102 protein-coding genes, 1 pseudogene and 1 riboswitch (2 of these 104 cut by a window edge) are annotated in these 112017 nt (G+C 74.2%); of the genes and pseudogenes, 61 read left to right on the top strand and 42 right to left on the bottom strand.

Features of this window, described 5'->3' with window-relative positions; all coding sequences use genetic code 11:
• On the bottom strand, nucleotides 1-44 hold the 5' end (the start) of the coding sequence (gene nagA, locus E4U91_RS15840; protein WP_241678855.1) for an N-acetylglucosamine-6-phosphate deacetylase. The gene continues 1087 nt to the left of window position 1, outside the view; only the first 44 of its 1131 coding nucleotides appear in the window; the start codon lies at nucleotides 42-44; its stop codon lies off the left edge, out of view.
• A gap of 68 nt (nucleotides 45-112) precedes the next feature.
• Entirely contained in the window at nucleotides 113-1054 is a 942-nt protein-coding gene (locus tag E4U91_RS15835) for an ROK family protein (protein ID WP_137307471.1), read from the bottom strand.
• A 127-nt stretch (nucleotides 1055-1181) separates the two neighbouring features.
• On the opposite strand from E4U91_RS15835, the gene E4U91_RS15830 reads away from it, so the two are divergent.
• The 3 genes from E4U91_RS15830 (at nucleotide 1182) to otsB (ending at nucleotide 3704) form a co-directional block, all read left to right on the top strand.
• On the top strand, nucleotides 1182-2459 hold the full coding sequence (locus tag E4U91_RS15830; protein WP_241678592.1) for an extracellular solute-binding protein: 1278 nt from the start codon (nucleotides 1182-1184) through the stop codon (nucleotides 2457-2459).
• A 15-nt stretch (nucleotides 2460-2474) separates the two neighbouring features.
• A complete protein-coding gene (locus tag E4U91_RS15825) occupies nucleotides 2475-2693 on the top strand; it encodes a DUF3263 domain-containing protein (RefSeq protein WP_067234418.1) in 219 nt (72 codons plus the stop codon).
• Nucleotides 2694-2846: 153 nt separating this feature from the next.
• Nucleotides 2847-3704 carry a trehalose-phosphatase gene (gene otsB / locus E4U91_RS15820; protein ID WP_137307470.1) on the top strand — a complete coding sequence of 286 codons (858 nt, stop codon included), beginning with the start codon at nucleotides 2847-2849 and terminating at the stop codon, nucleotides 3702-3704.
• Here otsB and E4U91_RS15815 read toward each other — a convergent pair.
• Complete coding sequence (locus E4U91_RS15815; protein ID WP_174867804.1) at nucleotides 3692-5098, bottom strand: alpha,alpha-trehalose-phosphate synthase (UDP-forming); 1407 nt, start codon at nucleotides 5096-5098, stop codon at nucleotides 3692-3694. The genes otsB and E4U91_RS15815 overlap by 13 nt on opposite strands.
• 88 nt (nucleotides 5099-5186) lie before the next feature.
• Entirely contained in the window at nucleotides 5187-6131 is a 945-nt protein-coding gene (locus E4U91_RS15810; RefSeq protein WP_137307469.1) for a glucosyl-3-phosphoglycerate synthase, read from the bottom strand.
• 130 nt (nucleotides 6132-6261) lie between these two features.
• Nucleotides 6262-6407: riboswitch (SAM riboswitch) on the top strand.
• Nucleotides 6408-6425: 18 nt separating this feature from the next.
• Between E4U91_RS15810 and thrC the strand changes: the two genes are divergently transcribed.
• The 5 genes from thrC (at nucleotide 6426) to E4U91_RS15785 (ending at nucleotide 12027) form a co-directional block, all read left to right on the top strand.
• Nucleotides 6426-7712 carry a threonine synthase gene (gene thrC / locus E4U91_RS15805; RefSeq protein ID WP_137307468.1) on the top strand — a complete coding sequence of 429 codons (1287 nt, stop codon included), beginning with the start codon at nucleotides 6426-6428 and terminating at the stop codon, nucleotides 7710-7712.
• Nucleotides 7709-7987 (top strand): MoaD/ThiS family protein, encoded by a 279-nt coding sequence (locus tag E4U91_RS15800; protein ID WP_137307467.1) that lies wholly within the window; start codon nucleotides 7709-7711, stop codon nucleotides 7985-7987. The genes thrC and E4U91_RS15800 overlap by 4 nt, the downstream gene beginning before the upstream one ends.
• Nucleotides 7988-8413: 426 nt before the next feature.
• Entirely contained in the window at nucleotides 8414-8617 is a 204-nt protein-coding gene (locus E4U91_RS15795) for a cold-shock protein (protein ID WP_004986573.1), read from the top strand.
• Nucleotides 8618-9015: 398 nt separating this feature from the next.
• A complete protein-coding gene (groL, locus tag E4U91_RS15790) occupies nucleotides 9016-10638 on the top strand; it encodes a chaperonin GroEL (RefSeq protein ID WP_137307466.1) in 1623 nt (540 codons plus the stop codon).
• 237 nt (nucleotides 10639-10875) lie between these two features.
• On the top strand, nucleotides 10876-12027 hold the full coding sequence (locus tag E4U91_RS15785) for an NADH:flavin oxidoreductase (protein ID WP_067234400.1): 1152 nt from the start codon (nucleotides 10876-10878) through the stop codon (nucleotides 12025-12027).
• Here the strand turns inward: E4U91_RS15785 and E4U91_RS15780 are convergent.
• Nucleotides 12020-12565 (bottom strand): annotated as a pseudogene (locus E4U91_RS15780) (MFS transporter); the annotation flags it as partial. The gene E4U91_RS15785 and the pseudogene E4U91_RS15780 sit on opposite strands and share 8 nt — an antisense overlap.
• Nucleotides 12566-12634: 69 nt before the next feature.
• Here E4U91_RS15780 and E4U91_RS15775 point away from each other — a divergent pair.
• On the top strand, nucleotides 12635-14197 hold the full coding sequence (locus E4U91_RS15775; RefSeq protein ID WP_137307465.1) for a carboxylesterase/lipase family protein: 1563 nt from the start codon (nucleotides 12635-12637) through the stop codon (nucleotides 14195-14197).
• Nucleotides 14198-14254: 57 nt separating this feature from the next.
• Here E4U91_RS15775 and E4U91_RS15770 read toward each other — a convergent pair whose 3' ends face one another.
• From E4U91_RS15770 to E4U91_RS15755, 4 genes are read right to left on the bottom strand one after another with little or no spacing between them, the layout of a single operon-like run.
• A complete protein-coding gene (locus E4U91_RS15770; protein WP_137307464.1) occupies nucleotides 14255-14842 on the bottom strand; it encodes a hypothetical protein in 588 nt (195 codons plus the stop codon).
• Between the two features lie 60 nt (nucleotides 14843-14902).
• A complete protein-coding gene (locus E4U91_RS15765) occupies nucleotides 14903-16345 on the bottom strand; it encodes a PTS transporter subunit EIIC (protein WP_137307463.1) in 1443 nt (480 codons plus the stop codon).
• Between the two features lie 16 nt (nucleotides 16346-16361).
• Nucleotides 16362-17318, bottom strand: a complete 957-nt coding sequence (gene murQ / locus E4U91_RS15760) for an N-acetylmuramic acid 6-phosphate etherase (RefSeq protein ID WP_137307462.1) — start codon at nucleotides 17316-17318, stop codon at nucleotides 16362-16364.
• Nucleotides 17319-17369: 51 nt separating this feature from the next.
• Complete coding sequence (locus E4U91_RS15755; protein WP_241678591.1) at nucleotides 17370-18260, bottom strand: MurR/RpiR family transcriptional regulator; 891 nt, start codon at nucleotides 18258-18260, stop codon at nucleotides 17370-17372.
• Nucleotides 18261-18315: 55 nt separating this feature from the next.
• On the opposite strand from E4U91_RS15755, the gene E4U91_RS15750 reads away from it, so the two are divergent.
• Both E4U91_RS15750 and E4U91_RS15745 read left to right on the top strand, forming a co-directional pair.
• On the top strand, nucleotides 18316-18699 hold the full coding sequence (locus E4U91_RS15750; RefSeq protein ID WP_137307461.1) for a hypothetical protein: 384 nt from the start codon (nucleotides 18316-18318) through the stop codon (nucleotides 18697-18699).
• Nucleotides 18696-18962 carry a DUF4031 domain-containing protein gene (locus tag E4U91_RS15745; RefSeq protein WP_137307460.1) on the top strand — a complete coding sequence of 89 codons (267 nt, stop codon included), beginning with the start codon at nucleotides 18696-18698 and terminating at the stop codon, nucleotides 18960-18962. Before E4U91_RS15750 ends, E4U91_RS15745 begins: the two co-directional genes overlap by 4 nt.
• A 27-nt stretch (nucleotides 18963-18989) precedes the next feature.
• Here E4U91_RS15745 and E4U91_RS15740 read toward each other — a convergent pair whose 3' ends face one another.
• Nucleotides 18990-20117 (bottom strand): GNAT family N-acetyltransferase, encoded by a 1128-nt coding sequence (locus E4U91_RS15740; protein WP_137307459.1) that lies wholly within the window; start codon nucleotides 20115-20117, stop codon nucleotides 18990-18992.
• A gap of 26 nt (nucleotides 20118-20143) precedes the next feature.
• Nucleotides 20144-20788 (bottom strand): HD domain-containing protein, encoded by a 645-nt coding sequence (locus E4U91_RS15735; protein WP_137307458.1) that lies wholly within the window; start codon nucleotides 20786-20788, stop codon nucleotides 20144-20146.
• A 246-nt stretch (nucleotides 20789-21034) separates the two neighbouring features.
• Between E4U91_RS15735 and E4U91_RS15730 the strand changes: the two genes are divergently transcribed.
• On the top strand, nucleotides 21035-21718 hold the full coding sequence (locus E4U91_RS15730) for a maleylpyruvate isomerase family mycothiol-dependent enzyme (RefSeq protein WP_137307457.1): 684 nt from the start codon (nucleotides 21035-21037) through the stop codon (nucleotides 21716-21718).
• Between the two features lie 93 nt (nucleotides 21719-21811).
• Nucleotides 21812-22558, top strand: coding sequence for a copper homeostasis protein CutC (locus E4U91_RS15725; protein WP_137307456.1), 747 nt, complete (start codon nucleotides 21812-21814; stop codon nucleotides 22556-22558).
• Here E4U91_RS15725 and E4U91_RS15720 read toward each other — a convergent pair.
• Nucleotides 22555-24531: a HelD family protein gene (locus tag E4U91_RS15720; protein WP_388124489.1), complete on the bottom strand. Its 1977-nt coding sequence runs from the start codon at nucleotides 24529-24531 to the stop codon at nucleotides 22555-22557. The genes E4U91_RS15725 and E4U91_RS15720 overlap by 4 nt on opposite strands.
• Nucleotides 24532-24993: 462 nt before the next feature.
• Between E4U91_RS15720 and E4U91_RS15715 the strand changes: the two genes are divergently transcribed.
• On the top strand, nucleotides 24994-25185 hold the full coding sequence (locus tag E4U91_RS15715) for a hypothetical protein (RefSeq protein ID WP_137307454.1): 192 nt from the start codon (nucleotides 24994-24996) through the stop codon (nucleotides 25183-25185).
• Here the strand turns inward: E4U91_RS15715 and E4U91_RS15710 are convergent.
• Nucleotides 25139-27124, bottom strand: coding sequence for a CASTOR/POLLUX-related putative ion channel (locus E4U91_RS15710; RefSeq protein ID WP_137307453.1), 1986 nt, complete (start codon nucleotides 27122-27124; stop codon nucleotides 25139-25141). The genes E4U91_RS15715 and E4U91_RS15710 overlap by 47 nt on opposite strands.
• Before the next feature lie 233 nt (nucleotides 27125-27357).
• Here E4U91_RS15710 and E4U91_RS15705 point away from each other — a divergent pair, with 233 nt between their 5' ends.
• Nucleotides 27358-29385, top strand: coding sequence for a flavin monoamine oxidase family protein (locus E4U91_RS15705; protein ID WP_137307452.1), 2028 nt, complete (start codon nucleotides 27358-27360; stop codon nucleotides 29383-29385).
• 69 nt (nucleotides 29386-29454) lie between these two features.
• On the opposite strand, the gene E4U91_RS15700 is transcribed toward E4U91_RS15705, so the two are convergent.
• Nucleotides 29455-31098 (bottom strand): DNA repair helicase XPB, encoded by a 1644-nt coding sequence (locus E4U91_RS15700; protein ID WP_137307451.1) that lies wholly within the window; start codon nucleotides 31096-31098, stop codon nucleotides 29455-29457.
• 172 nt (nucleotides 31099-31270) lie between these two features.
• Here E4U91_RS15700 and E4U91_RS15695 point away from each other — a divergent pair, with 172 nt between their 5' ends.
• Nucleotides 31271-31813 (top strand): hypothetical protein, encoded by a 543-nt coding sequence (locus tag E4U91_RS15695; protein WP_137307450.1) that lies wholly within the window; start codon nucleotides 31271-31273, stop codon nucleotides 31811-31813.
• A 17-nt stretch (nucleotides 31814-31830) separates the two neighbouring features.
• Here E4U91_RS15695 and E4U91_RS15690 read toward each other — a convergent pair whose 3' ends face one another.
• Complete coding sequence (locus tag E4U91_RS15690) at nucleotides 31831-34419, bottom strand: helicase-associated domain-containing protein (protein WP_137307449.1); 2589 nt, start codon at nucleotides 34417-34419, stop codon at nucleotides 31831-31833.
• 159 nt (nucleotides 34420-34578) lie between these two features.
• On the opposite strand from E4U91_RS15690, the gene E4U91_RS15685 reads away from it, so the two are divergent.
• Entirely contained in the window at nucleotides 34579-35646 is a 1068-nt protein-coding gene (locus tag E4U91_RS15685; protein WP_137307448.1) for a hypothetical protein, read from the top strand.
• Nucleotides 35647-36109: 463 nt separating this feature from the next.
• Nucleotides 36110-36805: an HAD family hydrolase gene (locus E4U91_RS15680; protein ID WP_422070900.1), complete on the top strand. Its 696-nt coding sequence runs from the start codon at nucleotides 36110-36112 to the stop codon at nucleotides 36803-36805.
• On the opposite strand, the gene E4U91_RS15675 is transcribed toward E4U91_RS15680, so the two are convergent.
• Nucleotides 36781-37032: a hypothetical protein gene (locus E4U91_RS15675; protein ID WP_137307446.1), complete on the bottom strand. Its 252-nt coding sequence runs from the start codon at nucleotides 37030-37032 to the stop codon at nucleotides 36781-36783. The genes E4U91_RS15680 and E4U91_RS15675 overlap by 25 nt on opposite strands.
• Before the next feature lie 166 nt (nucleotides 37033-37198).
• Between E4U91_RS15675 and E4U91_RS39585 the strand changes: the two genes are divergently transcribed.
• Nucleotides 37199-37582, top strand: coding sequence for a cold-shock protein (locus tag E4U91_RS39585; protein ID WP_137307445.1), 384 nt, complete (start codon nucleotides 37199-37201; stop codon nucleotides 37580-37582).
• 28 nt (nucleotides 37583-37610) lie between these two features.
• On the opposite strand, the gene E4U91_RS15665 is transcribed toward E4U91_RS39585, so the two are convergent.
• From E4U91_RS15665 to E4U91_RS15650, 4 genes are all read right to left on the bottom strand, one after another.
• Nucleotides 37611-38477 carry a 1,4-dihydroxy-6-naphtoate synthase gene (locus E4U91_RS15665; protein ID WP_137307444.1) on the bottom strand — a complete coding sequence of 289 codons (867 nt, stop codon included), beginning with the start codon at nucleotides 38475-38477 and terminating at the stop codon, nucleotides 37611-37613.
• The gene (locus E4U91_RS15660) at nucleotides 38461-39204 is read right to left on the bottom strand and encodes a futalosine hydrolase (protein ID WP_137307443.1); all 744 of its coding nucleotides are present in this window, start codon (nucleotides 39202-39204) and stop codon (nucleotides 38461-38463) included. Before E4U91_RS15660 ends, E4U91_RS15665 begins: the two co-directional genes overlap by 17 nt.
• Nucleotides 39174-39641 (bottom strand): DUF2771 domain-containing protein, encoded by a 468-nt coding sequence (locus E4U91_RS15655; protein ID WP_067234341.1) that lies wholly within the window; start codon nucleotides 39639-39641, stop codon nucleotides 39174-39176. The genes E4U91_RS15660 and E4U91_RS15655 overlap by 31 nt, the downstream gene beginning before the upstream one ends.
• A gap of 82 nt (nucleotides 39642-39723) precedes the next feature.
• Nucleotides 39724-41127 carry an MFS transporter gene (locus E4U91_RS15650; RefSeq protein ID WP_137307442.1) on the bottom strand — a complete coding sequence of 468 codons (1404 nt, stop codon included), beginning with the start codon at nucleotides 41125-41127 and terminating at the stop codon, nucleotides 39724-39726.
• 325 nt (nucleotides 41128-41452) lie between these two features.
• On the opposite strand from E4U91_RS15650, the gene E4U91_RS15645 reads away from it, so the two are divergent.
• The 4 genes from E4U91_RS15645 to E4U91_RS15620 all read left to right on the top strand — a co-directional run bounded on the left by E4U91_RS15645 (nucleotide 41453) and on the right by E4U91_RS15620 (nucleotide 48058).
• Nucleotides 41453-42379: a DUF3027 domain-containing protein gene (locus tag E4U91_RS15645; protein ID WP_137307441.1), complete on the top strand. Its 927-nt coding sequence runs from the start codon at nucleotides 41453-41455 to the stop codon at nucleotides 42377-42379.
• Between the two features lie 437 nt (nucleotides 42380-42816).
• On the top strand, nucleotides 42817-45957 hold the full coding sequence (locus E4U91_RS15630) for a sacsin N-terminal ATP-binding-like domain-containing protein (RefSeq protein ID WP_137307440.1): 3141 nt from the start codon (nucleotides 42817-42819) through the stop codon (nucleotides 45955-45957).
• Between the two features lie 157 nt (nucleotides 45958-46114).
• Nucleotides 46115-47041: a hypothetical protein gene (locus tag E4U91_RS15625; protein WP_137307439.1), complete on the top strand. Its 927-nt coding sequence runs from the start codon at nucleotides 46115-46117 to the stop codon at nucleotides 47039-47041.
• A 222-nt stretch (nucleotides 47042-47263) separates the two neighbouring features.
• A complete protein-coding gene (locus E4U91_RS15620) occupies nucleotides 47264-48058 on the top strand; it encodes a hypothetical protein (protein ID WP_137307438.1) in 795 nt (264 codons plus the stop codon).
• 14 nt (nucleotides 48059-48072) lie between these two features.
• On the opposite strand, the gene E4U91_RS15615 is transcribed toward E4U91_RS15620, so the two are convergent.
• On the bottom strand, nucleotides 48073-50445 hold the full coding sequence (locus E4U91_RS15615) for an HAD-IC family P-type ATPase (protein ID WP_137307437.1): 2373 nt from the start codon (nucleotides 50443-50445) through the stop codon (nucleotides 48073-48075).
• Between the two features lie 53 nt (nucleotides 50446-50498).
• On the bottom strand, nucleotides 50499-50786 hold the full coding sequence (locus E4U91_RS15610; RefSeq protein ID WP_137307436.1) for a DUF2530 domain-containing protein: 288 nt from the start codon (nucleotides 50784-50786) through the stop codon (nucleotides 50499-50501).
• Between the two features lie 146 nt (nucleotides 50787-50932).
• On the opposite strand from E4U91_RS15610, the gene E4U91_RS15605 reads away from it, so the two are divergent.
• A complete protein-coding gene (locus E4U91_RS15605; protein ID WP_137307435.1) occupies nucleotides 50933-52387 on the top strand; it encodes an NCS2 family permease in 1455 nt (484 codons plus the stop codon).
• A 19-nt stretch (nucleotides 52388-52406) separates the two neighbouring features.
• On the opposite strand, the gene E4U91_RS15600 is transcribed toward E4U91_RS15605, so the two are convergent.
• On the bottom strand, nucleotides 52407-52589 hold the full coding sequence (locus E4U91_RS15600) for a ribbon-helix-helix protein, CopG family (protein ID WP_137307434.1): 183 nt from the start codon (nucleotides 52587-52589) through the stop codon (nucleotides 52407-52409).
• 155 nt (nucleotides 52590-52744) lie between these two features.
• Here E4U91_RS15600 and E4U91_RS15595 point away from each other — a divergent pair, with 155 nt between their 5' ends.
• Both E4U91_RS15595 and E4U91_RS15590 read left to right on the top strand, forming a co-directional pair.
• The gene (locus E4U91_RS15595; RefSeq protein WP_137307433.1) at nucleotides 52745-53182 is read left to right on the top strand and encodes a MarR family winged helix-turn-helix transcriptional regulator; all 438 of its coding nucleotides are present in this window, start codon (nucleotides 52745-52747) and stop codon (nucleotides 53180-53182) included.
• Between the two features lie 31 nt (nucleotides 53183-53213).
• Nucleotides 53214-54578 (top strand): MFS transporter, encoded by a 1365-nt coding sequence (locus tag E4U91_RS15590; protein WP_137307432.1) that lies wholly within the window; start codon nucleotides 53214-53216, stop codon nucleotides 54576-54578.
• Nucleotides 54579-54655: 77 nt separating this feature from the next.
• On the opposite strand, the gene E4U91_RS15585 is transcribed toward E4U91_RS15590, so the two are convergent.
• Together E4U91_RS15585 and E4U91_RS38095 are read right to left on the bottom strand one after the other, a co-directional pair.
• Nucleotides 54656-55177 (bottom strand): hypothetical protein, encoded by a 522-nt coding sequence (locus E4U91_RS15585; protein ID WP_137307431.1) that lies wholly within the window; start codon nucleotides 55175-55177, stop codon nucleotides 54656-54658.
• Nucleotides 55178-55275: 98 nt separating this feature from the next.
• Nucleotides 55276-55437 (bottom strand): hypothetical protein, encoded by a 162-nt coding sequence (locus tag E4U91_RS38095; protein WP_168218117.1) that lies wholly within the window; start codon nucleotides 55435-55437, stop codon nucleotides 55276-55278.
• 218 nt (nucleotides 55438-55655) lie between these two features.
• Here E4U91_RS38095 and thpR point away from each other — a divergent pair, with 218 nt between their 5' ends.
• Nucleotides 55656-56228: an RNA 2',3'-cyclic phosphodiesterase gene (gene thpR / locus E4U91_RS15580; protein WP_137307430.1), complete on the top strand. Its 573-nt coding sequence runs from the start codon at nucleotides 55656-55658 to the stop codon at nucleotides 56226-56228.
• A gap of 133 nt (nucleotides 56229-56361) precedes the next feature.
• On the opposite strand, the gene E4U91_RS15575 is transcribed toward thpR, so the two are convergent.
• Entirely contained in the window at nucleotides 56362-57357 is a 996-nt protein-coding gene (locus E4U91_RS15575) for an aldo/keto reductase (protein WP_137307429.1), read from the bottom strand.
• Nucleotides 57358-57510: 153 nt separating this feature from the next.
• Between E4U91_RS15575 and E4U91_RS15570 the strand changes: the two genes are divergently transcribed.
• Nucleotides 57511-57777: a hypothetical protein gene (locus E4U91_RS15570; protein WP_137307428.1), complete on the top strand. Its 267-nt coding sequence runs from the start codon at nucleotides 57511-57513 to the stop codon at nucleotides 57775-57777.
• Nucleotides 57774-58181 (top strand): type II toxin-antitoxin system VapC family toxin, encoded by a 408-nt coding sequence (locus E4U91_RS15565; RefSeq protein ID WP_137307427.1) that lies wholly within the window; start codon nucleotides 57774-57776, stop codon nucleotides 58179-58181. The genes E4U91_RS15570 and E4U91_RS15565 overlap by 4 nt, the downstream gene beginning before the upstream one ends.
• 20 nt (nucleotides 58182-58201) lie before the next feature.
• On the opposite strand, the gene E4U91_RS15560 is transcribed toward E4U91_RS15565, so the two are convergent.
• The 3 genes from E4U91_RS15560 to E4U91_RS15550 form a co-directional block, all read right to left on the bottom strand.
• Nucleotides 58202-58849, bottom strand: a complete 648-nt coding sequence (locus E4U91_RS15560; protein ID WP_137307426.1) for a maltokinase N-terminal cap-like domain-containing protein — start codon at nucleotides 58847-58849, stop codon at nucleotides 58202-58204.
• A 29-nt stretch (nucleotides 58850-58878) separates the two neighbouring features.
• Nucleotides 58879-59466, bottom strand: a complete 588-nt coding sequence (locus E4U91_RS15555; RefSeq protein WP_137307425.1) for a Uma2 family endonuclease — start codon at nucleotides 59464-59466, stop codon at nucleotides 58879-58881.
• Between the two features lie 96 nt (nucleotides 59467-59562).
• On the bottom strand, nucleotides 59563-60237 hold the full coding sequence (locus tag E4U91_RS15550) for a GDSL-type esterase/lipase family protein (RefSeq protein ID WP_137307424.1): 675 nt from the start codon (nucleotides 60235-60237) through the stop codon (nucleotides 59563-59565).
• Between the two features lie 113 nt (nucleotides 60238-60350).
• On the opposite strand from E4U91_RS15550, the gene E4U91_RS15545 reads away from it, so the two are divergent.
• The 4 genes from E4U91_RS15545 (at nucleotide 60351) to E4U91_RS15530 (ending at nucleotide 64441) form a co-directional block, all read left to right on the top strand.
• Nucleotides 60351-61373, top strand: coding sequence for a phage major capsid protein (locus tag E4U91_RS15545; protein WP_137307423.1), 1023 nt, complete (start codon nucleotides 60351-60353; stop codon nucleotides 61371-61373).
• 216 nt (nucleotides 61374-61589) lie between these two features.
• A complete protein-coding gene (locus E4U91_RS15540) occupies nucleotides 61590-63110 on the top strand; it encodes a cellulase family glycosylhydrolase (protein WP_137307422.1) in 1521 nt (506 codons plus the stop codon).
• Between the two features lie 139 nt (nucleotides 63111-63249).
• Nucleotides 63250-64164, top strand: coding sequence for an RpnC/YadD family protein (locus E4U91_RS15535; protein WP_137307421.1), 915 nt, complete (start codon nucleotides 63250-63252; stop codon nucleotides 64162-64164).
• Nucleotides 64165-64192: 28 nt separating this feature from the next.
• Nucleotides 64193-64441: a hypothetical protein gene (locus E4U91_RS15530; protein WP_241678590.1), complete on the top strand. Its 249-nt coding sequence runs from the start codon at nucleotides 64193-64195 to the stop codon at nucleotides 64439-64441.
• A 51-nt stretch (nucleotides 64442-64492) separates the two neighbouring features.
• Here the strand turns inward: E4U91_RS15530 and serC are convergent, their stop codons facing one another.
• Complete coding sequence (serC, locus tag E4U91_RS15525; RefSeq protein WP_137307420.1) at nucleotides 64493-65611, bottom strand: phosphoserine transaminase; 1119 nt, start codon at nucleotides 65609-65611, stop codon at nucleotides 64493-64495.
• Between the two features lie 252 nt (nucleotides 65612-65863).
• On the opposite strand from serC, the gene E4U91_RS15520 reads away from it, so the two are divergent.
• Nucleotides 65864-66655 carry an alpha/beta fold hydrolase gene (locus tag E4U91_RS15520; RefSeq protein ID WP_137307419.1) on the top strand — a complete coding sequence of 264 codons (792 nt, stop codon included), beginning with the start codon at nucleotides 65864-65866 and terminating at the stop codon, nucleotides 66653-66655.
• Here E4U91_RS15520 and E4U91_RS15515 read toward each other — a convergent pair.
• Nucleotides 66594-67394 (bottom strand): DUF817 domain-containing protein, encoded by an 801-nt coding sequence (locus E4U91_RS15515; RefSeq protein WP_137307418.1) that lies wholly within the window; start codon nucleotides 67392-67394, stop codon nucleotides 66594-66596. The two genes, E4U91_RS15520 and E4U91_RS15515, sit on opposite strands and share 62 nt — an antisense overlap.
• 150 nt (nucleotides 67395-67544) lie before the next feature.
• On the opposite strand from E4U91_RS15515, the gene E4U91_RS15510 reads away from it, so the two are divergent.
• The 11 genes from E4U91_RS15510 (at nucleotide 67545) to E4U91_RS15460 (ending at nucleotide 83040) form a co-directional block, all read left to right on the top strand.
• Nucleotides 67545-70448, top strand: coding sequence for an FAD-binding and (Fe-S)-binding domain-containing protein (locus E4U91_RS15510; protein ID WP_137307417.1), 2904 nt, complete (start codon nucleotides 67545-67547; stop codon nucleotides 70446-70448).
• 158 nt (nucleotides 70449-70606) lie between these two features.
• Nucleotides 70607-71755, top strand: coding sequence for a lipid II:glycine glycyltransferase FemX (locus tag E4U91_RS15505; protein WP_137307416.1), 1149 nt, complete (start codon nucleotides 70607-70609; stop codon nucleotides 71753-71755).
• Nucleotides 71756-71899: 144 nt separating this feature from the next.
• On the top strand, nucleotides 71900-72826 hold the full coding sequence (locus tag E4U91_RS15500; protein WP_137307415.1) for an EamA family transporter: 927 nt from the start codon (nucleotides 71900-71902) through the stop codon (nucleotides 72824-72826).
• Nucleotides 72827-72929: 103 nt separating this feature from the next.
• The gene (locus E4U91_RS15495) at nucleotides 72930-73724 is read left to right on the top strand and encodes a TIGR03084 family metal-binding protein (RefSeq protein ID WP_137307414.1); all 795 of its coding nucleotides are present in this window, start codon (nucleotides 72930-72932) and stop codon (nucleotides 73722-73724) included.
• Nucleotides 73721-75394, top strand: a complete 1674-nt coding sequence (locus E4U91_RS15490) for an acyclic terpene utilization AtuA family protein (RefSeq protein WP_137307413.1) — start codon at nucleotides 73721-73723, stop codon at nucleotides 75392-75394. The genes E4U91_RS15495 and E4U91_RS15490 overlap by 4 nt, the downstream gene beginning before the upstream one ends.
• A complete protein-coding gene (locus E4U91_RS15485) occupies nucleotides 75391-76989 on the top strand; it encodes an acyl-CoA carboxylase subunit beta (RefSeq protein WP_137307412.1) in 1599 nt (532 codons plus the stop codon). The genes E4U91_RS15490 and E4U91_RS15485 overlap by 4 nt, the downstream gene beginning before the upstream one ends.
• 10 nt (nucleotides 76990-76999) lie before the next feature.
• Nucleotides 77000-78853, top strand: a complete 1854-nt coding sequence (locus tag E4U91_RS15480; protein WP_137307411.1) for an acetyl/propionyl/methylcrotonyl-CoA carboxylase subunit alpha — start codon at nucleotides 77000-77002, stop codon at nucleotides 78851-78853.
• Nucleotides 78854-78933: 80 nt separating this feature from the next.
• Entirely contained in the window at nucleotides 78934-80064 is a 1131-nt protein-coding gene (locus E4U91_RS15475; protein WP_137307410.1) for an acyl-CoA dehydrogenase family protein, read from the top strand.
• Nucleotides 80065-80096: 32 nt separating this feature from the next.
• Nucleotides 80097-81665 carry a 4-coumarate--CoA ligase family protein gene (locus E4U91_RS15470; protein ID WP_137307409.1) on the top strand — a complete coding sequence of 523 codons (1569 nt, stop codon included), beginning with the start codon at nucleotides 80097-80099 and terminating at the stop codon, nucleotides 81663-81665.
• Nucleotides 81662-82405: an enoyl-CoA hydratase family protein gene (locus E4U91_RS15465; protein ID WP_137307408.1), complete on the top strand. Its 744-nt coding sequence runs from the start codon at nucleotides 81662-81664 to the stop codon at nucleotides 82403-82405. Before E4U91_RS15470 ends, E4U91_RS15465 begins: the two co-directional genes overlap by 4 nt.
• Nucleotides 82393-83040: a TetR/AcrR family transcriptional regulator gene (locus tag E4U91_RS15460; protein ID WP_174867803.1), complete on the top strand. Its 648-nt coding sequence runs from the start codon at nucleotides 82393-82395 to the stop codon at nucleotides 83038-83040. Before E4U91_RS15465 ends, E4U91_RS15460 begins: the two co-directional genes overlap by 13 nt.
• Nucleotides 83041-83081: 41 nt before the next feature.
• Here the strand turns inward: E4U91_RS15460 and pdxH are convergent, their stop codons facing one another.
• A complete protein-coding gene (gene pdxH, locus E4U91_RS15455) occupies nucleotides 83082-83792 on the bottom strand; it encodes a pyridoxamine 5'-phosphate oxidase (protein ID WP_137307407.1) in 711 nt (236 codons plus the stop codon).
• Nucleotides 83793-84077: 285 nt separating this feature from the next.
• Between pdxH and E4U91_RS15450 the strand changes: the two genes are divergently transcribed.
• Complete coding sequence (locus E4U91_RS15450) at nucleotides 84078-85178, top strand: citrate synthase 2 (RefSeq protein ID WP_067234249.1); 1101 nt, start codon at nucleotides 84078-84080, stop codon at nucleotides 85176-85178.
• A 62-nt stretch (nucleotides 85179-85240) separates the two neighbouring features.
• On the opposite strand, the gene E4U91_RS15445 is transcribed toward E4U91_RS15450, so the two are convergent.
• Entirely contained in the window at nucleotides 85241-86323 is a 1083-nt protein-coding gene (locus E4U91_RS15445) for an alpha/beta hydrolase family protein (RefSeq protein WP_338326669.1), read from the bottom strand.
• A 104-nt stretch (nucleotides 86324-86427) separates the two neighbouring features.
• Here E4U91_RS15445 and E4U91_RS15440 point away from each other — a divergent pair, with 104 nt between their 5' ends.
• Nucleotides 86428-87066, top strand: a complete 639-nt coding sequence (locus tag E4U91_RS15440) for a GNAT family N-acetyltransferase (protein WP_137307406.1) — start codon at nucleotides 86428-86430, stop codon at nucleotides 87064-87066.
• Nucleotides 87063-87992, top strand: a complete 930-nt coding sequence (locus E4U91_RS15435; protein ID WP_137307405.1) for a PaaX family transcriptional regulator C-terminal domain-containing protein — start codon at nucleotides 87063-87065, stop codon at nucleotides 87990-87992. Before E4U91_RS15440 ends, E4U91_RS15435 begins: the two co-directional genes overlap by 4 nt.
• A gap of 39 nt (nucleotides 87993-88031) precedes the next feature.
• Here the strand turns inward: E4U91_RS15435 and E4U91_RS15430 are convergent, their stop codons facing one another.
• A complete protein-coding gene (locus E4U91_RS15430) occupies nucleotides 88032-89072 on the bottom strand; it encodes an isopenicillin N synthase family dioxygenase (protein WP_137307404.1) in 1041 nt (346 codons plus the stop codon).
• A gap of 648 nt (nucleotides 89073-89720) precedes the next feature.
• Here E4U91_RS15430 and E4U91_RS38990 point away from each other — a divergent pair.
• The gene (locus E4U91_RS38990; protein WP_241678589.1) at nucleotides 89721-90182 is read left to right on the top strand and encodes a GNAT family N-acetyltransferase; all 462 of its coding nucleotides are present in this window, start codon (nucleotides 89721-89723) and stop codon (nucleotides 90180-90182) included.
• Nucleotides 90183-90369: 187 nt separating this feature from the next.
• Nucleotides 90370-91872: a PAS domain-containing protein gene (locus E4U91_RS15420; RefSeq protein WP_137307402.1), complete on the top strand. Its 1503-nt coding sequence runs from the start codon at nucleotides 90370-90372 to the stop codon at nucleotides 91870-91872.
• An 84-nt stretch (nucleotides 91873-91956) separates the two neighbouring features.
• Here E4U91_RS15420 and E4U91_RS15415 read toward each other — a convergent pair whose 3' ends face one another.
• Nucleotides 91957-92712: an SIS domain-containing protein gene (locus tag E4U91_RS15415; protein ID WP_137307401.1), complete on the bottom strand. Its 756-nt coding sequence runs from the start codon at nucleotides 92710-92712 to the stop codon at nucleotides 91957-91959.
• Between the two features lie 225 nt (nucleotides 92713-92937).
• Between E4U91_RS15415 and E4U91_RS15410 the strand changes: the two genes are divergently transcribed.
• Both E4U91_RS15410 and E4U91_RS15405 read left to right on the top strand, forming a co-directional pair.
• Nucleotides 92938-93630 (top strand): iron-dependent transcriptional repressor DtxR, encoded by a 693-nt coding sequence (locus E4U91_RS15410; protein WP_067234232.1) that lies wholly within the window; start codon nucleotides 92938-92940, stop codon nucleotides 93628-93630.
• 433 nt (nucleotides 93631-94063) lie between these two features.
• Nucleotides 94064-94948: an alpha/beta fold hydrolase gene (locus tag E4U91_RS15405; protein WP_137307400.1), complete on the top strand. Its 885-nt coding sequence runs from the start codon at nucleotides 94064-94066 to the stop codon at nucleotides 94946-94948.
• Nucleotides 94949-94976: 28 nt separating this feature from the next.
• Here the strand turns inward: E4U91_RS15405 and E4U91_RS15400 are convergent, their stop codons facing one another.
• From E4U91_RS15400 to E4U91_RS15390, 3 genes are all read right to left on the bottom strand, one after another.
• Complete coding sequence (locus E4U91_RS15400; protein WP_137310833.1) at nucleotides 94977-96587, bottom strand: transporter; 1611 nt, start codon at nucleotides 96585-96587, stop codon at nucleotides 94977-94979.
• The gene (locus E4U91_RS15395; RefSeq protein ID WP_137307399.1) at nucleotides 96563-97333 is read right to left on the bottom strand and encodes an ABC transporter ATP-binding protein; all 771 of its coding nucleotides are present in this window, start codon (nucleotides 97331-97333) and stop codon (nucleotides 96563-96565) included. Before E4U91_RS15395 ends, E4U91_RS15400 begins: the two co-directional genes overlap by 25 nt.
• 80 nt (nucleotides 97334-97413) lie before the next feature.
• A complete protein-coding gene (locus E4U91_RS15390; RefSeq protein ID WP_137307398.1) occupies nucleotides 97414-98067 on the bottom strand; it encodes a bifunctional DNA primase/polymerase in 654 nt (217 codons plus the stop codon).
• A 263-nt stretch (nucleotides 98068-98330) separates the two neighbouring features.
• On the opposite strand from E4U91_RS15390, the gene E4U91_RS15385 reads away from it, so the two are divergent.
• Nucleotides 98331-99716: an NsdA family TPR-like regulatory protein gene (locus E4U91_RS15385; protein WP_137307397.1), complete on the top strand. Its 1386-nt coding sequence runs from the start codon at nucleotides 98331-98333 to the stop codon at nucleotides 99714-99716.
• A 175-nt stretch (nucleotides 99717-99891) separates the two neighbouring features.
• Entirely contained in the window at nucleotides 99892-101700 is a 1809-nt protein-coding gene (locus E4U91_RS15380) for a hypothetical protein (RefSeq protein WP_137307396.1), read from the top strand.
• 41 nt (nucleotides 101701-101741) lie between these two features.
• On the opposite strand, the gene E4U91_RS15375 is transcribed toward E4U91_RS15380, so the two are convergent.
• Complete coding sequence (locus tag E4U91_RS15375; RefSeq protein WP_137307395.1) at nucleotides 101742-103052, bottom strand: ABC transporter substrate-binding protein; 1311 nt, start codon at nucleotides 103050-103052, stop codon at nucleotides 101742-101744.
• Nucleotides 103053-103169: 117 nt separating this feature from the next.
• Between E4U91_RS15375 and E4U91_RS15370 the strand changes: the two genes are divergently transcribed.
• Together E4U91_RS15370 and purU are read left to right on the top strand one after the other, a co-directional pair.
• Nucleotides 103170-103670 carry an SCO4402 family protein gene (locus E4U91_RS15370; protein WP_067234216.1) on the top strand — a complete coding sequence of 167 codons (501 nt, stop codon included), beginning with the start codon at nucleotides 103170-103172 and terminating at the stop codon, nucleotides 103668-103670.
• 47 nt (nucleotides 103671-103717) lie between these two features.
• A complete protein-coding gene (gene purU, locus E4U91_RS15365) occupies nucleotides 103718-104602 on the top strand; it encodes a formyltetrahydrofolate deformylase (protein ID WP_067234213.1) in 885 nt (294 codons plus the stop codon).
• 167 nt (nucleotides 104603-104769) lie between these two features.
• Here purU and E4U91_RS15360 read toward each other — a convergent pair whose 3' ends face one another.
• Together E4U91_RS15360 and E4U91_RS15355 are read right to left on the bottom strand one after the other, a co-directional pair.
• Nucleotides 104770-106176, bottom strand: coding sequence for a zf-HC2 domain-containing protein (locus E4U91_RS15360; RefSeq protein ID WP_137307394.1), 1407 nt, complete (start codon nucleotides 106174-106176; stop codon nucleotides 104770-104772).
• Nucleotides 106173-106754: a sigma-70 family RNA polymerase sigma factor gene (locus E4U91_RS15355; RefSeq protein ID WP_137307393.1), complete on the bottom strand. Its 582-nt coding sequence runs from the start codon at nucleotides 106752-106754 to the stop codon at nucleotides 106173-106175. The genes E4U91_RS15360 and E4U91_RS15355 overlap by 4 nt, the downstream gene beginning before the upstream one ends.
• Nucleotides 106755-107105: 351 nt before the next feature.
• On the opposite strand from E4U91_RS15355, the gene E4U91_RS15350 reads away from it, so the two are divergent.
• The 4 genes from E4U91_RS15350 to E4U91_RS15330 all read left to right on the top strand — a co-directional run bounded on the left by E4U91_RS15350 (nucleotide 107106) and on the right by E4U91_RS15330 (nucleotide 110199).
• The gene (locus tag E4U91_RS15350) at nucleotides 107106-107486 is read left to right on the top strand and encodes an STAS domain-containing protein (protein ID WP_137307392.1); all 381 of its coding nucleotides are present in this window, start codon (nucleotides 107106-107108) and stop codon (nucleotides 107484-107486) included.
• 268 nt (nucleotides 107487-107754) lie between these two features.
• Entirely contained in the window at nucleotides 107755-108267 is a 513-nt protein-coding gene (locus tag E4U91_RS15345; RefSeq protein ID WP_137307391.1) for an EF-hand domain-containing protein, read from the top strand.
• A 529-nt stretch (nucleotides 108268-108796) separates the two neighbouring features.
• Entirely contained in the window at nucleotides 108797-109309 is a 513-nt protein-coding gene (locus E4U91_RS15335; RefSeq protein WP_137310832.1) for an ATP-binding protein, read from the top strand.
• A gap of 668 nt (nucleotides 109310-109977) precedes the next feature.
• Entirely contained in the window at nucleotides 109978-110199 is a 222-nt protein-coding gene (locus E4U91_RS15330) for a CarD family transcriptional regulator (RefSeq protein ID WP_137307389.1), read from the top strand.
• Between the two features lie 267 nt (nucleotides 110200-110466).
• Here the strand turns inward: E4U91_RS15330 and E4U91_RS15320 are convergent, their stop codons facing one another.
• Nucleotides 110467-111474 (bottom strand): GlxA family transcriptional regulator, encoded by a 1008-nt coding sequence (locus E4U91_RS15320; RefSeq protein ID WP_137307388.1) that lies wholly within the window; start codon nucleotides 111472-111474, stop codon nucleotides 110467-110469.
• Between the two features lie 71 nt (nucleotides 111475-111545).
• On the opposite strand from E4U91_RS15320, the gene E4U91_RS15315 reads away from it, so the two are divergent.
• Nucleotides 111546-112017, top strand: partial view of an MFS transporter gene (locus E4U91_RS15315; protein WP_137307387.1) — the 5' end (the start) only. 851 nt of this gene lie beyond the right edge of the window; 472 of the gene's 1323 nt are visible here — the first part of the coding sequence; it begins with the start codon at nucleotides 111546-111548; its stop codon lies off the right edge, out of view.

The following is a 112017-nucleotide window of genomic DNA, read 5'->3' as shown; positions in this document are numbered from 1 at the left end:
GGCACGGTGCCGGTGGGCAGGACGACCGTGGCGCCGGAGAGCACCAGTGGGGTGCCGCTCGTCACGGGGTGCGGGCTCGTCGGGGTGTGTCGCGCCCCTGGGTGGGTTGCCATTACGGCGTGTCCTCCTTGCCGTCGGTGGTGTCGAGGAGATCCCAGGCCAGGAGGCCCGCGCCCAGGCAGCCCGCCGTGTCGCCCAGGGCCGCGGGGACGATCTCCGGCAGTTTCTGGAAGGTGACCCGTCGGCGGACGGCGTCCCGCAGTGGTGTGAACAAGGTTTCCCCCGCCTCGGCGAGGCCGCCACCGATGACGAGGGTGCGCGGGTCCAGCAGGGTGAGGCCGGTGACCAGGCCGTCGGCCAGGGCGTCCACCGCCTCCTGCCAGATCCGGACGGCGTTCGGGTCGCCGGACGTGACGGCCTTCGCGCAGTCGGCCGCGTCCGCGTCCGGGGTGCCGCTCGCCCGCACCCACGCCTCGCTGACGGCCGCCGCCGACGCGAACCGCTCCAGACAGCCGTGCTGGCCGCACGGACACGGCGGACCGCCGGGCCGTACGACGATGTGGCCGATCTCGCCGGCGAAGCCGTGCGCGCCCGCCTCGACCCGGCCGTCGATGCCGATGGCGCCCGCGATGCCGGTGCCCAGCGCGACGAACAGGAAGCGGTCGGCGCCCCGGCCCGCGCCGAGCCGCCCCTCCGCCAGACCGCCGGTGCGCACGTCGTGCCCCAGGGCCACCAGGGCGCCCAGCCGCTCGGCGAGCAGCGCGCGCAGCGGGACGTCCCGCCAGCCGAGGTTGGCCGAGTAGGCGGCCACGCCGTGGGTCTCGTCGACGATGCCCGGGACGGCGACGCCGGCCGCGGCCGCGGCCTCGCCGAACCGCTCGGTCCCGTGGGCGCGCAGCTCGGCGGCGAAGTCGAGGATGCCTGCGACGACCGCGTCGGGGCCGCGCTCGCGGCCGGTGGCCCGGCGGGCCCGGTGCAGCAGCGTGCCGTCCGCTCCGACCAGGGCGGCCTTCATCACGGTGCCGCCCACGTCGAGGGCGATGACATGTCTCACGGGGGACAGTGTGGCCCCAGGACCCGCAAGAGGTCTAGTCCACTTGCGTGGTGTAGACCTTATTCCGATAAACGGACCAGGGGTAACGGCCATGGTTCACCCGCACTACCGGTCAAGGGGATGACACGTGCAGCGGCGCGCTTGGCGTACGGGGACGATCGCGGCGGTGGCCGCGCTGGGGATGACGGGGGTCCTCTCCGGCTGCGGGCTCGGCGGCGGCTCGGGCGAGGTGACGCTGAAGCTGGTCGCGGCCGACTACGGCGACAGCCCGGCCAACAGCTCCAAGAAGTACTGGGCCGACCTCGTCGACGCGTACGAGGCCCGGCACCCGGACGTCCACGTCGAGGTGAGCGTCTACTCCTGGACCGAGGTCGACCGCAGGGTCCGCCGCCTGGTCGACGCCGGCAAGGCGCCCGACATGGCCCAGATCGGCGCCTACGCCGACTACGCGGCCGAGGACCGGCTCTACCGGGCCGGCGACGTGCTCTCCATCCCCGTCCAGGCCGACTTCGTGCCCCAGCTCTCCCAGGCCGGCGAGGTCGACGGCGTGCAGTACGGCATGCCGTTCGCCGCCTCCACGCGGCTGCTGTTCTACAACAAGACCCTGTTCAAGAAGGCCGGCCTCAAGCCGCCCACCACGTGGGCCGAACTGGCCGCCGACGCCGCCGCGCTCAAGGACGAGGGGGTGACGTACCCGTACGCGCTGCCGCTCGGGCCGGAGGAGGCCCAGGCCGAGACCCTCCAGTGGCTGCTCAGCGGCGGGGGCGGCTACACCTCCACCGTCGGCGGGTACGGCCTGGACGCCGCCGAGAACATCGAGACGTTCACATGGCTGAAGGACGAACTGGTCGGCAAGGGGCTCACCGGGCCGGTCGCGCCCGGCAAGCTGAACCGGGCGGCCGCGTTCGCCGCCTTCGCCGACGGCCGGGTCGGCATGCTCAACGGGCACCCCTCCCTGATGAAGACGGCGGAGGAGAAGGGCGTGGAGTTCGGCATGGTGCCGATGCCAGGCAAGGACGGCGCCGCCCGCAACGCGCTGGGCGTGGCCGACTGGATGGCCGCGTTCAAGCAGAACGGCCACGGCGAGCAGATCGGTGACTTCCTCGACTTCGTCTACGGCGAGAAGAACGTGCTCGCCTTCTCCCGCGAGTACGACCTGCTGCCCGTGACCACGTCGGCGAGCGGGACGATGGCCACGGCGGCCGGCGACCAGGACCTCAAGCCGTTCCTGGACGAACTCCCGCTGGCCGAGCTGTACCCGGTCGGCCGCACGTCCTGGGCGACGGTCAGCGCGGCCCTGAAGAAGCAGATCGGCACGGCGGTGTTGCCCGACGCGAGCCCCGCGCTGGTCCTCGGCGAGCTCCAGACCAGGGCGATGACCGCGGACACCAGTACCTCGGGCTGAGCTACCGTGCGGGGTATGGAGCAGCGGGAGCGGGACATCCTCGCGATGGAGCGCCGCGGGTTCTCGTCACCGGGGGCCAAGGAGCGGGCGGTACGGGAGGAGTTGGGGCTGGCGCCGGTGCGCTACTACCAGCTCCTCAACGCCCTGCTGGACGATCCGCGGGCGCTGGAGCACGATCCGGTGACGGTGAACCGGCTGCGGCGTGTGCGGGACGCGCGGCGGGGTGAGCGGTAGTCGTGCGGGGCGTGTCTCTGCGGACGTGCGTCGTGGGGGGTTCGGTGCGGTGCCGGGTGCGAGTGGTGGGTGGCTGGTCGCGCAGTTCCCCGCGCCCCTGAGGGGGCGGGGCAGCCCCCGGTTTTTCAGGTGGCCCCCGTTAGGGTCGGTGTCATGGGAAGCCCTGAGACGTATTCCGCCGAGAGTCTGCCCACGCCCCGTACCGCGGCCGGGAGGGACGCGCTGGAGGCGCTGGTCGCCCGGCCCGGGCGGGCCGTCGTCGGCCTCGACTTCGACGGCACCCTCGCACCCATCGTCGAGGACCCCGAGAAGGCCCGCGCCCACCCCGACGCCCTGCCGGCCCTCGCCGCCCTCGCCCCGCGCCTGGCCGGGGTCGCCATCGTCACCGGCCGGCCCGCCGAGGTCGCCGTGCGCAACGGCGCCTTCGCCGGGGCACCCGGACTGGAGCACCTGACCGTGCTCGGGCACTACGGCGCCGAGCGCTGGGACGCCCGTACCGGCGAGGTCACCGCCCCCGCCCCGCACCCCGGTCTCGCCGGCGTCCGCGCCGAGCTGCCTGCCGTGCTGGAGCGGGCCGGGGACTGGGACGGCGTGTGGGTGGAGGAGAAGGGGCGGGCCGTGGCCGTGCACACCCGCCGGGCCACCGACCCCGACGGCGCCTTCCGCGCGCTGCTCGGCCCGCTGCGGGACCTCGCCGGGCGGCACGGACTGGTCCTCGAACCCGGGCGCCTGGTCCTGGAGGTGCGCCCGGCGGGCGTGGACAAGGGCGTCGCGCTGACCGAGTACGTCCGGGCGACCGGCGCCGGGACCGTGCTGTACGCCGGGGACGACCTGGGTGACCTGCCCGCGTTCGCCGCCGTGGAGCGGCTGCGCGCCGAGGGCGTCGCCGGACTGCTGGTGTGCAGCGGCAGCGCCGAGGTCACCGAACTCGCCGACCGGGCCGACCTGGTGGTGGACGGCCCGGAGGGCGTCGTACGGCTGCTGCGGGCGCTCGCGTCTCAGCTGGACTGAGCCGTCAGGGCGTTCAGCTGGTCCAGGAACCACTGTGCCGGCGGCAGCGCGGTCGCCGCTGCCGCCAGGCGCTTGGTCCGCTCGGCCCGCTCCTCCGCGGGCATGGTCAGCGCCTCGTGCAGGGCCCGGGCGGTGTCGACCACGTCGTACGGGTTGACCGCGAGGGCGTCCTCGCCGAGCTCCTCGAACGCTCCGGCCTCCTGGGACAGCACCAGCACGCAGCCCTCCTCGGACAGGACGGGCATCTCCTTGGCGACCAGGTTCATGCCGTCCCGGATGGGGTTCACCAGGGCCACGTCGGCGAGGCGGTAGGCGGCCAGGGAGCGGGCGAAGTCGTCCTTGACGTGCAGCACGACCGGGGTCCACCCGGGGGTGCCGAACCGCTCGTTGATCCGCTCCGCGGTGCGCTGCACCTCGGCCGTGTAGTCCCGGTACACCGCGAGGTCCTGCCGCGAGGGGTAGGCGAACGCCACGTGCACCACGCGCTCGCGCCACTCGGGGTGGTCCACCAGCAGCTGCTCGTAGGCCAGCAGGCCGCGCACGATGTTCTTCGACAGCTCCGTGCGGTCCACACGCACGATCGCCCGGCGGCCCGCGCCGATCTCCTCGCGCAGCCCCGCCATCCGCTCGTCCACGTCGGACCGGTGGGCCCGCTCGCGCAGGAACTCGCCGTCCGCGCCGAGCCCGTGCACGCCGATCCGGGTGTCGCCCGTGCCGCCCGCGAACTGCTCGCAGCAGGCGGTGAACGCGTCCGCCCAGCGCCGGGTCAGGAAGCCCAGCCGGTCGGCGCCGAGCATGCCGCGCAGCACCTGCCCGGCGATGTCCCGCGGCAGCATCCGGAAGTACTCCGGCGGTGCCCACGGGGTGTGCGAGAAGTGGCTGATCCGCAGGTCGGGCCGCAGCTCGCGGAGCATCCCGGGGACCAGGGTCAGGTGGTAGTCCTGCACCAGCACGGCCGCGCCCGGCGCCGCCTCCTCGGCGAGCGCCTCGGCGAACGCGCGGTTGTACGTCTCGTACGACGCCCACTGGCGCCGGAACTCCGCGTCGAAGACCGGCTCCAGCGGGGTCTGGTAGAGCATGTGGTGGACGAACCAGAGCACCGAGTTGGCGATGCCGTTGTACGCGTCCGCGTGCACGTCGGCCGGGACGTCCAGCATCCGGGTGCCGGGCTCGCCCTCGCCGCGCCGCACGGCCTCCCGGTCGCCGTCGGACAGCGCCGAGCACACCCACAGCGCGTCCGCGTCCGGGCCGATCGCCGACAGCCCCGACACGAGCCCGCCCCCGCCCCGTCTGGCGGTCAGCGAACCGTCCTCGCCCACCGTGTACGACACCGGTCCGCGATTGGACGCGACCAGCACCCGAGCCTTCTGATCAGCACCGCGCGTGAGAGCCATACGCCTCAACCTAGCCCGACCCGTAAACGCTCAAACGTACGGTTCCACTGGGCGAGCGACCGTATACGGGCCGTCGGGTCCGGGGCCCTCACGCCACCTTGCGGGTCGTGTACTCGGCTATGTCCGTCATCGGGGGGCGCTCCTCCGTGTCCACCGAGTACGTGCGGGGCTCGAAGCCGGAGTCGGTGCGTTCGAACTGGGTGAGGGCCGGGCGGATCAGGTGGCCGCGGGCCAGGCGGAGCTGGGCCGTGCGGTAGATCGCCGCGGCCATCCGGCCGAGGGCCTGGCCGTCCTGGTGGCGGTGCTTGCGCACCCCCAGGTCGACCTGGGCCAGGGCGTCCAGGCCCACCAGGTGCAGCGCGTCGACCAGCATGCCGAGCTCGACGCCGTAGCCGACCGGGAACGGCAGCTGTTCCAGCAGGGAGCGGCGGGCCGCGTACTCGCCGCCGAGCGGCTGCACGAAGCCGGCCAGCTGGGGCCAGTGCATGTTCAGCAGCGGGCGGGCCATCAGCTCCGTCACCCGGCCGCCCTGGCCGGCCGCACCGCCGAGGGGGCGGTCGTACATGCCCTTGACCAGGTCGACGCCCGGCTCGGTGAGCAGCGGGCCGACCAGCCCGGTGACGAAGTCGGAGGTGAACTCCCGGAGGTCGGCGTCGATGAAGCACACGATGTCCCCGCCGGTCACCAGCAGGGAGCGCCACAGCACCTCGCCCTTGCCGGGCACGGCGGGTATGCGCGGCAGGACGGCGTCGCGGTGGACGACCCGGGCACCCGCGGCGGCGGCCACCTCGGCGGTGCGGTCGGTGGACCCCGAGTCCACCACCACGATCTCGTCCACGAGCGGCGCCTGCTGCACGAGGTCGTGCCGGATGACGGCCACGATCTCGCCGACCGTCTCCTCCTCGTTCAGCGCGGGCAGGACGACGGACACGGTCAGGCCCGCGGCGCGCTTGGCGGCCAGCACCCGGTGGAGGGGGCGGTCGGCCACGGACCAGGACCGGGTGGCCAGCCAGCGCTCGACTTCTTCCAGCACGGTCAGTGGCTCCTCACGGTTGTCTCGCGGTTCGGACGACTATCTCAACTGTCCTGGTCGTCGGTTACAGTCTTGGACAACGCTGGTGACCATCGCATGTCGGGGTCGGCCCGCGTCCACAACCACATACAGCTCATCCAGAGGGGCAGAGGGACACGGCCCGATGAAGCCCCGGCAACCCTCCAGTCGGTTCTCCTGACCTGTGCAGCGAGGCTCCCGGCTAGGGAAGGTGCCAAATCCGTCTCACGGCGAGATGCGTCGTGAGGAAGATGAGGAGAAAGGGCCTCGCCTCACATGGCTGCGCAGACTGTTGAAAGCACCACCGACTCCACCGTCGACCTCGGCCCCGCGGCTGCCCTGAGCTGCCGCGAGTGCGGCCACCGCGTCCCGCTCGGACCGGTCTTCGCGTGCGAGGAGTGTTTCGGCCCGCTCGAGATCGCCTACGACTTCTCCGCCTACGACACCGAGGAACTGCGCAAGCGGATCGAGGCGGGCCCGGCGAACATCTGGCGCTACGCGCCGCTGCTGCCCGTCCCCGCGGACGTGGCCGACAAGCCGAACATCAACCCCGGCTGGACCAAGCTCGTCCAGGCCGACAACCTGGCCCGTGAGCTGGGCGTCGAGCCCGGCAAGCTGTTCGTCAAGGACGACTCCGGCAACCCGACGCACTCCTTCAAGGACCGCGTCGTCGCGCAGGCCCTGGAGGCCGCGCGCGCCTTCGGCTTCACCACGCTGTCCTGCTCCTCGACGGGCAACCTGGCCGGCGCGGTGGGCGCCGCCGCCGCCCGGGCCGGCTTCCGCAGCTGCGTGTTCATCCCGCACGACCTGGAGCAGGGCAAGGTCGTCATGGCCGCGGTCTACGGCGGCGAGCTCGTCGGCATCGAGGGCAACTACGACGACGTGAACCGCTTCTGCTCCGAGCTGATCGGCGACCCGGCGGGCGAGGGCTGGGGCTTCGTCAACGTCAACCTGCGGCCGTACTACGCCGAGGGCTCCAAGACGCTGGCGTACGAGATCTGCGAGCAGCTCGGCTGGCGGCTGCCGGACCAGATCGTCGTGCCGATCGCCTCCGGCTCCCAGCTCACCAAGATCGACAAGGGTCTGCAGGAACTGATCAAGCTGGGTCTCGTCGAGGACCGGCCGTACAAGATCTTCGGCGCCCAGGCCGAGGGCTGCTCCCCGGTGTCGACCGCCTACAAGGCCGGTCACGACGTGGTCCGCCCGCAGAAGCCGAACACCATCGCCAAGTCGCTGGCCATCGGCAACCCGGCGGACGGGCCCTACGTCCTGGACATCGCCCGGCGCACCGGCGGTGCCGTGGAGGACGTCACGGACGAGGAAGTCGTCGACGCCATCAAGCTGCTGGCCCGCACCGAGGGCATCTTCGCCGAGACGGCGGGCGGGGTGACCGTGGGCGTGGCGCGCAAGCTGATCGGCGCCGGCGTGCTCGACCCGTCGCTGACCACGGTCGTCCTCAACACCGGCGACGGCCTGAAGACCCTCGACGCGGTGGCCGGCACCGGCCTGACCGCCACCATCCGCCCGACCCTGGACTCCTTCCGAGAGGCTGGCCTCGCATGAGCGTGACCGTCCGCATCCCCACCATCCTGCGCACCTACACCGGCGGCCGGGCCGAGGTCGCCGCCGAGGGCGCGACCCTCGCCGAGGTGATCGAGGACCTGGAGAAGCACCACACCGGCATCGCCGCCCGCGTCCTCGACGACCAGGGCAAGCTGCGCCGGTTCGTGAACGTCTACGTCAACGACGACGACGTCCGCTTCGAGCAGGGCCTGCAGACGGCGACCCCGGACGGCGCGGGCGTCTCCATCATCCCGGCCGTCGCCGGAGGTCAGTAACCCTCGGTAATAGCGATGACCGCGCGTACATCGAATTGCCCCCACCGTAAGAGAAGCGGAGGGGGCAATTCCATGTGATTGAGCGCGGTACAGTTGGGGAACCCGCCCCGGATCCATGAATCGGCGGGCCTTGATTCCTGCCGCGTGCCCGATGAGAAGTAGCCAAACTGTGCACTGCTCCCGCGGCTTATGTGCCTTTTGTGGAGCCCGACTTGCCCTGAATTCGGGCGAATTCTGGCCACATTCCGGATCGTCTGCGTCCAGAATTCTCGTCCGATTGACCTGTTGCAGACGGCAGTTGGACAGATACATTCAGCCGCGGTCGACGCGTTCCGGCGCACGCCCCCAACCAGTCTGGGGGGTGAGGTCTGACCCGGATCCGCGAAGTGCGGATCTGTGCAAGGGCCAGTAATAGGGGAGTTAGGCATGGCTCAGGGCACCGTCAAGTGGTTCAACGCGGAGAAGGGGTACGGCTTCATCGCGGTCGACGGTGGTGCGGACGTCTTCGTCCATTACAGCGCCATTCAGATGGACGGCTACCGCACCCTTGAAGAAGGCCAGCGGGTCGAGTTCGAGATCTCGCAGGGCCAGAAGGGCCCGCAGGCCGACATGGTTCGCGTCACCGCCTGAACGTTCACCGCCTGAACGTTCTTCCGCAGTCACTCACCGAGGGGTCCGCGCCCGCCCAGGGCGCGGACCCCTCGCCCGTGTGCGCGGGGTCTCGCGGGGCCGGCCCTGTTCGCCTCGGGCTGAGACGTGGCCCGGTCCCCGAGAGCCGCTTGCGCCCGCCCGCCGCCCGACCGCCGCCCCCCAACGAGCACTCGCTCCGCGAGCGCGCCTTGCACTCTCGTAGTGCGAGTGCTAATCATTGGCGTTAGCACTCTGAAGGTGAGAGTGACAGCGAAGGACCGGGTCGGTGAGGCCCGCGGGCCGGGTGGGGCAAGGAACCACCGGGTCGGCGAGCCGTCCGTCGCGGGCGCGGGCGCGGTCCGAAGGAATCACCCCCAGTCCTGGAGGGACCACTTCACATGGCCAAGATCATCGCGTTCGACGAGGAGGCGCGGCGCGGCCTCGAGCGCGGCATGAACCAGCTCGCGGACGCCGTCAAGGTCACCCTCGGCCCCAAGGGCCGCAACGTCGTCCTCGAGAAGAAGTGGGGCGCCCCCACGATCACCAACGACGGTGTCTCCATCGCCAAGGAGATCGAGCTCGAGGACCCGTACGAGAAGATCGGTGCCGAGCTCGTCAAGGAAGTGGCGAAGAAGACGGACGACGTGGCCGGTGACGGCACGACGACCGCCACCGTCCTGGCCCAGGCACTGGTCAAGGAAGGCCTGCGCAACGTCGCCGCCGGCGCCAACCCGATGGCCCTCAAGCGCGGTATCGAGAAGGCCGTCGAGGCCGTCTCCGCCGCCCTGCTGGAGCAGGCGAAGGACGTCGAGACCAAGGAGCAGATCGCCTCCACGGCCTCCATCTCCGCCGCCGACACCCAGATCGGCGAGCTCATCGCCGAGGCCATGGACAAGGTCGGCAAGGAAGGCGTCATCACCGTCGAGGAGTCGCAGACCTTCGGTCTGGAGCTCGAGCTCACCGAGGGCATGCGCTTCGACAAGGGCTACATCTCCGCCTACTTCGCGACCGACATGGAGCGTATGGAGGCCGTCCTCGACGACCCGTACATCCTGATCGCGAACTCCAAGATCTCCAGCGTCAAGGACCTGCTCCCGCTCCTGGAGAAGGTCATGCAGTCGGGCAAGCCGCTGCTGATCATCGCCGAGGACGTCGAGGGCGAGGCCCTGTCGACCCTGGTCGTCAACAAGATCCGCGGCACCTTCAAGTCCGTCGCGGTCAAGGCCCCGGGCTTCGGCGACCGCCGCAAGGCGATGCTGAACGACATCGCCATCCTCACCGGCGGCGAGGTCATCTCCGAGGAGGTCGGTCTCAAGCTCGAGAACACGACCGTGGACCTGCTGGGCAAGGCCCGCAAGGTCGTCATCACCAAGGACGAGACCACGATCGTCGACGGCGCCGGCTCCTCGGAGCAGGTCGCGGGCCGCGTGAACCAGATCCGCGCCGAGATCGAGAACAGCGACTCCGACTACGACCGCGAGAAGCTGCAGGAGCGCCTGGCGAAGCTCGCCGGCGGTGTCGCGGTCATCAAGGCCGGTGCCGCCACCGAGGTGGAGCTCAAGGAGCGCAAGCACCGCATCGAGGACGCCGTGCGCAACGCCAAGGCGGCCGTCGAGGAGGGCATCGTCGCCGGTGGTGGCGTGGCCCTGCTCCAGGCCTCCCAGGTGTTCGAGAAGCTGGAGCTCGAGGGCGACGAGGCGACGGGCGCCCAGGCCGTCAAGCTCGCGCTCGAGGCCCCGCTGAAGCAGATCGCCGTGAACGCCGGCCTCGAGGGCGGCGTCGTGGTGGAGAAGGTCCGCAACCTCACCCCGGGTCACGGCCTGAACGCCGCGACCGGTGAGTACGTCGACCTGGTCGCCGAGGGCATCATCGACCCGGCCAAGGTGACCCGCTCCGCGCTGCAGAACGCGGCCTCCATCGCCGCGCTGTTCCTCACCACCGAGGCCGTCATCGCCGACAAGCCGGAGAAGGCCGCTGCCCCGGCCGGCGGCGGCATGCCGGGCGGTGACATGGACTTCTGATCGACCCCGGTCGATCAACCGTCCTGCGGACCGAGGGCGGCACTCCCCGTACGACGGGGGGTGCCGCCCTCGGGCGTTCCCCGGTGCCGGCCGGGGTGGCCGGGGCGGGCCGGGTGGGCTGAATCACACCGCTCGGGGAGCGGCGGCGGAATGAGCGGGCGCACGGGACCCGTTGACGTGGGCGTGGCATGCATGCGCGTGCACATACCAGCCGGTATACCCCCAAGGAGCCCCCACGTGACCGCGACCACCGCCGAGTCCACCGAGCCCACTCCCGGGTCGTCCGCCTCCCGCGCGGCGCAGATCCTCGCCCGGCCGGTCTCGATCAACGGCCTGACCGTGCCGAACCGCATCGTGATGGCGCCGATGACCCGCATGTTCTCGCCGGGCGGCGTCCCGGGCGAGGACGTGGTGTCGTATTACGCCCGCCGCGCCGCCGCCGGGGTCGGACTCATCGTCACCGAGGGCACCTACGTCGGCCACGAGTCGGCCGGCGAGAGCGACCGGGTGCCGCGGTTCCACGGCGAGGAGCAGCTCGCGGGCTGGGCGAAGGTCGCCGACGCGGTGCACGCGGCCGGCGGCACGATCGTCCCGCAGCTGTGGCACATCGGCATGGTCCGCAGGCCCGGGAAGCCGCCGTTCGAGCAGGCCCCGGCCGTCGGCCCGTCCGGCATCCGGCTGGACGGCACGCAGGACGGCAGGGCCATGACCCGCGGCGACCTGGACGACGTCATCGGCGCCTTCGCCGAGGCCGCCGCGGCCGCCGAGCGGATCGGGTTCGACGGGGTCGAGCTGCACGGCGCGCACGGCTACCTCATCGACCAGTTCCTGTGGGCCGGCACCAACCGCCGCACCGACGCCTACGGCGGTGACCTGGTCGCCCGGACGAAGTTCGCGGCCGAGATCGTCGCCGCGGTGCGCGCGTCCGTGTCGGCCGACTTCCCGGTGGTCTTCCGCTACTCGCAGTGGAAGTCGGACAACTACGACGCCCGGCTCGCCGAGACCCCCGAGGAGCTGGAGGCCGTCCTCGCCCCGCTCGCCGCGGCCGGTGTCGACGCCTTCCACGCCTCCACGCGCCGCTACTGGCTGCCGGAGTTCGACGGCTCGGACCTCAACCTGGCCGGCTGGACCAAGAAGCTGACCGGCCGGCCCACCATCACCGTCGGCTCGGTCGGCCTGGACGGCGACTTCATCCGCGGCTTCGCGGGCGAGGGCTCCCCGGTCAAGGGCCTGGACGACCTCCTGGACCGCCTGGAGCGCGAGGAGTTCGACCTGGTCGCCGTCGGCCGCGCGCTGCTCCAGGACCCCGAGTGGGCCGCGAAGGTCCTCGCAGGCCGCTTCGACGACCTGGCGCCGTACGACGCGGCGGCGCTGAAGACCCTCAGCTGACCCCGGCCCGGACGTCGGCGGAGCCGTCCGGCGGCGCCGCCACCGGGGAGGGGCCGTGCGCTTCCTTCCCGGTGGCGACCGCGCCCGCCGCGACGAGCGTCGCCCCGGCCAGACCGCCCCACAGGGCGGCCGGGCCGTGCGGCGTGAGCGTGGTGATGACCGCCGGGGAGACGGCCAGCCCGAACCCGGTGGAGAGCTGGAAGCGGGCCAGCGCTCGCCCCAGGAACCGGGCCGGGGCGAGGACCGTGACGAGCGCGGTGGCACTGCCCGCGTAGAGGATCTCGCCGAGCGTGCACACCACCGACACCGCGGCGACGGCCGGCGCGCCCCAGCCGTGCCCGAGGGACGCGGCCGCGAGGAACCCCAGGTAGGACGCGGCGAGCACCCCACCGGCCAGGACCAGCGCGGTGGTCCGGGTGAAGCGCGACACCAGCACCGTGACCGGCACCTGGAGCGCCACCACCAGGACCGTGTTGGCCACGAAGACCGCCGCCGACCACACCGGGGACGCGTGCAGCTGGGTGACCAGCACGAGCGGCGAACCCCACCGAGCTGTCCCCGTTCGACACCCGCCCCTGCCCGGACGACCCTGGGGGAGGAGGGACCGATGACGACAGCCGGGACCGACGAGCAGCGCGACCCGCACGGTGCGCCGGTGGTGCGCACCGCCGCCGGTGCGGTGCGGGGGCGCCGGGAGGGCGGACTCAGTGTCTTCCGCGGCATCCCGTACGCCGCGCCGCCCGTGGGGGAGGCCCGCTTCCGGGAGCCCCGCCCACCGCGGCCGTGGGACGGGGTGCGCGAGGCGTACGCCTTCGGTCCGCCGCCCCCGCAGGAGCCGGGCTTCCAGGGCAGCGCGGCCGGCGCGGACCCGCCGGCCGGCGACGACTGGCTGACCGTCAACGTCTGGACCCCGGAGACCGGCCCCCGCGTCCCGCGCCCGGTGATGGTGTGGATCCACGGCGGCGCCTACAAGCTCGGTCACGCGGGCAGCCCGGGCTTCGACGCGCAGCACATCGCCCGCGCCGGGCGCCTGGTCGTGGTGAGCCTCAACTACCGCCTGGGGGCGGAGGGGTTCGCGTGGATCGAGGGCGCGCCGGCGAACCGGGGCCTGCTCGACCAGGTGGCCGCGCTGCGGTGGGTGCGGGAGAACGTCGCCGGGTTCGGCGGGGACCCGGGCCGGGTCACGGTGTTCGGGCAGTCGGCGGGCGCGGGCTCGGTGGCGTCCCTGACCGCGATGCCGAGGGCCCGGGGCCTGTTCCGGCGGGCGATCGCCCAGAGCGTGCCGGGCACGTTCTTCTCCCCGGAACTGGCGGCGGACGTCGGGCGGGCCTTGGCCGCGCAGGCGGGTCTGCGGCCCACGGCGCACGACCTGTCGACGGCGGACCCGCACGCACTGGCCGGGGCGAGCGCCGCGCTGAGCGCCGGCATGGCGGCCGACGCCGACCGCTGGGGCCTGCTCGCCCCCACGTCCACCCCCTACTCGCCGGTCGTCGACGGCGAGGTGCTGCCGACCACGCCCTGGCAGGCCCTCGCGGACGGCGCGGGCCGGGACGTGGAGCTGGTCGTCGGGCACACCGCGCGGGAGTACCAGCTGTTCGTGGTCCTGGGCGGCCTCCAGGGGCGGGTCACCGAGGAACGGGCGGCCGGGGCGCTGCGCCTGTGCGCGCCGGGCGGGGCGGCGGGGGAGCGGGCCTACCGGGAGGCGTTCCCGGACGCGGGCCCCGCCGAGCTGTTCGAGCGGGTCCAGTCGGACTGGCTGTTCCGCATGCCCTCGCTGCGGCTGGCCGAGGCCCAGGTGGCGGGCGGCGGCCGGGCGCACGTGTACGAGCTGACCTGGCCGGCCCCGGGCGCCGGGGGAGCGCTGGGCGCCTGCCACAACCTGGACGTCCCGCTGCTGTTCGGCACGTACCACGCCGACCTGGGCCGCCTGCTGTTCGGGGACGGCGAGGTGCCCGAGGCGGCGAGGCACCTGTCGGAGTGCTTCCGCACGGCGTGGACGGCGTTCGCCCGCACCGGCGACCCGGGCTGGCCGGCCTACGACCCCGAGGAGCGCCGGGTGCGCGTCCTGGACGCGGAGCCGCGGGTCGGCCGGTACCCGGAGGAGGCGTCGAGGAGGCTGTGGCGGGACCACCGGTTCGGGGCGCTGTCGGGGCGGGTGCCGCCCGCGTGAGCCGCCGGACGGGCCCCCGGACGATTCGCGGGGCGACCGGCCGGGCCACGGCGGGTGCTACAGGTTGCCCATGGGCTCGATGTCGACCTTCACCGGGGTGCCCCAGATGCGCAGCACCTCGTAGTCGGTGAACTCGTGGACCAGGCGGTAGGCCATGGCCGGCCGGGACCCGCGGCGCAGCGCGGCCAGGTACAGCTCGGCCTCGCGGCGGTCGCGGCGCGGGGTGCCGCACAGCTGCCACTCCTGCCCGTTCCACAGCTCCGGCAGCCACCGCTGCTGGGGCTGGGGGCGGTCGCCCCGGACGCCGTACCGGGAGGGCGCGGACCCGGGCTGCTCACCGTGCGGCCGGGACGGACCGTAGGGGCCCTGGGCGCCGTACTCGGAGCGGCGGGCGGCGCGGCGCCGGGTCTCGCACAGCAGGCACAGGTCGGGGGCGCTCTCGTCGACGGGCCCGTTCGGGTGCTCGGCGCACCGGGTGGCGGGCGCTGCGGTGCCGACGCTCTCCTCCAGCAGGTCCAGGGCCCGCCGCAGGTCGGCCCTGACCTCGTGCAGCCGGGTGTCCGGGGTGTCGGTGGTCAGGGCGTCGCCGTGCTCGCCGAGCAGGCGGAGGGCACGGCCCAGTGCGGTGAGCTGCGCGTGGTTCATGGCGGGTCCGACGCCTCACGGTCTCGACGAGGTAGGGGCGGCCTCCAGGGTAGGCCGGTTTCAGCCGGACGAGCGGGCCGGTGCCGGGGCGCCCGCCTCCGGGGCGGTGCGGTGGGGGCCGTCGGGGAAGCCGGCGATCCAGGTCGCGGCGAAGCCGACCCCGTAGCCGGTGAGGAGGCCGCCCGCGTAGACCGCCGCGGCCGCGGCCAGGCCGTGGGAGCCGGTCAGGAGCGGGAACAGGGCCCAGCCGGAGGGGCCGATGGCCGTGGCGCCGACGCCGTCGCCGAGCGTCGCGAAGAACCCGACGAACGCCCCGCCGGCCGCGCCGCCGGCGCAGGCGGTGAGGAAGGGGCGGCCGAGGGGGAGGCAGACGCCGTAGACGAGGGGCTCGCCGACGCCGAGCAGGCCCGCCGGGAGGGCCGAGCGGATCGTGGCGCGCAGCGCGGTGTCGTGGCGCAGGCGGACGTAGACCGCGCAGGCCGCGCCGACCTGGCCGGCGCCCGCCATGGCGAGGACGGGCAGCAGCGGCGTGGAGCCCTGCTGCTCGATGAGGGTGGTGTGCAGCGGGATGAGGGCCTGGTGCAGGCCGAGCATGACCAGCGGCAGGAACAGGCCGCCGAGCAGCAGTCCGGCGACCGCGCCGGTGTGGGTGAGCAGCCAGGTCGCGGCGGTGCCGACGGCCGAGGCGACGGCGCCGGCCGCGTACATCAGGCCGTACAGGGTGGCGAGCCCGGCGACCAGCACGGTCACCGTCGGGGTCACCAGGACGTCCAGCGCGTCCGGCACCCGCCCGCGGCAGGCCTTCTCGACGCGGGTGGCGAGCAGCGCGGCCGCCAGCGCGCCGAGCACCCCGCCCCGGCCGGGCACCAGCGCCACCCCGAACGCCGTCACCTTCGCCACCCCCGGGTACACCACCACGGCGGCGACGGCGCCGCCCAGCACGGGCGTCCCGCCGAACTCACGGGCGGTGTTCACGCCGACGAACACCGCGATCAGGGCCATGAACGCGGACGCCACGACGCTCAGGGCGGGCGTGATCCCCGGCAGCCACCCGGCGTTGACCAGCAGGCCGTTGAACCCGGCGAGGACCCCGCAGCCGACGAGCGCGGGGACCAGCGGGACGAAGACGGCGGCGACGCGGCGCAGGGCCGACTTCAGGGGCGTGGCGTTGCGCCGCCCGCGCTCCTGCCGCAACGCGGCGCCACGGGCGGCCAGGTCCCCGGCGGCGGTGCCGGCCAGCAGCTCCTCGAAGGCGGCCGTCACGCGGGTCACGGCGCCGGGTCCGAGGACCACCTGGTACGTCCCGTCGTCGACGACCACCCCCAGCACCCCGGGCACGGCCCGCACCGCCTCCTCCCGCACCCGCGCCGGGTCCAGGAGCCCCACCCGCAGCCGGGTCATGCAGTGGGCGACGGAGGTGACGTTGGCGGGACCGCCCAGCAGGGGCAGGAGGGCGGCGGCCGTGGCCCGCGGGCCGGTGCGGTCGGTGCGGTCGGTGCTCATGGGCAGAGCGTGCGGCTCACCCCGGCGTGGCGGCGAGCGCGGCACGCAGATGGCCGCCGGACTCCTCCAGAAGGCGGGCGGCGGTGGGCCCGTCCACCCCGGCGAGCAGCACCAGGATCGCGTGCTTCACCTCGCCCCCGGTGGCGGTGAGGGCCGCCTCGATCTCCTCGTCCCCGGCGCCGGTGGCGAGGGCGACGATGCGCCGGGAGCGGGCGCGCAGCTTGTCGTTGGAGGCGCGCACGTCGACCATCAGGTTCCCGTAGGTCTTGCCCAGCCGGATCATGGTGATCGTCGACAGCATGTTGAGCACCAGCTTCTGCGCGGTGCCGGCCTTGAGCCGGGTGGAGCCGGTGACCAGCTCCGGTCCGACGACCACCTCGATGGCGTGCTCGGCGGCCGACGCGAGCGCGCTGCCCGGGTTGCAGGCCAGCCCGACGGTCAGCGCGCCCAGGGCGCGGGCGTGTACGACGGCGCCGAGGGCGTAGGGGGTGCGACCCGAGGCGGAGACGCCGACAACGGTGTCGTCGGGCGTGAGACGCAGGGCGTCCAGGTCGGCGACGGCCAGTTCGCGCGAGTCCTCGGCGCCCTCGACGGAGCTGACCAGGGCGTCGGGGCCGCCCGCGATGAGCCCGACCACCACGCCGGGCGCGGTGTTGAAGGTGGGCGGGCACTCGGAGGCGTCCAGCACTCCGAGCCGCCCGGCGGTCCCGGCACCGGCGTAGACGAGGCGCCCGCCCCGGCCCATCCGGGCGGCGACGGCGTCGATGACGGCGGCGATCCGCGGCAGCTGGGTCCGGACGGCGGCCGGCACCCCGGCGTCCTCGGCGTTCATCAGCCGCGCGATCTCCGGCGTGGGCAGGCGGTCGATCTCGGCGAGGTCGGCCCGGAAGGCCTCGGTGGGCAGGGCGGACAGCTGGGAGAGCAGGGGGTCGGTACGGGAGGTGCGGGGGGTGCGGGGGGTGGAGGAGGTCATGACGGACGGCTCTTTCCCGTTCGGCTGGTCATGGACAACGACCCCTACGGTCTACCGGTGCCGGTGCGCGAGTGCCTCGTACGACGCGGCCAGCGCCGGCGCGGCCGACTCGTAGGTGCGCTGCGCGACCCCCACGAACAGGCAGTCCACCACCAGCAGCTGACCGGTCCGCGACGACATCGCGGCCGGCCGCAGCTCGCTCTCCCGGGCCGTCGAGGTGGTCAGCACGTGGTCGGCGTAGGCGGTCACCGCGCTGTCCGGGCGCCCGGTGATCGCCACCGTGGTGGCGCCCCGCTCGAAGGCGACCCGCAGCGGCTCGATGACGTCGCCCGTCGACCCGGAGTGCGTGATGGCGACGGCGACGTCCCCGCCGCGCAGCTGCACGGCGTTGGTGACCGCGAGGTGGGGGTCGCCGGGGGCGTGCGCCATCAGGCCTATCCGCAGCAGCTTCTGCGTGAGGTCCTGGGCGACCAGCCCGGACGCCCCGATCCCGTACACGTCGGTGCGCCGGGCCGCGGCCACCGCGGCGACGGCGGCGCCCAGTTGGGCGGTGTCCAGCCCGGCCGCGGTGTCCGCGAGGGTCTGCTGCTCGTCGTAGGCGAGCTTGGCGACGACGTCGGCGATCGGGTCGTCGACGGCGATGTCCGTGGTGATCGCGGGCGAGCGCCCGGACTGCTGCTGGGCGGCCAGCCCGGCGAGGGCGAGGCGCAGGTCGCGGTAGCCGGGGTAGCCGAGGAGGCGGGCGGTGCGTACGACGGTCGCCTCGCTGGTGCCGGTGAGCTCGGCGAGACCGGTGACGGTCAGGGCGGCGCACCCGGCGGGATCGCTCGCGACGGCCTCGGCGACGCGCTGCATGGAGCGGGTCATCGAGGGCGCGAGCGTGCGCACCTTGGCGGCGAGCGCGGCCGGCGGAGGGAAAGTTTCCTTCACGTGCTCGGACACACCTGAAAGTTATTTCCGGTCCGGTGGTCCGGTCAAGAGTGCGCACAATGGGACCATGGATCCCGTGAGCCCCCTGGAACAGGCGCTGCACGCCGCCCGCGCCCGCGTGCTGGCCGACCTCGCCGCGGACGAGGTGGCTCGTGCGGACGTGGTGTCGATGGTCGAGAACTCCGTCGTGGAGCGCCGCTGGTGGGTCGAGCAGTGGCCGGACGGCGCGGCCTACCTGCCGGGCCTGGTCGCCCAGGACGTGCAGGACGCGCTGCTGGAGCGGTACGGCCGCTGGCCGCTGTGCCCGGTCTGCGGCTCGGGCGACCCGCACGCCCTCGACGTCGAGCCCGAACTCGGCCCGGACCCGCACTGGGTGTGCCACAAGGCGGGCGTGCGGGTCGCGGCGATCGGCTCGCTCGGCACGGCGGCGGGCGGCCCGCCCTCGTCATGACCGTCTACATCGACCCGCCGACCTGGCCGGGGCACGGCCGCCTGTGGTCGCACCTGGTCAGCGACGCCTCGTTCGCCGAACTCCACGCGTTCGCCGAGCGGTTGGGCGTCCCGCGGCGCGCCTTCGAGCGCGACCACTACGACCTGCCCTCGCACCGCTACGCCGACGCCGTCGCGGCGGGCGCGGTGGAGATCGGCTCGAAGGAACTCGTGCGCAGGCTCACGACGGCGGGGCTGCGCCGCCCCAAGGGGCGCGCCCACTGAGGCGTCACCCCCGCACGTGGCGGCTCCTCACCGTTCGCGCACGTACAGCCGCAGCGGCTGCGCCGCCGCCGTCCGCTCCCCCTGCTGCTCCCGCTGCCGTTCCTCCGCCGTGCGGTCCGCCTCCAGCGGGGCCGGGACGAAGCCGGCCCGGGTCGCCACGCCCTGCGACGGCAGGTTGTCCTCGTCGATGACCGCGCACAGCGTGCCCACCTCGTCGTGGGCCAGGGCGTGCGCCGTCAGGGCGCGCAGGGCCTCGGTCGCGTAGCCGTGGCCGCGGGCCGGCTCCACCAGGTCGTAGCCGACCTCCACCCGGCCCTCGTCGTCGGGAGGGCCGTGGAAGCCCATGGTGCCCAACGCCCGGTCGTCCTCCCGCCGTACGACGACGAAGACGCCGAACTCCGGGTGCAGCACGCCGTTCTCGTACGCCTTGACCAGCATCCCGGAGGCGTCCCGGGCCCCTTGCAGGGGTGTGCCGCCCAGCCAGGCGTAGCCGCCGTCGCCGCCCGTGTGCAGGTCGACGGCGGCGGCCGGGGTCAGCGCCTCCAGGGTCAGCCGCTCGGCGGGCAGGGCGAGCGGGTTGACCCAGTGCCAGCCGGTGACCGGCGCGCGGTCGGGCAGCTCACCGCGGCCGGTGGCCCAGCGCAGGGTCGGCCAGGGGGCGGCGTCCGGGCGCACGTGCGGGAACAGCCGGGTCAGCGCCCCCGCGCACAGGTCGGCCGGCGGCTCGTACGGCACGCCCAGGCCCTCGGCGATGTCGTGGGTGTGCAGCAGCAGCTCGGTGACGGCCATCGCGGCGAAGCCCTCGCGGTTGGCGCCGCGGAAGGGGTACGGGTGGTAGGCGCGCACCGCGCGCGGGGTGGTGCGCACGGCCATCGCCAGCAGGGTGCCGGTCGTCTCGACCACGTCCGCCACGCCCGCCGGGCCGGTGCCCTCGTCGAGGGTGAGGTCGAAGGGGACGTAGGCGTCGGCGGAACGGCTCGCCAGCAGGCTCGCGTAGGCGAGCAGCGTGCCCGCGAGGTGCTCGGCGGTCTGCAGGCAGCTCCACTCCAGCCGGCCGGCCGGCACCCCCTCCCAGTCCCGGTCCGTGACCGTCCGCAGCAGCCCGACGCCGCTGGCGAGGGCCGCCTCCACCTGATCTCCACCCCAAGTCCGCATGGGGGAAGCCTAGGCGCAGGTGCCGCTCAGCTCGACAGCAGTTCCAGCTCGCCCCCGAGGTTGTAGCGGGCGGTGGCCTCCCAGCGCTCGGCGCCGTAGGGGGTGCGGAACAGGCGGGGCAGGTCGAGGAGTTGGCGCAGGACCGCGGCGCGGCCCGCGCGGAAGGCGTCGTTCGGCACGAAGTGGTACTCCTCCCGGACGGCCGCGGTGTAGGCGGCGTACACCGAGGGCGCGGAGGCCAGGATCGCGAGGTCCGCGTCGCACAGGACCTGGCCGTTGCGGTCGTCGTCGGCCGGGTCGTGGGTGACGGTGAGGCGGACCAGCCGGGCGACCTCCGCGGTGGTCCGCTCCGGGACGCCCGCCTCGGGCAGGGCGCGCTCGGCGAGCCCGGCGGAGCGCTCCTCGTTCTCGGAGCGGTCCGGCAGGTACACCGCGTCGTGGAACCAGGCCGCCAGCCGCACGGCGTCCGGGTCGTCGGCGTACGCCTGCAGCGTGTCGACGTGGTCGAGGACCGCGGCGAGGTGGGTCAGCGTGTGGTAGTGCCGCTGGGGCTCCTGCCAGCGGCGCAGCAGGGCGTCGGCGTACACGTCGGGATCGGGGTGGCGCGTGCCCTCCCTGACCGACAGCAGGGTGCGCAGCCAGCGCGTCCGCAGGGCGTCGAGGTCGACCATGGGTTCATTCTCCGCCCTGTCGCGCGAAGGGGCGGTTCGGGCGGGACGGGGCGGTACCGGATGGGGACGGCCTAGGGGGTGTCTCGTCGATCAGGCCGGATCAGGGAGCGGCGTCTGGTGCCGTGCATCGCAAGGCGGAGGAGGGAGTCGATGCGGAGCATCGGGGACCGACGACAACGCGGCGAGGTGCGGTGCCAGACGCCGCGAGCCCGGCCTGATCGACGAGATACCCCCTAGCGTGGGGCCATGACGACGATGAGTACCGATGTGCACGAGCCGAGGGACCCCGAGCTGCCCGGGCGGCTGCTCGTCACCGAGCGGGACGGGCTGGTGCCGCTGCTGCGGTCCCGGCCGGACGACGACTTCGCACGGCCGGCGCCCGCGTGTCCGGGGTGGACGGTGCGGGACGTGGTCGCGCACTGCTCGTCCGCGCTGATGCGGGTGGTGGAGGGGCGTTTCGAGAAGGGCGTGTTCTCGCCCGCGTCGAACGACCGGGACATCGCCGAGCGGGCCGACTGGCCGAACCAGCGGATCGTGGACGAGCTGGAGCGCGCGATGACCGAGGCCGGTCCGGCCATCGCGAAGGCCGGGGGCGTGCTCGACCTGGTCGCCCTGGGGGAGTGGGTGCACGGCGGCGACGTGCGGGACGTGTTCGGCGAACCGGGGGCCTACGGCGGTCCCGGCCTGCCCGACGCGCTGGCCCTGCTGGCCCGGGTGACCCGGGAGAAGGGCTGCCCCGCCCTGCACGCCGACCTCGACCACCTGGACGAACCGCTGCTGCTCGGCGCGGCCGACGGCGGGCGGACCCCGGCCCGCTTCATCGGCGACGCCCCGACCCTCGTCCGGCTGTACGCGGGGCGCCGGCCCGCGGACGGGGTGCCGTACGAACTGGCCGGGGCCGAGCCGGGGGAACTGAACATCTTCGGCTGACCCCGGGTGGCCCCCCGGGCGGGCCCTCCCGGCGTACCCTGGCATTGGACTAGACCTGTAGCCGCTCCAGGGGAACACGACGGAAGGGGTCCTATGAGCACGCGTGCAGTCCTGGAGGTGATCGCCCTCGACCCCGAGGACGCGGTCGCCGCCCAGGCCGGAGGCGCGGACCGCCTCGAACTGGTCACCGACATGGCCGCCGACGGGCTGACCCCGTCCGTGGCGACCTTCGCCGGGATCCGGGCCGCCGTCGACCTCGACCTGCGCGTGATGCTGCGCCTCGCGGACGGGTTCGCGGCGGGGGACGTGGCGCGGCTGGCCGGGCTGGCCGGCGAGTTGCGGGCGGCGGGGGCCGACCAGTTCGTGCTCGGCTTCCTCGACACCGCGGGCGAGGTCGACCTCGGCGCGGTGGAGCGGGTCGTCGGGGCGCTGGACGGCTGCCGGTGGACCTTCCACCGCGCCATCGACCGGGCCGCCGACCGCGACGCGCTGCGCCGGCGGCTCGACGGCCTGCCGGGCCTGGACACCTACCTGACGGCCGGTTCCGCGGCGGGCGTCGACGACGGGCTGACCGTGCTCCTCACCGAGGCCGAACGGCGCGGCCGGCCGGGCTACGACCAGCAGCTCCTGGTCGGCGGCGGCCTGCGCCTGGACCACGTCCCGGCCCTGCGGACGGCCGGCATCGACGCCTTCCACATCGGCGGCGCGGCCCGCCCGGACGGCTGGGCCGGCCCGGTCTCGGCGGACGCGGTCGCGGGGTGGCGCCGCGCGGTGGACGGCACCCCGGCGCCCCAGGAGGTCCGGGAGACCCGGACCGCCGAGGTGGGGGGACTGCTCTAGGCGACGCCCTGGGCCAGCTGCTCCGGCAGGGGGCCCGTGTGGGTCACCGTCAGGCCCGACACCGCCCGGGTGAGGGCGACGTACAGCCGCCGCAGGCCCGTGCGTTCGTCCGGCTCGCCGTCGACCACGGCCCGGGGCTCGTCCAGGACCACGTAGTCGTACTCCAGGCCCTTGGCGAGGGACGCCGGGACCAGGGTGAGACGGGCCTCGGCGGTCGTCTCCTCACCGGGGGCGAGGTGGGGCAGCCCGGCGGCCGCGAGGGCGTCCGCCAGCGCGGGCACGCGCGCGTCGGCCGCGATCAGGCCGATGGACCCCTCGTGGCGCAGCGCCTCCTCGCACGCGGCGACCACGTCCGCGTCCCCGGCCACCGCGCGCACCTCGAAGGACCCGGGGTTCTCCCGGACCGATGCCACCGGGGTCAGCCCCGGCGCGATGTGCGGGAGCAGCCGCGAGGCGTAGGTGATCACGTCCGTCGGGACGCGGAAGCCGGCCGTCAGCTCCTCGACCACCGCGTCCCGCTTGCCGAGGTGCCCGAGGGCCTCCTCCCAGCTGCGGGTCGCCCACGGCGTGGTGCCCTGCGCGAGGTCGCCGAGGACCGTCGCCGAACCGGTCGTGCAGCGCCGCCCGACCGCCCGGTACTGCATGGGCGACAGGTCCTGCGCCTCGTCCAGCACCACGTGGCCCAGCGAGTGCGTCCGCCCGATCAGGTCGGTCGCCTCGTCGACCAGCACGGCGTCCGCCGGCGACCACCGGGCGGACTTCACCGAGCGGACCGGCTTCTCCCACAGGACCGTCTTCTGCTCCTCCTCGCTCAGCACGCCCTCCGCCTGCCGGGCGAGGAAGTCGGCGTCGGTCAGCAGCCGCAGGACCAGCTTCGCCGGGTCGACCGGCGGCCACACCGCCTTCACGGCCGCCTTCACCGCGCTGTTGCGGGCCACGGCGTCCTGCACCCGGTCGTCCGGCGCCTCGCCCGAGCGCTCCATCTGCACCAGCACCGCGTGCGCGATGCGCTGCGGCAGGGCCTCGCGGGCGGCGCCGTAGCGGATGTCGCGGTCCAGCAACTCGCGCACGATGGCCTCGAGTTCGTACGCCGGCACCCGCCAGCGCCGGGAGCCGCGCACCACCACGACCGGCTCGGTGGGCATCGTCACGTGCGAGTACACCGCGCGCCGCAGCACCTCGGCCATCCGGGCGTCGCCCTTGACCACGGCGGCGGCCGCGTCGTCGGTGCCGCGCACCTCCACGTGCGCCACCAGGTCGTCGACCGTCGCCTGCCGCACGGTCAGCTCGCCGAGCGCGGGCAGCACCTGCTCGATGTAGTGCAGGAAGGACCGGTTCGGCCCGATCACCAGGGTCCCGGTGCGGGCCAGCCGCTCGCGGTGGGCGTACAGCAGGTACGCCACCCGGTGCAGGCCGACCGCCGTCTTCCCGGTGCCCGGGCCGCCCTGCACGCACACGGTGCCGCCGAGGCCCGACCGGACGATCTCGTCCTGCTCGGGCTGGATGGTGGCGACGATGTCGCGCATCGGGCCGACGCGGGGCCGCTCGATCTCCTGCTGGAGCAGCTTGCTGGTGCGGGCCGCCTCCCCGGGGTCGGAGAGGTGCTCGTCCTCGTACGCCGTGATGTCCCCGCGCGTGTAGCCGAAGCGGCGGCGCAGCGCGACGTCCATCGGGTCCTTCTTGGACGCCCGGTAGAACGGCTGCGAGACCGGCGCGCGCCAGTCGATGACCATCGGGTCGCCGCCGGCGTCGTGCACGTGCCGCCGCCCGATGTAGAAGCGCTCGCCCTCAGCTCCCTCGGCCCGCTCGGCGCCGGGCGCGTGCAGGTAGTCGAGCCGGCCGAAGAACAGCGGGGTGTCGCTCAGGTCCGCCAGGGCCTTGATGCGCTCGTCGATCTGGCGGGCCAGCACCTCGGCGTTGACCCAGTTCGCGGTGACGTCACGGATGTCGAGCGACTCGACGTCCTCCCGCATGGCGCGCAGCGCGGCACGGGAGGCGGCCAGGTGGGAGCGCTCGCGGGAGAGGGGGTCGTCGGCGGACAGGGGCGTGGACAAGGGGGTGCCTCCGGGCCTGCGGGACGGTCATGGGGATCCGGCCGGTTTCCGTCCGGTCGGCGGCGCTCCGGGGAGGGAGGCGGGCAAGAGCGGAGATTCTAGGACCGGGGGCGGGCGGCGGGCCAATGGATATTGCCCGGCCCGCGCCGCGGCACCCTGCGCGGACGGCCCGGAGCGGCCCGGAGCGGCCCGGAGCGTGGTCCTGAGCGGCCCGGAGCGCGGACCTGAGCGACCCGGAGCGGCCCGCAGGGTCCCGCCCCCTAGGGGAGGCGTCCCCCGCCCGTAGGGGAGAGCGCTCCACCCGGGGGTGGAGCGAGGATCCTCCCGAATTGGCTCTCCGGACCGATGCCACCCTTATGTCCCTGATCGCACCATGGAGACATGAGCGCAGCGACCATCACCCACGCCCCAGCCCCGGGCCGTCCGCCCGGCGCCACGTCCCTGTCCGCGTCCGGCAGCCACCACCACCGTCTCGGCGACACCCTGCGCGCGATACGCGTCTTCGCGGGCGCCGCCTTCGACGTGATCATCCTCGGGGAGTACGGCGAGGAAGCGGGAGTCCGCCGCTCCTGACGGCACCTCGGCGGCCCTCCCCGGCGACCACGACCACCTCGTCGCCCTCGGACCAGCGCCGGCGGTCCGCCTTGGGCGGATTGAGGCGCAGCCCGTAGCCGGGTGCCCGGCGGGCCTCGGCGCGGCTGCGGTAGCCGATGGCGCACTCGCCCCGGTCGCGTGCCGCCGCGACGACCGTGGCGAAGGACGTCTCGTGGCCGGTCACGACGTAGTCGGCGGCCGACCGCAGGTGGAGCTGGGTGCCGCCGGCCGAGAACAGTTCGTCGAAGACGGCCGCCAGGTGGTGGTTCTGGGAGATCTGCGCCATCAGCAGCCCGATCAGCTTGCCGCTGATGATCACGTCGGCTCCGGGGCCGAGCGGGGCCAGGGGCCGGTTGCCGTCGTCGGTGAGCTCGGTGACCACCGGCAGCTCCCGGCCGGTGCGCTGTTCGAGGTGGCGCAGGACGAGCAGGGTGACGAGCGTGCGGGTGTCCGGCTCCTCGGGCGGCTCGCCGGCCCGTGGCTCCTGGCCGAGCACGATGACGCTGTCGTAGGAGCCGAGGTCCAGGCCGGCCAGGGTCTCCGGTCGGGTGGTGTCGCCCCTGAGGGCCACACAGGTCCAGTCACCGCCGTCATCGCCACCACCGCCGTCCCCCCTGTCGCCGCTGTCGCCGCCGTCGCAGGCGGCCCGCACCGTGGCCTCGTCCTCGTCCGCCACCACGTCGGCCACCGAACCCGGGGGTGCGTTGCGGCCCCACTCCCGCAGCACGAGGGGCGCACGGCGGTTCCAGCCCAGCACCAGCAGCCGCTCCGGCCGGGTGTCCGGCGGCCGGGGGCCCGCCACGGACCGCTCGTCGACCAGCGGCGCGCAGTCGGCGAGCTCGGCGGTGTCGTCGTCGGCGGCGATGACGAGGAGCTGGTCGTCGGGTTCGAGCACCGTCCGCGCGGGTGGGTTCAGCCAAGGCACCCCACCGCGGATCAGCCCGACGGCGCTGGCGTTGCCGTAGGAGAGCAGCGCCTCGCCGAACTCCCGGCCGGCCAGGGAGGGGTGGGCGGCCGGGTAGAACTCGTCCCCGGCGAAGTCGAGCAGGTCGCGGTGGACCAGGGACAGTCCCGGGCGGCGCGCCGCCTGCGCGATGAGCCGGGCGGTGACGGTGTCGCTCTCCAGGACGACGCCCCGGGACCCGGCGGCCAGGCGGGCCGCGAGCAGGTAGCCGCTGTCGCGGACCGCCGCCACGACGGGGACGGTGACGTCGCCCCCGCGCCCCGTCGCCCGCAGGGCCAGCAGTGCCTTCACGACGTCCGCGTCGCTGCGGGACGCGTCGGGCGGCAGCACGATCACCGAGTCGGCGGTGGCCGGACTGGTCAGCGCCAGCACGGCCGGGTCGGCCGACGGACCGCTGCGGCAGATCAGCCGGGTCCGGCCGGTCGGGCCGACCTTGCTCTGCAGGGACTCCTCCATGGCCGTCTTGTCCCGGTCGGCCAGGAGCGCCACGGCCGACCGCCGCTGGTTGGCGCCCGCCGCGACCAGTTCGCCCACCACCGTGAAGACCTGCTCCGACCAGCCGAGCACCACCACGTGGCCGCGCTCCAGTAACTTGGAGCGGCCGCGTCGCAGGGCGATGAGCCGCTCGGTGAGCCCGGTCGTGATGAGACCGACGAGGGTCGAGACGTAGACCAGCGCGACCAGGGCCAGCAGCACCGACAGCGCCACCCGGGCCGGACTGCCGGTGGTGCCGCCCAGCCGCATCGTCTCCCCGGTCAGGTGCCAGATGGCCGCCACCTTCCCGGAGAGGGTGGCGGGGGCGTGCCCGCTCGTCCACACCAGCGCCGCGCTCGCGGGGACGACGACGGCCAGGCAGACCAGTACCAGCCAGCCCACCAGGGCCGAGGTGCCGCGCGCCAGGGTCGTGTCGAACCAGTACCGCGCTCGGGCACCCGCCCCGGGCCGCTGTTCCACTGTGTTCCCCCTCCGCGCGCAGGTCTGTAGGGGGCAGTGTCCTGACCCGGCCTCCTGCGCCGGGCGGCACGGGGGCGCGATTCACCCCTTCGCCGTAATCGGGGGCAGACGCCCGCCCCCGCGTGCCCCCGCGCACCCCGTCCGCACCGGTTTGAACGGGATCTTTCCCTCGTCCGTGGCAATTCGGCACAACACCGAGCGAACCGGTGCGGCGGGCCCGTAGAAGTTGCGGCATGACCGAGCATCACCAGGCTGACGCCGATCACGGCGGCCTGACCAGACGTACGCTCACGACGGCCGCGGGCACCACCGCCGTGGCCGGCCTCCTCAGCGCGGGCAGCACGAGCAGCGCGGCGGCCCTGCCCGCGCAGTCACCCCCGCGCGCCCCCGCCCCGGCGGCGGCGCCGTCCGCGGCGCGCGGCGCGGACTTCGACCGCTGCCTCGCCGTCGCCCGGGCCCTGCTCGTCGTCGACGCCGACGGCCGGTCCCTCGTCCCCGGCTACCGGCGCGTGCTGAAGGACGGCCTGCCGCGCACCCGGACCGGGGCCAAGAAGGTCCTCGTCATCGGGGCGGGCCCCGCCGGCCTCGTCACGGCGTGGCTCCTGCGGCGCGCCGGGCACCACGTGACCGTCCTGGAGGCCAACGGCAACCGGGTGGGCGGGCGCATCAAGACGTTCCGCCGCGGCGGCCACGAGAAGGCGGCGCAGCCCTTCGCCGACCCCCGCCAGTACGCCGAGGCCGGCGCGATGCGGCTGCCCGGCAGCCACCCCCTGGTGATGGACCTCATCGGCCAACTGGGCCTGAAGAAGCGGCCGTTCTACTACGTCGACGTGGACGGCCAGGGACGGCCCGCCGCGCACACCTGGATCCACGTCAACGGCGTCCGCATGCGCCGCGCCGACTACGCCCGCGCCCCCCGGCGCATCAACCGCTCCTTCGGCGTCCCGCGCGCCCACTGGGACACCCCGGCCGCGGCCATCCTGCGCTCGGTCCTCGACCCGGTGCGCGACGAGTTCAGCACGCTCGGGCCGGACGGCAAGCGCACCGACAAGCCGCTGCCCGAACGCATCCAGGGCTGGGCCAGGGTGATCCAGCGCTTCGGCGACTGGTCGATGTTCCGCTTCCTGACCGAGCACGCCGGCCTGGACGAGCGGACGGTCGACCTGATCGGCACCGTGGAGAACCTCACCTCACGGCTGCCCCTGTCCTTCGTGCACAGCTTCATCGGGTCCTCCCTGATCAGCCCCGACACCGCGTTCTGGGAGCTCGAGGGCGGCACCGCCGTCCTGCCGGACGCCCTGCTGGCCAAGGTCCGCGACACCGTGCGGTTCGACCGGCGGGTGACCCGGATCGAGTACTACGACCCCGACCGGGCCGGCAGCGACACCCGGCACGTGCGCGCCCGGGGCCCCCACGTGTGGGTGGACACCGTCTCCGAGGGCCGGGGCGGCCCGGTCGTGCGCGAGCAGTTCACGGCGGACGCGGCCGTGGTGACCGTGCCCTTCTCCGGCCTGCGGCACGTGCGGGTCAGCCCGCCGATGTCGTACACCAAGCGCCGGGCGGTCACCGAACTGCACTACGACAGCGCGACCAAGGTGCTGCTGGAGTTCAGCCGCCGCTGGTGGGAGTTCGACGAGGCCGACTGGAAGCGGGAGCTGAACCGCATCGACCCCGGGCTGTACGACGCCTACCGCGCCGGACGGACCCCGGGCGACGGCAAACTCCTCGGCGCCCACCCGTCCGTCCCGTCCGGCCACATCACCCCCGGCCAGCGCACCCACTACGCCGCCCACCGCGCCGTCACCCGGGACCAGCCGGCCGCGGCCGACGTCATCGGCGGCGGCTCGGTGTCGGACAACGCCAACCGGTTCATGTACCAGCCGTCCCACCCGGTCCCGGGCAGCGCCGGCGGGGTGGTCCTGGCCTCCTACAGCTGGGCGGACGACGCCCTGCGCTGGGACTCCCTCGACGACGAGGCCCGCTACCCGCACGCCCTGTGCGGGCTGCAGGAGGTCTACGGCCAGCGGATCGAGGTCTTCTACACCGGCGCCGGCCGCACCCAGAGCTGGATGCGCGACCCGTACGCCTACGGCGAGGCGTCCGTGCTGCTGCCCGGCCAGCACACGGAGCTGCTCACCTCCATCCCCGCCGCCGAGGGGCCGCTGCACTTCGCGGGCGACCACACCTCCGTGAAACCGGCGTGGATCGAGGGGGCGCTGGAGTCCGCCGTGCGCGCCGCCCTGGAGGTCCACTCGGCGTGAACCGCGCCGGGCGCCGCCCCCGTGCGCGGGGGACGGCGCCCGGCGTCACGGCGCACCGGCCCGTGATCCCTAGCTGTCCGCCAGCAGTTCGTCCGCGTCCATGATCCGGTAGGCGTACCCCTGCTCGGCCAGGAACCGCTGGCGGTGCGCGGCGAAGTCCTGGTCGATGGTGTCGCGGGCGACCACCGAGTAGAAGTGCGCCTGGTGGCCGTCCGCCTTCGGGCGCAGCACCCGCCCCAGGCGCTGGGCCTCCTCCTGCCGCGAGCCGAAGGTGCCCGACACCTGGATGGCGACCGTGGCCTCCGGCAGGTCGATCGAGAAGTTCGCCACCTTCGACACCACCAACACGCTGATCTCGCCCTGCCGGAACGCGTCGAACAGCTTCTCGCGCTGGGCGTTGGACGTCTCGCCCTTGATCACCGGGGCGCCCAGGTGCTCGCCCAGCTCGTCGAGCTGGTCGATGTACTGGCCGATGACCAGGATCTGCTGTCCGGCGAAGCGGCGCACGATCGCCTCGGTCACCTTCCGCTTGGTCGCGGTCGTCGCGCAGAACCGGTACTTCTCCTCGGCCTCGGCGGTCGCGTAGGCCAGGCGTTCGGTGTCGGTGAGGTTGACGCGGACCTCCACGCAGTCGGCGGGCGCGATGTACCCCTGCGCCTCGATCTCCTTCCACGGCGCGTCGAACCGCTTCGGCCCGATCAGCGAGAACACGTCGGACTCCCGGCCGTCCTCGCGGACCAGGGTCGCGGTCAGCCCCAGCCGGCGCCGGGCCTGGAGGTCGGCGGTGAACTTGAAGACCGGCGCGGGGAGCAGGTGCACCTCGTCGTAGACGATCAGGCCCCAGTCGCGGGAGTCGAACAGCTCCAGGTGCGGGTAGACGCCCTTCCGCCGGGTCGTCAGGACCTGGTACGTGGCGATGGTGACGGGCCGGATCTCCTTCCGCGTCCCGCTGTACTCGCCGATCTCGTCCTCGGTCAGCGTGGTCCGCTTCACCAGCTCGTGCTTCCACTGCCGGGCGGAGACGGTGTTGGTGACGAGGATGAGGGTGGTCGAGGCGGCCTGGGCCATGGCGCCCGCGCCGACCAGCGTCTTGCCCGCGCCGCACGGCAGCACCACGACGCCGGAGCCGCCGTGCCAGAAGTTCTCCACGGCCTGGTGCTGGTACGGCCGCAGCGCCCAGCCGTCCTCGCGCAGCGCGATGGGGTGCGCCTCGCCGTCGACGTACCCGGCGAGGTCCTCGGCGGGCCAGCCCAGCTTGAGCAGGGTCTGCTTGATCTGCCCGCGCTCGGAGGGGTGCACGGCGACCGTGTCCGGGTCGATGCGGGTGCCGACCAGCGGGGCGATCCGCTTGGAGCGCAGCACCTCCTCCAGCACCGGCCGGTCGGTGGTGGTGAGCACCAGTCCGTGCGCGGGGTGCTTGCTCAGGGTGAGGCGGCCGTAGCGGTCCATCGTCTCGGCGATGTCGACCAGCAGGGCGTGCGGAACCGGGTACCGGCTGTACTGCACGAGGGCGTCCACGACCTGTTCGGCGTCGTGGCCTGCGGCCCGCGCGTTCCACAGGCCGAGCGGGGTCACCCGGTAGGTGTGGATGTGCTCCGGGGCCCGCTCCAGCTCGGCGAACGGCGCGATGGCACGGCGGCAGTCGTCGGCCTGCTCGTGGTCGACCTCCAGGAGCAGGGTCTTGTCGGACTGGACGATGAGTGGACCGTTCACGCGCGGAACCTTTCCGTCAGGCCAGGGGACGCGGCCAAACGTCCAGTGTGCCACTCGCCGCCGCACGGGCCCCGGCCACGGCCGGACGGCCTCCCGGGCAACCCCGGACCGCCCCCGGCTGTCTTGACCGGCACAGCGGCGTGGTGCGCGCCGCCCGGAGGGGAGGCGCGGGATGGCGGCGGGCAGATGGGTGACCGGTCTGGCGGCCACGGGGGTGCTGGTGGCGACCGGGGCGTGGGTGCGGTGGCCGGCGGCGGGCGTGGACGGGCCCCTGTGGGAGGAGGTCCGCCCGGTGATCGAGGCGCGCCTCGCGGCGCAGGCGCAGGGCACCGGGTACGGGTCGGCGCGGCCCGGGCCGGGGGCGCGGTGGTTCTGCCGGGCGCGGGCCTTGGACCTCGACGAGCGGGACGGCCTGGTCCGCGCGGGCGTCGCCACGCTCTGCGTGGAGTACGGGGCACGCGGCGGCGCCCTGGTCGAGTGCGGCGGGGCCGTGGTCCCGCAGGAGGTCCGGCTGCGGCGCGGCCCGGACGGCGGTTACCGGATCGTCTCCCGCGATCAGGCCCCGGACGGCGCGGGCGCCGCCGCCTGGCGCCGCGACCACTTCGGCCCCCTCACCGACCCCGACCGCCCGGACTCCGCGGCGCAGGCTGCCCTGGAGACCGCGGCCCGCTCCTACTTCGGCCTCCCGGCCGACGCCCCCGTCAGGGAGTGCTGAGGGGGGCCCGGGCACCGTCAGTCGTCCGCCAGTTCCGCCACTCCCGTGATGCGGTGCAGGGGGTACGTGCGCACCTCGTCCGCCGTGTGGTCGTACGCCGTGACGAAGCCGCCCTCGACGCGGACCGGGGCGATGACGCGCTGGCTGGCGGCGCCGTCGGCGTTGACGTAGCCGATCCACAGGGCCTCGCCGGTGAGGACGGCGGCCTGCACCGTGGCGAGGGTCTCGGCGGGTGAGGTGCGGGGCAGCTCGCCGGGGGCCGGCGGGGTGCCCGGCGTCTTGCGGGGTGCCGTCGAGGCCAGGTCGCCCGCCCGGATCGCGCGGACCGCGGCGGTCAGCAGCGTCGCGTCGGGGACGGGCGGGCCCTCGGGGACCGGCTCCGGGGGCGTGCGCGGCGGGGTGCGCCGGGCGTCGGCGCGGGTGATCACCACATCGCCCTCGGCGGACTCGGCGGCGGGCGCGTACCCGAGGGCGCGCAGCCCTTCCAGCAGCGCCGCCGGGTCGGCCTGCGCGGCCAGCACGGTCGGCGCGAGCCGGCGCAGGCGCAGGGCGGCGGAGCGCTTGTCGGCGAGGATCTCGTTCAGCACGGCGTCGTCGTCGCAGCGCACGTACGCCGAGGCCGCGCCCACCCGCAGGTGCCCGTGCCGGCGGGCCACGTCGTCGATCAGGTAGGCCAGCGGCTGCGGCACCGGGGTGCGGGAGTGGGCGGCGAGGAAGGCGTGCAGGTCCGAGGCGCTGCGGCCGGCGTCCAGGGCGCGGCGCACCGAGGCGGGCGTGAAGCGGTAGACCGTCGCACCGCCCTTGGACTCGACGTCGGCGAGGACGTCCAGCACGTCGGCGAGCGGCCGCTGGAGCGGGCCGGGGGCCACCGCCGTCAGGTCGGCCTGGAGCAGCACGTGGTCCAGCGGCTCGGGCAGCAGCGGGGCGAGCAGCCGGGCCGCGGCGGCGCGGGCGGCGGCCCGGGCCTGCGGATCGGCGGGCCCCGGCGGCACGGGTCCGGCGGCGGGGGCGCCGTACGGCGCGGCCCGGTGGTGGACCGGCAGCTTGTCGCCCGGGGTGTCGGGGATGCCCGGGGTGCCGCCCGTCGCCTGCGGCTCCGGCGCCCCGAGCAGGGCCCGCCCGTGCGAGGACAGCGCGCCGCGGCCGGTGATGCCGAGCAGCTCGGCCTCCTGGAGCGTCCAGCGGGCCAGCCGGGACCGCAGGTCGTCCTCCTGCTGCGGCCCGCGCAGCGGACGCTCCCAGCGCAGCCGCGCCAGCACCGAGTCGGGGTCGGGGGAGGTGCCGGCGGGCAGCGCGGCCAGCAGCGCCAGGACCCGGCGGCGCACCTCGGGGGCCACCGACCGGTCCAGGCCCGGGCCGAGTGCGGCCAGCGTGCGGTCCTTGGCGTCCCGGCCGCCGACCAGCCCGGCCGTCCGGGTCGCCGCCAGCCACGCCCCGGCCAGCTCCGCCCACCGGTCGGCCGCGGGACGCTCCCGCCACTCGTCGTGGGCGGGGGTGGCGGCGTAGCGCTCGTCGGCCTCCCCGTCGGAGGCGAGCAGGCCGGCCGCGTACGCCAGCTCGACCCAGAACGCGGCGACCGGCTCGGACACGTCGAGGGCGACGGCCGTGCGCTTGAGGTCGCGCACGCTCAGACCGCCGGCCCGCAGGACCGCGGGGCCGCCCTCGTCCCAGTCCTTCAGCAGCTCCTCGACGGTCGCCAGCGCGGTGTACGCCTGGCCGGCCGCCGTCGCGTCCACCACTTGGGGAGAGCCCTGCCGTGTCCCGGTCGGCCCGGCCGGCTCGACGGGCGGCGGCACGGGCTCCGTCTCGCGGTGCGCGCGCCCGCCGCGCAGGTGCAGGGCGACCTCGCGGGGCAGCACCACCGTGCCCGGCGCCGTCGGCAGCAGCAGCCCCCGGTCGAGCAGCCAGCGCAGGTGGGCCGCGGGATCGGCGGTGACCTGCCCGTACGGCGGTCCCCACACCAGCCGGGACAGCACCTCGCGGGCCTCGGGCGGGGCCTGGCCGAGCAGCTTCGCCATGCGCTCGCGGTCGGTGAACAGCGCGGTCAGCGCGGCCGCCGCCGACACCGCGTCGTGCGTGGACGGCAGCCCGGCCGCCGCCACCAGCTCCTGGATGCGGCCCGGCGACATGCCCGCCGTGGCCTCCTGCACGGTCGGGCCGAGCCCGGTCGGCGAGGGGTGCTGCGGGGACGGCGACAGCAGCTCGCGGGCCGTGCGCACCAGGCGCAGCCGGTCGTCGCCGCCCCAGACCAGCGCCTGCTCGCGCAGGGTCCCCACGGCGTGCGGGAGGGCGGCCGCCACCGCGGCGTCGCCGTCGTCCCCGGCCATCAGGCCGAGCAGCTCGTCGTACGACGCCGGGTCCCCGGCCACGGCCAGCGCCTCGGCGGTCTGCAGCGCGAACCGGTCCAGCCGCTCCAGCGCCCGCACCACCGAGGCGCGGGTGCCCGCGCGGGTGGCGAGCTGGGTCAGGTCGGTCGGCACCGGCGTGACGAGGTCGGGACGGGCGCGCAGGAGCGCCGCCAGGGAGGCGTCGTCCCGGGCCCGGAGCGCCTCCGCGAGGGACCGCGGGGCCGCCGGCCGGCCGTCCGGCTTCTCGTCGCTGCTCATCCGCTCAACGGTAGCGGGTGGGGGGCCGCCCCCACCGCCCCCGCGCCCCGGCGGGCGGCGCGGGGGAGTGCCGCCCGGTCTGACCGGCACCGCGCACCCCGGGCTGCGCTACCGTCGTCCCGTCCGGGTATCGGCCCACCCACGCCGGAGGGGACTGCGTTGGGGATCGAGAGCGACCAGGTCGTCTACGAGTACCTGAGCCGCGTCGGCGACGTGGCGCAGCAGCGGCAGTTGTCGTCGGCCACGCGCATGCGGCTCGTGTCGGACCTGCGCAACGAGATCGACCGCAGCAGGGCGAGGGTGACCGTGGACTCCCCGGCCGCGGTCCGCCGCATCATCGCCCGCCTCGGCAGCCCCGACGACGTCGTCACGGCCGCGGCCGAGGGCGGCGGCCCCGCCGTGCCGGAACCCCCGCGCCCGGCGGTCCCGGTGCAGCGCGATCCCGGCTCGGAGCAGGCCCCGCGGCCCCGGAAGACCCCGAAGCCCCCGCGGACCGAGCAGGCCCCGGCGGACGGGGCTGCCGAGGAACCCGTACGGCCGGACCGGCCCAGGGGATTCCGCCGCGTCGTCCCCCGCCCCCGCCCCGCGGCCCCCGCGCCCGCCGCCCCGTCCGACGTGCCGTCCCCGCCCCACCGCGCCGGCACCCACGAGCTCGGCGACACCGCCTCGGCGCCGGACTGGTGGCGGCGGGGCCCCTTCGGGCCGCCCGGACTGGACGACCACGTGCCGGGGTTCGTCGGCGGGGTGGAGATCCCGGACCTGCTCAAGCCGCCGCCCCGCAAGGAGGCGGAGGAGGCGGCGGAGTCCCGGCCCGAACCCGTGGTGGAACAGCCCGCCACGGAGGAACCGGCCGTACGGACCCGGCGCCGGCTGCTGCCCCTGCCCGCCCGCCGCTGGAGCAACCCGCTGCTGCTGCTCGGCGCGCTGTGCCTGGTCGCCGGCGCGGTGCTCGGCAACTGGTTCGCCCTGCTGCTCGGCTGGCTCATCGCCTACGCCTCGCGCCGCCTGACCGACACCGAGACCAAGATCGCGGTCATCTGGCTGCCGGCCACCGCGGTCGCCGCGGGCCTGACCTGGCTGTGGGGCCGCAGCGAGGGCCGCTGGGGCACCCCCATCGCAGACGGCCACCTGAACGAGGCCGTCTCCGAGACCTGGCCCTGGGTGGTCCGGGGCGCAGCGCTCGCCTCGGCCCTGTTCCTCACCTGGCGCTCCCAGCGCCGCCGGTAACCGTCCGCACCGGCCCGCCCGCCCGCGGCCGCCCGCGCCGGGCCCGCCCCGGCCCGGCCTTGAGCGCGCTGGTCCGGCCCGGTGGTGGGCGCGCTGCCGGTCCTTCCTCGGCCGTGGGTTCTGCGCCGGCCCGGCCGGCCGTGGACGCCCGCGCCGGCCAGGCCCCGGGTTCGGGCGCGCTGGTCCGGCGCGGTGGTGGGGCGCGCGCCGGTCCCGCCCCGACCGTGGGTTCGCCCGGCCGTGGACGCCCGCGTCAGCCTTGGGCGCGCTGGTCCGGCCCGGTGGTGGGCGCACACCGGTCTCTCCCCGACCGTGGATTCCTGCGTCGGCCCGGTCCGGCCCTGCGCCCCCGCTGCCCCCGGGTCGTAGGCGCCCGCGACGGTTCCTCCCGCCGTGGGTGGCCGGGCCCGCGCACCCCTCCCCGCCCCCGTCACCCTCACCGTCACCGGGGACAATGGCAGGCATGGTCTCCCCCTCCGCGTCCGCGCTCCCGTCCGTGCCCGCGCCCACCGTCGGGTTCGACCTCGACATGACGCTGATCGACTCCCGGCCAGGGATCCGTGCCTGTTACCTGGCGCTGGCCGAGCGGACGGGGACGTTCATCGACGCCGACCTGGCGGTGACCCGGCTCGGGCCGCCGCTCGTGGACGAGCTGGGCAACTGGTTCCCGGCGGACCGGGTGGCGGCCATGGCCGACCTGTACCGCGCGATGTACCCGGAGTACGCCGTCGCGGCCACCCCCGCGCTGCCCGGCGCCCGCGAGGCGATCGACGCCGTGCGCGCGGCCGGCGGGCGGGCGCTCGTCGTCACCGCCAAGTACGAGCCGAACGCCAAGCTGCACCTGGCGCACCTGGGCATCGAGCCGGACGCCGTCGTGGGTGACCTGTGGGCCGAGCAGAAGGCCGAGGCGCTGCGCGAGCACGGCGCGAGCGTCTACGTCGGCGACCACCTCGGCGACATCCGCGGTGCCCGCGCGGCCGACGCGCTGTCGGTCACCGTGGCGACCGGGCCGTACGACGCGGCGGCGCTGCGCGCGGCGGGCGCGGACGTGGTCCTCGCGGACCTCACCCGGTTCCCGGAGTGGCTGGCGGAATACCGCCGTGACGGCCACGGCGGAAAGAACTCGGCCACCGGTTACCGCGAGGCGCCCCGCGCCTGACGGCGGCCCGCCGCGATCGCGCGCAGCACTCCCGCGGCCGCGATCAGGAAGCCGACGCCCATGAGCATGCTCAATCCGAACATGTACGTCGGAAAAGGCCTCGAACCGAAGAACAGCGGGGCCACGGTGACGAGAGTGGCCACGGCACCGGCGAAGAACACGAGCGCACCGGCGCGGATCAGTCGGTCACCGGGCCCGGCGGAATTCGTTTGGGTTTTGTCACGCACCGGACCAGGGTAGTTCCCAGCGCGAAGGAACAACCGGGCGACGTCTTGTCACCCGCCCCCAGACCATTAGCCTTGGTACCTCGCGGGTCGAGGGCGACCCGCGGCAGTGCTGTCAAAAGCCGTTTTCCGATGCAGTTTTCCGACGAGTACGAGGACGAGGACAGACGTGCCCACCGGCAAGGTCAAGTGGTTCAACAGTGAGAAGGGCTTCGGCTTTCTCTCCCGTGACGACGGCGGTGACGTCTTCGTCCATTCCTCGGTCCTCCCCGCCGGAGTGGAGGCACTGAAGCCGGGACAGCGCGTGGAGTTCGGCGTCGTCGCCGGACAACGCGGCGACCAGGCCCTTTCGGTGACCGTCCTCGACCCGACCCCGTCGGTCGCGGCGGCCCACCGCAAGAAGCCCGACGAGTTGGCCTCCATCGTCCAGGATTTGACGACCCTCCTCGAGAACATCACGCCGATGCTCGAGAAGGGCCGTTATCCCGACAAGAACTCCGGCAAGAAGATCGCCGGTCTGCTGCGCGCGGTCGCCGACCAACTCGACGTCTGACGCGCCCCTCTCGGGGGACGCGCACCGCTCAGGGGAAGTCCAGCGCGTCCGGGCCGAGGGGCGGCACCAGTCCCTCGGCGGCCGCGCGCGTGAGCAGCCCGCGGATCGCCGCGTGGCCGTCGTCGCCCAGGTCGGCGGTGAACTCGTTGACGTACAGCCCGATGTGCTGGTCGGCGACGGCCGGGTCCATCTCCTGGGCGTGCTCCATGACGTAGGGCCGGGACGCCGCGGGATCGTCCCAGGCGGCCCGGACCGAGGCGCGGACCGCGTCGGCGAGCCGGGTCAGGGCGTCCGCGCCCAGCGACCGCTTGGCGATGATCGCACCGAGCGGGATCGGCAGCCCGGTGGTGTCCTCCCAGTACTCGCCCAGGTCCGCGAGCCGGTGCAGCCCGTAGTTCTGGAACGTGAAGCGCGCCTCGTGGATCACCAGGCCCGCGTCGACCTTCCCGTCCCGCACGGCCGGCATGATCTCGTGGAACGGCATGACGACGATCTCGCCGACCCCGCCGGGCACGGTGTCCGCCGCCCACAGCCGGAACAGCAGGTACGCCGTCGACCGCTCCGAGGGCACGGCGACGGTCCGGCCCGCCAGTCCCGCGCCGCCGGCTGTCCCCGCCTCCCGGGTCAGCACCAGCGGCCCGCAGCCCCGGCCCAGCGCGCCCCCGCACGGCAGCAGGGCGTACTCGCCGAGGACGTAGGGCAGCACGGCGTACGACACCTTCAGCACGTCGAACTCGCCGCGCTCGGCCATGCCGTTGGTGACGTCGATGTCGGCGAACGTCACGTCCAGTGCGGGCCCGCCGGGGACCCGGCCGTGGGCGAGGGCGTCGAAGACGAAGGTGTCGTTGGGGCAGGGGGAGTAGGCGATCCGCAGCGGGTCACCGGTCGTCGTCATGGTGTCTCCAACTTTCCAGGACGGGCACGAGCTTCCCGAAGCCCTCGGTGAGGGCCGCGAGGGCGTCGGCGATGCGCCAGGCGGCGCGGTCGCGCGGTCCCACGGGGTTGGAGACCGCGCGGACCTCCAGCACGGGCACGCCGTGCAGGGCGGCCGCCTCGGCGACGCCGAAGCCCTCCATGGCCTCGGCGAGCGCGTCCGGGTGGCGGGCGCGCAGGGCGGCGGCCCGCCCGGCGGTGCCGGTGACGGTGGACACGGTCAGCACGGTGCCGGCGCGTGCCCCCGTGGCGGCCGCGGCCTGCCGCACGAGCGCGGCGGGCGGGCGGTGGGTGACGGTCCCGAAGCCGAGTTCGGTGACCGGGAGGAAGCCGTCGGCGGTCTCGGCGCCCAGGTCGGCGACGGTGATCGCGTCGGCGACCACGAGCGAGCCGACCGGCGCGGCGGGCAGGAAGCCGCCGCCGATCCCGGCGCTGACGACGAGGTCGTACGGGGTGCCGTCGCGGGCGGCACCGGCGAGCGCGGTGGCGGTCGCGGCGGCGGCGAGGGCGGACCCCACGCCGGCGGCCACCGGATCGACGACCGGGCCGCCCGGCGCACCGCCCGCGGCCCGCACGGCGTCGAGCGCCGCGGCCACCGCGTCCCGCTCCACGGGGACGGCGGTGGCCACCAGGACCCGGTACGGACCGGCCGCGACGATCAGCCTTCCTTCTTCAGCTTGAAGGACCACAGCCCGGTGACGGACTGGCTGTCCTTCTTGCCGTCGGACGCCTTGATGGAGACCAGCGTGGAGTCGCCCTGGGCGCCGTACTGGGCGTTGAAGAAGACGCTGCCCGGGATGGTGCGGTACGTCTTGGTGCTCTCGTCGGTCAGCGGCTGACCGTTCATCAGGATCGTCCAGCGCTTGTCGGCGATGTCGGGGTCGACACCGAAGCGCACGGTCTCGTCGGGGTCCACGGAGATCGACTTGATGTCCGTGTCCTTGAGGCACTTGGCCAGGTCCGCGGCCTTCAGGGTGTCGCCCTCCCCACCGCAGGTGGCGTCGGTGCTGACCGAGGAACGGCCCACGGTGATCGTGGACAGCGGGGTCGGCTTGTCGCAGGCCGACAGGACGAGCAGTCCGGCGGAAACGGCGCCGGCGGCGGCGACGGCGCGGCGGCGTCGCACAGCAGCGGATTGCAGGGTCATGCCCGAAGGCTATCGGGCAGGCCCGGTGCTCTCCCTACGAGGGGTACGGCGTCGCTGTGGGTTACGCCACGCGGGTCCGCGACGCCCCGCCGTGGCGTGCCGAGCTCAGCAGGCCCCGCACGGTCGTGGCCCAGCCGACGGCGAGCACCGCGGCGGCCACCGACAGGCCCAGCGCGCCGTTCAGCGGCATGGCGATGCCGACAGCGCCGCCGAACACCCAGGACATCTGCAGCAGCGTCTCGGAGCGGGCGAACGCCGAAGTGCGCACCAGCTCCGGCACGTCCCGCTGGAGCAGCGCGTCCAGGGACAGCTTGGCCAGCGCCTGCGAGAACCCGGCGACCGCGGTGAGACAGGCCACCAGGAACGCCCCGAAGAACGCCGCCGCCACGACCGCCGCGCCCAGCACCACCGCGACCACCGTCACGATGATCAGCTCGGGGGCCCGGGAGCGCAGCCACGCCCCCACCGACGTGCCGAGCGCGTTGCCCAGGCCCGCCGCGACCGCCACGATGCCCAGCGACACGGCCGCGCTCTGCCCGGTCAGCGGGTGCTCGCGCAGCAGGAACGCCAGGAAGAACGTCAGGAAGCCGGACAGCCAGCGCAGCGCCGCGTTGGCGCCCAGGGCGTGGGTGACGGCGATGCCGACCGTCCGCAGGCCCGGCCGCTTCGCGGCCCGCCGCTGCGGGCCGTGCACGTGCTGCTCGTCCGAGGCGAGCAGGGCGGTGTCCTCGCCCTTCGCCGAGTCGACCTTCCGCGGCAGCGAGAACGACAGGAACATGCCCGCGACGAAGATCGCGAACGCGCCGAACAGCGGCCAGCGCGCCCCGACCGCCTGGAGCCCGGCGCCGATCGGCGCGGCCACGCCGGTGGCGAGCAGCCCGCCCAGGGTGACCCGTGAGTTCGCCTTCACCAGGGAGAACCCCGGTGGCAGCAGCCGTGGCACCACCGCACTTCTCACCACGCCGTACGCCTTGGAGGCGACCAGCACCCCCAGGGCGGCCGGGTACAGCTCCAGACTGCCGGTGACCACCGCCCCGGACAGCACCAGCGCCAGCAGGGCGCGGGCCAGCATCGCCCCGGCCATCGCGGCGCGCCGACCGTGCGGCAGTCTGTCGAGGAGGGGTCCGATGACCGGGGCCAGGAGCGTGAACGGGGCCATGGTGATCGCCAGGTACAGCGCCACCCGGCCGCGGGCCTCGTCGGTCGGGACCGAGAAGAACACGGTGGAGGCCAGGGCGACGGTGATCATCACGTCACCCGCGCCGTTCACCGCGTGCAGCTCGATCAGCTTGCCGAGGCCCGACTCGCCCGCGCCGTGCGCGTGCGTCGCCTTGCGGATCCCCCGGGCCGTTCCGGTCACGGGGAAGTGCAGGGCACGCCCGACCGCACGGACGGACCCGCCGAACCGGCCCGAACCGCCCCGCTGTACTCCGGCCGTGCCCGGAGGTGTCTTCGCGGCTGCCACGACGTCATAGTGCCCTGAGTTGGGGGGAGGTAGTGCGGTTTGAAGGGAAGCGAGTTGCGGGCGCGGCCCGCCCGGCGGGGCCCCCGCACGGGCCCGTGCGACGCGCCGGACGCGGCGCGGAGCGCCGAAGAATCACCGTCGGTGTAGGCCAAGCGCCTGCGAACAGGTAGCGTGCGTATCTCAGCCATCCCGCACAATGGATGGCACAGGTGCGCCCGAGCGCGATTCGGACGCGGACGTCGACGCGGTCCCCAGGTCCGCTCCGTCCGCCCCACCGCCGGAGGCAACCGCACCCGAGAGACGGCGTAGGAGAGAAGCGATACCTGTGAGCGCAGCGACAACGCGAAGCCGCACCCCCGACCGTCTGTGCGCCGAGGCCGTCGACCTCGCCCGCGCCGCAGCGGAGGAGGCGGCCGCGCCCGGGGTGGTCGGCGCACACGTGGGGACGGTCTCCGAGGGGGACCGCGTCGTCACGCACTTCTTCGAGTGCCGCGAGCTCGGGTACCGCGGCTGGCGCTGGGCGGTGACCGTGGCCCGCGCCTCCCGCGCCAAGGCCGTCACCCTCGACGAGGTGGTGCTGCTGCCCGGCCCGGACGCCGTGCTGGCCCCGGAGTGGGTGCCGTGGAGCGAACGCCTGCGCCCCGGCGACATGGGCCCGGGCGACCTGCTCCCCACCGACGCGGAGGACCTGCGCCTGGAGCCCGGCTACACGGGCGAGGACGAGCCGCCGCCGAACTCGGCCGTCTCCGCCGAGATGGCCGACCTCGCGGAGGCGGAGGACGCCGACGTGACGGCCGGACCGCCGGCCGAGCTGCCCACCGCGCCGAGGCGGGGCTCCATCGCCGCCGTGGCCGAGGAACTGGGCATGCGGCGCGCCCGGGTGCTCTCCCGCTACGGCCTGCACACCGCGGCCGACCGCTGGGAGGAGGCGTTCGGCGCGAAGACCCCCATGGCGCAGGCGGCCCCCGCGGCCTGTCTCAGCTGTGGCTTCCTGGTGCCGGTCGGCGGCTCCCTCGGCCAGGCGTTCGGCGTGTGCGCCAACGAGTTCTCCCCGGCCGACGGCCGCGTGGTCTCCCTGACGTACGGCTGCGGCGGCCACTCCGAGGCCGCGGTGATGCCCAAGCCGCCGCGCCCGGCCGACCCGGTCATCGACGAGACCCGCGTCGACCCCTTCCCGCTGCGCCCGTCCCCGGACTCGGGCTCGGTCCCGGCGACCGCGGACGAGGAGTCGGCGGAACTCGGCCACTCCTAGGGGGTGTCTCGTCGATCAGGCCGGGCTCGCGGCGCCTGGCACCGCACCTCGCCGCGTTGTCGTCGGTCCCCGATGCTCCGCATCGACTCCCTCCTCCGCCTTGCGATGCACGGCACCAGACGCCGCTCCCTGATCCGGCCTGATCGACGAGACACCCCCTAGGGCCTGTCGTTTGGATCAGTCCGGCCCGGCCCACGGCGCCTTGTCGCCGACCCGAGCGGGGTCCGGCGCGTGCAGCTGCAAGCGGAGGAGGGCGGCGACGCGGAGCGTCGCCAACCGACGACAACGCCGCAGATGTGCGTGCCAGACCCCGCGACGCCGGGATGATCCAAACGACAGGCCCTAGGAGCGGGGGAGCCCCCCCCTGCCGGGTGGGCGGCGCAGGTCGGGGTCGGTGAGCGGTACCTTCGTCCTCACATCGACGAGGAGAAGGAACCGTGAGCAACTTCGTGCGGCCCGCGGCCGAGGGCGCCGACCCCTTCGGGACCGCCCGTCTGCGCCGGGGCGTCCTCGACGCCTGGGCCACCAGCCCCGCCCGCTTCCGTGAGGACGCCAACGCCGAGGAGGACCTGGTCCTCGGCGGGTACCGGGACCGGCTCGTCGTCGAGCTCGCCCAGAACGCCGCCGACGCCGCGGCCCGCGGCCGGGTGGCCGGCCGGCTGCTGCTGACCCTGCGCGACGGGGTGCTGGTCGCCGCCAACACCGGCGCGCCCCTGGACGCCGCCGGGGTCGAGTCGCTGGCCACGCTGCGGGCGTCCGCCAAGCGGGACAGCGAGGCGGTCGGGCGGTACGGCGTCGGCTTCGCGGCCGTGCTCGCCGTCACCGACGAACCGGCCGTGGTGAGCCGGCACGGGGGCGTGCGCTGGTCGCTGGCCGAGGCCCGCGACCTCGCCGGGGACACTGCCCGGCACAGCCCCGGCCTGGGCGACGAGATCCGGCGCCGCGACGGGCACGTACCGCTGCTGCGGCTGCCGTTCGCCGCCGAGGGCCTGCCGCCCGCGCCGTACGACACCGCCGTGATCCTGCCGCTGCGGGACACCGCCGCCGCCGGCCTCGCCGAGCGGCTGCTGCACGCCGTGGACGACGCCCTGCTGCTCGCCCTGCCCGGCCTCGAGGAGGTCGTCGTCGAGGTGGGCCAGGATGCCCCCCGCACCCTGCGGCGGACCACCGACGGGCCGGACACCGTTGTCGTCGACGACTCGCGCGACGGCACCACCCGCTGGCGCACCGCCGCCGCGCACGGCCCGCTGGCGGCCGGGCTGCTGGCCGACCGGCCCGTGGAGGAGCGGCTGCGGCCCCACTGGTCCGTCACCTGGGCGGTGCCCGTCGACGCGGACGGCGCCCCGGCGCGGCCGCGCACCGCGCCCGTCGTGCACGCGCCCACCCCCAGCGACGAGCCCCTCGGTGTGCCCGCGCTGCTGATCGCGTCCCTCCCGCTGGACACCACGCGCCGGCACGCCGCGCCCGGCCCGCTGACCGACTTCCTGGTGGAGCGCGCCGCCGACGCGTACGCCGAGCTGCTGGCCGGGTGGCGGCCGGTGGGCCCCGGCGTCATCGACCTCGTGCCCGGCCCGCTCGGCAAGGGCGAGCTGGACGGCGCGCTGCGCCGGGCGGTCCTGGAGCGGCTCCCGCGCACCGCGTTCCTGCCGCCGGCCGTCGCGCCCGGGGAACTCGGGGAGCCGGGGGAGGAGGGGGACGACGACCTGCCCGAGGCGCTGCGGCCGCGGGACGCCGAGATCGTCGAGGGCGCCGGCGCCGACACCGTGCGGGTGCTGGCCGAGGTGCTGCCGACGCTGCTCCCGGCGGGCCTGGAGCGCCGCGTGGAGCTGCGGACCCTCGGCGTCGCCCGGGTCCCCCTCGCCGACGCCGTCGACCGGCTGGCCGGCCTGGAGAAGGACCCCGGCTGGTGGTACCGGCTCTACGACAGCCTCGCCGGCGTCGACCCCGACCGGCTGTCGGGGCTGCCGGTGCCGATGGCCGACGGGCGGACGACGATCGGGCCGCGCCAGGTGCTGCTGCCGACGCCCGAGGCCGCCGGGGTGGACACGGACGTGCTGGCCCGCCTCGGCCTCAAGGTCGCCCACGCGGACGCCGCGCACCCGCTGCTGGAGAAGCTCGGCGCGCTGCCCGCCACGCCCCGGGCGGTGCTGACCACCCCGCAGGTGCGGGCCGCGGTGGCCGCCTCCCTGGACGACGATCCCGGCGCCTGGGACGCGGACACCCCGGACGCCGAGGAGCTGGCGGACACGGTGCTGGCGCTGGTGCGGGACGCGGGCCTGGAGCCCGGCGACGAGCCCTGGCTGGGCGCGCTCGCCCTGCCCGACGAGGACGGCGAGCCGGTGCCCGCCGGGGAACTCGTCCTGCCCGGCAGCCCGTTCGCCGAGGTGGTCCGGGAGGGCGAACTGCCCTTCGTGGACGCCGACCTGGCCGCCCGGTGGGGCGAACAGCCGCTGGCCGCCTGTGGCGTGCTCGCGGACTTCGCGCTCGTGCGGGCCACCGACGTCGTGCTGGACCCGGACGAACTGGAGCCCCGGGACGGCGACTTCGCCGAGCCCGACGACGCGGGGCTGCTGGACGCCGTCGACGTGTGGTGCGAGGACGTCCTCGACCGGTTCCCGGACAGCCCCGTCCCGCCGGTTGCCACCGAACTGGTCGCCGTGCGCGACCTCGACCTCGTCGACGACGGCCAGTGGGCCCGGGCGCTCGCCCTGCTGGCCCGGCCGCCGCTGCGCGACGCCCTGATCCAGCCGGTGCGGATCCTGCTGCCCGACGGCACCCACGAGGTCGTACGGCCGTACACCGCCTGGTGGTTGCGCGGGCACCCGGTGCTCGACGGGCGGCGCCCGGCCGGGCTGCTGGCGGCCGGCGGCGACCCGCTGCTGCGCGGCCTGTACGACGAGGCCGACGCGACCGGCTTCGACGACGAGCAGGTGCTGCGCGCGCTCGGGGTCCGCACGTCGGTGGCGGCGCTGCTGGAGGAGCCGGGCGGCGCGGCCGAGCTCCTGGACCGCCTGGCCGACCCGGACCGCACCGTGACCGCCGCGCAACTGCACGGCCTGTACGGCGCGCTGGCCGAGCTGGACCCCGAGCGGGTGACCCTGCCGGACGAGCTGCGGGCCGTGGTCGACGGGCGGGTGGAGGTGGTGGACGCCGCCGACGCGGTGGTCGTGGACTCCCCGGACCTGCTGCCCTTCACCGCGGGAGTGCCGCTGCTGCCGGTCCGCCCGGGCCTGGCCGCCGAGCTGGCCGAGCTGTTCCAGGTGCGCCGGCTCAGCGAGTCGGTCACCGGCGGGGTCGACTCCGAGGGCACCGAGCACGACGTACCGGAGCCGGTGCGGGTGCTGCTCGGCCCGCTCACCCCGCGGACCTACGTCGAGCACGAGGAACTCGTCGTGGACGGCGTGGAGATCGACTGGCGGCTGACCCGTGACGGCGTGCTGCACGCCGCCACCCTGGAGGGCGTGGCCGCGGGCCTCGCCTGGGCGGCACGCCAGTGGCCGCGCCGCTTCGAGGTCGCGGCCCTGCTCGAAGACCCGTCGCGCACCGAGGAGTTGGCCCGGGACCGGTGGTTCGACTGATGCGCGCACAAAATCTTCACGGGGGCGTACAACCATTCGCGTGCGCCGTGGATCTGATCATGTGAGCCAACAGGCTCCGCGATCATTTGGGCCCCCCGCGAGGACGAGTCGATGGGACCGACCCGCCGGGGGCCCCCTTTTCCCACCGGGGGAAAACATGCGCATCCGCGCCACCGTGGCCGCCCTCAGCGGCGCCCTGGTCCTGTCCGCCCTCGCCGTGCCGGCCGCGACGGCCGCCGACGGCGGTCCCAGCAAGCAGGACGTCGTCCGCGCCGCCCTGAAGGCCGCCGACGGCAAGTCCGCGTACACCGGGTCGACCGGCACCGACACCGGCACCCCGTACCCGCTGAGCGTCACCTTCTCCAACGTCAAGGTCAACGGCGGCAAGCCGATCGTGGCCGGCCCCACCGGTCACGTCGTCGCGCCCGTCACCTACACGGTCACCCACGGGGCGGACGTCGACCTCCGGGCCGACGACACCTGGGTGGACGTCACGCTCTACCGGGGCTCCTACGACGAACCGGCCAACTTCCTGGAGGGCGACAACTGGCCGGTGTGCACCGCGGTGTCCGCCACGGTCGACACCTGCAAGGGCACCGTCGACGTCCGCCCGGCCGAAGACCTGTACAACGCCGACGCCACCACCTGGAAGGCGACCGGCTACGTCATCGACTGGAACGACGTCGACCCGTACAGCACGGACGACATCGACTGGAGCAAGGTCGGCGTCGCCGACCAGGACAACCTGGCCACGACGCGCCTGCAGCGCCGCTCGGCCGTGACGGTCAACGCCTCGCCCGAGCCCGTCCGCAAGGGCGCGACGATCACCGCGACGGGCCGCCTGACCTACGCCAACTGGAACACCGGCGCCTACTCCGGCTACGCCGGCGTGTACGCGCAGCTCCAGTTCCGCAAGGCGGGCACCACCACGTACTCGACCGTCAAGAGCGTGAAGACCACCTCGACCGGCGGCCTGAGCACCACCGTCAAGGCGAGCGTGGACGGCTACTGGCGCTACAACTTCGTCGGCACCAACACCGCCCCGGCGATCGCCGCCGCCGGCGACTACGTCGACGTGCGCTGACCAGGCCGCAAGGCACCAGGCACCACCGCGTCCGCCCGCCCCGGAAGCCGTCCGGGGCGGGCGGACGCGCCAGTCGTCCGGGCCGGTCCCCGGCCGGTCACCATCCGCCGGCCAACCGGTCGCAAAGACCTCACCAACCCCTGCAACCCCGTGGGTCCCTCGCGGATCTGATCATGTGAGTCACCAGACTCCACGATCCACTCCTCCCACTGGGGAACGCACATGCGCATACGCGCCACCGCCACCGTCGCCGTCTCACTCGGCGCGCTGGCCCTCACCGCCCTCGCCGCGCCCGCCGCGCAGGCGACCGGTACCACCGGCCCGGCCGTGACCTTCTCCGCCGTCAAGGTCAACGGCGGCCACGGCATCGTGGTCGGCGCCTCGGCCAAGGTCGCGGCCCCGGTCACCTACACCGTGACCAAGCCCGCCGCCCTGAGCACCGGTTCCTTCCAGAGCGGCCCGGTCCTGTACCGCGGCGCCGCCATCACCTCCCCGTCCGACCTGTTCATCAGCGACGAGCCGGGCACCTGCACGGCGGCCTCCTCGACCGTGCTGCACTGCAAGGCCACGATCTTCCTCGACAGCGCCCACGGCGACCTGGTCAACACCGAGGCCGGTGCCTGGAAGGTCGGCGCCCTCGCCGTCGACTCCGCCAACCACGCCACCTGGAAGGGCGACCTGGGCTCGGCCGCGGTCCAGCGCCTGTCCAAGCTGACCGCCGACGCCTCGCCCGAGCCGGTCCGCAAGGGCGCCACGATCACCGTCACCGGCAAGCTGTCCCGCGCCAACTGGGAGGCCCACACCTACGCCGGCTACGCGAGCCAGCCGGTGAAGCTCCAGTTCCGCAAGAAGGGCAGCACCGCCTACACCACGGTCAAGACCGTCACGACCTCCTCGACGGGCGCCCTGAGGACCACTGTGAAGGCCACCGCGGACGGCTACTTCCGCTACACCTTCGCGGGCACCCCGACGACCCCGGCCGTCTCCGCGGCCGGCGACTTCGTCGACGTCCGCTAGACAGCGGCAGCCCTCTAGACGGGGAAGCGTCGGTCGACCCACCGCCACACCAGCTCCAGGGCGGCCGACGCCACCGCCGCGACGCCCACGGCGATCCACGGCATCGTCACCCCCACCAGCTTCAGCGCGAAGAAGTGCTGGAGCCACGGCACGACCAGCACCACCAGGAACGCCACGCCCATCGCGGCGACCAGCAGCACCCGCCACCAGGTGTACGGGCGGGCGATGATCGCCAGGATCCACAGGGAGATCAGGAACAGCGTGAGGGTCGCCGCGCTGGTCTCCGCGTCCAGCGACCCGGCGCCCGTGTAGTGGTGACGGGCGATCAGGTACGTCACGAAGGTCGCCACCCCCGCCACCACGCCGCCCGGCACGGAGTACCGCATGACCCGCCGGACGAAGTGCGGCCGGGCCCGCTCCCGGTTCGGGGCGAGGGCCAGGAAGAACGCGGGCACGCCGATGGTGAGCGTGGACAGCAGGGTCAGGTGGCGTGGCAGGAAGGGGTACTCCACCTGCCAGCACACCACCAGCAGCGCCAGCAGCACCGAGTAGACGGTCTTCACCAGGAACAGCGTCGCCACCCGCGTGATGTTGCCGATGACCCGGCGCCCCTCCGCCACCACCGACGGCAGCGTGGCGAAGCTGTTGTCGAGCAGCACGATCTGCGCCACGGCCCGGGTGGCCTCGGACCCGGCACCCATCGCGACGCCGATGTCGGCGTCCTTGAGCGCCAGCACGTCGTTGACGCCGTCGCCGGTCATCGCGACGGTGTGCCCGCGCGACTGGAGCGCGCCGACCATGTCCCGCTTCTGCTGCGGGGTGACCCGCCCGAACACCGTGCCCTCGTCGAGCGCCTCGGCCATCGCCTCCGGCTCCCCGGGCAGCCGCCGCGCGTCGACGGCGCTGCCGCTGAGCCCCAGCTTGGCGGCGACCGCGCCCACGGAGACCGCGTTGTCGCCGGAGACGACCTTCGCCCGGACGTCCTGCTCGGCGAAGTAGCGCAGGGTGTCGGCGGCGTCCGGCCGCAGCCGCTGTTCCAGGACGACCAGCGCGGCCGGCTCGGCGCCCTGGGTGACGTCGGTGTCGTCGAGGGCGCGCTCGGCGCGGGCCAGCAGCAGCACCCGCAGGCCGTCCTCGTTGAGCCGCTCGGTCTCTGCCAGCGCGGGGTGCCCGTCGTCCAGCAGCACGTCGGGGGCGCCCAGCAGCCAGGTGCTGCTCGCGCCGTCGCCCTCGTCGAAGGTGGCGCCGCTGTACTTGCGGGCGGAGGAGAAGGGCAGGGCCCCGGTGTGGCGCCACTCCCCGGTGTCGGGGTAGGCGTCGACGATCGCCCGCAGGGAGGCGTTGGGGCGCGGGTCGGACGCGCCGAAGGCGCCGAGCACCCGGTGCAGGGAGGACTCGTCGTGGCCGTCGAGGGCGCGCAGCGCGGTGACGTCCATGCCGCCCTCGGTGAGGGTGCCGGTCTTGTCGAGGCAGACGGTGTCGACACGGGCCAGGCCCTCGATGGCGGGCAGTTCCTGGACGAGGCACTGTTTGCGGCCGAGCCGGACGACGCCGATCGCGAAGGCCACGGAGGTGAGCAGCACCAGGCCCTCCGGGACCATCGGGACGATGCCGCCGACGGTGCGGGCGATCGAGTCCTTGACGTCGTTGTTCTTCACGAACAACTGGCTGACCACCAGGCCGATCGCGGTCGGGACCATCATCCAGGTGACGTACTTGAGAATGGTGGAGATGCCGGAGCGCAGCTCGGAGTGGACCAGGGTGAAGCGGGACGCCTCCTCGGCGAGCTGGGCGGCGTAGGCCTCGCGGCCCACCTTGGTGGCGCGGAAGGCGCCGCCGCCGGCGACCACGAAGCTGCCGGACATGACCGGGTCGCCGGGGTGTTTGACGACCGGGTCGGCCTCACCGGTGAGCAGTGACTCGTCGATCTCCAGCCCGTCGGCCTCCGCGCACACCCCGTCGACCACGATCTTGTCGCCGGGACCGATCTCCAGCAGGTCGTCCAGGACGATGTCCGAGGTGGCGACCGGCACGGCGGCGCCCTCGCGCCGTACGACGGGCCGGGTCTCGCCGATCACCGCGAGCGAGTCGAGGGTCTTCTTCGCGCGCCACTCCTGGACGATGCCGATCCCGGTGTTGGCGACGATCACGAAGCCGAAGAGGCTGTCCTGGATGGGCGCGACGGCCAGCATGACCAGCCAGAGCACGCCGATGACCGCGTTGAACCGGGTGAAGACGTTCGCCCGGACGATCTCGCCGAGCGAGCGGCTGCTGCGCACCGGAACGTCGTTGACCTGACCGCGGGCGACGCGCTCGGCGACCTCGGCGGCGGTGAGCCCCGTCGCCCGGTGCGCCGGGACGGCGGGGGCGGCGTCGGTGTGGGTCATGCCTTCGACGGTACGTGCGGACGGGGGGCTTCACCCGCCGGAGGTCCCGAAGATCAGACCAGGGGAGGAGCCGGATCCTGCGGGGGTAGGACGTGTGCCCGCTCGAGGGCCGCTTCGCGTCGGCGGACGTACCAGATGCCGATCAGGCCGAGCCCGCCCCCGGCCAGGCAGGTCCACACCCACCACGCGTGGCCGTGGTCGTCGAACCAGCCGTAGAAGGGCAGCTGCACGAGGAAGAGGACGAACCAGAGGACCGTGCCGCCGACGACGGTCGCGACCACGGGCCCTTCCAGGGGCTCCGGCGCCTCGTGCTTCGGGGATCCCGAAAAAAGTCCGGCCATGCCGCACAGCTTACGAGGCCCGGGGCGGACCGCCGCCGTCCCCCGCGTCCCCACGGGGTCTACGCGCGGAGATGGCCAACCCTGGCTTCATATGTTCATACTGAAACCGTTTGTCTATGACCGGTTCCGTTCGTAGGAAAGTATCAATGGCCCCCACCTCGGCCCCTTCCCAGGCCCCCGCGTCCGAGCAGCCCGGCGGCACGCCCGGCCACGGCGCACTCGACCGCTACTTCAAGATCTCGGAGCGGGGCAGCACGCTGGCGCGTGAGGTCCGCGGTGGTCTCGCCACCTTCTTCGCGATGGCCTACATCATCGTGCTGAACCCGATCATCCTCGGCAGCGCGAAGGACATGTACGGCCACCAGCTGGACAACGGCCAGCTGGTCACCGCGACGGCCGTGACGGCGGCGTTCACGACGCTGCTGATGGGCGTCGTCGGCAACGTGCCGATCGCGCTGGCCGCCGGCCTCGGCGTGAACTCGGTCGTCGCGCTCCAGCTCGCCCCGCGCATGGCCTGGCCCGACGCCATGGGCATGGTCGTGCTGGCCGGCCTCGTGGTGATGCTGCTGGTCGCCACCGGACTGCGCGAGCGGGTCATGAACGCGGTGCCCTTCGGCCTGCGCAAGGCCATCAGCATCGGCATCGGCCTGTTCATCATGCTGATCGGACTGGTCGACTCCGGCTTCGTCTCCCGCATCCCCGACGTCGCCCAGACCACCGTCCCGCTCCAGCTCGGCGGCGACGGCCACCTCAACGGCTGGCCCGTGCTGATCTTCGTGCTCGGCGCGCTGCTCACCCTCGCGCTGATCGTGCGCAAGGTCCCCGGCGCGATCCTCATCTCGATCGTCGCGATGACCGTGCTCGCGATGATCGTCGAGGCGGTCGCGAAGGTGCCCTCCTGGGGCCTGACCACCCCGAAGTGGCCCGGCAACCCGGTCGGCGCCCCCGACTTCGGCCTGCTCGGCAAGGTCAGCCTGTTCGGCGGCTTCGACAAGGTCGGCGTGCTGACCGGCGTGCTGTTCGTCTTCACCGTGCTGCTGTCGTGCTTCTTCGACGCGATGGGCACGATCATGGGCGTCTCCGACGAGGCCAGGCTGACCGACGCCCAGGGCCAGATGCCCGGCATCAACAAGGTGCTCTTCGTCGACGGCATCGCCGTCGCGGCCGGCGGCGCCAGCTCCTCCTCGGCCACCACCTGCTTCGTGGAGTCCACCGCAGGCGTCGGCGAGGGCGCCCGCACCGGCTTCGCCAACGTGGTCACCGGCGCGCTGTTCGCCGTGGCGCTGTTCCTCACCCCGGTGGCGACGATGGTCCCGTCCCAGGCGGCGACCCCGGCGCTGCTCGCGGTGGGCTTCCTGATTCTGGCGGGCTCGGTGAAGGAGATCGACTGGGCCGACTACACGATCGCGGTCCCGGCCTTCATCACCATGGTGATGATGCCGTTCACCTACTCGATCACCAACGGCATCGGCATGGGCTTCATCACCTTCACGGTGCTGCGGCTGGCGGCCGGCCGCGGGCGGGAGGTGCCGGTGGCCATGTACGTGGTCTCCGCGGTCTTCGCCTTCTACTACCTGATGCCGGCCCTGGGTCTGACCTGACCGGCCCCCGGGTCCGCCCTCAGGTGAGCCCGTAGAACTTTTCCGTCTCCTCGACGGCGGACTGGAACCGCTCGTCGAAGTCGGTGCGGATGAGCGTCCGGACGACATAGTCCTGGACGCTCATTCCTCTTTTCGCGGCATGGTGCCGGAGCCGCTCGAGCAGGACGTGGTCCATTCGCAGGCTGAGCACGCTGGTCCCCATGGCTACGAGGGTCGCGGGACGGTTCGGGGTGATGCGTGCCGTTCCGCGCTCGTATCACCCGTTCGAGTGATCTCGGCGCACAGTGGCAGGGATCACTGCGCGCCGGCGTGCCTCCAGGCGTTCTTTAGCGAGGGTAATGAGTTAAGCTAAAGAACATGCCGGACCTCACCCATGGCGACGACGCTGCCGCCGTGAACTCCCTCAGATCCGCCGTGATGCGGCTCTCGCGCCGCCTGAAGCACCAGCGGGTCGACGAGTCGCTCAGCCCGACCGAGATGTCGGTGCTCGGCACGCTGTCGCGCTGCGGCAGCGCCACCCCGGGCGAGCTCGCCCGCAAGGAGCACGTCCAGCCGCCGTCGATGACCCGCATCGTGGCGCTGCTGGAGGCCAAGGGCCTGGTCCGGCTGGAGCCGCACCCCGAGGACCGCCGCCAGAAGGTCGTCACCAGGACCGAGCAGGCCGAAAGCATGCTCGCGGAGGCCCGCGCCAAGCGGAACGCCTTCCTGGCGCACCTGGTGGACGGCCTGGACGAGGACGAGTGGGCCAAGCTGCGCGCTGCCGCCCCCGTGCTGGAGAAGCTCGCACACCTGTAAGCAGTCACCGTCATCGAGGAGGCGAACCCTTTTGAGTACGGGATCCGGAGCAGCTTCCGCCCCCGCACCGCGCACCCGACCCGACTCCCCGCCCACCCCGGGACCCGCCCGCAGGTCCTCGATGTTCAGCTCCCTGAGGATCAGGAACTACCGCCTGTTCTTCCTCGGCCAGGTCGTCTCCAACATCGGCACCTGGATGCAGCGCATCGCCCAGGACTGGCTGGTCCTCAGCCTCACCGGTTCCGCCACGGCCGTCGGTGTCACCACGGCCCTGCAGTTCCTGCCGATGCTCCTGTTCGGCCTCTACGGCGGTGTCCTCGTCGACCGGCTGCCCAAGCGCCCCACCCTGCTGTTCACCCAGGCCGCGATGGCCGTCACCGGCGTCGTCCTGGCGGTGCTCACGCTCAGCGGCCACGTCCAGGTGTGGCACGTCTACCTCGCCGCCTTCGCGGTCGGCCTGGCCACGGTCCTCGACAACCCGGCCCGCCAGTCGTTCGTCTCCGAGATGGTCGGCCCCGGGCAGCTGCAGAACGCGGTCAGCCTGAACTCCGCCAACTTCCAGTCCGCGCGCCTGGTCGGGCCGGCCGTCGCCGGCCTGATGATCACCGGCGTGGGCACCGGCTGGGCGTTCCTCTTCAACGGCCTGTCGTTCGTCGCGCCCATCGCCGGGCTGCTGCTGATGCGCGCCCGCGAGCTGCACGTCGTCGAGCGCGCGCCGCGCGGCAAGGGCCAGCTGCGGGAGGGCCTGCACTACGTCGCCGGGCGCCCGGAGCTGATCTGGACCATCGTCCTGGTGGGGTTCGTCGGCACGTTCGGCTTCAACTTCCCGGTGTACCTGTCCGCCTTCGCCGACGACGTCTTCCACGCGGGCGCCGGGTCCTACAGCCTCTTCAACACCTTGATGGCCGTCGGCTCGCTGGCCGGCGCCCTGCTCGCGGCCCGCCGCGGCACGGCCAAGCTGCGGGTGATGATCGCGGCGGCGGCGCTGTTCGGCGCGCTCGAACTGGTCGCGGCGGCGGCGCCCTCGCTGTGGCTGTTCGCGCTGCTCATGGCGCCGATCGGGATGTTCGGCATGACGATCAACGTCAACGCCAACACCGCCATCCAGATGGGCACCGACCCGGCCATGCGCGGCCGCGTGATGTCCCTCTACATGATGGTCTTCCTGGGCGGCTCCCCGGTCGGCGCGCCGATCGCGGGCTGGATCACGGACGCGTACGGCGTGCGCGCGGGCCTGGCGGTCGGCGGCGCGATCTCGGCCGCCGCGGCCGTCACCGTCGGTCTGGTCCTGGCCCGGGTGGGCGGCCTGCGCCTGGCGGTGGCCTGGGACCACGGCCACCCGAAGCTCCGCTTCGTCCCCCGGGAACGCCAGCAGGAACTGGCCCGGGCGGCGTGAGCGCCGGCGGGTGATCGGTGCGGGTCCCTTCGCGCGCCGCACCGGCCCGCGCGCCCGGCTGCCGTCGCGGGCGCCGGTCAGATCCCGCCGGACTTGACGGGGAACGTCACCAGCCGGGCGACGACCGTGGAGGAGGCATCGGTGACGGCGAAGGCGACGGGTGCCTCCAGGGAGCTGAGATCCCCTTGGGTCGGGAACTGCGTGACGTCCTCGGTCACCAGGACCAGCGGGTCCACCGCCGACGCCACGACGTCCTCACCGTCCGGGCCGCTGAGGGTCAGGGTGACGGGTACGACGTCGAGCAGCTCGTACGTCAGCGGCAGGTGCCGGGAGATCCGCAGCGCGCCGGCCGAGCCGGTGTCGGCGTCGGCCTGGGCGAGCGTGACCGTGCGCCCGTCGGGGAGCTCACCGGTGACCTGGAAGCCGACGGGGCGCAGGGTCACGCTGTCGTGCGGGGCGTCCGGGTTGACGTCGACGCGCTCCTTGATGCCGCCGCGCAGGTCCACCTGCACGGTGGCACCGCCGATCTCCAGGGTGGCTCCCATGGCGAGCATCGAGCGGGGGATCTCGGAGCCGATGGGCGGCAGGCCTGTGGACATTCCTTCGCACCTTCCTGTGCCGGGCCAGGCCGGACGCCTGGACACCTCCGCCGCCCATGCTCGGCGTCCGGCCGCGCCCCGTCGGTGAGAACCACCCGTCACTCACCCGTACGGGGAGGCGGCACCGTCGGCGCCGGGCGGGCCGGCCAGAGGGCGCTCAGCGCGAACACTGTGGTGAGGAAGGACGAGCCGAAGAACAGCGGGAAGCGGCCCATCCGGTAGGAGGCGGCCGCAGACCAGGAGCCGTCCGGTCGCTGCATCCGGGCGAGCCGGGCGCGGCGCTCGTCCTGGCCGGCCGTGACGCCCGGGCGGTCGGCGGCCAGGACCCGCAGGGCGACTTCCAGGACGCTGCCGGTGACCGCCGACGCGCCGGTACCGGTCCGCTCCAGGGCACGGCGGGCCGGTGCGGTCAGCGGACGGGCCGGGTGACCGGGGCACGGATGAGCGAACGGGCGTGCGGACGCGAGAGGGTGGCTCCATGAGACTCTTCGCCGCCGTGCTGCCCCCCGAGGACGTCACCCGGGAGCTGGCCGTGGAGGTGGCCGTGCTGCGGGGGCTGCCCGGGGCCGGGGGGCTGCGGTGGACCGAGCCGACCGGGTGGCACTTCACGCTCGCGTTCTACGGCGAGGTCGACGACGCCACCGTGCCCGCGCTGTCGGCGCGGCTGGAGCGGGCCGCGCACCGCGGCGCGCCCTTCGAGCTGGCCCTGCGCGGCGGCGGGCAGTTCGGGCACGGCCGCGCCCTGTGGACCGGCGCGCACGGCGACCTGCCCGCGCTGCGGCTGCTCGCCGAGCGCGCGGAGGCCGCCGGCCGCAAGGCCGGGATCGACCTGGGCGAGCACCGCCGCTACAAGGCCCACCTCACGCTCGCCCGCAGCCGCACCGCCGTCGACACCCGGCCGTGGGTCGACGCCCTGGCCGGTTTCACCGGCCGGACCTGGACCGTCGCCGAGCTGGTGCTCGTCCGCAGCCACCTGCCCGTCTCCGGCGTGCCCGGTCGGCAGCCCCGCTACGAGCCGGTCGGCCGCTGGGCGCTCGGCGCGGCCGGTTAGGCTCGGGTACGTGGACCCGAAGACCCGGAACCGGATCATGGCCGGTGCGCTCGTGCTGTTGTTCGTCGTGGTGGCGGTGGCGGCGGCCGTCGGCAGGTAGCCCGACGCCCGCCGGCCACCGCCGGCCCGGCCCCTACCAGGCGAACGCCTCCGGCGACGGTCCGGGACCCGGGAAGATCTCGTCCAGGCCCGTCAGCAGCTCCTCGCCCAGCTCCAGCTCGACCGCCCGCACCGCGGACTCCAGCTGCTCCGCCGTGCGCGGACCGACGATCGGACCCGTCACCCCGGGACGCGTCAGCAGCCACGCCAGCGCGGCCTCGCCCGGCTCCACGCCGTGCTTGTCCAGCAGGTCCTCGTACGCCTGGATCTGCGCCCGGCCCGCCGGGTCGGCCAGGGTGTCCGCGGCACGCCCGGAGGCCCGCCGGCCGCCCTGGACCTCCTTCTTGATGACCCCGCCCAGCAGACCGCCGTGCAGTGGCGACCAGGGGATCACACCGAGGCCGTAGTCCTGCGCCGCCGGGATGACCTCCATCTCGGCACGCCGCTCGGCGAGGTTGTACAGGCACTGCTCGCTGACCAGGCCGATGGTGCCGCCGCGGCGGCAGGCGACCTCGTTGGCCTGGGCGATCTTGTAGCCGGGGAAGTTGGACGAGCCGACGTACAGGATCTTGCCCTGCTGGACCAGGACGTCGATCGCCTGCCAGATCTCCTCGAACGGCGTCGACCGGTCGATGTGGTGGAACTGGTAGACGTCGATGTGGTCCGTCTGGAGCCGCTTGAGCGACGCGTCCACGGCGCGCCGGATGTTCAGCGCGGAGAGCTTGTCGTGGTTGGGCCAGACCGTCTCGCCGTCGGTGTCCATGTTGCCGTACACCTTGGTGGCGAGGACCACCTTGTCGCGGCGGCCGCCGCCCTGGGCGAACCAGTTGCCGATGATCGACTCGGTGCGGCCCTTGTTCTCGCCCCAGCCGTACACATTGGCGGTGTCGAAGAAGTTGATGCCCGCGTCCAGCGCCGCGTCCATGATCGCGTGGCTGTCCGCCTCGTTCGTCTGCGGTCCGAAGTTCATCGTGCCGAGGACCAGTCGGCTGACCTTGAGTCCGGTGCGTCCGAGCTGCGTGTACTCCATGCCACCCAGCCAACGGCGTGGAGTGCGCTCTAGGCAAGCGACAGAACTCCGGGCGTTCGGCCGGGATCACCTCCTCGACCTCGCCCGGCAACGTCACGTCGACGTTCGGGCGGAGGCGCGCTCTGTAATAGTTTTGGTATTACACTCGTTTCCATGGCTGCCCAGCGAGCTGGAAACACCGAGAATGTCTCCATCTCCCTGCCGACCGACCTGTTGGCGGTGCTGCGGGAGAGGACCGGGAGACGGGGCCTGTCCTCGTACATCGCCGAGGCCGTCAGGCACCAGCTCGAGATGGACGGTCTCGCGGAGATCGTCGCCGCTCAGGAAGCGGAGCACGGCCCGCTGACGGAGGCGGAGATCGAGGCCGCGTCCCGCGAGCTCTTCGGTGAGGTGCAGAGCAAGGGGGAGCACGCGGCGTGAAGGAGGACGCCGTCAGCTCGGTCGTCCTCGACTCGGAGGCGCTGTCGCTGCTTCTGCGCAACGACCGTCGGCTGACGGCCAAGATCGAAGCAATCCGAAGAGCAGGTGTCCCGGTCCGTATCTCCGCGCTCACCATCGTTGAGGCGGTGCACGGGAAGACCGACATGCCGCGGCTGCAGTGGTATCTCTCCCGGCTTCGCGTGGAGGCAGTGACCTCGGAGGACTCACTTGCGGCCGTGAACCTGTTGCGGGAGGCCGGTGGGCTGCACGGGCACAAGCACGCGATCGACGCGCTCGTGGCGGCGATGGCCCTGCGCGCGCCGGCACCTGCGCTGATTCTCACCTCCGACCGGGACGACTGGACCAGGCTCTGCGGTGACCGAGTGGTCATCCGGGACGTCTGACCCCGGGGTCGCTCGACGGGTCAGGCGTGTTCCCGCGGCACCAGCGTCGCGAAGACCGCTCGCGTGCGGTCGCCCTCCGGTGACTGCCAGGCGCCGGTGACGTGGCCCAGGGCTTCCGCGGGGTGGGGGCCGGGGGTGAGGCGGCGGTGGACGTGGAGGGCCGTGCCGTCCGCCGTCGGGACGGTCGTGCCGGTGGCCGTGTCGGTGACGGTGGCCGGCCGGGTGGGGACGGTGAGGGCCGGGCCGGTGTAGGCGTGGGTGACCTCGTGGTCGGGGGTGTCGGTGAGGCTCTGGGCCTGGGCCTGGACGCGGCCCTCGAACAGGGCGAGCAACTGCGCCTGGAACACGGGGTCGTGGCAGCCGTCGTAGACCCAGCGGGTGCCGAGGACGCCGTGCTCCGTCGTGCCGATGAGGGCGTGGTCGGCGCCGGCGAGCGGGGCGCCGCGGTAGGTGAGGGGGACGTGGTAGGCGACGGGAGCGGCGCCGGAGGTGTCGAGGGCGACCATGAACTCGATGCCCACCTCGCCCTCCGGGTCGTCCAGCCGGAACCCGCCCGGCCGCGACAACTCGGGCCCGCCGTCACCGACGTACCAGGGACGCGTGGGCAGCCAGTCGGTGAGCAGTTCCAGCTTGGTGGGCTTGAGCGTGGTCCGGTGAATGATCGCCATACGACGTGATTCTGACAGCAGCCACCCGCTCAGTCGCGGGGAAAGTCCTGGGTCCTCAGGGTCAGGCCGAGCACCGTGTCCGTCATGTCGACGTCGGCTCCGAAGGCCACGGAGAGTTCGCTGACGTACTCGCCGTCCTTGGGCCGGGTGTAGAGGTGGCACCTGCCCTGGTACGGGTCGGCGATGAGGTAGGCGGGGACCTCGGCGAAGGCGTAGGCGGTCTTCTTGGGACCGTAGTCGTTCTGGGCCGTGCCCTGGGAGATGACTTCGGCGACGAACTCGACGTCCGTGCAACGCCAGCGTCCGGCCGCGTCCTTCCTTGCGCCGTCGCGGAGTTTGACGACGTCCGGCGCGTAGCCGTTCAGCTTGCCGGGGAAGTCGATCCGCACGTCGGACAGGACCGGAACGTCCACCCCGAACCGGTCCTCGATCGCCCGGACGATCCGACGGATGATGCTCCAGTCGATGTCCCGCTGCGGCGCCCTGAAGACGATCCCCTCGACGATCTCGACCCGGTGGCCCTCGGGGGTGGTCCGCTCGATCGACTCGAACAGCTCGTCCAGAGTCGGCTCGCCGCTGTCGTCGGCCATCTCGGTCCTGTCTGCGAGGACGGTCATCGTGGCGCTCCCCCCGGCCGCCTCACGGACGAGTGCGGCCGCGCGGTACAACGACACGCACGGTGACCAGGGCACGCCCCGGCCCCGCGCCCCCCGTCACCCCGCGTACGGCCCGCCCAGCCCCCACGCCTGGTGCATGGCGTCCGCGAAGGCCGCCGCGAGCTTGTGTTCGCCGTGCGCGTTGGGGTGGGTGCCGTCGTACGTGTCCGTGTGCAGGTCGTACGAGGCGGGCAGGGATGCGAGCAGCAGGGGGGAGCCCGGCTCGTCCAGGTCGGCGAGGGTCTTCGCGAGGAGCTCGTTGAAGGTGGTCACCTGGTCGCCGAACGACGCGTCGGAGGCCGCGCGGACGTTGGGGACGACCGGCAGTACGACCATGCGGACGTGCGGGTCGGCCCGGCGCGCGGCGGCCACGAACGCGCGGACGTTGTCCGCCGTCTGCTCCGGGTTGGTGTAGAAGCCGAGGTCGATCAGGCCGAGGGCGACGAGCAGCACGTCGGCCCGTTCGCGCCGCACCGCGTCCTCGACCAGCGGCGCCATGTGCAGCCAGCCCTCGCCCCAGCCGGCCAGGTGGGCGCGCGGGAAGTCCGGCTCGGCGTAGGCGTACGACGTGGGCGCGTCGGTCCGCGGGTCGTACAGCGTCTCGCGCGGGCCGACGAGGGTGAACGGACCGTCGTACGTGGCGCACAGGTGCCGCCACATCCGGTACCGCCACGTGTGTTCCCCCGCGCTGCCGATGGTCTGGGAGTCGCCGACCGGCATGAACCTGAGCATCCGCTCATCATGAACGATCGGCGTCCGCGGTGGGATGTGAGGGTCACCACCCCGGGTCGGCCGCGGCCCGGTGACCGCGGCCCACCGCGGCCCCCGGATGGCACGCTTGGCCCATGCGCCGTCGACTGCTCGCCCACGTGTCCGTCCACGTGTCCGCCCTCGGGGTCCTCCTCGTCGGCGCCCTCGCCGTGCCCGCCGCCGCTGCCGGGGACGGTGACGGGCGGTTCACCGTCGAGGACCCGCGCATCACCGAGTCCAGCGGCCTCGCCGCGTCCCGGCTGCACCCCGGGATCTACTGGACCCACAACGACAGCGACGACGGCCCCTACCTCTACGCCGTCGACAGCGCGACCGGCAGGACGGTCGCCCGCGTCACCCTCGCCGGCATCGGGCGGCCCCGGGACGTCGAGGCCATCTCCATCGGGCCCGGCAACGAGATCTACGTCGGCGACATCGGCGACAACCTCGGCGGGAGCTGGCCCTACGTGTGGATCTACCGGCTGCCCGAGCCGAAGGAGCTCAAGGACCAGACCGTGCGGGCCACGCAGTACGTCGTCACCTACTCCGACGGCCCCCGCGACGCCGAGTCCCTGGTCGTGCACCCGAAGACCGGGCGCGTCTACATCATCGACAAGAACGAGGACGGCGGGCACCTCTACGAGGGCCCCGCGCAGCTGACGGCGTCCGCGCGGCCCGGCTCCAACGTCTTCCGGCCCGTCGCCCCCGTCGACCTGTGGGCCACCGACGCGGCCTTCTCCCCGAACGGCGAACAGCTCGCCGTGCGCGGCTACTTCGGCGGCATCGCCTACGACTGGAAGGACGGCCGGCCGAAGAAGACCGGGCGGCTGAACGTGCCGCTGCAACGGCAGGGCGAGTCCGTCACCTACTCCGCCGACGGCAGCAAGCTGATGTACGGGAGCGAGGGCGCCGGCAGCGAGGTGGTGCCGGAGGACGCGCCGGGGGGCGGGTCGTCGTCCTCGTCGTCCTCGTCGTCCGGTGGGTCGTCGGCGTCGGCGGGGTCGGGGAGCGGGTCGTCGGGCGGCGGGCTGGACGGGGGTGCGCGGACGGCCGTCGTCGCCGTGGTCGTCGTGGGCGCGGCGGTGTTCGGGCTGCGGCGGCTGGTGCGGCGGCGGTAGCCCGGCAGGGGCGGTCCGGTGGTCCCGCGGGGTGGTCCGGCGGGGTGGTCCGGCGGTCAAGGGGAAGTGTTCCGGGGGCCGTTGCCGTCGGCTCGTTGCTGTGAAGGGTGCGCATTCTCTTGACGTGTGCATGGGAGCTGGTTCCATAGGGGACGAGGGTGATGGGAGCGCTCCCATCGATTCCGGACCCTCGCCTTCCGAAAGGATGCAGCGAGCATGTTCCGCACCTTGAGAAGAGCGCTGTGCGCCGTCGCCGCCGCGCTCCTGCTGCCGCTGGGGGCCGGCGCGCACGCGGCCCACGCGGCGGACACCGCCGCCGGCGCCGGGTACTGGCACACCAGTGGCCGCCAGATCCTCGACGAGGCCGGGCAGCCGGTCCGCATCGCCGGGATCAACTGGTTCGGCTTCGAGACCGCCAACTACGTCGTCCACGGCCTGTGGTCCCGCGACTACAAGAGCATGATCGACCAGATGAAGTCGCTGGGCTACAACACGATCCGCGTCCCGTACAGCGACGACATCTTCAAGCCCGGGACGGTCCCGGCCGGCATCGACTTCTCCAGCGGCAAGAACGCCGACCTCCAGGGGCTGACGTCCCTCCAGGTCCTGGACAAGCTCGTCGCGTACGCCGGCCAGGACGGCCTGAAGGTCATCCTGGACCGCCACCGCCCGGACTCCTCGGGCCAGTCGGCGCTCTGGTACACCTCCGCCGTGCCGGAGTCGACGTGGATCGCCAACCTCAAGGCGATGGCGACGCGTTACCAGGGGCAGGACACGGTCGTCGGAATCGACCTGCACAACGAGCCGCACGACCCGGCCTGCTGGGGCTGCGGCGACACGGCCACCGACTGGCGCCTGGCGGCCCAGCGGGCGGGCAACGCGGTGCTGTCGGTCAACCCCAAGCTGCTGGTCTTCGTGGAGGGCGTGCAGACGGTCAACGGTGTGTCCGGCTGGTGGGGCGGCAACCTGATGGGCGTCGCCCAGTACCCGGTCCAGCTCGACGTCGCCAACCGGGTGGTGTACTCGGCGCACGACTACGCGACCAGCGTGGCGCAGCAGACCTGGTTCAGCGACCCGGCGTTCCCCGCCAACATGCCCGGCATCTGGGACAAGTACTGGGGCTACATCTTCAAGCAGAACATCGCCCCCGTCTGGGTGGGGGAGTTCGGCACGACCCTGCAGTCCACGGTGGACCAGAAGTGGCTCGCGGCGCTGGTGTCCTACCTGCGCCCCACGTCGACGTACGGCGCCGACAGCTTCAGCTGGACCTACTGGGCCTGGAACCCCAACTCCGGTGACACGGGCGGCATCCTGAAGGACGACTGGGCGACCGTCGACACCGCCAAGGACAACTACCTGGCGAGCATCAAGGCACCGGGCTTCCCGGGCACCGGCGGCGGGGGCGGTGGGGGCGGTGGCGGTGGCGGCAGCACGACCCCGACCTGCTCGGCCGCCTACACCGTCACCAGCGACTGGGGCACCGGCTTCAACGCCGAGGTGAAGGTCACCAACACCTCGACCACGGCCGTGAAGTCCTGGAAGGTCACCTGGACCTGGTCGGGCTCCCAGCACGTGACGAACATGTGGAACGCGACCTACACCCAGACCGGCGCCACGGTCACCGCGACCAACGCCGCCCACAACGGAGCGCTCTCCACGGGCGCCTCGGCCACCCTGGGCTTCGGAGCGACCCCGGCCGCCGGCACCACCCCGACGGTCACCTGCACGGCGACCTGACCCCACACCCCGGAACACGAGGGGCGCCCGCTGCCTCCGGGCGCCCCTCGCCGGACACCACGGGCTTGATCACCCGTCCGGGGGAACATCGCCGGGTTAACCCCTGCACGGAGGTGGTCGTCCCCCTACGTTGCGGATCATGGTCAGCACAGCGCACGAGGCGATGCACCGGATTTTCCGCGAGGATCCGCACCTCTTCGCCCGAGTCCTGCCCCGCGCGGGCATCCCGTTCCCCGAGGCCACCTCGATCGAGCCGCTGGACACGGACCTCACCGAGATCAGGCCCGTGGAGCGCCGGGTGGACAGCTTGTTCCGGGTGCATACGGAGGGCGAGGAGGGCGGGTTCCTGCTCGCCGTCGAGGCGCAGGGCAGACCGGACGCGGACAAGCCAAGCAGCTGGACGTACTACCTGGCGCACCTGTACGCCAAGTACCGGCTGCCACCCATCCTGCTGGTCGTGTGCAGGGACAAGACGACCGCGGCATGGGCCGCCGAGCCCATCCGCATCGGCCGTCGCGTCCACACGAGCATGGTGGTGTTCCCGCTGGTCCTCGGACCCGGCAACCTGCCCGCGATCACCGACCCGGAGGAGGCGGCCGGCGACCTCGCCCTCGCCGTCCTCTCCGCACTCGCCCACGCCAAGGACCCGGGCCATCCTGCGATACTGGACGCACTGGCGGCGGCGCTGTCAGGCGTCGAGAGGGAACAGGCCTACAGCTGGGCGGAATTCACCGAAACAGGTCTGGGCGACGCCCGGGCAAGGACGTTGTGGAGGGAACTCTTGTCGACGTACACGCTTCGCTTCCCCGGTAGCGGCACCATCATCGAGGAGGCCATCCTCAAGGGCCGGGAAGAGGGCCGGGAAGAAGGCCGTGAGAAGGCTCGGGCGGAGGACATCCTCCGGGTATTGCGCGTGCGGGGCATCGAGGTGCCTGATGCCGTGCGAGAGCGGGTCGGTTCCTGTGTGGACCTCGATGTGCTCGGGACCTGGCTGGACCGGGCCGTGACCGTCGGGTCGGCCGATGAGTTGTTCGTGGAGCCGTCCGAGGCGTGAGCCGTCCGAAAGGGCGTGCGGAGATCTCTTGTCAACGTATCGGATTCGCTTCCCCGGTACCGGCACCATCATCGAGGAGGCCATCCTCAAGGGCCGGGGAGATAGCCGGGGCGAGGACATCCTCCGGGTGCTGCGCGTGCGGGGCATCGAGGTGCCTGATGCCGTGCGGGAGCGGGTCGGTTCCTGTGAGGACCTCGACGTGCTCGGGACCTGGCTGGACCGGGCCGTGACCGTCGGGTCGGCCGACGAGCTGTTCGTGGAGCCGGCCGGGGCGTGACGCGAAGGGGGCGCCCGGAGTTCCGGGCGCCCCCTTCGTCTGTGCCGTGTGTCAGAGGTGGTCGATCACGTAGTCGATGCACTTCGTCAGGGCTTCGACGTCCGTCGGGTCGACGGCCGGGAACATGGCGACGCGGAGCTGGTTGCGGCCGAGCTTGCGGTAGGGCTCGGTGTCGACGATGCCGTTCGCGCGCAGCACCTTGGCGACGGCGGACGCGTCGATGTCGTCCGAGAAGTCGATCGTGCCGATGACCTGGGACCGCTTCGCCGGGTCCGTGACGAACGGGGTCGCGAACTTCACGTCCTCCGCCCAGCCGTACAGCGTGCGCGCCGACGTGGCCGTGCGGCGGACCGCCCAGTCCAGGCCGCCCTGGCCGTTGAACCACTCCAGCTGCTCGTTGAGCAGGAACAGGGTGGACAGCGCCGGGGTGTTGTACGTCTGGTTCTTGCGCGAGTTGTCGATCGCCGTGGGCAGGCTGAAGAACTCCGGCACGTGGCGGCCGGACGCGTGGACCCGCTCGGCCCGCTCCAGCGCCGCCGGCGAGAAGACGCCGATCCACAGTCCGCCGTCGGAGGCGAACGACTTCTGCGGGGCGAAGTAGTAGACGTCCGTCTCGGAGACGTCCACCGGCAGCCCGCCCGCGCCCGACGTGGCGTCGACCAGCACCAGCGCGCCCTCGTCGGCCCCGGCCACCCGCTTGATCGGCATGGCCACACCGGTCGAGGTCTCGTTGTGCGTGAACGCGTACACGTCCACGCCCTCCTCGGCCCGTGCCTCCGGGTGCGTGCCCGGGTCGGCGGAGATCACGGTCGGCTCGGCCAGCCACGGCGCCAGCTTGGCGGCCTTGGCGAACTTCGAGCTGAACTCGCCGAAGCTGAGGTGCTGCGACTTGTTCTCGATCAAGCCGTGGGTCGCGATGTCCCAGAACGCCGTCGAGCCGCCGTTGCCGAGGACCACTTCGTAGCCGTCGGGCAGGGAGAACAGCTCCGAGATGCCCTCGCGCACCTTGCCGACCAGGTTCTTGACCGGGGCCTGGCGGTGGGAGGTGCCCAGGAGCGACGTGCCGGTGGCGGCGAGGGCGTCCAGCGCCTCGGTCCGCACCTTGGAGGGACCCGCGCCGAAACGTCCGTCCGCGGGCTTGATGTCAGAGGGAATCCGGATCTCAGCCACGAGGGGGAGGGTAGCCGTTCCGGGAAACCTGGGCGAAACGTCGTCCGTCGGGTGAGACGGCCACCGCACGGCCCCCCGAACGGCCCGGCACGGTTCTCGTCCGGCCCGGGCACGGCCCCCGCCCGACCCCCGCAGGGCCACCGCACGGCTCGGCGGCAGAGCCCGCCCCGCGCCGCGCGGTCGTGTTGCGCGGCCTTCCGGGCCCGGCGGAGACTGGCAGGGCGGAGGCCGCCCCGAGGGAGGACGCACACCATGGGCACGTACGTGGAACTCCCCGGCGTCCGGACCTGGTACGAGACCGACGGCACCGGCGACCCGCTGCTCCTGCTGCACGGCGGCCTGTGCACCAACGACACCTGGGGCGCCCAGCGCGGCGACCTCGCCGCCCGCTTCCGGGTCCACCTCCCCGAACGCCGCGCGCACGGCCACACGCCCGACGTCGAGGGACCGCTGTCGTACCGGGACATGGCCGACGACACGGCCGCCTTCCTCGACCGGGTCGTCGGCGGCCCCGCCCACCTGGTCGGCTGGAGCGACGGCGCGATCGTCGCGCTGCTCGTCGCGATCGCCCGTCCCGACTTGGTGCGCAAGGTCGTCGCCATCTCCGCCAACTTCCGGCCGGGGCCCGAGAGCAGTGTGACGCCCGAGATGTTCGCGCACATGTCGCCCGACGCCCCCGACATGGCGATGTTCCGCACGATGTACGAGGCCGTGTCGCCGGACGGCCCCGCCCACTGGCCGGTCGCCGCCGGCAAGGTCCTCGACATGATCCGCACCCAGCCCGACATCCCCACCGCCGACCTGGGCCGCATCACCGCCCCCACCCTCGTCCTGGTCGGCGACGACGACCTGATCGCGCCGGAGCACACCCTCGCCCTGTACCGCGCGGTCCCCGGTGCCGAGCTGGCCGTGGTGCCCGGCACCTCCCACGCCCTGCCGATGGAGAAGCCCGACCTGGTCAACCGGCTGATCCTGGACTTCCTCACGAACGAGCCGGTGCCGACCCTGTTCCCCGTCCGCCGGTCGCAGCCAGCACGAACGTGATGCTGATCAGCAGGGACCAGGCGCCGAACTTGTCCACCCCGACCGGCTCCCAGCCGTGGAGCTGGTACGGGTAGCGCCAGGCCCCCACGTACGTGGCGAGGTTCTCCGCCACCCAGAGGAAGAACCCGATCAGCACGAACGACAGGGCCAGCGGCATCCGCCGGCGCACCCCGCGCACCGTGAACTGCACCCAGGTGCCCGCGGTCACCACCAGCAGCAGCGCGGCCAGCGGCAGCCGTACGTCGGGCAGCCAGTGGTGGGTGAAGAAGTTGGCGTACACGGCCGCGGCCACCACCGCCGTGGCCCGCGGGCGGTAGCGGACCAGCTCCAGGCCGAACAGGTGCCAGGCCCGGCACACGTAGCTGCCGACCGCCGCGTACAGGAAACCCCCGTACAGCGGCACGCCCGCGAACTTCAGCACGGCCGGCTCCGGGTAGCTCCACGACCCCAGGGACACCTTCACCAGCTCGAAGGCGAGCCCGATGACGTGGCAGGCGGCGATCACGACGACGTCCCGCCCGGTCTCCCGGCCGCGCCGCCAGAACAGCGCCGTCAGCAGCACGCCGTAGACCACGAGCAGGTCGTAGCGCGCCACAGGCAGCCGCGGCAGCAGCGTGGACGCCGCCACCCCGGTGAGCAGGCAGATCGCGAACGCGCACGCCCGGGTCTGCGTCCAGGCGAAGTCGAGCAGGTGGCGCAGGGCGGCGGAGAGCGGGGCGGTGAGGGAGGTCGTGAGCATGGTGTCCCGTAGGACGGGGCGGCGCGGCCCCCGGTTGCGGACCACGGCGCGGGACCCCGCCCGGCCCGAAGCCCTTCGCCGAGCGCTTCGCCCGACCCCGGTCGCGGGCCACCGCGAGGAACACCCGCCCGCCCTGGGCATGCTGGACCCATGACGGATCACGCGGAGCTGGAGGCGGCGCTGCGCCGGAGCGTGCGCGGGGACGTGGACTTCGGGGTCACTGCCCGGGCGCTGGTCACCATGGACGCGTCCAACTACCGGCGGGTCCCGCGGGGCGTGGTGGCGCCGCGGGACGCCGACGACGTGGCGGCCGTGCTGGCGGTGTGCCGTGAGCACGGCGTGCCGGTGGTGGCGCGCGGCGGCGGTACCTCGATCGCCGGGCAGGCGACCGGCACGGGCGTGGTGCTGGACTTCACCCGGCACATGAACCGCCTGGTCTCCTTCGACCCGGCCGCCCGCACCGCCGTCGTCCAGCCCGGCCTCGTCCTGGACCGGCTCCAGGAGACGGCCGCCCCGCACGGCCTGCGCTTCGGCCCCGACCCGTCCACGCACGGCAGGTGCACGCTCGGCGGGATGATCGGCAACAACTCCTGCGGCTCCCACTCGGTGGCCTGGGGCACCACCGCGGACAACGTGCGGGAGCTGGACGTGCTCACCGCGCGCGGCGAGCGGCTGCGGCCCGGCCGGGACTGGGCCGGGGCCCCGCGGGGCCTGCGGGCGCTGGTGGAGGGCGAGCTGTCCCGGCTGCGCACCGGCTTCCCCGAGCTGCCCCGCCGCATCTCCGGGTACGCGCTGGACGCCCTGCTGCCCGAGCGGGGCGCCGACGTCGCCCGCTCCTTCTGCGGCTCCGAGGGCACCCTCGGCATCCTGACCGAGGCGGTCGTACGGCTCGTCGAGGCGCCCCGCGCGCGTGCCCTGGCGGTGCTGGCGTACGGCGACGAGGGCGCTGCGGCGGAGGCGGCGGCCGGGCTGCTGCCGTACCGCCCGCTCACCGTGGAGGGCATGGCGGCCGACCTGGTGCCGCCGGGGGCGGGCCTCCCGCGGGGCGGCGCGTGGCTGTTCGTGGAGACCGGCGGGGAGACGGCCGGAGAGGCACGCGCGCGTGCGGAGGAGATCGTGCGCGCGGCCGACGTCCTGGACTCCCTGGTGGTGACGGACCCGGCCGCCCAGCGGACCCTGTGGCGCGTCCGGGAGGACGCGAGCGGCACCGCCACCCGGATGCCCGACGGCACCGAGGCGTGGCCCGGCTGGGAGGACTGCGCGGTGCCGCCCGCCCGGCTCGGCGCCTACCTGCGCGACTTCCGCGCCCTGCTCGCCTCCCACGGCCTGCGCGGCACCCCGTACGGGCACTTCGGGGACGGCTGCATCCACGTCCGGATCGACTTCGACCTGCTGAGCGAGGCGGGCGTCGGCCGCTTCCGCCGGTTCTCCGAGGACCTCGCCGACCTGGTCGTCGCGCACGGCGGCTCGCTGTCCGGGGAGCACGGCGACGGACAGGCGCGGGCCGAGCTGCTGCCGCGCATGTACGGCCCGGAGCTCGTGGCCCTCTTCGAGCGGGCCAAGGCCGTCTGGGACCCGGACGACCTGCTCAACCCCGGCATGCTGGTCCGCCCCGCCCCCCTCGACTCCGGGCTGCGCTTCGCGCCGCTGCCCCGCGAACCGGTCCCGGTGGTGTTCGGCTACCCGGCCGACGGCGGCGACTTCACGGCGGCGGTACGGCGCTGCGTCGGCGTCGCCAAGTGCCGTACGGCCACGGCGGGCGGCCCGGGCGTCATGTGTCCCTCGTTCCGCGTCACCGGCGAGGAGGAGCACTCCACGCGCGGGCGGGCCCGGCTGCTGCACGAGATGCTGGCCGGCGAGCTGATCACGGACGGCTGGCGCTCGCCGGAGGTGCGCGACGCCCTCGACCTGTGCCTGGCCTGCAAGGGCTGCCGCTCGGACTGTCCGGTCGGGGTGGACATGGCCACGTACAAGGCGGAGTTCCTGCACCACCACTACGCCGGCCGGCGCCGCCCCGCCGCCCACTACAGCCTGGGCCGGCTCCCGCGGTGGCTGCGCTGGGCGTCCCGCGCCCGGCTGACCGCGCTCGTCAACGCGCTCGCGGCCGTACGCCCGGTGGCCCGCGTGGCCAAGCGGCTGGCCGGCGTGGCGCCCGAGCGGGCGGTCCCGCGCCTGGCCGGGGAGACGTTCAGCCGGTGGTGGCGGCGTACGGCGGGGCGGGGGAGCGGGGGCAGTGCGGGTGCCGACGGGAGCCATGGGGGCGGGCCGCTGGTGGTGCTGTGGCCCGACACCTTCACCGAGCACCTGTCACCGCCGGTCGGCCGGGCCGCCGTGCGCGTGCTGGAGGCGGCCGGGCTGCGCGTGACGCTGCCGCCGACGCTGCGGATGCGCGGGCGGCCGGTCGGCGACGGCCGCTCCCGGTCGCCGCTCGCCCTGCTCACGGCCCGTCACGCGCGCGTGTGCTGCGGGCTGACGTACGTCTCCACCGGCCAGCTCGACCACGCGCGCACGGTGCTGCGCCGCACCCTGGACCTGATGGAACCGGTGCTGGAGACCGCCGCCCCGGTCGTCGTCCTGGAGCCGAGCTGTGCGGCGGCGCTGCGCGGGGACCTGCCCGAGCTGCTGCCCGACGACCCGCGGGCTGCCCGCCTCGCCACGCGCGTGCTGACGTTCGCGGAGGCGCTGGAGCGGTACGCGCCCTCCTGGGTGCCGCCCCGCGTGGACCGTCCGGCCGTCGGCCAGACCCATTGCCACCAGCACGCGGTGCTCGGCGACGCCCCGGACCGCCGGCTGCGCGAGGCCGCCGGGCTGGACGGGGAGCTGAGCGGCGGCTGCTGCGGCCTGGCGGGCAACTTCGGCTTCGAGCGGGGCCACTTCGAGGTCTCCCGCGCCTGCGCCGACGAACAGCTCCTCCCGGCGCTGCGGGACGCCCCGCCGGACGCGGTGGTCCTCGCGGACGGTTACTCCTGCCGCACCCAGGTGGAGCAACTGTCCCGGGCGCGGGCCAGGCACCTGGTGGAGGTGCTGGCGGAGGCCCTGCCGGACGAGCCGTGACCCCAGGGGGCGTCTCGTCGATCAGGCCGGGCTCGCGGCGTCCGGCACTCCCTGGTCCGGCCTGATCCACGAGACACCCCCAGGGGGCGTCTCGTCGCGCGCTCCGCCCCGCCCGGCTCCTACGGTGGTCGCAACCGCCCTGCGAAGGAGATCCCGGTATGTCCCTGCCCGCCGCCCTGCCCGCCCCGTCCCTGTCCGTCCGGTCCCTGTCCCGGGCCGAGCACCTCGCCTTCGTCGCGGAGCGGCCCTCCGTGAGCCACCTCCAGGTCCCCGCCTGGGGCGAGGTGAAGCGGGAGTGGCGGGCGGAGAGCCTCGGCTGGTGCACGCCGGACGGCCGCCTGGTGGGCGCCGGGCTGGCCCTGCTGCGGCCGCTGCCCGGGCTGCGCAAGTACCTCGCCTACCTGCCCGAGGGTCCGGTCATCGACTGGTTCGACACCGACCTGGACCGCTGGCTGGCCCCCCTGCTCGCCCACCTGAAGGGGCGGGGCGCCTTCTCGGTGAAGATGGGGCCGCCCGTCGTCCTGCGCCGCTGGAGCGCCGACGCGGTCAAGGCGGCCGTCGCCGACCCGGACGCCCGCCGGCTGGGTGACGTCGAGCCGACGTCGTACGAGCCGCGCGCCGCCGAGGTGGCGGAGCGGCTGCGCCGGGCCGGCTGGCGGCCGTCGCGGCAGGGCGGCGAGGACGGCTTCGCCGCCGGCCAGCCCCGCCACGTCTTCCAGGTGCCCCTGGCCGGCCGCACCCTGGAGGACGTCCACCGGGGCCTGAACCAGCAGTGGCGGCGCAACGTCAAGAAGGCCGAGCAGGCGGGCGTGAAGGTGGTCCGCGGCGGCCGGGAGGACCTGCCCGTGTTCCACGAGCTGTACCGGGAGACCGCCGAGCGCGACCGCTTCCTGCCCCGCCCGCTGCCGTACTTCGAGCGGATGTGGACCGCCCTGACCGCCGAGCACCCGGACCGGATGCGGCTCTACCTCGCCCACCACGACGGCGAGGTCCTCGCCGCCGCCACCCTGCTCACCGTCGGGGAGCACGTCTGGTACTCCTACGGCGCCTCCACCGCCCGCAGGCGCGAGGTCCAGCCCAACAACGCGCTGCAGTGGCGGATGCTCTGCGACGCCTACGAGGAGGGCGCCGCCGTCTACGACCTGCGGGGCATCACCGACACCCTGGAGGAGTCCGACCCCCTCCTCGGCCTGCTGCGCTTCAAGGCCGGCACGGGCGGCGAGGCGGTGGAGTACCTGGGCGAGTGGGACTTCCCCCTCAACCGCCTGCTGCACACGGCGCTCGGCCTGTACCTGGGCCGCCGCTGAACGGGCTCCCGGCGCGCGGGCCGGTCCACCATGCGGGACAGTTGCGTAACGGGTTCACACGCCTGACGAGGTCCACTACCCTGGACTTCGCAGTGCAGCACGCTGAACGATCTCCGAGCCGCGACCCTAGACTTTGGACCGCCCGTGACCACGCCCAGCACCTCCACCGCACCCACGTCGGCGCACACCCCGGCGGCCCCGGGTGCCCGGTCGACCCTCGGTCCCGTCGGCCTGGTACTGGCCGGCGGGGTGTCCGTGCAGTTCGGCGGCGCCCTGGCGGTGACGCTGATGCCGCGCGCCGGCGCCCTCGGCGTGGTGGCGCTGCGGTTGCTGGTCGCGGCGGTGGTGCTGCTGCTGGTCTGCCGTCCCAAGGTGCGCGGCCACTCGCGCGCCGACTGGGGCACGGTGGTCGTCTTCGGTCTGGCGATGGCCGCGATGAACGGCCTGTTCTACCAGGCCGTTGACCGCATCCCGCTGGGCCCCGCGGTCACCCTGGAGGTTCTCGGCCCCCTCGCCCTGTCCGTGCTCGCCTCGCGCCGGGCGGTCAACCTGGTGTGGGCCGGGCTCGCGCTGGCCGGGGTCTTCCTCCTGGGCGGCGGGGGCTTCGACGACCTGGACCCGGCGGGCGTGGCGTTCGCGCTCGGGGCGGGCGCGATGTGGGCGGCGTACATCGTCTTCAGCGCGCGCACCGGCCGGCGCTTCCCGCAGGCGGACGGTCTGGCGCTGGCGATGACGGTCGGTGCGGTGGTCTTCCTGCCGCTGGGCCTGGCCGAGTCCGGCACCAAGCTGTTCGACCCGGTGACGCTGGGCCTGGGGGCCGCGGTGGCGATGCTCTCCTCGGTCATGCCGTACACGCTCGAACTGCTCGCCCTGCGCCGCCTGCCCGCCTCCACCTTCGCCATCCTGATGAGCCTGGAGCCGGCCCTCGCCGCCACCGCGGGCTTCCTGGTCCTCGGCCAGTCCCTGAGCCTGCCCCAGACCCTCGCCATCGGCCTGGTCATCGTGGCCAGCATGGGCGCGGTGCGCACCCAGGTGGGGCGGCGCAGGGCGGTGGTGGCGCCGGAGGCGTGAGCCGCGGCGGGTCCGCTCCGCCCCGCGCGGCGGGCGGACTCCCGCTCCACAAATTAATGCAAGCATGCTTGCTTGTTTCTGGTGCCGCTGCCATGCTCCCCCCATGGCCGACCCGACGCCCGTCTTCGACGACCTGCGTGCCGAGAGCGACGAACTGGACCGCCTCGTCGCGGAGTTGGAACCCGAGCAGTGGGCGCTGCCCACCCCCGCCGCGGGCTGGACGATCGCCCACCAGATCGCCCACCTCGCCTGGACCGACCGTTCGGCGCTCACCGCGGTCACCGACGAGGAGGCGTTCCGGGAGCTGGTGGAGAAGGCCCTCGCCGCGCCCGGCACCTTCGTCGACGAGGGCGCCGAGGACGGCGCCCGCCTCGCCCCCGCCGACCTGCTGGGCCGCTGGCGCGAGGGCCGCGCCGCGCTCGGCAGGGCCCTGGCCGCGGCCCCGCCCGGCGCCCGCTTCCCCTGGTATGGGCCCCCGATGTCGGCCGCCTCCATGGCCACCGCCCGCCTGATGGAGACCTGGGCGCACGGCCTGGACATCGCCGACGCCCTCGGCGTCACCCGGCCCCCCACCGACCGGCTGCGCCACATCGCCCGGCTCGGCCACCGCACCCGCGACTTCGCGTACACCGTGCACGGCCTGCCCGCCCCCGCCGACCCGTTCCGGCTCGACCTGACCGGCCCCGGCGGTGACGTCTGGACCTACGGCCCCGAGGACGCCCCGCAGCGCGTCACCGGGACCGCCCTCGACTTCTGCCTCCTCGTCACCCGCCGCGCCCACCGCGCCGACCTGGCGCTGCGCGCCGAGGGCCCGGACGCCGACCGCTGGCTGGACCTGGCCCAGGCGTTCGCCGGTCCGCCCGGCGCCGCCCGCCCGCCGAAGGGAGCCGGCGCGTGACCCTGCGCATCGGCAACTTCTCCGGCTTCTACGGCGACCGCTCCGACGCCCTGCGCGAGATGCTCACCGGCGGTGAGCTCGACGTCCTCACCGGCGACTACCTCGCCGAGCTGACCATGCTGATCCTCGGACGGGACCGGCTGAAGGACCCCGGCGCCGGGTACGCCCGCACCTTCCCGCGGCAGCTGGAGGAGTGCCTCGGACTGGTCCACGACAAACGGGTGAAGATCGTCACCAACGCGGGCGGCCTCAACCCGGCCGGGCTCGCCGCCCGCGTCCGGGAGCTGGCCGAGCGGCTCGGCGTGCCCCTGCGCGTCGCCCACGTCGAGGGCGACGACCTCACCGCCGCCCACCCCGGCAGCCTCGCCGCCCACGCCTACCTCGGCGGCTTCGGCATCGCGGCCTGTCTGCGCGCGGGCGCCGACGTCGTCGTCACCGGCCGGGTCACGGACGCCGCCCTGGTCACCGGGCCCGCCGCCGCCCACTTCGGCTGGCCGCCCGACGCCTACGACCGGCTCGCCGGGGCCGTCGTCGCCGGGCACGTCCTGGAGTGCGGCACCCAGGCCACCGGCGGCAACTACGCCTTCTTCACCGAGGGGCCCGGCGACGTCGGCCGCCCCGGCTTCCCGCTGGCCGAGCTCCACGAGGACGGCACCGCCGTCATCACCAAGCACCCCGGCACCGGCGGCTTCGTCGACGTCGGCACGGTCACCGCGCAGCTGCTCTACGAGACGGCGGGCGCCCGGTACGCGGGCCCCGACGTCACCGCCCGGCTGGACACCGTACGGCTCCGCCAGGACGGGCCGGACCGGGTGCGCATCGAGGGCGTGCGCGGGGAGGCACCGCCGCCCACCCTCAAGGTCGGCCGCAACCGGCTCGGCGGCTTCCGCAACGAGGTCGTCTTCGTGCTGACCGGCCTGGACGTCGAGGCCAAGGCCGCCCTCGTACGGCGCCAGCTCGCGCCCGCCCTCGGCAAGGTCGCCGACGCCCGCTGGGAGCTGGTGCGCACCGACCGGCCCGACGCCACCACCGAGGAGACGGCGAGCGCGCTGCTGCGGCTCGTCGTGCGCGACGCCGACCAGCAGGCCGTGGGCCGGGCGTTGAGCGGGGCCGCGGTGGAACTCGCGCTCGCCAGCTACCCCGGCTTCCACGTGCTGGCCCCGCCCGGCAAGGGCGCGCCGTACGGCGTCTTCGAGGACGCGTACGTCCCGCAGGACGCCGTCGAGCAGGTGGCCGTCCTCCCCGACGGGCGCCGCGTCCCCGTGGCGCCCGCCCCCGACAGCGCCGTACCGGAGGACGTGCCCGAGCCGCCGCTGCCCGGTCCGCCGCCGGGCGGGCCGACCCGGCGGGCGCCCCTCGGACTGGTCGCCGGCGCCCGCAGCGGCGACAAGGGCGGCCACGCCAACGTGGGCGTGTGGGCCCGCACGGACGCGGCCTGGTCCTGGCTCGCCCACACCCTGACCGTCGACCGCTTCCGCGCGCTCCTGCCGGAGACCGCTCCGCTGCCGGTGACCCGGCACGTCCTGCCCCGGCTGCGCGCCCTGAACTTCGTCGTCGAGGGCATCCTCGGCGAGGGCGTCGCCGCGCAGGCCCGCTTCGACCCGCAGGCCAAGGCCCTCGGCGAATGGCTGCGCTCCCGCCACCTGGACATCCCGGAGGCCCTGCTGTGACCGTCCTGCCGTCCGCCCTGGACACCCGCGGCCCCGACCACGCAGCCCACCGCGCGGCCATGCTCGCCAAGCTCGCCGACCTCGACGCCGAGCACGCCAAGGCCCTCGCGGGCGGCGGCGAGAAGTACGTGCGGCGGCACCGCGCGCGGGGCAAGCTCCTCGCCCGCGAACGCGTCGAACTGCTGCTCGACCCGGACACGCCGTTCCTGGAACTCTCCCCGCTCGCCGCCTGGGGGAGCGACTACACCGTCGGCGCCTCCCTGGTCACCGGGATCGGCGTGGTCGAGGGCGTGGAGTGCCTGATCACCGCCAACGACCCCACCGTGCGCGGCGGCGCCAGCAACCCCTGGTCGCTGAAGAAGGCCCTGCGCGCCCACGAGGTCGCGCTCGCCAACCGGCTGCCCGTGATCAGCCTGGTGGAGTCCGGGGGCGCCGACCTGCCCTCGCAGAAGGAGATCTTCATCCCCGGCGGGGCCGTCTTCCGCGACCTGACCCGGCTGTCCGCGGCCGGCATCCCCACCGTCGCCGTCGTCTTCGGCAACTCCACCGCCGGGGGCGCGTACGTCCCCGGCATGTCCGACCACGTGATCATGGTCAAGGAGCGGGCCAAGGTGTTCCTCGGCGGCCCGCCGCTGGTGAAGATGGCCACCGGCGAGGAGAGCGACGACGAGTCCCTCGGCGGCGCGGAGATGCACGCGCGCGTGTCGGGCCTCGCCGACCACTTCGCCGTCGACGAGCCGGACGCCCTGCGCCAGGCCCGCCGCGTGGTCGCCCGCCTCAACCACCGCAAGGCGTACCCCGACCCCGGCCCGGCCGAGCCGCCGAAGTACGACCCGGAGGAGCTGCTCGGCGTCGTCCCCGACGACCTCAAGGTCCCCTTCGACCCGCGCGAGGTGATCGCCCGGATCGTCGACGCCTCCGACTTCGACGAGTTCAAGCCGCTGTACGGCACCAGTCTGGTCACCGGCTGGGCCCGGCTGCACGGCTACCCGGTCGGCGTCCTGGCCAACGCGCAGGGTGTCCTCTTCAGTGCCGAGTCGCAGAAGGCCGCCCAGTTCATCCAGCTCGCCAACCAGCGCGACGTCCCGCTGCTCTTCCTGCACAACACCACCGGCTACATGGTCGGCCGGGAGTACGAGCAGGGCGGCATCATCAAGCACGGCGCCATGATGATCAACGCGGTGTCGAACTCCCGCGTCCCCCACCTGTCGGTGCTGCTGGGCGCCTCCTACGGCGCCGGGCACTACGGCATGTGCGGGCGGGCCTACGACCCCCGCTTCCTGTTCGCCTGGCCCAGCGCCAAGTCCGCGGTGATGGGCCCGCAGCAGCTCGCCGGCGTGCTCTCCATCGTCGCCCGCCAGTCGGCCGCCGCGAAGGGCACGCCCTACGACGAGGAGGCGGACGCGGGCCTGCGCGCCATGGTGGAGCAGCAGATCGAGTCCGAGTCACTGCCCATGTTCCTGTCCGGGCGGCTGTACGACGACGGCGTCATCGACCCGCGCGACACCCGCACCGTCCTCGGCCTGTGCCTGTCCGCGATCCACACCGCGCCCTACGAAGGCGCGCGGGGCGGCTTCGGCGTCTTCCGGATGTGAGGGACCTGACGTGATCACTTCTGTCCTCGTGGCCAACCGGGGCGAGATCGCCCGCCGCGTCTTCCGCACCTGTGCCGGACTGGGCATCCGCACCGTCGCCGTGCACTCCGACGCCGACGCGCACGCCCTGCACACGCGCGTGGCCGACAGCGCCGTACGCCTGCCGGGCGCCGCGCCCGCCGAGACGTACCTGCGCGGCGACCTGATCGTGAAGGCGGCCGTCGCGGCCGGCGCCGACGCGGTGCACCCCGGCTACGGCTTCCTGTCCGAGAACCCCGGCTTCGCGCGCGCCGTCCTCGACGCGGGCCTGGTGTGGATCGGACCGCCGCCCGAGGCCATCGAGGCCATGGCGTCCAAGACCCGCGCCAAGGCACTCATGGGCATCGCGCCGCTCGACGCGGAGCACGTCACCGAGGCCGACCTGCCGGTGCTGGTGAAGGCCGCCGCGGGCGGCGGCGGGCGCGGCATGCGCGTCGTGCGCCGCCTGGACGACCTGGACCCCGCCCTGCACGCCGCGCGCGCCGAGGCCGCGAGCGCCTTCGGCGACGGCGAGGTCTTCGTCGAGCCCTACCTGGAACACGGCCGCCACGTCGAGGTGCAGGTCCTCGCCGACACCCACGGCACCGTGTGGGCGCTCGGCACGCGCGACTGCTCCCTCCAGCGCCGCCACCAGAAGGTGATCGAGGAGGCGCCCGCCCCCGGGCTCACCCCGGCGCTCGACGAGGAACTGCGCACCCTCGCGGTCCGCGCCGCGCGCGCAGTGGACTACGTGGGCGCCGGCACCGTCGAGTTCCTGGTCGCCGACGGCACCGCGCACTTCCTGGAGATGAACACCCGCCTCCAGGTGGAACACCCGGTCACCGAGGAGGTTTTCGGCCTCGACCTGGTCGCCGAACAGATCAGGATCGCCGAGGGCGCCCCCCTGGCCGCCGAGCCGCCCCCCGCGCGCGGGCACGCCGTCGAGGCCCGCCTGTACGCCGAGGACCCGGCCGGCGACTGGTCCCCGCAGACCGGCACCCTGCACCGCCTCGCCGTCCCCGACGGCGTCCGCCTCGACACCGGCTGCACCGACGGCGACGAGATCGGCGTCCACTACGACCCGATGATCGCCAAGGTGATCGCGCACGCCCCCACGCGCGCGGAGGCGGTGCGCAAACTGGCCGGCGCGCTGGAGCGCACGGCGATCCACGGCCCCGTCACCAACCGCGACCTGCTCGTCCGCTCCCTGCGCCACGAGGAGTTCACCTCCGCGCGCATGGACACCGGCTTCTACGACCGCCACCTGGCCGCGCTCACCGAACCCGCCGCCGACCCGCTCGCCCCCCTCGCCGCGGCCCTCGCCGACGGCCACGGCCGTTCCCGCTTCGGCGGCTGGCGCAACCTGCCCTCGCAGCCGCAGGTGAAGCGGTACGCGATGGCGGGCCAGGAGCACGAGGTGCGCTACCGGCACACCCGTGGCGGCCCGGTGGCGGACGGCGTCCAGGTGATCCACGTCGACGCCTCGGCGGTCGTCCTGGAGACGGACGGCGTGCGCCGCCGCTTCGAGGTGGCCCGCCACGGCGACCGGGTCTGGGTCAACGGCACCGCCCTCACCGCCCTGCCCCGCTTCCCCGACCCGACGGCCCAGCAGGCCCCCGGCTCCCTGCTCGCGCCGATGCCGGGCACGGTCGTCAAGATCGCCGACGGCCTCGTCACCGGATCGGGTGTCCGGGCCGGTGAACCGCTGCTGTGGCTCGAAGCGATGAAGATGCAACACCGCATTTCCGCACCGGTGACAGGGACGGTGACGGCTGTGCAGGTGACGGAAGGACAGCAAGTGGAGGTGGGCACCCTCTTGGCCGTGGTCGAGAGCACCCAACCGTAGGGGCGCGGGGCAGTACCGATCTGCGGCTACCGCCGCGCGAGCGCGACCAGCCACCCACGACCAGCACCCGGAGGACCACCGTGACCACCCTCGTCGAACCCGAAGAGCACCAGGCCCTCCGCAAGGCGGTAGCGGCCTTCGCCCATAGCCACCGGGACGTCGCCAACCGCGACCTTTGGCGGCAGGCTGCCGAGCTGGGCTACATCGGCGTCAACCTGCCGGAGGCGTACGGCGGGGGAGGCGGCGGCATCACCGAACTCTCCCTCGTCCTCGAAGAGCTCGGCACCGCCGGCAACCCCCTGCTCATGATGATCGTCTCCCCGGCGATCTGCGGCACCGTGATCGCCCGCTTCGGCACCGACGCCCAGAAGCGGGAGTGGCTGCCCGCCCTCGCCGACGGCTCCCGCCTGATGGCGTTCGGCATCACCGAGCCCGACGCCGGCTCCAACAGCCACCGCATCACGACCACGGCCCGCCGCGACGGCGCCGACTGGCTGCTCACCGGCCGCAAGGTGTTCGTCTCCGGCGTGGACATCGCGGACGCCACCCTGATCGTCGGCCGCACCGAGGACGCCCGCACCGGCCGCCTCAAGCCCTGCCTGTTCATCGTCCCGCGGGACGCCCCCGGCTTCACCCGCCGCCGGATCGACATGGAACTGCACAGCGAGGAGAAGCAGTTCGAGCTGGTCCTGGACGACGTGCGGCTGCCCGCCGAGGCGTTGGTGGGCGACGAGGACGCCGGCCTGCTCCAGCTGTTCGCCGGCCTCAACCCGGAGCGCATCATGACGGCGGCCTTCGCGATCGGCATGGGGCGCCACGCCCTGGCCCGCGCCGTGGAGTACGCGCGCGAGCGCACCGTGTGGAAGGTCCCCATCGGCGCCCATCAGGCGATCGCCCACCCGCTCGCCCAGGCCCACATCGAGCTGGAGCTGGCCCGCCTGATGATGCAGAAGGCGGCCCACCTGTACGACGCGGGGGACGACGCCGGCGCGGGCGAGGCGGCGAACATGGCGAAGTACGCGGCGGGGGAGGCCTGCGTGAAGGCGGTCGACCAGGCGGTGCACACCCTCGGCGGGAACGGCCTGACGCGCGAGTTCGGCCTGGCCCGGCTGATAACGGCCGCGCGCGTGGCTCGTATCGCCCCGGTGAGCCGGGAGATGATTCTCAACTACGTCTCCCACCAGACCCTCGGTCTGCCCAAGTCGTACTGACGACGCACGCCGGCGTGCGTGAGGAGGAACCGATGTTCCGCAGCGAGTACGCAGACGTCCCACCCGTCGACCTGCCCATCCACGAGGCCGTGCTGGGCCGTGCCGCCGGTTTCGGCGACCGGCCGGCGCTGATCGACGGCACGGACGGCACCACGCTCACCTACGAGCAGGTCGACCGCTTCCACCGCCGGGTGGCCGCCGCGCTCGCCGAGGCCGGGGTGCGCAAGGGGGACGTACTGGCCCTGCACAGCCCCAACACGGTCGCCTTCCCGCTCGCCTTCTACGCGGCCACGCGCGCGGGCGCCTCGGTCACCACCGTGCACCCGCTGTGCACGCCCGAGGAGTTCGCCAAGCAGCTCGGCGACTCGGGGGCCCGGTGGATCGTCACCGTCTCCCCGCTGCTGGCGACGGCCCGCCGCGCGGCCGAACTCGCGGGCGGCGTCGAGGAGGTGTTCGTCTGCGACAGCGCGCCCGGCCACCGCTCGCTGATCGACATGCTCGCCTCCCGCGCCCCCGAGCCCCGGCCCGACATCGACCCGGTCGAGGACGTGGCGGCCCTGCCGTACTCCTCGGGCACGACCGGTGTCCCCAAGGGCGTGATGCTCACCCACCGGCAGATCGCCACCAACCTCGCCCAGCTGGAGCCGGCGATCCCCGCGCAACCGGACGACCGCATCCTCGCGGTGCTGCCGTTCTTCCACATCTACGGGCTGACCGCGCTGATGAACGCACCGCTGCGCCAGGGCGCCACGGTCGTCGTGCTGCCGCGCTTCGAGCTGGAGCCGTTCCTCGCCGCGATCCAGACCCACCGCATCACCGGGCTGTACGTGGCACCGCCGATCGTGCTGGCCCTCGCCAAGCACCCGGCGGTCGCGCAGTACGACCTGTCGTCCCTGCGGTACGTCATCAGCGCCGCCGCACCCCTGGACGCCGACCTCGCCGCCGCCTGCGGGAAGCGGCTGGGCCTGCCGCCGGTCGGCCAGGCGTACGGCATGACCGAGCTGTCCCCAGGCACCCACGTCGTCCCGCTGGCCGCCATGGACGAGGCCCCGCCCGGGACCGTCGGCAAGCTCATCGCCGGCACCGAGATGCGCGTGGTCTCCCTCGACGACCCCGGCGAGGACCTCGGCGTCGGCGAGGCGGGCGAGATCCTCATCCGCGGCCCGCAGGTCATGAAGGGCTACCTGGGCCGCCCCGACGCCACCGCGGCGATGATCGACCCCGACGGCTGGCTGCACACCGGCGACGTCGGCCGCGTCGACCGGGACGGCTGGCTGTTCGTCGTCGACCGGGTCAAGGAACTCATCAAGTACAAGGGCTTCCAGGTCGCCCCGGCCGAGCTGGAGGCGCTGCTGCTCACCCACCCGGGCATCGCGGACGCGGCCGTCATCGGCGCCCACGACGACGACCGCAACGAGGTGCCGCACGCGTTCGTGGTCCGCCGGTCCACCACCGCCGACCTCTCCGAGGGCGAGGTCATGATGTACGTCGCCGAGCGGGTCGCCCCGTACAAGCGCGTGCGCCGCGTCACCTTCATCGACGCCGTGCCGCGCGCCGTGTCCGGGAAGATCCTGCGCCGGCAGCTCAGGGAGCACACATGACACTGATCGGCCGTAGCCGCGCGCGGGGCGTGGAGACCCTCGCGCTCGACTCACCGGACAACCGCAACGCCCTCTCGGCGGCGCTCGTCGCCGAGCTCGCGGGAGCGCTCACCGACTGCGCCGAGGACCCCGGTGTCCGCGCCGTCGTCCTCACCCACACCGGCGGCACGTTCAGCGCAGGCGCCGACCTGCGCGACCCGCCGCACCCCGACGCGCTCGTGGACCTGCTCCGCCGGATCGTGGAACTGCCCCGGCCGGTGGTCGCGCGGGTCACCGGCCACGTCCGCGCGGGCGGCCTCGGCCTCCTGGCCGCCTGCGACATCGCGGTCGCGTCCCGCGCGGCGACGTTCGCCTTCACCGAGGTGCGCATCGGCGTGGCCCCGGCCGTCATCTCGCTGACTCTCCTGGACCGCGTCGACCCGCGCGCCCTGGCCCGCTACTACCTCACCGGCGAGCGCTTCGACGCCGTCGAGGCGGCCCGCGCCGGCCTGCTCACCGCGGCCGCGGGCGACGGCGAGGAGGTGGACGCCGTCCTCGACCCCGTCCTCGACGGGCTGCGGCGCTCCGCGCCCGAAGCCCTGGCCGAGACGAAACGACTGCTCACGACTAGGGTGCTGGAGACCTTCGACCGGGACGCGGCCGCCCTGACCGCGCTCTCGGCCCGGCTGTTCGCCTCCCCGCCGGCCCGCGAGGGGATGACGGCCTTCCTCGAACGACGGGATCCCCCATGGGTGCTGTGACCGGTGCCTCGACCGGCACCACGACCGGTGCCGCGACGGCCGACGCGCGCGCGGAGCGCCTCCCCAAGCAGGACCGCAGCCGCGCCACCCGGCAGCGGCTCCTGGAGGCCGCCGTGGCCTGCCTCGCCGAGCGCGGCTGGGCGGGCTCCACGGTCTCCGTCGTCGCCGAGCGCGCCGGTGTCTCCCGGGGCGCCGCCCAGCACCACTTCCGCACCCGTGAGGACCTGTTCACCGCGGCCGTCGAGTACGTCGCCGAGGAACGCTCCACGGCCCTGCGCGCCCTTTTCCCGCAGGGCGCGGCCGGCGACCGGCGCGCGGTCGTCGCCGCCCTGGTCGACCTGTACACCGGCCCCCTGTTCCGGGCGGCCCTGCACCTGTGGGTCGCCGCCTCCGACGAGGAGCAGCTGCGCCCCCGGGTCACCGAGCTGGAGGCCCGCGTGGGCCGCGAGACCCACCGCATAGCCGTCGAGCTGCTCGGCGCCGACGAGTCCCGCCCCGGCGTGCGCGAGACCGTCCAGGGCCTGCTGGACATGGCCCGCGGCCTGGGCCTCGCCAACCTCCTCACCGACGACACGACCCGCCGCGCCCGCGTGGTGGCGCAATGGGCGGCCCTCCTGGACACGACCCTGGCCTGAGACGGCGGCCGGCCGGGATGGTCGCCGGCCTCCACGGCACCTCAGGGGCTCAGCCGCTCCACCCGCCAGCCGCCGGTCGGCTCGGCGACGTAGGCCAGGCGGTCGTGCAGGCGGTTCAGGCGGCCCTGCCAGAACTCCACGCGCTCGGGTGTGACCCGGAAGCCGCCCCAGTGCGGCGGCACGGGCACCTGCTCGCCCTCCGGGTAGCGGGCCTCCAGCTCGGCATAGGCCGCGTCCAGGCCCTCGCGCGAGGCGATCACCGTGGACTGGGCGCTCGCCCAGGCGCCCAGCTGGGAGCCGTGCGGCCGGGTCCGGAAGTACGCGGCGGTCTCGTCGCGCCCGGTGCGGGCGGCCACGCCCCGCACGACGACCTGCCGGGCCATCGGGTGCCAGGGGAACAGCAGCGAGACGTGGGGGTTCTCGGCGAGGTCGCGGCCCTTGCGGGAGTCGTAGTTGGTGTAGAAGACGAAGCCCCGCTCGTCGAACTGCTTCAGCAGCACCGTGCGCGAGCTGGGCCGGCCCTCGGCGTCGGCCGTGGACACGACCATCGCGTTCGGCTCGAACAGGTGGGCCTCCACGGCCGCGTCCCGGAACCAGCGGGCGAACTGCTCCACCGGCGTCGCGGCCAGGTTGGACGCGTCGAGGCCCTCGGCGCGGTACTGCTTGCGCATCGACGCGGGATCGGGCGCGGGTTCGGCGGCGGGATCGTACGGGACGGCGTCTCGGTCGCTCACATGGTCATCTTGCCGCATGGTCCGCCCGTACGGACGGTCCGCGGACCGGAGGACCACCGGCCCGCCCGTGATGGCACTGAGTGCCGCGGGGGCTCCCCAAAGGTGGCACTCCGGGGATATCGTGCTGGTGCCGTGCCGGTGGGGTGACCGCCGACCGCACGGGGCATCACAGGGGTGGGCGCCCAGGACCGCGAGCCGGGACACGACCGCGGATCCAAGGGCTCCTCACCCTCCCCAGCCGCCCGACACCTGGTCGTCCCACCGGACGCACCACCTGTCACTCACCTCACGAGGAGCCGCCTGATGTCCGACTTCGTACCCGGGCTCGAGGGAGTCGTCGCATTCGAGACCGAGATCGCCGAACCGGACAAGGAGGGCGGCGCCCTGCGCTACCGGGGCGTCGACATCGAGGACCTCGTCGGTCACGTCTCCTTCGGCAACGTCTGGGGCCTGCTCGTGGACGGCGCCTTCAACCCCGGCCTGCCGCCCGCCGAGCCGTTCCCCATCCCCGTCCACTCCGGTGACATCCGCGTGGACGTGCAGTCCGCGCTGGCCATGCTCGCCCCCGTCTGGGGCCTGAAACCGCTCCTGGACATCGACGCCGACCAGGCCCGTGACGACCTAGCCCGCGCCGCCGTCATGGCCCTGTCCTACGTCGCCCAGTCCGCCCGCGGCCAGGGCCTGCCCATGGTCCCGCAGCGCGAGATAGACCAGGCGCAGTCCGTCGTCGAGCGGTTCATGATCCGCTGGCGGGGCGAGCCCGACCCCAAGCACGTGGCCGCCGTGGACGCCTACTGGACGTCCGCCGCCGAGCACGGCATGAACGCCTCCACCTTCACCGCCCGCGTCATCGCCTCCACCGGCGCCGACGTCGCCGCGGCCCTCTCGGGCGCCGTGGGTGCCATGTCCGGCCCGCTGCACGGCGGCGCCCCCTCCCGCGTGCTCGGCATGATCGAGGAGATCGAGCGCACCGGCGACGCCGAGGCGTACGTCAAGCAGGCCCTGGACCGGGGCGAGCGCCTGATGGGCTTCGGGCACCGCGTCTACCGCGCCGAGGACCCCCGCGCCCGCGTCCTGCGCCGCACCGCGCGCGAGCTGGGCGCCCCCCGGTTCGAGATCGCCGAGGCGCTGGAGAAGGCCGCGCTGGAGGAGCTGCACAACCGCCGCCCCGACCGCGTCCTCGCCACGAACGTCGAGTTCTGGGCCGCCATCGTCCTGGACTTCGCCGAGGTCCCGGCGCACATGTTCACCTCGATGTTCACCTGCGCCCGCACCGCGGGCTGGTCGGCGCACATCCTGGAGCAGAAGCGCACGGGCCGCCTGGTGCGCCCGTCCGCCCGCTACATGGGCCCGGGCCCGCGCGACCCGCGCGAGGTGGAGGGGTACGCGGACATCGCGTCCTGATCCCGCTCCCCGAGCGGCTGTCGTGACCGGCGGTGCGGGCCCGTGGCACCGCCGGTCACGCATCAGCGCCCGGGAGACGTCGGCGCGTCCGCCCTGCTCGCGCCGGCCTCCCGCAGGAAGCGGGTCTGGCGGTCGAGGAATCCCGCCGCGTACAGCTTCCGTGGTGCGAGGACGGCGGTCGCGGTCAGCCGCAGTGACGAGCGCTCGGTGGCGTGGTCGACCAGCGAGTGCGTGGCGTCCGGGTAGTGCTGGACGCTCAGCGTGGAGGCGGGAAGCACCTCGCGGTACACGGCCTGCGTCTCCGTGACGTCCACGTTCACGTCGTGGCCGGCCAGCACCAGCAGGACGGGGGTCCCCCTCATGGCGCGCAGGTCGGCGACCGCGTCGGAGGTGTAGTTCGCCGAGATGAACCGCCAGCGGGCGGGCGTGACGCCGTCCGGGGCACCGACCGCCGCGCGGTACTCGGCGTAGGTCGCGCCCCTCCTCAGCAGGCGCACGGTCGTCTCGCGGCGGCGCATCGCCTCCTCGACGCGCCGCTTGCCGGCGCCGTCCCGGTGGAGTTCGGCGAGCAGGTTGTAACGGCCCTGCCGCAGCCAGTTGACGGCCGGGGAGACGGCGATGACGAAACGTATGCGCGGGTCCTTCGCGGCGACCTTGGGCAGGACCCAGCCGGCCTGGCTGGCGCCCCACAGTCCGATGCGCCGGCCGTCGATCCCGGGACGCCCGCGGGCCCAGGCGACCGCGGCGAGGGTCTCCTCGGCGCGGTCGTCCATGCTCTGGCCGAGCCAGTCGCCCTCCGAGCCGGCCACCCCCGGTTTGCTGAAGGACAGCGAGGCGTAACCCGCCCGCGCGAACGCCTCCCACAGGGGCCGGTAGAAGGTGTCGTGGGTCGCGTCCACGGGCCCGTCCCCGTGCACGAAGACCACCAGCCCGAACGGCCCGTCGCCCGCGGGCGGGCGGGCCAGCACCCCCTCCAGGCGGTGGCCGTGGTGCCGCAGCACCACGCGTTCCTCACGGAGGTCGTAGGTGTTCTGCCACACCACCACCCCGCTGAGCCCGCCCGCCACGAGCAGGGCACCCACCAGGGTCCACAGCAGGTACCCCCGCCCGCGCCGCGCGCGGACCGTCTTCCGTCGTCCCAGCACCGGACCGCTCCGATCTATCGTTCATTTTAAAAACGCTCGTATGAAGAATGAACGTACTAGAATCGATAGTGCAAGGTGACCGGGAAGGCAGGGGGAGCAGGACCATGGAGCCCACGAACGCGCGGACCGGGGCCGTCACGTGCCGTCGAGGTGTGCCCGAGGGGGCCGAGGGGGAGGTGGCCGCGCTCTACTGGGACGCGTTCGGCCGCAAGCTCGGCCCGGCCCTCGACCCCCCGGAGACCGGGCGGGCCTTCATCGCCGCCCACCTGAACCACGACCGTGGCGTGACCGCGCTGGCCGGCGGCAAGGTGGTCGGCGTCGCGGGGTACCGTCTCGGCGGGCGCGCGCTGACCGGCGGTGACGTGCCGGACGTCCTGTCCGCCTACGGCGTCCTGCGCGGCCTGCCCCGGCTCGCCGTACTCGCCCTGTTCGAACGCACCCCCGAGGAGGCGGAACTCGTCATGGACGGCATCGCGGTGGACGCGCGCCACCGGGGCCGCGGGATCGGCAGCCTCCTGCTGGAGCAGGTCGCCGCCGTCGCCGCCGAGAACGGATGCCGGCGCGTCCGCCTGGACGTCATCGACACCAACCCCCGTGCCCGGGCCCTGTACGAACGGCACGGCTACGTCGCCCGGCGCACCGAGCGGACGCCCTACCTGCGCCGCCTGCTGGGGTTCGGCGCGGTGACGACCATGTACCGGCCCGTCACCGGGGCGGACCGCACCGGAGGGGACGGGCGATGACGGCCGCCGGCACACCCGCCACCGGTACCGGAGCGGACGGCCCTCCCCGGCCGGAGGTGCCCACCCGGCTGCTCGTGCACGCCCTCGTGCGGGAGGACGGCACCGTCGACGCCGCCGAGCTGTACGGCGTCGCGGGCCTGCTGGGCATGACCGACCAACAGGTGCGCCTGTGTGTCAAACGCCTCGTCGCCGACGGCCGGTTCACCCAGGAGGGCCGCGGGCGCAAGGCCGTCCTGCGGTCCGTCGCCGACCCCACCGGCGCCCTCGCACCGGACGCCGCGTACGTGCGCCACGCCTACCGGCAGGACGCCGGGCACGCCCCCTGGGACGGCGTCTGGCACCTGTTCGCGTTCGCCGTTCCCGAAGCACGGCGCACCACCCGCGACGCCCTGCGGGACACCCTCCTCCACCTCGGAGCGGCCCCCCTCCAGGGCGGCCTCTACGTCACCGCCAACCCCGTCGCCGACATCGTCGAGGCCCACGCCCGCCGCCTCGGCGTCCTGGACTCCCTCACCTTCCTGACCAGCACCGACCTGCGCGTGGGCACCCTCACCGACCCCGCGGCCCTGGCCGCCGGACTGTGGCCCCTGCGGGAGATCGCCACCCGCTACGAACGGCTCACCGCCTTCGCGCAGCACTGTCTGACCCGGCTGGCCGCGCCGGCCGGGGGCGACGGCACGGGGAGCGCGGCAGCCGGGCGCCTGGCGATGGCCGTGGAACTCGCGGCCGCGTTCACCAAGGCGATGGACCCCGACCCGCTGCTCCCGCCGGAACTGCTGCCGCAGCCGTGGCCCGGCGCCCACGCACGACGCCTCACCGCCGACTGCTGGCAACGCCTGGGCGGGACGGACACCGACGGACGGGCCGGGCTGCGCCTGTTCCGCCTCTACGGCGACGCGCTCGGCGAGCCGCCCGGCACACCCTGAGAGCGGCGGCCGGTCAGCGGTCCCCGCCCGGCGGCCGGCTCACGCCGGCGTCAGCAGCCCCGCGTGGTGCCGCCGGGCGACCAGCGGGTGCGCGCGCAGCTTGCCCTTGAGCTCGTTGTAGCCGTACTCGGCGAACAGCGGGTTGGCCGGGTCGTCCGTGACGCCGGGCGCCGCCGGGGCGTGCGGGAAGGGCAGCGGCTCCACGCGCGCGTCCAGGCGCGGGTTGTAGAAGAACGGCACCGAGTAGCGCTCCACCGCGCCGGGCGGCGAGACCACGCGGTGGTTGGTGGCGAGCAGGTAGCCGTCGGTGGCGACCTCCAGGAGTTCGCCGAGGTTCACCACGAAGGCGCCCTCGATCGGCGGGACGTCGTGGAACTGCCCGTCCTCGCGCTGCACCTGGAGCCCGCCCACCTCGTCCTGGAGCAGCAGGGTCAGGAAGCCGTAGTCCTTGTGCGCGCCGACGCCCTGGTCGGCGCCGTCCCCGGCGGTCCCGGGGTAGCGCACCAGCTTCAGCTGGGGGTGGGCCCGCTCGCCGAAGACGCGGTCGTAGAAATCGGCGGGCGCGCCGATCGAGGCGAGCAGCTCGTGCAGCAGCCGCTCGGCGACCGCGCTGAGCCGCTCGATCCAGTGCAGCGCGGCCGTGCGCAGCTCCGGCAGCGACGCGGGCCACTGGTTGGGCCCCTCCAGCCACCAGTACGCCGGCTCCCCGGGGCCCGGGACCCGGGCCGGCCGCTCGGCGCCGATGTCGAGCTGGTCGCGCCAGTCGCGCCGGCCGCCGGTGCGCTCGTCGCCGGTGCGGGTGTAGCCGCGGAAGTGGGGGGAGTGGACGTTGTCGAGGGCGAGCCGCTCGGCCTCCGGCAGGGCGAAGAACCGCCGCATCGCGGTCAGCAGCAGGTCGGTCTCCTGCCGGGTCACGCCGTGCCCGATGAGCTGGAAGAAGCCGACGTCGTGGGCGGCGCTGTGCAGCTGGGCGTGCAGCAGGGCCCGCGCGCGGGGTCCGCGGTCGGCGGCGGACAGGTCGATGATCGGGAGCTGCCGGTGGGCGGGGGGCGTCACTGCGGGGGTGGATACGTGCGTCATGAGGTGTCCGCGGGGTGTACGGGCTCGGCGAGAGCTGACGGGAGCCGCTCGGGTGGAGCGGGCGGGAGGGGGCGGCGGTGACCGCGCAGGGGGGCGCCGGGACGGCGCGGGGAGAAGCTCGGACCACGGGGGGCCGGACGGCTCGGAGGGAGCCGGGAGGGCTCAGCGGGAGCGTCGACAGCCCATGCTCGTGACGCGGACGAAGTCCACGTGGCGGCGTCGAACGAGCGAAAGCATGGCGTCAGGGTACCGCCCGGCCGGAAGACCCGTACAGCGCGCGGACCGGGACCGGAAGATCTTCCGGACATGCAGCGACCCGCGAGTCTGGTTCCTCCCGGGGGAGGAGCCGGCCGGACGTACCGGCGACTCGCGGGTCGGGTGACTGCGTGGAACTGGCCGGCTGCGTGTGTCGCGCACACGCTGGTCCGGCGCCGAACCGAGTCTGACGGCGGACCGCTAGCCCGCAGTCACCTCTTCCGTCCGGTATGCATACATCTGCCGAACCACCTCCTTTCCGAAGTGGTAGCAACCCTAAGAACCGTTCGCCACTGGATCAACCGTTTTTTTCGCGCACCCCGTCCGGTCCCGCGTCCGGCCGCCCCCGATACGCCGTTGACGCAGGTCGGCGCGGCGCGCTTGGCTGCCGGGGTGACCGATCTCCGCATCGTCCCCGTGGCCGCCGACGACGCCGGCGCCCTGCGGGACTGGCAGCACGTCCACAACACGATCGTGCCCCCGGCCGCCCTGCCGCTCGACGCGGTCCGCGCGCGTGCGGGCCGCAACCGCCTGTGCAACGCCTACGCCGGTGACGTGCTCGTCGGCTGCTCCACCGTGCGCCCGCCGCAGGGCGAGGAGGCCGTGGCGACCGTCATCGCGCGCGTGCTGCCCGAGCACCGGCTGCGCGGCCTGGGCACCGTCCTCTACGACGACGGCCTCGCCCACGCGCGCGTGCTCGGCGCCGGGGCCGTCGAGACGTGCGTGCTGGCGGCCAACGAGGACGGCCTCGCCTTCGCCCTCGCGCGCGGGTTCGCCGAGACCGACCGCTACGTGCTGGACGGGGAGAGCGACCTGTGGATCGACCTGCGACTGAGCGGGTGGGAGCACGCGTAGGGGCGGGTACCCGAGGGGCGGCGCGCCGGGGACGGTCCGGTCCACAACGATTGCTCTGCAATATTGCAGGAACCCTGTGTGTGCTGCATCACGTTCGAGTTGAATGAAGGCCAGGGAAAGGGCCGGTGGCGGCCCGTGAGCGAACCGGCGCGCCGTCGCTGCCGACGCGTCCGGCATGGGGGTCCAGGTGAGTGCTTCCCGGCGTAGTGGGACCACGGACGAGCTGGGGCCGGACGACGGCCCCGAGCCGCCCGACCGGGGCGGTGCCGGCTCCGGCACCCCGCCGCCCGGCGGTCCCGGCCACCCCGAGCACCCCGACGGCGCCGACCTGCTCGCCGCGCTCCTGGACGGCATGGACGCGGCGCTGTGCGCCTTCGACGCGGACGGCGTCGTCACCCACTGGAACCGGGAGGCCGAGCGCATCCTCGGCTGGACGGCGGCGGAGGCCGTCGGCCGGCACGGGTTCGCCGGCTGGGCGGTGCGCGAGGCCGACGCCGAGGAGGTCGAGGGCCGGCTGCGAGCGGCCATGCGCGCCCCGGGCCGCCAGGTGCACGAGTTCGCGCTGGTCACCAAGGACGGCGGCCGGGTCCTCGTGCGCACCCAGTCCGCCGCGGTGCGCGGCCCCGACGGCACGCCCGCCGGCCTGTACTGCGCGTTCAGCGAGGTGCACGCCCAGATCGACCTGGAGCGGTCCATCGCGCTGAGCGAGGCGCTCCTGGAGGACGCCTCCTGGGGCGTCGTCCTGGTCGACGCCGACCTGCGGCCCGCCGTCGTCAACGCGCACGCGGCGCGCGCGCTGGGCACCGGCCGCACGGCCGCGCTGGGCCGCCCGCTGGGCGAACTGCTCACCCAGGGCGTGGAGGAGGTGGAGAACGCCCTCACGCACGTCCTCGCCGAGGGCGCCCCGCCCGCGCTCGCCGAGGTGTGGGTCGGGGTGCGCACCCCGGACGGCGAGAAGCGGCGCTGCTGGCGCAGTGGCTTCCTGCGGCTGGCCTCCCCGCTCGCGGAGGAGCCGGTGCCGCTCGGCGTGGGCTGGGTGTTCCAGGACGTCACCGAGGCCAAGCACGGCGAGCAGGAGGCGTCCGTCCTGCGCTTCCGCGGCAACCAGCTGCACCGGGCGGCCCGCGCGGCCGCCGAGTGCGAGGACCCCGCCGAGGCGGTCACCGTGCACCTCGACTTCGCCCTCGCCGGATTCGCCGACCACGCCCTGATCGACCGCGTCACCGGCGGTACGGCGCCGTCCGAGGGCGGCGCGACGGGCGCGGGCGGAGGACGCCCGGCCGGGGCGCCGCTGCGGCTCGTCCGCATCGTCGAGACACCCTCCGGCGGCGGCCCGGGCCCCAGCGCGCTCACCGGCCGCGCGGGGCTCCCCGCGCGCTACGCCGACGGCCACCCGGCGCTGCAGTGCGTGGCCCGCGCCGGGTCCGTGCGGGCCGGCGCCGGCAGCGTGCCGCCCGACCAGGCCCGCGAGTGGGCGCGCACCCGCCAGTGGCCCGAGGACACGGTGCACGCGCTGTGCGCGGCGCTGCGCAGCCGGGGCCGCACGCTGGGTGTGGTGACGTTCCTGCGCGGGCGCGGCCGCAGCCCGTTCGAGCGTTCCGACACGGCCTACGCGGAGGACGTGGCCGTACGGATCGCGGCGGCGCTGGACCTCGCGGAGGCGGTGGGCGACCGGGGCGGGGACACCTGACGGGGCGCCGTCTCCCCGGTCTTCGCGACAGTCGCGACAATCGCCGTCGCCGTGGTCGGCGTCGTCCGTGTGGTCGCCCCGGCCTCAGTGCCGGTAGAAGATCCGCTCCCGGTACTCGTCCATGATCCGCCCGTTCCACTCGTGGCCGCCGTCGACGTTGCCCGAGCGCAGCAGCGGCGGCTCGACGCCCCGCTCGGCCAGTGACCCGGCCGCGGTGGCCATGACCGCCTGGAGCAGCGCGGCGGTGACGACGGTGGAGGCGGGCGCGAACGGCGCGGGCACGGAGTCCAGGGTCAGCTCGGCGTCGCCCACGGCGATCTTCGAGTCCAGGACGACGTCGCAGTGGTCCTTGAGGAAGGTGCCGGAGGCGTGCCGGGACTTGGTCTCCGTCGCGTACGCCACCGACGTCACGCCGATGACCCGGACGCCGAGGGCGCGGGCGTTGAGGGCCATCTCCACGGGCAGGGCGTTGCGGCCGGACAGCGAGACGATCACCAGGGCGTCGCCCGCGCCGATCGGGGCGGTGTCCAGCACGGCGCCCGCGAGGCCGTCGACGCGCTCCAGGGCGGAGCCGAGGGTGGCCGGGGTGACGTCGACGCCGACGACGCCCGGGACGGCGAGCAGGTTCATCAGGGCGAGTCCGCCGGCCCGGTAGACGACGTCCTGCGCGGCGAGGGAGGAGTGTCCGGCGCCGAAGGCGAAGAGCCGGCCGCCGTCGGCCACGGTGTCCGCGAGGAGCTTCCCGGCGGCCTCGACGGCCTCGGCCTCCTCGTCGCGGACCCGCTGCAGGAGCCCGATCGCCGCGTCGAAGAACTGCCCAGCGAGCCTGCGGTCGCTCATCCGAGGGGCCCCTTTGCCGAGTCGGGTGTCCGTGTCGCGGATCACCGTGCGGTCTGGACCAGTGGGATGTCAATACGGCGTGCGGGCGGGGCCGGGGCCCGTCATCCGGCGTCCGCCTCCCGCGGCACGGCACGGTTGTCAGTGGGATCCGGCAGAATTGAGGTCAGGGCCAGCGCACGCGCCGGAGAGCCGTCCAGCCTCCGGGACACTCATCGAGGGGCACGTATGTCCGGACTCATCGACACCACGGAGATGTATCTCCGCACCATCCTCGAGCTGGAGGAGGAGGGTGTCGTCCCCATGCGCGCCCGCATCGCGGAGCGGCTGGACCAGAGCGGTCCGACGGTCAGCCAGACGGTCGCGCGCATGGAGCGCGACGGCCTGGTGTCCGTCGCCAGCGACCGGCACCTGGAGCTGACCGACGAGGGCCGCCGCCTCGCCACGCGCGTGATGCGCAAGCACCGCCTCGCCGAGTGCCTGCTCGTCGACGTGATCGGTCTGGAGTGGGAGCAGGTGCACGCCGAGGCCTGTCGCTGGGAGCACGTGATGAGCGAGGCCGTCGAGCGGCGCGTGCTGGAGCTGCTGCGCCACCCCACCGAGTCGCCGTACGGCAACCCGATCCCGGGCCTGGAGGAGCTGGGCGAGAAGGACGGCGCCGACCCGTTCCTGGACGAGGGCATGGTCTCGCTGGCCGAGCTCCACCCGGGCCTGGAGGGCAAGACGGTCGTCGTGCGCCGGATCGGCGAGCCCATCCAGACCGACGCCCAGCTGATGTACACCCTGCGCCGCGCCGGGGTGCAGCCCGGCTCCGTGGTGAGCGTCACCGAGTCGGCCGGCGGGGTGCTGGTCGGCAGCGGGGGCGAGGCCGCCGAGCTCGCGTCGGACGTCGCCTCCCACGTCTTCGTCGCCAAGCGCTGAGGCGGCCCGGTGCCGCGCGCCCAGGGAGGAGCCGGGCGGAAAACCGCAGCGCCGCACCGCGTCTCGTGCCAGGCTGTCGCGTGAGGCATGGGACCGGAGGGGGCGGGACGATGTGCCGCAGACGACAGGAGGGCCCCGGTGCCGTACGGCACCGGGGCCTGTCCTCCCCTGTGTCGACCCGGAGCCCCGAGCTCTCAGGGTCGTTCCCCTCGGACCTCTTTCCCCGAGCGGTCCGCCTCCCGCAGAAGGTCTCCCCTCGGCAGCGGCGATCATTCCTTGAGGGGGGTCACTCGAACGAGGGGTGTTGCCTGGCACCCAGGCGTTTTTCGAATACGAGTTCGATAGTCTGCGTGTGACACGCGTGCAACACCGCGTGCGCTGAGCCATGTGAGTGTGGGAAGCCGGCGAGCCAAGCCAGGGGGTGCCAGTACCAATGGCGCGACGCATCGACGTGACCGGGGCGGGGGGCGTGCGCCTGGCGGCCTGGGAGTTCGGCGACCCGCCCAAGGGTGACCCCGGCCCGGTCGACGGCCCGGAGCGGGACCGGGGCGCCGGGGTGCTGTTACTGCACGGCCTGATGGGCCGCGCCTCCCACTGGGCCCCCACCGCCCGCTGGCTCTCCGGGCGGCACCGCGCCGTCGCCCTGGACCAGCGCGGCCACGGCCGCAGCGAGAAGCCGCCCCGGGCCGCGTCGTACACCCGCGAGGCGTACGTCGAGGACGCCGAGGCCGCCCTCGAGCAGCTCGGCCTCGCCCCCGCCGTCGTCATCGGCCACGCCATGGGCGCCCTGACCGCCTGGCAGCTCGCCGCCAAGCGCCCCGACCTCGTCCGCGGCCTCGTCGTCTGCGACATGCGGGCCTCCGCGCTCGGCGCGGCCTCGCAGCGCGAGTGGGCCGACTGGTTCCGGACCTGGCCCCTGCCCTTCGCCACCCTGGCCGACGTCCGGAAGTGGTTCGGCGAGGACGACCCCTGGGTGGAGCGGCCCAGCCCCTCCCGCGGCGCGTTCTACGCCGAGGTCATGCAGGAGGCGGCCGACGGCTGGCGGCCCGTCTTCGAGCCCGAGCAGATGCTGCGCTCCCGCGAGACCTGGGTGTACGACGCCCACTGGGAGGAGCTGGCCCAGGTGCGGTGCCCCACGCTGGTCGTGCGCGGGCTGGACGGCGAGCTGGGGCGGGCGGAGGCGCAGGAGATGGTGCGGGTGCTGCCCCGGGGCGAGTACGCCGAGGTGGCCGACGCGGGACACCTGGTGCACTACGACCAGCCGGAGGGGTGGCGGGAGGCCGTCGAGCCGTTCCTGGACGGGGTGCTCACCGGCTGAGGCGACGGTCCCCGAAGGCCCCGGTCCGCTACCCCTTGCTCACCGCCGTCAGGATCTCCGGCAGGCGGGCCGCCGTGCGGGGGGCCGCGAGGCGCAGGCCCAGCCAGGTCAGCGTCGCGCCGTAGGCCGCGCCCACCGGCAGCAGCACCCAGGTCCACGCCGCCCCGCCCGCGCTGACGTTCAGCCAGATCGTCGCGGCGATCACCGGGGCGCACAGCAGGGCGGCCGCCACCATGCCGCCGAAGATCGCGATCCAGGCGAGGCCCGCCTGCCCGGGGGCCACGTTCTTGTAGCCCTCCTGCGGGATCGAGTAGGGGAAGCGGGCCGAGGTCCAGGCGCCGGTCGCGAGCATCGCGCCGAGCAGCGCGCAGGACAGCCCGAGCACCTCCGGCAGCCGGGGCCAGTCGTCGAGCAGCCCGGTGGTGACCACGGCGACGAGGGCGGTGTAGGGCAGGGTGATCACCAGCAGCGCCAGCGCCCGGGCGCGCAGTTCGGCGTAGGCGTCCCGGGTGGAGGAAATGCTCAGCGCGACCATCCAGAAGGCGGAGGTGTCCTGCCCGAACTGGTTGTACATCTGGATGCCGAGCATCCCGGCGGCGAAGCACGCGAAGTACGGCGAACCGGTGCCCTGGAGGGCGTTGAACACCGGCACGATCAGGCCGATCGCCAGGGACGTGACCCAGGCCGCCTTCGTCTTGGGGTCCCGCCACACGTAGCGCAGGCTGCGCTCCATCACGGTCCCGGTGCGCCCGGCGGGCAGCAGCCGCGCGAGCCCGGACGACCCGCGCCGCTCCCGCGTCCCGGCCCCGGCGGCCTGGAGCGTGGACCCGTCGGGCGCGGTCATCAGCCGGGTCAGGCTGCGCTCCCACAGCACCAGCAGGGCCGCCAACGCGGCCAGGGTGAGCAGCAGTTGTGCGGCCGCCGTGCCGTACGACCCCTCGCTCGCGGAGTCCGCGGCGCCGATCGCGGCGGCGGGCGGCACCCACCGCAGCACGTCGGCGGCCGGGTCCAGCTGGCCGAGCCCCGAGGAACCCAGGCGCTGGGCCCCGAAGTTGACCACCTGCGCGCCGATCGCGACGACCAGTCCGCTCAGCACGGCCAGGTCGCGCCCCCGACGGCTGGTCAGCAGCCGGATGTTGGCGGCGGCCACGGCCCGCGCCAGCGTCACGCACACCAGCAGCCCCAGCACGGCCCCGAGGACGCCGACGCCGTACGCCGCCGCCCCGTGCGCGACCGACACCACGGAGCCCGCCAGCACCAGCGCGGTGAACAGCGGCCCGATGCCGACCAGCGAGGCGGCCAGCAGCGCCCGCACCAGGGGCCGGGGCCGCAGCGGCAGCATCACCAGCCGGGTCGGGTCCAGCGTCTCGTCCCCGCTGGGGAAGAACAGCGGCATCACCGCCCAGCCGAGCGCCAGCACCGCCACCAGCAGCACCACCAGGGACGCGGCGTGCGCGTGCCCGCGCAGGGCGATGAGCCCCACCAGTTGCAGCGCGGCGAACAACAGGACGACGACGGCCGAGGCGACGTAGGCCGCCCGCCGGCCCGCGGACTGCCGCAGCCCGTTGCGCAGCAGCGACAGCTTCAGCCGTACGACGACGGCGGTCGGCGCGCTCACCGGGGGCCGCCGCCCAGCCAGTCGAGGTCGGAGCCGGCGTCGCGCTCCCGGGCGCCGACGAGCTCCAGGAACGCCTTCTGCAGCGACGGCGCCGACCCGCGCACCTCCTCCAGCGGGCCGTGGGCGCGGATCCGCCCGGCGGCCAGCACGGCCACCCAGTCGCACAGCGACTCGACGAGCTCCATGACGTGGGAGGAGAAGACGACGGTGGCGCCGGAGGCCGTGTACCGCTCCAGCACGCCCCGGATGGTCTGTGCCGACACCGGGTCCACGCCTTCGAACGGCTCGTCCAGGAAGAGCACTTCGGGGTTGTGCAGCAGCGCCGCCGCGAGGCCGATCTTCTTGCGCATGCCGGTGGAGTAGTCGACGACGAGCCTGTGCTGGGCGCCGGCGAGGTCGAGGACGTCGAGGAGCTGGGTGGCCCGCTTGTCGACCTCGGCCCCGGGCAGGCCCCGCAACCGCCCGGTGTACCCGAGGAGTTCGCGCCCCGACAGCCGCTCGAACAGCCGCAGTCCCTCGGGCAGCACGCCGATGCGGGCCTTCACCGCCACCGGGTCCCGCCACACGTCGTGCCCCACGACCTCGACGGTCCCGCCGTCGGGCCGCAGCAGCCCGGTCACCATCGACAGGGTGGTGGTCTTGCCCGCGCCGTTGGGTCCCACCAGCCCGATGAACCGCCCCGCGGGCAGGTCGAGATCGATCCCGGCCACGGCGACCTGCTGCCCGAACCGCTTCCACAGGCCGTGCACACGTACAGCAGAGTTCATGCACGCACCTTAGGCGCAGGGTGTCCGCGGCGCGGAGGGCCGCACGCCGCACCGGGACGCGCGCGGACGTACGGCGGGGGCTACCGGTCCCGTCCGCACGCGTAGGCGAGCGGGGAGACCAACTCCTCGGCGTCCGGCAGCCACCGGTTCGCCTGCGTCGGCCGGTTCGCCCACTGCACGGCCCCGCCCGACCCGAACCGGGTGGGCGGCGCGGCCACGTAGGCGCCCTCGCCGAGCGCCACCAGGTCCAGCGACGCGGGCGCCCAGCCGAGCGCGTGCACCAGGTCCGGGACCTTCGCGGCGGCCCCCGGCAGCACGAAGAAGTACATCCGCCGGTCGGGGGCGAGCGTCACCGGGCCGGGCGGCACCTCCATGCGCTCCATGCGCGCGAGGGCGAGGAACCCGGCCGTCTCCGGCACGGAGACCGCGTCGAACGTCCGTCCCGTGGGCAGCAGGATCGACGCCGTGGGCTGCCTCTGCCACATCCGGCGGACGACGGTCGCGCTGCCCGTCGCCTGGCTCGCCCAGTCGGGCCGCGCGGGATGGGCCCCCGGTGCCGCACACGCGGGGTCGCCGCACGAGCAGCGCTGCACCCCGTCGACCGCCTCCAGCCAGGTGCCGGGGAACACCTCCCAGTGCCGTTCCCCGGCGTAGCGGACGGCGGTCTCCAGCAGCGGTTCCCCGCGCTGCTTCGGGATCTGAGCGGCTTCGGTTCCCGGGATGGTCTCTTCCACGATGAACACAACTCCAGCCGTCACCAGGGGTTACGCCATGCCCTGTGCGCGGGGGAGGAGCACCGCCGCGGGCTCCGGGGCGCACAGGTGCACGCGCGGGGGCGCGCGGCAGGAACGGGGGCGGGAACGGGTAGGCACCGTCCGGGGTCGGCTGGTGGCTTACCCCGGCAATCCTCGCATGTCCCGCATTTTCGGTATGTACGCGGGGCATCGATCTTCACGGCCGGATCTTTCGTTCCAAGGGGTTCGCAGGGGGTTATGCCATGGCCGCAAGGCCGCTTGTCGCGCGGCAGCCGAACGAACGGCTGCAGGCGCTCATCCAGGAAGCCGGATGCTCCAACGCCGGACTCGCCCGCCGCGTCAACATGTGCGGCGCCGAACACGGCCTCGACCTGCGCTACGACAAGACCTCCGTGGCCCGCTGGCTGCGCGGCCAGCAGCCCCGGGGCCGGGCCCCGGCGATCATCGCCGAGGCGCTCGGCCGCAAGCTCGGCCGGACGGTCACGATCGACGAGATCGGCATGGCCAACGGCAAGAACCTCGCCTCGGGCGTGGGCCTCCAGTTCTCGCCGACGGTACTGGGGGCCATCGAGCAGGTCTGCGAGCTGTGGCGCAGCGACGTGGGCCGGCGGGACTTCCTGTCCGGGTCCTCGGTGGCCGCCTCCGCGCTCGTCGAGCCCAGCCGCGACTGGCTGATCTCCGCGCCCGACGCCCAGGTGGCGCGCTCGGCGGGGCCCCGGGTCGGACAGTCCGACGTCGCGGCCGTGCGGGCCATGACGCAGGCGCTGGTCGACCTGGACCACCAGTACGGCAGCGGGCACGTGCGCCCGGTCGTCGTGCACTACCTCAACAGCGTCGTCTCCGGGCTGCTCGCCGGCTCCTACCGGGAGGCCGTCGGCCGCGACCTGTTCGCCGCCGTGGCCCGACTCACCGAACTCGCCGGGTACATGGCCGTGGACACCGGCCAACCGGGCCTGGCCCAGCGGTACTACATCCAGGCGCTGCGGCTCGCCCAGGCGGCCGGGGACCGCGGCTACGGCGGCTACGTCCTCGCCGCGTCCATGAGCCACCTCGCGGCCCAGCTCGGGAACCCGCGCGAGATCGCCCAGTTGGCGCGCGCGGCCCAGGAGGGGGCCCGTGGGCGGGTCACCCCGCGCGCGGAGGCGATGTTCCACGCCGCCGAGGCCCGGGGCCACGCCCTGTTGGGCGACGCGCGCGCCGCGCAGGACGCGTCCGGGCGGGCGGTGTCCGCGCTGGAGGCGGCCGACCCCGCCTCCGGGGACGACCCGGCGTGGATCGCGCACTTCGACGAGGCGTACCTGGCGGACGAGCTGGCGCACTGCCACCGCGACCTCGGCCAGGCCGAGGCGGCGGCGCGCTGCGCGGAGCAGGCCCTCGCCGGGCACCCGGAGGGCCGGGCCCGCCGCCGCGCCATCGGCTACGTGCTGCTGGCCAGCGCGCAGGTGCAGCAGCGCGAGGTCGAGCAGGCGTGCAGCACCGGCCTGAAGGCGGTCGAGCTGCTGGAGACCCTGCGCTCCAACCGGGGTGCCGAGTACCTGGAGGACCTCCAGCAGCGGCTGGAGCCGTACCGCGACGAGCCGGTGGTCAGGGAGTTCGGGGCCCGCCTGGACCTGCCCGCCGCCGCGTAGCCGCAGGGGGCGCCGGGGCGGGTCAACTACAGCGCACGGCGCCCCTGTTGTGTCACCGGTCTGTTAGCGACGTCACAGGGAAGGAGGTCACGTCCTGAGCTGCGTGGCACGGGGTTCCGCGGAGCCGGTAGCGTGAGCCGACGATTCCGAAGGTCCCCCATTCACAGGAGTCCCGGTGACGCAGAGTGGACAGGGCGAGGAGCCCTCGGCGCGGTCCCCGCGCGAAGGCATCGTGCTGCCCTCGGACGGCGGCGCGCCCCTGCTGCCGGGCACGACGAGCGGCGAGGACGGGCGCCCCGAGCACGACCCGTACGGCGCCCGGCACGCCGCCCCCGCCCACCCGGGCGACGACGCCCACGGCGGCTACGGCGCCCCGCAGCCCGGGCACGGCTCCTACGCCGACCCGCACCAGCAGGGCCACGGCTCCTACGGCGGCCCGCAGCAGCCCCCGTACGGCGACCAGCAGCAGGCCTCCTACGGCGACCAGCAGCAGCCCTCCTACGGCGCACCGCAGCCCGCCCCCGGCCAGACCTGGGGCCAGCCCTGGGGCCCCGACCAGCACGGGCAGGCTGCCCAGCCGTCCGTCGGCCAGCACGGGCAGCACGGCCAGTCCGGCCAGTCCGGTCAGGGCGGCTGGCCGCTCCCCGCCGACCAGCACCAGCAGTGGAGCGGCGCCCAGCCCGCCGACTCCGGCCAGTGGAACCCGGCGCCCCAGCAGGGCCCGGGCCCGCTGCCCCCCGAGGGCGCGCAGCCGCCGTCGTACGGCCACGGCGTGCCCGGCTCCCCGCTGCCGCCGACGTCCGACGAGGGCGCCACGCAGTACATACCGCCGGTCCCGGCCGACGAGGGCGCCACGCAGTACATACCGCCGGTCCCCGGGGCGCACGGGGACCAGCAGGCCACGCAGTACATACCTCCCGTCGGCGCCCGCCCGGACGAGGGCGCGACCCAGTTCCTGCCGCCGGTCGGCGGGGGCGCGCTGCCGCCGGAGACGCCCGCCGAGGCGACCCACTACCTGGGCACGGGCCCGCACGCGCAGGGGCAGCCCGGTGGCTCCGACGCCGAGGCCACGCAGTACATCCCGCCCGTCGCCGGACAGCCGGGCCAGCCGCCGTACGGCGGCGACGGGGGCGACCGGCAGCCGCCCGCCGAGTTCGCCAACCTGTTCCGGGGCGAGTCCCCGGCCGGCTCCACCCAGCAGATGCCCCGCTTCACCGAGCCCGGACCGGGCGGCCCCGCGGGTCCCGCCGGTCAGGGCGCGGGCCGCTCCGCCCCGCCCTCGTTCCTCCCGCCCGGCGGCCGGCGCGCGGTGCACGACGACGCCGACGACCACGGCGGACGGCGCGGCAGCGGACGTACGGGGTCCCGGGTGCCGCTGATCGCGGCGATCGGCGTGGCCATCGTGGTCGTCGGCGTCGGCGCGGGCGCGCTCATGGCGGGCGGGGGCGGCGGGGGCGGCGGCGACGACCAGCCGGCGTCCGCGTCGGCGCCCGTGCGGTCGGGGTCCGCGTCGACGGCCGCCGACCCCGCGAAGGAACAGGCGGTCGCGCTGGACAAGCTGCTGGCGGACAGCGGCAGCAGCCGGGCGAGCGTGATCGGCGCGGTGGCGGACGTCAAGGCGTGCACCAACCTCCAGCAGGCCGCCACCGACCTGCGGGCCGCGGCCGGCCAGCGCACCGACCTGGTGACCCGGCTGGACGGCCTGACCGTGGACGAGCTGCCCGACCACGCTGCGCTGACCAGCGCGCTCACCAAGGCGTGGCAGGCGTCCGCCGAGGCCGACAACCACTACGCGGCCTGGGCCGACCAGGTCGCAGGCAACAAGAAGGCGTGCCGGAAGGGCCAGGCCCGCACGACCCCGGAGACCCAGGCCGGCAACCGGGCCAGCGGCACCGCCAGCGCCCAGAAGACCAAGGCCGCACAGCTGTGGAACGGCATCGCGCGCAAGTACGGGCTGACCGAGCGCCAACCGACCCAGCTCTGACCGGGCCGGGCCGCGCCCCGCGGGGGCGCGGCTCAGGCAGCTCAGTCGAGGTTCGCCGACTCCAGCGTCGCGGTCACGTCGACGGAGCCGCTCTTGGCGGCCACCAGCCGGCCCTTGCGCACCACTTGGAGGCTCACGTCGGCGTTGACCAGGCGCGGCAGGCCGACCGAGCCGAGCCGGTCGGCGAACTGCCAGCGCAGCGTCGGCGTGAGCCCGCCGGTCTCGATCCTCAGCCCGTCGTCCAGGGCGCTGCGGACGGTGTCCGCGGTGACCTGGCCGCTCCCGAGCGACTCCACGACCTTCTTGAACACGGTGTAGGCGATGTACGTCGTCTGCACCCCGGTGTCGTCGGCCTCGATGCGGTTGTCGGTGAACGCCTCGTCGCTGATGATCTTCTTCATACCGTTCCAGCGCGCATCGCTCGCGACCGGGTACCAGCCGGTGACGTAGGCGCCCTCGTACGGGCCGGCCGCCCCGCCCGTCGAGTTGATCACGGTCTGGTCGACGCTGCCGAGGACGGTCGCGGTGCGCACCGAGGAGGCGTCGTCGTCGCGCCGGAAGGAGTCCATGAAGGTGCTGGTGCGGCCGCCGAGCGCGGGGACCACGCAGCCCTTGCCGCCTCCGCGGGTGGCCTCGGCGAGGGCCTTCTGGGCCTGGGCGGAGTACTCGGTGGCGTCCTCAGCGGCCGGCTGGTCGGTGGCGTCCGCGTGGCCGCCCGCGTCCAGGCCGGAGTCCAGCAGGCTGGGCAGGGCGTCACCGGCGATGGTGTCCGGGCGGACCAGGGCCACCCGGCCGCAGACCCCGGACAGCTCCCGGCCGAGCCCGGCCAGCAGCGCGGGCTGGCCGCCGTTGACCGGGTACGACAGGGGGCTGGTGAACTCGGCGTTGGTGACGCCGTAGCCGCCGATGTACGGGATGCCGGCGCCCTGCAGCGTGGGGAAGAACGAGTCGGAGTACTGGCTGTAGGAGCCGACGACCGCGACGGCCCCCTCCTTCACCGCGCGCCGGGCGCACTTCGCGGCGCCCACCGAGTCGTTGCGGTCGTTGCAGGTCAGGACCTTCAGCGCGCGGCCGCCGAGGCCGCCCTGGGCGTTGATCCAGCGCGCGTAGGCGCGGGCGAAGGCGGGCATGCCGGGCTTGTTGGTGGCGCTGGTGTCCTCCGGCGCCCAGGTCATGACCGTGATCGAGGTGTCCCCGGAACCCCCCGTGGTACCGGGGATGACCCCGCAGCCGGCGAGGAGTGACGCACTGGCGGTCAGGGCACCCGCGAGGAGCGCGGACGATCTGACGTGCCGGGTGAAGCGGTGGTGCCAGGGGAGGAAGGTGCTTCGCGTACGTCGCCTGCCGGTCATGCCCCCACACGCTTCCGCCACATCCGGAACCCCGCGGTGACCGGCGGTCAACGGATGGTGACGTACAGGTGAATTGCGGGGGCCGGTCGGACGGGCGTGGGGCGGAACGTACGATCGATGACCGTGCAAGGTTCGGAGAACTCTTCCCGTCGCGGCCGTCGCTCCTCCACCATGGGCGGCATGCCCCTCAACGACATGCCGTGGTGGCGCTGGCGCAGCAACGTGCGCTCGGCGCTGCACATGCTCTCCGACCCGCTGTTCCAGCGGAACGTCTGGCTGGCGGGCGTCGACGGGTACGGCGACGTCACCGACGCCGTGTACCGCCTGGTCGAGGACACCTGGCTGGACAACTGGTCGGCCGAGAAGTACGTCGGCACGATCTTCCGGGACTCCCAGGAGGCGGCGCTCGTCGACACGGCGGTGCTGCGGGTGCTGCGGATCATGCATCAGGTCGGTCCGGACGCGCCCGTGTCCGCCTACCTGGAGCACGCGGGCTGGCCGGAGGCGGTCCGGGCGGCGCGCGACGCGCACGTGCGGATGTCGGTGAGCGACGGGGAGGACCCCGACCAGCCGCCGCGCACCCTCGAGGTGCTGCAGATCATGACCCGGTCCGCGTAGCGGGACGACGGTGGGGCGCGGGGCCCGTGTGTGCGACCCTGTGCTGCATGAACGAGCAGTCCACCCGAGCCGCGGCGGCCCCCGCCGACCAGTACGTCCTGACCCTGTCCTGCCCCGACAAGCAGGGCATCGTGCACGCCGTGTCGAGCTACCTGTTCATGACCGGCTGCAACATCGAGGACAGCCAGCAGTTCGGCGACCACGACACGGGACTGTTCTTCATGCGGGTCCACTTCTCGGCGGAGTCGCCGGTGACGGTGGACAAGCTGCGGGCGAGCTTCGCGGCGATCGGTGACTCCTTCCACATGGACTGGCAGATCCACCGGGCCGACGAGAAGATGCGCGTCGTGCTGATGGTGAGCAGGTTCGGGCACTGCCTGAACGACCTGCTGTTCCGGGCCAGCATCGGGGCGCTGCCCGTGGAGATCGCGGCGGTGGTCTCCAACCACACGGACTTCCAGGAACTGGTGTCCTCGTACAACATCCCCTTCCACCACATCCCGGTGACGAGGGAGACCAAGCCGGAGGCCGAGGCGCGGCTGCTGGAGCTGGTCCGCGAGGAGCGTGTCGAACTGGTCGTCCTCGCCCGCTACATGCAGGTGCTCTCGGACGACCTGTGCAAGCAGCTGAGCGGCCGGATCATCAACATCCACCACTCGTTCCTGCCGAGCTTCAAGGGCGCCAAGCCGTACCACCAGGCGCACGCGCGGGGCGTGAAGCTCATCGGGGCGACCGCGCACTACGTGACCGCGGACCTCGACGAGGGGCCGATCATCGAGCAGGAGGTCGAGCGCGTCGGCCACGACGTGACGCCGGAGGGGCTGGTGGCGGTCGGGCGGGACGTGGAGTGCCAGGCGCTGGCGCGGGCCGTGAAGTGGCACGCGGAGCGGAGGATTCTCCTCAACGGGCGCCGGACGGTGGTGTTCGCCTAGGGGGGTGGGGGTGCGGTCGCGTCGGCGGCTGCGGGTGGTTCGTGGCCGGTCGCGCAGTTCCCCGCGCCCCTGGGGGGTAGGGACACTGGTCCGGCCTCCAGGGGCGCGGGGAACTGCGCGAACGGCCCCCACGCACCCGCAGCCGCCGACGCGACCCCGGCCACCCCCTACAGCCGGCTCAACGACGCCACCGCCGACAGCACGTCCCCGATGGCCCCCTGATCCCCCACCTGCCCCGCCGCAGCCTCCCGCGGGGACACGTGTCCCGCCGCCAGCCGGCAGAACTCCACATCGTCCAGCGCCACGTGCGCCACCTGGTGTTCCGCGGAGCCCACCGCCGCCGGTGAGTCCAGCGGCACCAGCCAGTCGCCGCCGCCCCGCCCCTCGATCTCCAGGCGGACACTGCGCCCGGGCCGGCCCGCGGCCACCAGGTGCCGGCTGTCGCCGCCCGGCGCCGCCAGCCCCGCCTGCCGCCGCTGCGCGAGCGCGCCCGGCAGCATCCGTACGGCCAGGTCGATCATCCCGTGCAGGTGCCGCGGCGCGGGCGGCTCGTAGGGGTAGTCCACCGCGTCCGCGATGTCCTCGGCGTGCACCCAGCACTCGAACGCCCGGTCCACCAGGGCGTCCCGCAACGGCAGTTCGAACCCGCCGTACGACACCCCGAGCAGCCCCGTGCCCTGGGTGAACGACACCGTGCGCACCAGGGCGTGCGTCTGCTCCCGCCACGGCCCGCGCACCGAACGCGTGGGCGGGAAGTGGGCGTTGCGCCAGTACCGCTCGGTGCGCTCCTGCGGTGGTGTGGGGGCGCCGCCCTCCTCCAGCGGGTCGTCGAGGCCGAGCGCCGCCGCGACCAGCCCGTCCACCGCGAGCAGGTGCGCGATCACCCCGGCGACGGTCGTACGGCGGTTGCTCGCCCCCTCGTCGCCGAACCACCGCAGCCGCACGGGCGCGTGCCACTCGGCGTCCCCGAAGTCCTGCAGCAGCGCGTCCAGTCGCGCGGTCTCGGCGTCGTACGACAGCGCCCAGTCGGGCACCGGGATACGCGGCGGCCGCCGCTCCAGGCAGCGTTCGAGGACGCGGGTGCGCAGGCCGGGGTCGAGGTCGAGGCTGTCGGGGCGCTGGAGCAGCCCGACCGCCTCGCGCAGCCGGCGCGCCTCGTCGGCGCAGGTGCCGCACACGCCGAGGTGGGCCTCCACGGCGGCCGTCTCCTCGGCGGAGCAGGCGGCCAGCGCCCACGCGCCGAGCAGGGACGTGAGCACCGGGTGCTCCAGCTCGGGTGCCGGCTCGGGGCCGGCGGTGCCGGTGAGTTCACCGAGCCGTTGCAGGTCCTGCCGCAGGCTTTCCTGGAGGTTCTCCCGCATGCCCTGCACGTCCTCCCCCTGTTCCCTGTCCGGCACCGCGGGCAGCGGCAGTCCGCCGTCCTCCACCGAGGTGCGCGGCGCCGGTATGCGCGGCGGCGGTTGCGGGTGGTCGGGCCCGCGGCCGCCGCCTCCGCGCGGGCCCCCGGGGCCCTGCCCTGCGTGGTCGTGCTCGTCGTCGCCGTCGTACGCCTCGGAGCCGGTGGTTCCGCTCACGCCGCACCCCCGTACCCGGGCGGTGCGCCGGGGGAGGCGGCGTCGTGGGCGGTGGACAGCAGCTGGAGGCCGAGGCGGAGCCGGCGGCGGGCCTCCTCCTCCGTGATGCCGATGTCGGCGGCGGCCTGCCGGTAGTCGCGGCGCTGGAAGTAGGCCAGTTCGAGCGCGGCGCGCAGCGGGGCCGGCATCGACTGGACGATGTAGTCGGCGCGGGCCGCGACGGAGGCGTGGCGGACCCGGTGCTCCAGTTCCTCGGTGGTGCCGGGGCCGCCGCGGGCCAGGGCGGCCGTGCCGGTGTCGCGCAGCCGCTGCACGGCGAGGCGGTGGGTGAGGCCGGCGACCCAGGTGCGCAGCGGGCCCTCGTTCGGGTCGTAGGACTCGGGGTGTTCCCAGACGTGGACGAAGACCTCGCGGGTGATGCCGTCCGCGGCGCGCTCGTCGCCGAGGACGCGGTGGGCGAGTCCGTGCACCAGTGAAGCGAACCGGTCGTAGAGCTCGCCGAGGGCCGCCGCCTCGCCGCGGGCGAGCCGCTGCTGCATCTTGCGGTCCCAGCGGGGCGGTGCGTCCTTCTTCGCCATGCGGCCCCCTCACCCGTCTCTTCGCGTCCAGCCTGCGCCCACCGTCACCTCGAATGTAGTCGGCACGTCGAAAGAAGCACTCCCCTTTGTCGCAATGTGCGCCCCCTGCGTGGTGAGGGATGGTAAGGGCCTTGTCCGCTCCTCCGTCCGTTCTTTGGCGTGCCCGAATGTGTCCGCTTCCGATCGAACAGGACCGATCTCGACTGAAACAAGCCTCCTTCCTTTCCTTCCCGTTTCTGGATCGGCGTTTCCGGGAACGGCCGCTGGGCAGCTGCGCTGCAAGGAAGCGACGGGAAGCGTAAGCACCGCTTCCGCATCTGCCGGCCGCTTCCTCTCCGGCGAGCGAAGGGTGTGGTGGTGGCGTTCAAGGTGACCGGCGGCGAGCAGGGCGGATGGGTCGTGCTCCACGTGTCGGGCGAGCTGGATCTGGTGACGTCACCCGGGCTGCGGCAGCGGGTGCACGACGAGGTGGCCGACGGCCGGCACAGCCTCGTCCTCGACCTCTCCGACGTGCGTTTCTGCGACTCCAGCGGGGTCGGTGTCCTCATCTCCGCCCGCCGTCTGCTGCGCAGTTGCCAGGGCAGCCTGCGCCTGGTCCTGCCGGCCGCCGGGGCCGTCGAGGGGTCCCACGTCAACCGGGTCTTCGGTGCGCTCGGCGTGCGGCGCCTCTTCGACGTCCACCTCTGCCTCGAGGACGCGCTCGTCGACGACACCGAGCCGCTGTCGGCGTGAGCCGGGCCGGGCGCACGGCACCCCGCGCCGCGCCGCCCCCGCTCCCTTCCACCACCCCGTGCCCCGTCACCACCCCGGCCGCACCGTCGGGCCCCGCCCCGCCGTCGGCCCGCCGCTCCGCCCGCCCCCGGCCCGGCGTGCCACGCCGTTGTCCCGGAATTCCCCCGGTCCTGGCACAGACGTCGTCCCCCGGCCCCCCGGACGCCGTGTGCGACGTACGCTCCCTGCCAGAGAAACCCCACGTGACGACGTTAGGCGGCCCAAGGACATGGTCAGCAGCGAGTACGAGCGAAGGATCGCCGCCCGGTTCGCCACCTTCGACCAGGACGGCAACGGCTGGATCGACCGGGAGGACTTCAGCGGCGCGGCCAAGGCGCTGCTCGCCGAGTTCGCCACGGCGGCCCGGTCCGACCGGGGGCAGGCGCTGTACGCCGGCGCCGAGGCGTTCTGGCAGGGCATGGCCGGGATAGCGGACCGCGACGGCGACCAGCGCATCACCCGGGACGAGTTCGTGAACGGCGCGGTCAAGCGCCTGAGCGACAACCCCGACCGGTTCGCCGAGATCGCCCGGCCCTTCCTGCACGCCGCGCTCGCGGTCGCCGACACCGACGGCGACGGTGCCGCCACGGTCGAGGACACCGTGCGCGCCCTGCGGGCCCTCGGCGTCCCCGAGAACGTGGCCGGTGCGGCGGTCCGCGCGCTGGACGCGGACGGCGACGGCAAGGTCGGCGAGCCGGACGTCGTCCCGGCGTTCGCCCGCTACTTCACGGTCCCGGCGTGACGGCCCGCGCAACACGCCCGGGCGCCGCAGCAGTTCGCTGGGTGGCGGGGCGGCCCGCGCCGCGTGGGGCGGACCGGGCCGAGCCGACGATGTCGCCGATCGTGGCAGTGGGCGGTCACGGAGCGTGAAGATCTGGCGGTGACGGGTGGGACGGCCGTCGTCGTCCGTCACCGCCCGGAGTCGGCGGGCGCTCGGGTACGGTCGGTGCCATGCGAGTGGTTCCCGGTGCGCAGCCCGCCGGTGGTGCCTGTTCGACTCCCCTCGGCGAGCGTCGCACAGTATGCCGCACGGGTACTCCTTCGCGCGGGAATATGCCCGAAGCCCTTGTTGAGGTGACGCAACGTCAACCAAGCTGTCCCGCACGGGAGTCACGGTCCGTCACTCTCTCCGCGGCCGTTGTTCTGGTCATGCAGAAAATGGCTACGATCGTGGCCCTTGTCGTCGTGGTGCCCGTGCGTCGCGTGTTCTTCGCGTGCCGTGCGGCCGTGTGTCCGCCGGTTCGGATGGTGTAGCGGTGCAGGTGCTTCAAGTGCAGCTGGAGATCCGGCCCGACCCCGCTGAGGTGGGGCGCGCCCGGAAGTGGGCCCGTGCGCGTCTGGCCGGGTCCGGCATAGCGGCGGACGAGCCGATCGCCGAGGCGCTGGTCCTGCTCGTCTCGGAGCTCGTCACCAACGCCGTATTGCACACCGGGTGTCCGGCCGTGCTGCGGCTGTCGTTGCCGGAGCCGGAGACGGCCGAGGGCGCGACGCTCCGCCTGGAGGTGGCCGACGCCTGCTCCCGCGCACCCGTGCTCCGGTGTGCCGGCGGTGACGCGACGGGCGGCCGGGGCCTCGCGCTCGTCGACGGGCTCGCCGACCGCTGGGGCTGGAGCGTGGAGGGCGCGGGCAAGCGGATCTGGTGCGAACTGGACCGCTGCGACCCGTCCGGGGACGCGGGCGCGGACCGGGGCGGCGACGCACGGTGTCCCGAGCCGGCCTTCGAGACCTACGGGTCGTACGGGGCGTACGGCGGCTTCGAGGGGTTCGCCTACGAGGCGGTGTAGCGCGGGCGGGGGCGTGCCGGGCCGCGGGGCGTGCCGCGCGGGGGCGCGTGGGCCGGTGCAGCGGGCGCCGACGGACCGTCAGGCCGGCCGGGCCGTGCGCCCGGGCGTGCTTCCGTGCGCGGCCTCGGCGAAAGCCGCAAAAGGTAACAAACCTTCAATCGGGTGTTGACGGGCAGGTGTCCGTTTGATCACGCTTGTGGTCTGCGACGCGCCGCGAGGGGACGGCGAGGGGCTCGGTGACGGGAGCCCTCGGCGAGTGCGGGTCGCGGATCCGGCGCAGGTTCCCTCGGGGGCCACGGGAACCGGTGGGGGGCTCCCGCTCCGGCGCGGCCGGGAGCGGGGTGCGGACGCCGGAGTCGGATGGCGGCGCGCGGTGCCGTGCTCGGGGCGGGTACGGCGCGCCGCCAGCCGAACAGTCCCTTTCGTCGGGTGTCCCGTCGGGTGTTCGTCGCGTGTGCGTCGCGTCCGCGCGGCGCCCGCGGAACCCCACCACTTCCTCCACAGCCTGTGGACAACGTTCCGGATGCGGGGGGACGGCCCTCGGGCCCGGGCAATTTCTCCGCACCGCCTCCGGGAAAGGCCAGGTCAGCGGGGCGGACCCCGTTATTTCCCGCATTGTTGTGCCGACGGCCACAGCGGAGGGGGGGTGGGTGGGCTCATACTGAGGGATGACCAAACCCGCTGCATCGAAGCGTCATTTGCCGACCAGCCCCTTCAAGGCGCCCGTCGCGCCCGCTCCCAAGTACTTCGCCGTGGGGGACCAGGTCACCCACGACGCGCACGGTCTCGGCCGGGTGATCGGGATCGAGGAGGGCATCGCCGCGCTCGTCGACTTCGGATCAACGCAGATGCGGATCCTGAGCCCGTACGCCAAGATGACCAAGCTGTAGAACCCGCAGGGCCCGGTCACGGCCCACCGGGCTCCCCCGAGGGGCCCGTACCGAAAGAGAGACCTCTCATCGAACCCACCTCGTTGTTCTCCGCTCCGGAAGGGCAGCCCCGCCGTTCCACGGCGGCGGCCTCACCCCGTCCCGCGATGAACCCCTTCCAGGCCCCGGACTTCGGGGAGGAGGACCTGTTCCTGGCCGAGGACGAGGTCCCGGAGCCCGGCCCGGGCGCGCGGCCGGCGCACTCCAGGGTCGCCTGACGCCCCGCGCTCACGCCCCCACCCCGGCCGCCCGGAACGTCCGCCGGTAGGCCGTCGGCGTCACCCCCAGCGCCGCCTGCAGGTGCTGGCGCATGGACTGGGCCGTGCCGAAACCGGCGTCCCGGGCCACCTGGTCCACGGACAGGTCGGAGCACTCCAGCAGGTGCCGGGCGCGCTCGACGCGCTGCTGGGTGAGCCACTGGCCGGGGCTCACCCCGACCTCCTCACGGAAGCGGCGGGTGAACGTCCGGACCGACATCGCCTCCTGCGCGGCCATGTCGCGCAGCTGGATCGGCTCGTGCAGCCGGCCCAGCGCCCACGCGCGCGCCGCCGTGGTCGTCGCCTGCTGCGGGTCCGGCACCGGACGCTCGATGTACTGCGCCTGCCCGCCGTCCCGGTGCGGCGGGACGACCGTACGGCGGGCCACCTCGTTGGCGACCGCCGTACCGTGGTCGCGGCGGACCATGTGCAGGCACAGGTCGATCCCGGCCGCGACACCCGCCGAGGTCAGCACGTCGCCGTCGTCGATGAACAGCACGTCCGGGTCGACCCTGATCCGCGGGAACATCCGCTGCAGCCGGTCGGCGTCCGCCCAGTGCGTGGTCGCCGGGCGCCCGTCGAGGACACCGGCGGCGGCCAGGACGTAGACGCCGGTGCAGATCGACGCGAGCCGCGTGCCGGGCCGGATGCGGGCCAGGGCGGCGGCCAGCTCCTCGGTGAGCACCCCCTCGTCGTGCACCGGCCCCAGCTCGTACGACGCCGGGACGATCACCGTGTCCGCGGTGGCCAGCGCCTCCGGCCCGTGGGGGACGTGCACCGCGAAGTCGGCGTCGGTCTCGACCGGGCCCGGCGGGCGGACCGAGCAGGTCACGACCTCGTACAGGTGCCGCCCACGCGCGTCCTCGGGGCGGCCGAAGATCCGGTGCGGGATGCCCAGTTCGAAGGGCAGCAGGCCGTCCAGCGCGAGGACGACGACGCGGTGCGGCCGGAACGGCGGGGTCTGCGGGCCACGGCTCATGGCCTGATCCTAACGAATGCTGTCCCTCGGGCCACTCGTTGACGGAGCGCGGACAGCGCAAGCTCGGTGCCGTGACCCAGACAACCGACGTGTCCCCGCCGGCCGGAGCCACCGGCCCCCTCCCCGGACCCCGCCGCACCCGAGTGCACCGGGCGTGGTTCGTCGCCGCCGTCACCTTCGTCACGATCATCGGCGCGGCCGCCTTCCGCTCCCTGCCCGGCCTGCTCATCGACCCGCTGCACGAGGACTTCGGCTGGTCGCGCGGCACGATCGGCGCGGCCGTCTCGGTCAACCTCGCGCTGTACGGGCTGACCGCGCCGTTCGCCGCCGCGCTGATGGACCGCTTCGGCATCCGCCGGGTGGTCGCCGTCGCCCTCACCGTGATCGCCCTCGGCTCGGGCCTGACCGTGTGGATGACGGCCGCCTGGCAGCTGCTGCTGTGCTGGGGCCTGCTGGTGGGCCTCGGCTCGGGCTCGATGGCGCTGGCCTTCGCGGCGACGGTGACCAACCGCTGGTTCACCGAACGCCGGGGCCTGGTCAGCG

Source organism: Streptomyces lasalocidi, from assembly GCF_005280215.1.
GTDB classification, from domain to species: domain Bacteria; phylum Actinomycetota; class Actinomycetes; order Streptomycetales; family Streptomycetaceae; genus Streptomyces; species Streptomyces longwoodensis.
The sequence above is the reverse complement of the archived record's forward strand: the minus strand, read 5'-3'. Positions and strand labels throughout refer to the sequence as shown.

What these genes read in the sequence shown, in the direction of transcription:
- E4U91_RS15825 (WP_067234418.1), top strand. Translation starts at nt 2,475, where the DNA reads ATGGAGCAGCGGGAGCGGGACATCCTCGCGATGGAGCGCCGCGGGTTC.
- otsB (WP_137307470.1), top strand. Translation starts at nt 2,847, where the DNA reads ATGGGAAGCCCTGAGACGTATTCCGCCGAGAGTCTGCCCACGCCCCGT.
- E4U91_RS15815 (WP_174867804.1), bottom strand. Translation starts at nt 5,098, where the DNA reads ATGGCTCTCACGCGCGGTGCTGATCAGAAGGCTCGGGTGCTGGTCGCG.
- thrC (WP_137307468.1), top strand. Translation starts at nt 6,426, where the DNA reads ATGGCTGCGCAGACTGTTGAAAGCACCACCGACTCCACCGTCGACCTC.
- E4U91_RS15800 (WP_137307467.1), top strand. Translation starts at nt 7,709, where the DNA reads ATGAGCGTGACCGTCCGCATCCCCACCATCCTGCGCACCTACACCGGC.
- E4U91_RS15795 (WP_004986573.1), top strand. Translation starts at nt 8,414, where the DNA reads ATGGCTCAGGGCACCGTCAAGTGGTTCAACGCGGAGAAGGGGTACGGC.
- groL (WP_137307466.1), top strand. Translation starts at nt 9,016, where the DNA reads ATGGCCAAGATCATCGCGTTCGACGAGGAGGCGCGGCGCGGCCTCGAG.
- E4U91_RS15775 (WP_137307465.1), top strand. Translation starts at nt 12,635, where the DNA reads ATGACGACAGCCGGGACCGACGAGCAGCGCGACCCGCACGGTGCGCCG.
- E4U91_RS15770 (WP_137307464.1), bottom strand. Translation starts at nt 14,842, where the DNA reads ATGAACCACGCGCAGCTCACCGCACTGGGCCGTGCCCTCCGCCTGCTC.
- E4U91_RS15765 (WP_137307463.1), bottom strand. Translation starts at nt 16,345, where the DNA reads ATGAGCACCGACCGCACCGACCGCACCGGCCCGCGGGCCACGGCCGCC.
- murQ (WP_137307462.1), bottom strand. Translation starts at nt 17,318, where the DNA reads ATGACCTCCTCCACCCCCCGCACCCCCCGCACCTCCCGTACCGACCCC.
- E4U91_RS15750 (WP_137307461.1), top strand. Translation starts at nt 18,316, where the DNA reads ATGGATCCCGTGAGCCCCCTGGAACAGGCGCTGCACGCCGCCCGCGCC.
- E4U91_RS15745 (WP_137307460.1), top strand. Translation starts at nt 18,696, where the DNA reads ATGACCGTCTACATCGACCCGCCGACCTGGCCGGGGCACGGCCGCCTG.
- E4U91_RS15740 (WP_137307459.1), bottom strand. Translation starts at nt 20,117, where the DNA reads ATGCGGACTTGGGGTGGAGATCAGGTGGAGGCGGCCCTCGCCAGCGGC.
- E4U91_RS15735 (WP_137307458.1), bottom strand. Translation starts at nt 20,788, where the DNA reads ATGGTCGACCTCGACGCCCTGCGGACGCGCTGGCTGCGCACCCTGCTG.
- E4U91_RS15730 (WP_137307457.1), top strand. Translation starts at nt 21,035, where the DNA reads ATGACGACGATGAGTACCGATGTGCACGAGCCGAGGGACCCCGAGCTG.
- E4U91_RS15725 (WP_137307456.1), top strand. Translation starts at nt 21,812, where the DNA reads ATGAGCACGCGTGCAGTCCTGGAGGTGATCGCCCTCGACCCCGAGGAC.
- E4U91_RS15720 (WP_388124489.1), bottom strand. Translation starts at nt 24,531, where the DNA reads ATGCGGGAGGACGTCGAGTCGCTCGACATCCGTGACGTCACCGCGAAC.
- E4U91_RS15715 (WP_137307454.1), top strand. Translation starts at nt 24,994, where the DNA reads ATGAGCGCAGCGACCATCACCCACGCCCCAGCCCCGGGCCGTCCGCCC.
- E4U91_RS15705 (WP_137307452.1), top strand. Translation starts at nt 27,358, where the DNA reads ATGACCGAGCATCACCAGGCTGACGCCGATCACGGCGGCCTGACCAGA.
- E4U91_RS15695 (WP_137307450.1), top strand. Translation starts at nt 31,271, where the DNA reads ATGGCGGCGGGCAGATGGGTGACCGGTCTGGCGGCCACGGGGGTGCTG.
- E4U91_RS15690 (WP_137307449.1), bottom strand. Translation starts at nt 34,419, where the DNA reads ATGAGCAGCGACGAGAAGCCGGACGGCCGGCCGGCGGCCCCGCGGTCC.
- E4U91_RS15680 (WP_422070900.1), top strand. Translation starts at nt 36,110, where the DNA reads ATGGTCTCCCCCTCCGCGTCCGCGCTCCCGTCCGTGCCCGCGCCCACC.
- E4U91_RS15665 (WP_137307444.1), bottom strand. Translation starts at nt 38,477, where the DNA reads ATGACGACGACCGGTGACCCGCTGCGGATCGCCTACTCCCCCTGCCCC.
- E4U91_RS15625 (WP_137307439.1), top strand. Translation starts at nt 46,115, where the DNA reads ATGCGCATCCGCGCCACCGTGGCCGCCCTCAGCGGCGCCCTGGTCCTG.
- E4U91_RS15620 (WP_137307438.1), top strand. Translation starts at nt 47,264, where the DNA reads ATGCGCATACGCGCCACCGCCACCGTCGCCGTCTCACTCGGCGCGCTG.
- E4U91_RS15615 (WP_137307437.1), bottom strand. Translation starts at nt 50,445, where the DNA reads ATGACCCACACCGACGCCGCCCCCGCCGTCCCGGCGCACCGGGCGACG.
- E4U91_RS15610 (WP_137307436.1), bottom strand. Translation starts at nt 50,786, where the DNA reads ATGGCCGGACTTTTTTCGGGATCCCCGAAGCACGAGGCGCCGGAGCCC.
- E4U91_RS15605 (WP_137307435.1), top strand. Translation starts at nt 50,933, where the DNA reads ATGGCCCCCACCTCGGCCCCTTCCCAGGCCCCCGCGTCCGAGCAGCCC.
- E4U91_RS15600 (WP_137307434.1), bottom strand. Translation starts at nt 52,589, where the DNA reads ATGGGGACCAGCGTGCTCAGCCTGCGAATGGACCACGTCCTGCTCGAG.
- E4U91_RS15595 (WP_137307433.1), top strand. Translation starts at nt 52,745, where the DNA reads ATGCCGGACCTCACCCATGGCGACGACGCTGCCGCCGTGAACTCCCTC.
- E4U91_RS15585 (WP_137307431.1), bottom strand. Translation starts at nt 55,177, where the DNA reads ATGTCCACAGGCCTGCCGCCCATCGGCTCCGAGATCCCCCGCTCGATG.
- E4U91_RS38095 (WP_168218117.1), bottom strand. Translation starts at nt 55,437, where the DNA reads ATGCAGCGACCGGACGGCTCCTGGTCTGCGGCCGCCTCCTACCGGATG.
- thpR (WP_137307430.1), top strand. Translation starts at nt 55,656, where the DNA reads ATGAGACTCTTCGCCGCCGTGCTGCCCCCCGAGGACGTCACCCGGGAG.
- E4U91_RS15575 (WP_137307429.1), bottom strand. Translation starts at nt 57,357, where the DNA reads ATGGAGTACACGCAGCTCGGACGCACCGGACTCAAGGTCAGCCGACTG.
- E4U91_RS15570 (WP_137307428.1), top strand. Translation starts at nt 57,511, where the DNA reads ATGGCTGCCCAGCGAGCTGGAAACACCGAGAATGTCTCCATCTCCCTG.
- E4U91_RS15560 (WP_137307426.1), bottom strand. Translation starts at nt 58,849, where the DNA reads ATGGCGATCATTCACCGGACCACGCTCAAGCCCACCAAGCTGGAACTG.
- E4U91_RS15555 (WP_137307425.1), bottom strand. Translation starts at nt 59,466, where the DNA reads ATGACCGTCCTCGCAGACAGGACCGAGATGGCCGACGACAGCGGCGAG.
- E4U91_RS15550 (WP_137307424.1), bottom strand. Translation starts at nt 60,237, where the DNA reads ATGCTCAGGTTCATGCCGGTCGGCGACTCCCAGACCATCGGCAGCGCG.
- E4U91_RS15545 (WP_137307423.1), top strand. Translation starts at nt 60,351, where the DNA reads ATGCGCCGTCGACTGCTCGCCCACGTGTCCGTCCACGTGTCCGCCCTC.
- E4U91_RS15540 (WP_137307422.1), top strand. Translation starts at nt 61,590, where the DNA reads ATGTTCCGCACCTTGAGAAGAGCGCTGTGCGCCGTCGCCGCCGCGCTC.
- E4U91_RS15535 (WP_137307421.1), top strand. Translation starts at nt 63,250, where the DNA reads ATGGTCAGCACAGCGCACGAGGCGATGCACCGGATTTTCCGCGAGGAT.
- E4U91_RS15520 (WP_137307419.1), top strand. Translation starts at nt 65,864, where the DNA reads ATGGGCACGTACGTGGAACTCCCCGGCGTCCGGACCTGGTACGAGACC.
- E4U91_RS15515 (WP_137307418.1), bottom strand. Translation starts at nt 67,394, where the DNA reads ATGCTCACGACCTCCCTCACCGCCCCGCTCTCCGCCGCCCTGCGCCAC.
- E4U91_RS15510 (WP_137307417.1), top strand. Translation starts at nt 67,545, where the DNA reads ATGACGGATCACGCGGAGCTGGAGGCGGCGCTGCGCCGGAGCGTGCGC.
- E4U91_RS15505 (WP_137307416.1), top strand. Translation starts at nt 70,607, where the DNA reads ATGTCCCTGCCCGCCGCCCTGCCCGCCCCGTCCCTGTCCGTCCGGTCC.
- E4U91_RS15495 (WP_137307414.1), top strand. Translation starts at nt 72,930, where the DNA reads ATGGCCGACCCGACGCCCGTCTTCGACGACCTGCGTGCCGAGAGCGAC.
- E4U91_RS15470 (WP_137307409.1), top strand. Translation starts at nt 80,097, where the DNA reads ATGTTCCGCAGCGAGTACGCAGACGTCCCACCCGTCGACCTGCCCATC.
- E4U91_RS15465 (WP_137307408.1), top strand. Translation starts at nt 81,662, where the DNA reads ATGACACTGATCGGCCGTAGCCGCGCGCGGGGCGTGGAGACCCTCGCG.
- E4U91_RS15460 (WP_174867803.1), top strand. Translation starts at nt 82,393, where the DNA reads ATGGGTGCTGTGACCGGTGCCTCGACCGGCACCACGACCGGTGCCGCG.
- pdxH (WP_137307407.1), bottom strand. Translation starts at nt 83,792, where the DNA reads ATGCGGCAAGATGACCATGTGAGCGACCGAGACGCCGTCCCGTACGAT.
- E4U91_RS15450 (WP_067234249.1), top strand. Translation starts at nt 84,078, where the DNA reads ATGTCCGACTTCGTACCCGGGCTCGAGGGAGTCGTCGCATTCGAGACC.
- E4U91_RS15440 (WP_137307406.1), top strand. Translation starts at nt 86,428, where the DNA reads ATGGAGCCCACGAACGCGCGGACCGGGGCCGTCACGTGCCGTCGAGGT.
- E4U91_RS15435 (WP_137307405.1), top strand. Translation starts at nt 87,063, where the DNA reads ATGACGGCCGCCGGCACACCCGCCACCGGTACCGGAGCGGACGGCCCT.
- E4U91_RS15430 (WP_137307404.1), bottom strand. Translation starts at nt 89,072, where the DNA reads ATGACGCACGTATCCACCCCCGCAGTGACGCCCCCCGCCCACCGGCAG.
- E4U91_RS15415 (WP_137307401.1), bottom strand. Translation starts at nt 92,712, where the DNA reads ATGAGCGACCGCAGGCTCGCTGGGCAGTTCTTCGACGCGGCGATCGGG.
- E4U91_RS15410 (WP_067234232.1), top strand. Translation starts at nt 92,938, where the DNA reads ATGTCCGGACTCATCGACACCACGGAGATGTATCTCCGCACCATCCTC.
- E4U91_RS15405 (WP_137307400.1), top strand. Translation starts at nt 94,064, where the DNA reads ATGGCGCGACGCATCGACGTGACCGGGGCGGGGGGCGTGCGCCTGGCG.
- E4U91_RS15395 (WP_137307399.1), bottom strand. Translation starts at nt 97,333, where the DNA reads ATGAACTCTGCTGTACGTGTGCACGGCCTGTGGAAGCGGTTCGGGCAG.
- E4U91_RS15385 (WP_137307397.1), top strand. Translation starts at nt 98,331, where the DNA reads ATGGCCGCAAGGCCGCTTGTCGCGCGGCAGCCGAACGAACGGCTGCAG.
- E4U91_RS15375 (WP_137307395.1), bottom strand. Translation starts at nt 103,052, where the DNA reads ATGACCGGCAGGCGACGTACGCGAAGCACCTTCCTCCCCTGGCACCAC.
- E4U91_RS15370 (WP_067234216.1), top strand. Translation starts at nt 103,170, where the DNA reads ATGACCGTGCAAGGTTCGGAGAACTCTTCCCGTCGCGGCCGTCGCTCC.
- purU (WP_067234213.1), top strand. Translation starts at nt 103,718, where the DNA reads ATGAACGAGCAGTCCACCCGAGCCGCGGCGGCCCCCGCCGACCAGTAC.
- E4U91_RS15355 (WP_137307393.1), bottom strand. Translation starts at nt 106,754, where the DNA reads ATGGCGAAGAAGGACGCACCGCCCCGCTGGGACCGCAAGATGCAGCAG.
- E4U91_RS15345 (WP_137307391.1), top strand. Translation starts at nt 107,755, where the DNA reads ATGGTCAGCAGCGAGTACGAGCGAAGGATCGCCGCCCGGTTCGCCACC.
- E4U91_RS15330 (WP_137307389.1), top strand. Translation starts at nt 109,978, where the DNA reads ATGACCAAACCCGCTGCATCGAAGCGTCATTTGCCGACCAGCCCCTTC.
- E4U91_RS15320 (WP_137307388.1), bottom strand. Translation starts at nt 111,474, where the DNA reads ATGAGCCGTGGCCCGCAGACCCCGCCGTTCCGGCCGCACCGCGTCGTC.